105 protein-coding genes and 2 tRNA genes (2 of these 107 running past the window's edge) are annotated in these 112,835 nt (G+C 63.4%); 52 read left to right on the top strand and 55 right to left on the bottom strand.

The genetic code is table 11. The annotated features are described in order from the left end of the window. Positions 1-677, top strand: partial view of a hypothetical protein gene (locus O3300_RS18220; protein WP_305053732.1) — the 3' portion only. Its footprint begins 49 nt before the window's first position; the window shows 677 of its 726 coding nt (coding positions 50-726); its start codon lies off the left edge, out of view; it ends in the stop codon at positions 675-677. A gap of 133 nt (positions 678-810) precedes the next feature. Here O3300_RS18220 and O3300_RS18215 read toward each other — a convergent pair. Then, positions 811-886: transfer RNA gene (locus O3300_RS18215), tRNA-Arg, on the bottom strand. Positions 887-1,085: 199 nt separating this feature from the next. Between O3300_RS18215 and O3300_RS18210 the strand changes: the two genes are divergently transcribed. Next, a complete protein-coding gene (locus O3300_RS18210) occupies positions 1,086-1,649 on the top strand; it encodes a cytochrome c5 family protein (RefSeq protein ID WP_099665866.1) in 564 nt (187 codons plus the stop codon). 137 nt (positions 1,650-1,786) lie between these two features. On the opposite strand, the gene O3300_RS18205 is transcribed toward O3300_RS18210, so the two are convergent. The 3 genes from O3300_RS18205 to O3300_RS18195 all read right to left on the bottom strand — a co-directional run bounded on the left by O3300_RS18205 (position 1,787) and on the right by O3300_RS18195 (position 6,864). Further along, positions 1,787-3,862, bottom strand: coding sequence for a M13 family metallopeptidase (locus tag O3300_RS18205; protein WP_305053731.1), 2,076 nt, complete (start codon positions 3,860-3,862; stop codon positions 1,787-1,789). Positions 3,863-4,050: 188 nt separating this feature from the next. Beyond that, positions 4,051-6,123 carry a M13 family metallopeptidase gene (locus O3300_RS18200; protein ID WP_305053730.1) on the bottom strand — a complete coding sequence of 691 codons (2,073 nt, stop codon included), beginning with the start codon at positions 6,121-6,123 and terminating at the stop codon, positions 4,051-4,053. Between the two features lie 153 nt (positions 6,124-6,276). Then, a complete protein-coding gene (locus tag O3300_RS18195; protein ID WP_305053729.1) occupies positions 6,277-6,864 on the bottom strand; it encodes a hypothetical protein in 588 nt (195 codons plus the stop codon). Between the two features lie 324 nt (positions 6,865-7,188). Between O3300_RS18195 and O3300_RS18190 the strand changes: the two genes are divergently transcribed. From O3300_RS18190 to ybaL, 3 genes are all read left to right on the top strand, one after another. Next, positions 7,189-8,631: a S41 family peptidase gene (locus O3300_RS18190; RefSeq protein ID WP_099665870.1), complete on the top strand. Its 1,443-nt coding sequence runs from the start codon at positions 7,189-7,191 to the stop codon at positions 8,629-8,631. Positions 8,632-8,818: 187 nt separating this feature from the next. Further along, positions 8,819-9,940 carry a beta-ketoacyl-ACP synthase III gene (locus tag O3300_RS18185; protein ID WP_305053728.1) on the top strand — a complete coding sequence of 374 codons (1,122 nt, stop codon included), beginning with the start codon at positions 8,819-8,821 and terminating at the stop codon, positions 9,938-9,940. 210 nt (positions 9,941-10,150) lie between these two features. After that, complete coding sequence (ybaL, locus tag O3300_RS18180) at positions 10,151-11,863, top strand: YbaL family putative K(+) efflux transporter (protein WP_176381492.1); 1,713 nt, start codon at positions 10,151-10,153, stop codon at positions 11,861-11,863. 56 nt (positions 11,864-11,919) lie between these two features. Here ybaL and O3300_RS18175 read toward each other — a convergent pair whose 3' ends face one another. Further along, a complete protein-coding gene (locus O3300_RS18175; RefSeq protein ID WP_305053727.1) occupies positions 11,920-13,965 on the bottom strand; it encodes an NADPH-dependent 2,4-dienoyl-CoA reductase in 2,046 nt (681 codons plus the stop codon). A gap of 160 nt (positions 13,966-14,125) precedes the next feature. On the opposite strand from O3300_RS18175, the gene O3300_RS18170 reads away from it, so the two are divergent. Next, on the top strand, positions 14,126-14,707 hold the full coding sequence (locus O3300_RS18170) for an SRPBCC family protein (RefSeq protein WP_289899628.1): 582 nt from the start codon (positions 14,126-14,128) through the stop codon (positions 14,705-14,707). A 2-nt stretch (positions 14,708-14,709) separates the two neighbouring features. Here the strand turns inward: O3300_RS18170 and O3300_RS18165 are convergent, their stop codons facing one another. The 4 genes from O3300_RS18165 to O3300_RS18150 all read right to left on the bottom strand — a co-directional run bounded on the left by O3300_RS18165 (position 14,710) and on the right by O3300_RS18150 (position 17,278). Further along, on the bottom strand, positions 14,710-15,165 hold the full coding sequence (locus O3300_RS18165) for a hypothetical protein (RefSeq protein WP_251349513.1): 456 nt from the start codon (positions 15,163-15,165) through the stop codon (positions 14,710-14,712). Between the two features lie 42 nt (positions 15,166-15,207). Further along, the gene (locus tag O3300_RS18160) at positions 15,208-15,648 is read right to left on the bottom strand and encodes a DUF2721 domain-containing protein (protein ID WP_034783716.1); all 441 of its coding nucleotides are present in this window, start codon (positions 15,646-15,648) and stop codon (positions 15,208-15,210) included. Positions 15,649-15,760: 112 nt separating this feature from the next. Next, positions 15,761-16,717: a prolyl aminopeptidase gene (gene pip, locus O3300_RS18155; RefSeq protein ID WP_099665875.1), complete on the bottom strand. Its 957-nt coding sequence runs from the start codon at positions 16,715-16,717 to the stop codon at positions 15,761-15,763. A 78-nt stretch (positions 16,718-16,795) separates the two neighbouring features. Further along, on the bottom strand, positions 16,796-17,278 hold the full coding sequence (locus O3300_RS18150) for an Lrp/AsnC family transcriptional regulator (protein WP_034752896.1): 483 nt from the start codon (positions 17,276-17,278) through the stop codon (positions 16,796-16,798). Positions 17,279-17,431: 153 nt separating this feature from the next. Between O3300_RS18150 and O3300_RS18145 the strand changes: the two genes are divergently transcribed. Further along, positions 17,432-18,052 (top strand): LysE family translocator, encoded by a 621-nt coding sequence (locus tag O3300_RS18145; RefSeq protein WP_257218786.1) that lies wholly within the window; start codon positions 17,432-17,434, stop codon positions 18,050-18,052. Here O3300_RS18145 and O3300_RS18140 read toward each other — a convergent pair. The 5 genes from O3300_RS18140 to O3300_RS18120 form a co-directional block, all read right to left on the bottom strand. Then, complete coding sequence (locus O3300_RS18140) at positions 17,989-19,413, bottom strand: hypothetical protein (RefSeq protein ID WP_289899631.1); 1,425 nt, start codon at positions 19,411-19,413, stop codon at positions 17,989-17,991. The genes O3300_RS18145 and O3300_RS18140 overlap by 64 nt on opposite strands. 117 nt (positions 19,414-19,530) lie before the next feature. Beyond that, on the bottom strand, positions 19,531-20,271 hold the full coding sequence (phbB, locus tag O3300_RS18135) for an acetoacetyl-CoA reductase (protein ID WP_035823615.1): 741 nt from the start codon (positions 20,269-20,271) through the stop codon (positions 19,531-19,533). A gap of 137 nt (positions 20,272-20,408) precedes the next feature. Then, positions 20,409-21,587, bottom strand: a complete 1,179-nt coding sequence (locus O3300_RS18130; protein WP_034783723.1) for an acetyl-CoA C-acetyltransferase — start codon at positions 21,585-21,587, stop codon at positions 20,409-20,411. A gap of 222 nt (positions 21,588-21,809) precedes the next feature. After that, positions 21,810-22,295: a TIGR01841 family phasin gene (gene phaP, locus O3300_RS18125; RefSeq protein WP_034783725.1), complete on the bottom strand. Its 486-nt coding sequence runs from the start codon at positions 22,293-22,295 to the stop codon at positions 21,810-21,812. A 128-nt stretch (positions 22,296-22,423) separates the two neighbouring features. Continuing rightward, a complete protein-coding gene (locus O3300_RS18120; protein WP_305053726.1) occupies positions 22,424-23,332 on the bottom strand; it encodes a LysR family transcriptional regulator in 909 nt (302 codons plus the stop codon). A 118-nt stretch (positions 23,333-23,450) separates the two neighbouring features. Between O3300_RS18120 and metE the strand changes: the two genes are divergently transcribed. The 4 genes from metE (at position 23,451) to minE (ending at position 27,984) form a co-directional block, all read left to right on the top strand. Beyond that, positions 23,451-25,772, top strand: coding sequence for a 5-methyltetrahydropteroyltriglutamate--homocysteine S-methyltransferase (metE, locus tag O3300_RS18115; RefSeq protein ID WP_305053725.1), 2,322 nt, complete (start codon positions 23,451-23,453; stop codon positions 25,770-25,772). Positions 25,773-26,128: 356 nt separating this feature from the next. Continuing rightward, the gene (gene minC / locus O3300_RS18110; protein WP_035828495.1) at positions 26,129-26,878 is read left to right on the top strand and encodes a septum site-determining protein MinC; all 750 of its coding nucleotides are present in this window, start codon (positions 26,129-26,131) and stop codon (positions 26,876-26,878) included. A 37-nt stretch (positions 26,879-26,915) separates the two neighbouring features. Then, positions 26,916-27,731: a septum site-determining protein MinD gene (gene minD, locus O3300_RS18105; protein ID WP_034783730.1), complete on the top strand. Its 816-nt coding sequence runs from the start codon at positions 26,916-26,918 to the stop codon at positions 27,729-27,731. Between the two features lies 1 nt (position 27,732). Then, on the top strand, positions 27,733-27,984 hold the full coding sequence (minE, locus tag O3300_RS18100) for a cell division topological specificity factor MinE (protein WP_034752886.1): 252 nt from the start codon (positions 27,733-27,735) through the stop codon (positions 27,982-27,984). A 3-nt stretch (positions 27,985-27,987) separates the two neighbouring features. On the opposite strand, the gene O3300_RS18095 is transcribed toward minE, so the two are convergent. Further along, positions 27,988-28,491 carry a YcjF family protein gene (locus tag O3300_RS18095; RefSeq protein WP_251349519.1) on the bottom strand — a complete coding sequence of 168 codons (504 nt, stop codon included), beginning with the start codon at positions 28,489-28,491 and terminating at the stop codon, positions 27,988-27,990. 169 nt (positions 28,492-28,660) lie between these two features. Between O3300_RS18095 and O3300_RS18090 the strand changes: the two genes are divergently transcribed. The 7 genes from O3300_RS18090 (at position 28,661) to O3300_RS18060 (ending at position 36,251) form a co-directional block, all read left to right on the top strand. Next, the gene (locus O3300_RS18090) at positions 28,661-29,350 is read left to right on the top strand and encodes a response regulator transcription factor (RefSeq protein ID WP_099665880.1); all 690 of its coding nucleotides are present in this window, start codon (positions 28,661-28,663) and stop codon (positions 29,348-29,350) included. Positions 29,351-29,431: 81 nt separating this feature from the next. Continuing rightward, positions 29,432-30,706, top strand: coding sequence for a glutamyl-tRNA reductase (gene hemA, locus O3300_RS18085; RefSeq protein ID WP_077398499.1), 1,275 nt, complete (start codon positions 29,432-29,434; stop codon positions 30,704-30,706). 84 nt (positions 30,707-30,790) lie between these two features. After that, the gene (gene prfA / locus O3300_RS18080) at positions 30,791-31,867 is read left to right on the top strand and encodes a peptide chain release factor 1 (RefSeq protein ID WP_077398497.1); all 1,077 of its coding nucleotides are present in this window, start codon (positions 30,791-30,793) and stop codon (positions 31,865-31,867) included. 185 nt (positions 31,868-32,052) lie between these two features. Next, complete coding sequence (locus tag O3300_RS18075; RefSeq protein WP_077408913.1) at positions 32,053-32,523, top strand: disulfide bond formation protein B; 471 nt, start codon at positions 32,053-32,055, stop codon at positions 32,521-32,523. Between the two features lie 11 nt (positions 32,524-32,534). After that, a complete protein-coding gene (gene prmC / locus O3300_RS18070; protein ID WP_305053724.1) occupies positions 32,535-33,365 on the top strand; it encodes a peptide chain release factor N(5)-glutamine methyltransferase in 831 nt (276 codons plus the stop codon). A 215-nt stretch (positions 33,366-33,580) separates the two neighbouring features. Then, the gene (gene gshA, locus O3300_RS18065; RefSeq protein ID WP_305053723.1) at positions 33,581-35,182 is read left to right on the top strand and encodes a glutamate--cysteine ligase; all 1,602 of its coding nucleotides are present in this window, start codon (positions 33,581-33,583) and stop codon (positions 35,180-35,182) included. A 25-nt stretch (positions 35,183-35,207) separates the two neighbouring features. Further along, on the top strand, positions 35,208-36,251 hold the full coding sequence (locus O3300_RS18060) for a histone deacetylase family protein (RefSeq protein ID WP_099665884.1): 1,044 nt from the start codon (positions 35,208-35,210) through the stop codon (positions 36,249-36,251). Between the two features lie 6 nt (positions 36,252-36,257). On the opposite strand, the gene O3300_RS18055 is transcribed toward O3300_RS18060, so the two are convergent. Both O3300_RS18055 and O3300_RS18050 read right to left on the bottom strand, forming a co-directional pair. Further along, positions 36,258-37,040 (bottom strand): LytTR family DNA-binding domain-containing protein, encoded by a 783-nt coding sequence (locus O3300_RS18055; protein ID WP_305053722.1) that lies wholly within the window; start codon positions 37,038-37,040, stop codon positions 36,258-36,260. Continuing rightward, positions 37,027-38,292: a histidine kinase gene (locus O3300_RS18050; RefSeq protein WP_305053721.1), complete on the bottom strand. Its 1,266-nt coding sequence runs from the start codon at positions 38,290-38,292 to the stop codon at positions 37,027-37,029. The genes O3300_RS18055 and O3300_RS18050 overlap by 14 nt, the downstream gene beginning before the upstream one ends. 286 nt (positions 38,293-38,578) lie before the next feature. Between O3300_RS18050 and O3300_RS18045 the strand changes: the two genes are divergently transcribed. Continuing rightward, the gene (locus O3300_RS18045; protein WP_034783746.1) at positions 38,579-39,004 is read left to right on the top strand and encodes an organic hydroperoxide resistance protein; all 426 of its coding nucleotides are present in this window, start codon (positions 38,579-38,581) and stop codon (positions 39,002-39,004) included. A gap of 68 nt (positions 39,005-39,072) precedes the next feature. On the opposite strand, the gene O3300_RS18040 is transcribed toward O3300_RS18045, so the two are convergent. Then, a complete protein-coding gene (locus O3300_RS18040; protein WP_305053720.1) occupies positions 39,073-39,909 on the bottom strand; it encodes a type 1 glutamine amidotransferase domain-containing protein in 837 nt (278 codons plus the stop codon). A gap of 103 nt (positions 39,910-40,012) precedes the next feature. On the opposite strand from O3300_RS18040, the gene O3300_RS18035 reads away from it, so the two are divergent. The 3 genes from O3300_RS18035 to O3300_RS18025 are packed head-to-tail and all read left to right on the top strand — an operon-like array spanning position 40,013 to position 42,106. After that, positions 40,013-40,921, top strand: coding sequence for a LysR family transcriptional regulator (locus O3300_RS18035; protein ID WP_305053719.1), 909 nt, complete (start codon positions 40,013-40,015; stop codon positions 40,919-40,921). 40 nt (positions 40,922-40,961) lie between these two features. Further along, a complete protein-coding gene (locus O3300_RS18030; RefSeq protein ID WP_251349524.1) occupies positions 40,962-41,438 on the top strand; it encodes a GNAT family N-acetyltransferase in 477 nt (158 codons plus the stop codon). Further along, positions 41,435-42,106 carry a diphthine--ammonia ligase gene (locus O3300_RS18025; protein ID WP_305053718.1) on the top strand — a complete coding sequence of 224 codons (672 nt, stop codon included), beginning with the start codon at positions 41,435-41,437 and terminating at the stop codon, positions 42,104-42,106. The genes O3300_RS18030 and O3300_RS18025 overlap by 4 nt, the downstream gene beginning before the upstream one ends. A 66-nt stretch (positions 42,107-42,172) precedes the next feature. Here the strand turns inward: O3300_RS18025 and O3300_RS18020 are convergent, their stop codons facing one another. Both O3300_RS18020 and O3300_RS18015 read right to left on the bottom strand, forming a co-directional pair. After that, on the bottom strand, positions 42,173-42,652 hold the full coding sequence (locus O3300_RS18020; RefSeq protein ID WP_257218787.1) for an FKBP-type peptidyl-prolyl cis-trans isomerase: 480 nt from the start codon (positions 42,650-42,652) through the stop codon (positions 42,173-42,175). Positions 42,653-42,797: 145 nt separating this feature from the next. Next, complete coding sequence (locus O3300_RS18015) at positions 42,798-44,675, bottom strand: potassium transporter Kup (protein WP_077398475.1); 1,878 nt, start codon at positions 44,673-44,675, stop codon at positions 42,798-42,800. Between the two features lie 238 nt (positions 44,676-44,913). On the opposite strand from O3300_RS18015, the gene rarD reads away from it, so the two are divergent. Both rarD and ettA read left to right on the top strand, forming a co-directional pair. Then, positions 44,914-45,798, top strand: coding sequence for an EamA family transporter RarD (rarD, locus tag O3300_RS18010; RefSeq protein WP_305053717.1), 885 nt, complete (start codon positions 44,914-44,916; stop codon positions 45,796-45,798). Between the two features lie 97 nt (positions 45,799-45,895). Further along, positions 45,896-47,563 carry an energy-dependent translational throttle protein EttA gene (gene ettA / locus O3300_RS18005; protein ID WP_034752850.1) on the top strand — a complete coding sequence of 556 codons (1,668 nt, stop codon included), beginning with the start codon at positions 45,896-45,898 and terminating at the stop codon, positions 47,561-47,563. Between the two features lie 72 nt (positions 47,564-47,635). On the opposite strand, the gene O3300_RS18000 is transcribed toward ettA, so the two are convergent. Beyond that, complete coding sequence (locus O3300_RS18000) at positions 47,636-48,217, bottom strand: porin family protein (RefSeq protein ID WP_099665893.1); 582 nt, start codon at positions 48,215-48,217, stop codon at positions 47,636-47,638. Between the two features lie 224 nt (positions 48,218-48,441). On the opposite strand from O3300_RS18000, the gene O3300_RS17995 reads away from it, so the two are divergent. After that, positions 48,442-49,023: a molybdopterin-dependent oxidoreductase gene (locus O3300_RS17995; protein WP_305053716.1), complete on the top strand. Its 582-nt coding sequence runs from the start codon at positions 48,442-48,444 to the stop codon at positions 49,021-49,023. Between the two features lie 132 nt (positions 49,024-49,155). Here the strand turns inward: O3300_RS17995 and O3300_RS17990 are convergent, their stop codons facing one another. Further along, positions 49,156-49,518, bottom strand: a complete 363-nt coding sequence (locus O3300_RS17990) for a hypothetical protein (RefSeq protein WP_251349529.1) — start codon at positions 49,516-49,518, stop codon at positions 49,156-49,158. A gap of 265 nt (positions 49,519-49,783) precedes the next feature. On the opposite strand from O3300_RS17990, the gene O3300_RS17985 reads away from it, so the two are divergent. Next, positions 49,784-51,238 (top strand): sensor domain-containing diguanylate cyclase, encoded by a 1,455-nt coding sequence (locus O3300_RS17985; protein ID WP_305053715.1) that lies wholly within the window; start codon positions 49,784-49,786, stop codon positions 51,236-51,238. A gap of 1 nt (position 51,239) precedes the next feature. Here O3300_RS17985 and O3300_RS17980 read toward each other — a convergent pair whose 3' ends face one another. The 7 genes from O3300_RS17980 to O3300_RS17950 all read right to left on the bottom strand — a co-directional run bounded on the left by O3300_RS17980 (position 51,240) and on the right by O3300_RS17950 (position 58,318). Next, positions 51,240-52,082 (bottom strand): Rossmann-like and DUF2520 domain-containing protein, encoded by an 843-nt coding sequence (locus tag O3300_RS17980; protein ID WP_305053714.1) that lies wholly within the window; start codon positions 52,080-52,082, stop codon positions 51,240-51,242. Positions 52,083-52,091: 9 nt separating this feature from the next. Further along, positions 52,092-52,679: a DUF924 family protein gene (locus O3300_RS17975; protein ID WP_305053969.1), complete on the bottom strand. Its 588-nt coding sequence runs from the start codon at positions 52,677-52,679 to the stop codon at positions 52,092-52,094. Positions 52,680-52,695: 16 nt separating this feature from the next. After that, positions 52,696-53,436 (bottom strand): MgtC/SapB family protein, encoded by a 741-nt coding sequence (locus O3300_RS17970; RefSeq protein ID WP_099665898.1) that lies wholly within the window; start codon positions 53,434-53,436, stop codon positions 52,696-52,698. Continuing rightward, on the bottom strand, positions 53,437-53,691 hold the full coding sequence (locus O3300_RS17965) for a hypothetical protein (protein WP_077398459.1): 255 nt from the start codon (positions 53,689-53,691) through the stop codon (positions 53,437-53,439). After that, entirely contained in the window at positions 53,691-55,514 is a 1,824-nt protein-coding gene (locus tag O3300_RS17960) for an aminopeptidase P family protein (RefSeq protein WP_305053713.1), read from the bottom strand. The genes O3300_RS17965 and O3300_RS17960 overlap by 1 nt, the downstream gene beginning before the upstream one ends. A 64-nt stretch (positions 55,515-55,578) precedes the next feature. Next, positions 55,579-57,633, bottom strand: a complete 2,055-nt coding sequence (locus tag O3300_RS17955) for a DUF4132 domain-containing protein (protein WP_305053712.1) — start codon at positions 57,631-57,633, stop codon at positions 55,579-55,581. Next, positions 57,620-58,318 carry a Crp/Fnr family transcriptional regulator gene (locus tag O3300_RS17950; protein WP_099665901.1) on the bottom strand — a complete coding sequence of 233 codons (699 nt, stop codon included), beginning with the start codon at positions 58,316-58,318 and terminating at the stop codon, positions 57,620-57,622. The genes O3300_RS17955 and O3300_RS17950 overlap by 14 nt, the downstream gene beginning before the upstream one ends. 180 nt (positions 58,319-58,498) lie before the next feature. Between O3300_RS17950 and O3300_RS17945 the strand changes: the two genes are divergently transcribed. The 9 genes from O3300_RS17945 (at position 58,499) to O3300_RS17905 (ending at position 67,855) form a co-directional block, all read left to right on the top strand. Further along, positions 58,499-60,430 carry an AMP-binding protein gene (locus O3300_RS17945; protein WP_305053711.1) on the top strand — a complete coding sequence of 644 codons (1,932 nt, stop codon included), beginning with the start codon at positions 58,499-58,501 and terminating at the stop codon, positions 60,428-60,430. A 14-nt stretch (positions 60,431-60,444) separates the two neighbouring features. Further along, positions 60,445-61,260 carry an ABC transporter ATP-binding protein gene (locus tag O3300_RS17940; protein ID WP_305053710.1) on the top strand — a complete coding sequence of 272 codons (816 nt, stop codon included), beginning with the start codon at positions 60,445-60,447 and terminating at the stop codon, positions 61,258-61,260. Positions 61,261-61,279: 19 nt separating this feature from the next. Next, positions 61,280-62,176: a branched-chain amino acid ABC transporter permease gene (locus tag O3300_RS17935; protein ID WP_200880402.1), complete on the top strand. Its 897-nt coding sequence runs from the start codon at positions 61,280-61,282 to the stop codon at positions 62,174-62,176. 54 nt (positions 62,177-62,230) lie between these two features. After that, the gene (locus O3300_RS17930) at positions 62,231-63,289 is read left to right on the top strand and encodes a branched-chain amino acid ABC transporter permease (RefSeq protein WP_034752817.1); all 1,059 of its coding nucleotides are present in this window, start codon (positions 62,231-62,233) and stop codon (positions 63,287-63,289) included. Positions 63,290-63,347: 58 nt separating this feature from the next. Further along, on the top strand, positions 63,348-64,667 hold the full coding sequence (locus O3300_RS17925) for an ABC transporter substrate-binding protein (protein ID WP_305053709.1): 1,320 nt from the start codon (positions 63,348-63,350) through the stop codon (positions 64,665-64,667). Between the two features lie 67 nt (positions 64,668-64,734). Beyond that, a complete protein-coding gene (locus O3300_RS17920; RefSeq protein WP_305053708.1) occupies positions 64,735-65,580 on the top strand; it encodes an ABC transporter ATP-binding protein in 846 nt (281 codons plus the stop codon). A gap of 17 nt (positions 65,581-65,597) precedes the next feature. Next, positions 65,598-65,957 carry an MmcQ/YjbR family DNA-binding protein gene (locus O3300_RS17915; protein WP_305053707.1) on the top strand — a complete coding sequence of 120 codons (360 nt, stop codon included), beginning with the start codon at positions 65,598-65,600 and terminating at the stop codon, positions 65,955-65,957. Continuing rightward, positions 65,954-67,210 (top strand): phenylacetate--CoA ligase family protein, encoded by a 1,257-nt coding sequence (locus O3300_RS17910; RefSeq protein ID WP_305053706.1) that lies wholly within the window; start codon positions 65,954-65,956, stop codon positions 67,208-67,210. The genes O3300_RS17915 and O3300_RS17910 overlap by 4 nt, the downstream gene beginning before the upstream one ends. Positions 67,211-67,273: 63 nt before the next feature. Beyond that, a complete protein-coding gene (locus O3300_RS17905) occupies positions 67,274-67,855 on the top strand; it encodes a hypoxanthine-guanine phosphoribosyltransferase (RefSeq protein ID WP_099377742.1) in 582 nt (193 codons plus the stop codon). Between the two features lie 48 nt (positions 67,856-67,903). On the opposite strand, the gene O3300_RS17900 is transcribed toward O3300_RS17905, so the two are convergent. The 3 genes from O3300_RS17900 to O3300_RS17890 all read right to left on the bottom strand — a co-directional run bounded on the left by O3300_RS17900 (position 67,904) and on the right by O3300_RS17890 (position 70,121). Next, on the bottom strand, positions 67,904-68,857 hold the full coding sequence (locus O3300_RS17900) for a nitronate monooxygenase family protein (RefSeq protein ID WP_099665909.1): 954 nt from the start codon (positions 68,855-68,857) through the stop codon (positions 67,904-67,906). Between the two features lie 98 nt (positions 68,858-68,955). Beyond that, positions 68,956-69,879 carry an MBL fold metallo-hydrolase gene (locus tag O3300_RS17895; protein ID WP_305053705.1) on the bottom strand — a complete coding sequence of 308 codons (924 nt, stop codon included), beginning with the start codon at positions 69,877-69,879 and terminating at the stop codon, positions 68,956-68,958. An 8-nt stretch (positions 69,880-69,887) separates the two neighbouring features. Further along, positions 69,888-70,121 carry a DUF1289 domain-containing protein gene (locus O3300_RS17890; protein ID WP_305053704.1) on the bottom strand — a complete coding sequence of 78 codons (234 nt, stop codon included), beginning with the start codon at positions 70,119-70,121 and terminating at the stop codon, positions 69,888-69,890. Between the two features lie 277 nt (positions 70,122-70,398). On the opposite strand from O3300_RS17890, the gene O3300_RS17885 reads away from it, so the two are divergent. Next, the gene (locus O3300_RS17885; protein WP_305053703.1) at positions 70,399-70,812 is read left to right on the top strand and encodes a CopG family transcriptional regulator; all 414 of its coding nucleotides are present in this window, start codon (positions 70,399-70,401) and stop codon (positions 70,810-70,812) included. 54 nt (positions 70,813-70,866) lie between these two features. Next, entirely contained in the window at positions 70,867-72,108 is a 1,242-nt protein-coding gene (locus O3300_RS17880) for a PHB depolymerase family esterase (RefSeq protein ID WP_305053702.1), read from the top strand. Here the strand turns inward: O3300_RS17880 and O3300_RS17875 are convergent. From O3300_RS17875 to O3300_RS17865, 3 genes are all read right to left on the bottom strand, one after another. Beyond that, positions 72,101-73,252, bottom strand: coding sequence for a two-component system response regulator (locus tag O3300_RS17875; RefSeq protein ID WP_289899653.1), 1,152 nt, complete (start codon positions 73,250-73,252; stop codon positions 72,101-72,103). The two genes, O3300_RS17880 and O3300_RS17875, sit on opposite strands and share 8 nt — an antisense overlap. Positions 73,253-73,283: 31 nt before the next feature. Further along, positions 73,284-76,340 carry a response regulator gene (locus tag O3300_RS17870; protein ID WP_099665915.1) on the bottom strand — a complete coding sequence of 1,019 codons (3,057 nt, stop codon included), beginning with the start codon at positions 76,338-76,340 and terminating at the stop codon, positions 73,284-73,286. 95 nt (positions 76,341-76,435) lie between these two features. Then, a complete protein-coding gene (locus tag O3300_RS17865; protein WP_305053701.1) occupies positions 76,436-76,633 on the bottom strand; it encodes a cysteine-rich CWC family protein in 198 nt (65 codons plus the stop codon). A gap of 231 nt (positions 76,634-76,864) precedes the next feature. Here O3300_RS17865 and argB point away from each other — a divergent pair, with 231 nt between their 5' ends. Then, a complete protein-coding gene (argB, locus tag O3300_RS17860) occupies positions 76,865-77,758 on the top strand; it encodes an acetylglutamate kinase (RefSeq protein ID WP_010393729.1) in 894 nt (297 codons plus the stop codon). A gap of 65 nt (positions 77,759-77,823) precedes the next feature. Then, positions 77,824-77,898, top strand: a tRNA-Thr gene (locus O3300_RS17855). Between the two features lie 170 nt (positions 77,899-78,068). Here the strand turns inward: O3300_RS17855 and O3300_RS17850 are convergent. After that, positions 78,069-78,938, bottom strand: a complete 870-nt coding sequence (locus tag O3300_RS17850; RefSeq protein WP_305053700.1) for a TraB/GumN family protein — start codon at positions 78,936-78,938, stop codon at positions 78,069-78,071. A gap of 95 nt (positions 78,939-79,033) precedes the next feature. Here O3300_RS17850 and O3300_RS17845 point away from each other — a divergent pair, with 95 nt between their 5' ends. The 3 genes from O3300_RS17845 (at position 79,034) to pabB (ending at position 82,306) form a co-directional block, all read left to right on the top strand. Continuing rightward, complete coding sequence (locus tag O3300_RS17845) at positions 79,034-79,768, top strand: pyrimidine 5'-nucleotidase (protein ID WP_077398423.1); 735 nt, start codon at positions 79,034-79,036, stop codon at positions 79,766-79,768. A gap of 102 nt (positions 79,769-79,870) precedes the next feature. Beyond that, positions 79,871-80,446 (top strand): nucleoid occlusion factor SlmA, encoded by a 576-nt coding sequence (gene slmA, locus O3300_RS17840; protein WP_305053699.1) that lies wholly within the window; start codon positions 79,871-79,873, stop codon positions 80,444-80,446. A 21-nt stretch (positions 80,447-80,467) separates the two neighbouring features. Continuing rightward, the gene (pabB, locus tag O3300_RS17835; RefSeq protein WP_305053698.1) at positions 80,468-82,306 is read left to right on the top strand and encodes an aminodeoxychorismate synthase component I; all 1,839 of its coding nucleotides are present in this window, start codon (positions 80,468-80,470) and stop codon (positions 82,304-82,306) included. On the opposite strand, the gene O3300_RS17830 is transcribed toward pabB, so the two are convergent. Further along, the gene (locus tag O3300_RS17830) at positions 82,299-82,661 is read right to left on the bottom strand and encodes a DUF1428 domain-containing protein (protein ID WP_251349549.1); all 363 of its coding nucleotides are present in this window, start codon (positions 82,659-82,661) and stop codon (positions 82,299-82,301) included. The genes pabB and O3300_RS17830 overlap by 8 nt on opposite strands. Positions 82,662-82,776: 115 nt before the next feature. Further along, positions 82,777-83,370, bottom strand: coding sequence for a glutathione peroxidase (locus O3300_RS17825; protein WP_289912542.1), 594 nt, complete (start codon positions 83,368-83,370; stop codon positions 82,777-82,779). Between the two features lie 180 nt (positions 83,371-83,550). Here O3300_RS17825 and O3300_RS17820 point away from each other — a divergent pair, with 180 nt between their 5' ends. Then, the gene (locus O3300_RS17820; protein WP_305053697.1) at positions 83,551-84,678 is read left to right on the top strand and encodes a poly(3-hydroxybutyrate) depolymerase; all 1,128 of its coding nucleotides are present in this window, start codon (positions 83,551-83,553) and stop codon (positions 84,676-84,678) included. A gap of 158 nt (positions 84,679-84,836) precedes the next feature. Here O3300_RS17820 and gabD read toward each other — a convergent pair whose 3' ends face one another. The 15 genes from gabD to O3300_RS17745 form a co-directional block, all read right to left on the bottom strand. After that, positions 84,837-86,291, bottom strand: coding sequence for an NADP-dependent succinate-semialdehyde dehydrogenase (gene gabD, locus O3300_RS17815; RefSeq protein WP_305053696.1), 1,455 nt, complete (start codon positions 86,289-86,291; stop codon positions 84,837-84,839). A 92-nt stretch (positions 86,292-86,383) separates the two neighbouring features. Continuing rightward, complete coding sequence (locus O3300_RS17810) at positions 86,384-87,226, bottom strand: PPK2 family polyphosphate kinase (RefSeq protein WP_305053695.1); 843 nt, start codon at positions 87,224-87,226, stop codon at positions 86,384-86,386. Next, on the bottom strand, positions 87,223-87,645 hold the full coding sequence (locus tag O3300_RS17805) for a CoA-binding protein (RefSeq protein WP_305053694.1): 423 nt from the start codon (positions 87,643-87,645) through the stop codon (positions 87,223-87,225). The genes O3300_RS17810 and O3300_RS17805 overlap by 4 nt, the downstream gene beginning before the upstream one ends. A gap of 64 nt (positions 87,646-87,709) precedes the next feature. Further along, positions 87,710-88,363 (bottom strand): bifunctional 2-keto-4-hydroxyglutarate aldolase/2-keto-3-deoxy-6-phosphogluconate aldolase, encoded by a 654-nt coding sequence (locus O3300_RS17800; RefSeq protein WP_099665924.1) that lies wholly within the window; start codon positions 88,361-88,363, stop codon positions 87,710-87,712. Positions 88,364-88,376: 13 nt separating this feature from the next. After that, positions 88,377-89,270, bottom strand: coding sequence for an SMP-30/gluconolactonase/LRE family protein (locus O3300_RS17795; protein WP_305053693.1), 894 nt, complete (start codon positions 89,268-89,270; stop codon positions 88,377-88,379). Between the two features lie 143 nt (positions 89,271-89,413). Further along, on the bottom strand, positions 89,414-91,144 hold the full coding sequence (gene araD / locus O3300_RS17790) for an L-arabinonate dehydratase (protein ID WP_305053692.1): 1,731 nt from the start codon (positions 91,142-91,144) through the stop codon (positions 89,414-89,416). Continuing rightward, positions 91,141-92,154: a 2-dehydro-3-deoxygalactonokinase gene (locus tag O3300_RS17785; protein ID WP_305053691.1), complete on the bottom strand. Its 1,014-nt coding sequence runs from the start codon at positions 92,152-92,154 to the stop codon at positions 91,141-91,143. Before O3300_RS17785 ends, araD begins: the two co-directional genes overlap by 4 nt. An 84-nt stretch (positions 92,155-92,238) precedes the next feature. After that, positions 92,239-93,006, bottom strand: coding sequence for a hypothetical protein (locus tag O3300_RS17780; RefSeq protein WP_305053690.1), 768 nt, complete (start codon positions 93,004-93,006; stop codon positions 92,239-92,241). Then, complete coding sequence (locus O3300_RS17775) at positions 93,003-94,202, bottom strand: DNA-binding transcriptional regulator (protein WP_305053689.1); 1,200 nt, start codon at positions 94,200-94,202, stop codon at positions 93,003-93,005. The genes O3300_RS17780 and O3300_RS17775 overlap by 4 nt, the downstream gene beginning before the upstream one ends. A gap of 32 nt (positions 94,203-94,234) precedes the next feature. Next, on the bottom strand, positions 94,235-95,377 hold the full coding sequence (locus O3300_RS17770; protein ID WP_034783811.1) for a sugar ABC transporter permease: 1,143 nt from the start codon (positions 95,375-95,377) through the stop codon (positions 94,235-94,237). Beyond that, a complete protein-coding gene (xylG, locus tag O3300_RS17765) occupies positions 95,374-96,945 on the bottom strand; it encodes a D-xylose ABC transporter ATP-binding protein (protein WP_305053688.1) in 1,572 nt (523 codons plus the stop codon). The genes O3300_RS17770 and xylG overlap by 4 nt, the downstream gene beginning before the upstream one ends. 63 nt (positions 96,946-97,008) lie before the next feature. Then, positions 97,009-97,983: a D-xylose ABC transporter substrate-binding protein gene (xylF, locus tag O3300_RS17760; RefSeq protein WP_099377905.1), complete on the bottom strand. Its 975-nt coding sequence runs from the start codon at positions 97,981-97,983 to the stop codon at positions 97,009-97,011. Between the two features lie 91 nt (positions 97,984-98,074). Then, positions 98,075-99,862, bottom strand: a complete 1,788-nt coding sequence (locus O3300_RS17755) for an IlvD/Edd family dehydratase (protein WP_305053687.1) — start codon at positions 99,860-99,862, stop codon at positions 98,075-98,077. Further along, positions 99,859-100,626 carry an SDR family NAD(P)-dependent oxidoreductase gene (locus tag O3300_RS17750; RefSeq protein ID WP_099665933.1) on the bottom strand — a complete coding sequence of 256 codons (768 nt, stop codon included), beginning with the start codon at positions 100,624-100,626 and terminating at the stop codon, positions 99,859-99,861. The genes O3300_RS17755 and O3300_RS17750 overlap by 4 nt, the downstream gene beginning before the upstream one ends. Before the next feature lie 28 nt (positions 100,627-100,654). Then, entirely contained in the window at positions 100,655-101,815 is a 1,161-nt protein-coding gene (locus tag O3300_RS17745; RefSeq protein ID WP_099665934.1) for a fumarylacetoacetate hydrolase family protein, read from the bottom strand. A 102-nt stretch (positions 101,816-101,917) separates the two neighbouring features. On the opposite strand from O3300_RS17745, the gene O3300_RS17740 reads away from it, so the two are divergent. From O3300_RS17740 to mmsB, 4 genes are all read left to right on the top strand, one after another. Continuing rightward, positions 101,918-102,196 carry a hypothetical protein gene (locus O3300_RS17740; protein WP_305053686.1) on the top strand — a complete coding sequence of 93 codons (279 nt, stop codon included), beginning with the start codon at positions 101,918-101,920 and terminating at the stop codon, positions 102,194-102,196. Between the two features lie 50 nt (positions 102,197-102,246). Next, on the top strand, positions 102,247-103,269 hold the full coding sequence (gene chvE / locus O3300_RS17735) for a multiple monosaccharide ABC transporter substrate-binding protein (RefSeq protein ID WP_369812305.1): 1,023 nt from the start codon (positions 102,247-102,249) through the stop codon (positions 103,267-103,269). Positions 103,270-103,382: 113 nt separating this feature from the next. Then, on the top strand, positions 103,383-104,924 hold the full coding sequence (mmsA, locus tag O3300_RS17730) for a multiple monosaccharide ABC transporter ATP-binding protein (protein WP_305053684.1): 1,542 nt from the start codon (positions 103,383-103,385) through the stop codon (positions 104,922-104,924). Further along, positions 104,914-106,131, top strand: a complete 1,218-nt coding sequence (gene mmsB, locus O3300_RS17725; RefSeq protein ID WP_099665936.1) for a multiple monosaccharide ABC transporter permease — start codon at positions 104,914-104,916, stop codon at positions 106,129-106,131. The genes mmsA and mmsB overlap by 11 nt, the downstream gene beginning before the upstream one ends. Positions 106,132-106,194: 63 nt before the next feature. Here mmsB and O3300_RS17720 read toward each other — a convergent pair whose 3' ends face one another. After that, on the bottom strand, positions 106,195-107,826 hold the full coding sequence (locus O3300_RS17720) for an NAD(P)/FAD-dependent oxidoreductase (protein WP_305053683.1): 1,632 nt from the start codon (positions 107,824-107,826) through the stop codon (positions 106,195-106,197). Beyond that, positions 107,826-109,337 carry a polyamine aminopropyltransferase gene (locus tag O3300_RS17715; protein ID WP_305053682.1) on the bottom strand — a complete coding sequence of 504 codons (1,512 nt, stop codon included), beginning with the start codon at positions 109,335-109,337 and terminating at the stop codon, positions 107,826-107,828. Before O3300_RS17715 ends, O3300_RS17720 begins: the two co-directional genes overlap by 1 nt. 59 nt (positions 109,338-109,396) lie before the next feature. Between O3300_RS17715 and O3300_RS17710 the strand changes: the two genes are divergently transcribed. The 5 genes in view from O3300_RS17710 to speD are tightly spaced (at most 27 nt apart) and all read left to right on the top strand, a layout consistent with a single transcriptional unit that may run on beyond the window. Further along, the gene (locus tag O3300_RS17710) at positions 109,397-109,783 is read left to right on the top strand and encodes a DUF350 domain-containing protein (RefSeq protein WP_034783828.1); all 387 of its coding nucleotides are present in this window, start codon (positions 109,397-109,399) and stop codon (positions 109,781-109,783) included. 27 nt (positions 109,784-109,810) lie between these two features. Further along, positions 109,811-110,839, top strand: coding sequence for an SPFH domain-containing protein (locus O3300_RS17705; protein WP_305053681.1), 1,029 nt, complete (start codon positions 109,811-109,813; stop codon positions 110,837-110,839). A 20-nt stretch (positions 110,840-110,859) separates the two neighbouring features. Further along, on the top strand, positions 110,860-112,323 hold the full coding sequence (locus O3300_RS17700; RefSeq protein ID WP_305053680.1) for a DUF4178 domain-containing protein: 1,464 nt from the start codon (positions 110,860-110,862) through the stop codon (positions 112,321-112,323). Continuing rightward, positions 112,320-112,490 carry a hypothetical protein gene (locus O3300_RS17695; RefSeq protein ID WP_157814714.1) on the top strand — a complete coding sequence of 57 codons (171 nt, stop codon included), beginning with the start codon at positions 112,320-112,322 and terminating at the stop codon, positions 112,488-112,490. Before O3300_RS17700 ends, O3300_RS17695 begins: the two co-directional genes overlap by 4 nt. Before the next feature lie 2 nt (positions 112,491-112,492). Then, a protein-coding gene (gene speD, locus O3300_RS17690) for an adenosylmethionine decarboxylase (protein WP_305053679.1) crosses the window boundary here: on the top strand, positions 112,493-112,835 show its 5' portion. It continues 29 nt past the right edge of the window; 343 of the gene's 372 nt are visible here — the first part of the coding sequence; it begins with the start codon at positions 112,493-112,495; its stop codon lies off the right edge, out of view.

Genomic DNA, 112,835 nt, shown 5'->3' with positions numbered 1-112,835 from the left:
AATATCGGCGCTTTAAGCAACTGGAAGATCTGACTTCGGTTCAAGCCGATACGTGGAAAAGTTGGTATCACGGACGCCAAAGACCAACTGCTGAAATGATCGAAGAGGCTGGCAAAAATTGGCCGGAATATGCATTTTGGCTGACAACAGGAATCTCTGATCCTGACTACGGCCACATTGCACCTGGCACAGCAGGATTTCCCGTCCGCTCCGAGAGAAAGGAAAATAGCGCTACTTTATTTGCGCGTTGGTTGGCACTGAAGTCAACAGCACTTGAAGCCGCACGCGTTTATCTTGATCGTGCAGGTATGGAAGAGATTGAAGAGTATGACGAACTCGCCAGAGTGATTGCCCAGATGAGTCCGGAAGATGGAGAGGCTCCCATTGATTTGACAGCTTATTGGGCAGCGCGAAAACTTTGCCGGAATGCCGAAAGCCTTCGCAGAGCAGAAATTCTCCTTGTCACTGACATGCCAAAGCTTTCGTACGAGGCAACGGAACCGCTTCTCGAACTCGTTGAGGATATTCTCAAGAAGGTAGAAGGGCCATCGAAAGCAAAACTAGCGGCAATACTTAACAAAGAAAGAATTCTGGTCAGGCGGAATAATGCCCTTGAGCAAGCAAAAAATCTTGATGAAACGATGCAAGCGCTTAAAGATCACAATCCGTACACCTAGCAGTCGGCTGGCAAATTTACAAAGAAACTCTTGGCACAATTTTGGCACAGTGAGTGTGCCAAAATATGCGAAACAACGCATCACATTGCGAACCAATGCAGCAGCTAAGTAGTTGATTTTTGTGGGGAAAAACTGGTGCGGCTGGCGGGGATCGAACCCACGACCCTTGGCTTCGGAGGCCAATACTCTATCCACTGAGCTACAGCCGCGTAGGGGGAATTTCTGAAGTGATGCGAAGGATACCGTTTTTCTTTACCTACGTCTACGGAAACTGTCGTATCGCTGGCAATTGCATGTCACTGCTCAATTTTTGTGCCTATAATTGTGGGTTTCATAAAGGTTTACATACAAGCATGTAAAAATGCTACCTTACACGGCCATCAGTTTCAAATCTGGACTAAGGACATCATGAGCGACGCACATAACGAACAACAATCAGCGATCAAAACGCCTAAACAATTGCTTGCCGCCGTAGCTGGCTTCTTCCTCATCACCGTCATCGGCATCATCCTGCTGGTGCAGTTCGTCACGGCGCAAAAACTGACGGGCGCCGGTACGGACAGCCAGTCGCCGGAAGCCATCGCCGAGCGCCTGAGCCCAGTGGCCAACGCCGGCTTTACCTTCAAGGATGCCAGCGGTCCGAAAGTGTTGCAAAGCGGCGAAGCCGTGTACACGGCCACCTGCGTGGCTTGCCATGGCGCCGGCGTGGCCGGTGCACCGAAGTTTGGCGATGCGGGCAGCTGGTCGGCCCGCCTGGCCCAGGGCTACGATACGGTCCTGAAACACGCGATCGAAGGCTTGCGCGCGATGCCGGCCAAGGGCGGCAATCCCGACCTCGACGATGTGGAAGTGGCGCGCGCCGTCGTCTACATCGCCAACGCGTCGGGCGGCAAGTTCAAGGAACCGGAAGTGCCGGCACCTGCCGCTGCCGCTGATGGCGCCGCCGCACCAGCCGCGGAACCGGCCAAGTAAGCAGCGTCACACCCGTTTCCAGGAACCGCCCGCCAGGGCGGTTTTTTTTTACCCATCGTTTGCGCCAGATCACACGGCGTAAAAAAGCCGCCCGGCTTGCGCGGGGCGGCTGGCAACTTATGCCTGGGACTAGCGTCTTACCACATGATGACGCGGTCTTTCGGCGGCAGATACATCTTGTCGCCCGGTTTCACGTCAAACGCCTGGTAGAAGCCGGGCTGGTTGCGCATGGTGCCGTTGGCGCGGAACTGGCCTGGCGAGTGCGGGTCCGTTTTCAGCAAGACCAGTTGCTGCGCTTCGCGCATCTTCATGCGCCAAACCTGGGCAAAGCCCGCATAGAAGCGCTGCTCGCCCGTGAAACCGTCGATGACGGGGGCTTTCTTGCCATTGAGCGACAATTTGTACGCTTTATACGCGATTGCCACGCCGGAATTGTCGGCGATGTTCTCGCCCAGGGTCAGTTCGCCGTTGACGAAGTGGCCCTTGACGGGGCTGAAACTGTTGTACTGCGCCACCAGCTGCTTGGTTTTCTTGGCGAAGTTTTTATGGTCGGCCTTGGTCCACCAGTCGCGCAAGTTGCCGTCGCCGTCGTACTGGGCGCCCTGGTCGTCGAAGCCGTGGCTGATTTCATGGCCGATCACGCCGCCGATGGCGCCGTAGTTGACGGCGTCGTCCGCGTTGGCGTCGAAGAACGGCGCTTGCAGGATGGCGGCCGGGAAGACGATTTCATTCAGTTCCGGGTTGTAATAAGCGTTCACGGTCTGCGGCGTCATGCCCCACTCGTCGCGGTCGATAGGCTGGCCCAGCTTGTTCAACTCGCGGTTGTAGTTGAGCAAGTGCGAACGCTGGATGTTGCCGATCAAATCGTCCGACGCCACCGTCAGGCCCGAGTAATCGCGCCATTTGTTCGGATAGCCGATCTTGGTGGTGAACTTGGACAGCTTGATCTGCGCCTGTTTCTTGGTGACGGGGCTCATCCAGTCGAGCTTGTCGATGCTTTGCTGGTAGGCCGTCATCAGGTTTTTCACCAGCGCTTCCATGCGTACCTTGCGCTCGGCCGGGAAATATTGCTCCACGTACAGTTGGCCTACGGCTTCGCCCAGCGCGCCTTCGACGGCGCCCACGCCGCGTTTCCAGCGCGGACGCATTTCCGTCACGCCCGTCAGGGTGGTGCCATAAAACGCGAAGTTTTCATCGACATACGCTTTCGGCAGGTAGCCGGCGTTGGCGTGCAGCAAGTGCCACTGGAAGTAGGCTTTCCACGTTTCCAGCGGCGTCTTGTTGGCGATCTCGGCAAAACCCTTCAGATAGCTGGGCTGGCTGACGATCACGTAATTGACCTTGCCGGCGATGCCCGTGTCCTTCAGGTAGCGGGCCCAGTCGTAGCCTGGCGCCACGGCGGCCAGTTTCGCCAGTTCCACCTTGTTGTAGGTCTTGACGGGGTCGCGGTTCTGCACATTGCTCCATTGCGCCTTGGCCAGCTCTGTTTCCAGCGCGAGGATGGCTTTCGCATTCGCGGCAGCGTTCGCGTCGCCGGCCAGGCTGAGCATTTTCTCCACGTGGGCCAGGTATTTGGCGCGCGTATCGGCCTTGCCTGCTTCCAGGTAGTAATCGCGGTCAGGCAAGCCCAGGCCGCTTTGCACGATGTCGGCCACGTATTTGGTGGAATCCTTGGCGTCCTGGTGGATGCCGAAGTCGTAAGGCGAAGTCACGCCCAGCTTGCTGAAGTGGGCGATTACGGCCGGCAATTCCGCCTTGTCCTGCAGCGCGGCGATCTTCGCCAGCTCCGCGTTCAACGGTGTCAGACCCAGGCTTTCCAGCTTGGCTTCATCCATGAAGCTGTTATAGAAATCGCCGATTTTCTGGGCATTCGAACCGGCCGCGCGGGCCTTGTCGGCGGCCGCGCCTTCGACGATGCCGCGCAGCTGCGTTTGCGTATCGTCAGCCAGCTTGGCAAAGCTGCCCCAGCTCGACTTGTCGGCAGGAATGACCGTTTCCGCCAGCCATTTGCCATTCAGGTGCTGGAACAGGTCGTCCTGCGCGCGCACGGCAGGGTCGACGTATTCGACGGCGATGCCGGACGTCAGCGCGGCGGCGGCGACGGCCGTGGCGGGAGCGGCGGCGGCTTTCTTGGCCGTATCAGCGGCGCCAGCCATGCCGGACACGCCGGCCAGCAAGCTCAGGGTCAATGCACTTAACAAATAACGATTCACGGTTGTCCTCTATATTGTATTGTGTGGAATATAAGGGTCAGAAGGCCCAGGGCTTCTGGCCCGGTTTTTGACTGTAGCATACCGGCCGAAACGACAGAAAGAACTTTGACCGGAATGCAAAAAAGACCACGCGAGGTGGCCTTTTCTGTTGTTACAGTAGTACGTTTTTCACGACGACGCGCATGCGCTTACCAGATGATGACGCGGTTTTCCGGCGCAACATACATCTTGTCGCCCGGTTTCACGCCAAACGCTTCGTAGAAGCCAGGCTGGTTGACCATGGTGCCATTGGCGCGGTACTGGCCCGGCGAATGGGGATCGGTCTTGATCTGCACGATCTGCTGCGCTTCACGCATCTTGCTGCGCCACACCTGGCCAAAGCCCATGTAGAAGCGCTGGTCGCCCGTCAAGCCGTCGAGCACGGGCGCCGGCTTGCCGCCCAGCGAGATTTTATAGGCCTTGTAGGCGATCGCCACGCCCGAGTTGTCGGCGATGTTCTCGCCCAGGGTCAGGGCGCCGTTGACGTGGTAGCCAGGCAATGGGCTGTAACCGTCATATTGCTTGGTCAGCGCGTCGGCCTTGGCGGCGAAATTCTTGCGGTCGGCCGGGGTCCACCAGTCGCGCAGGTTGCCGTCGCCATCGGACTGGCTGCCCTTGTCGTCGAAGCCGTGGCTGATTTCATGGCCGATGACGGCGCCGATGGCGCCATAGTTGACGGCGTCGTCCGCGTTGGCGTCGAAGAACGGCGGCTGCAGGATGGAGGCCGGGAAGACGATTTCATTCATCGTCGAGCTGTAATAGGCGTTCACCGTCTGCGGCGTCATGCCCCACTCTTCGCGGTCGATCGGCTTGCCCAGCTTGGCCACCTGGCGCGCGGAGCCGAAGTTGGCGGCGCGCATCATGTTGCCCACCAGGTCGCCCTGGACGATCTGCAGCTTCGTGTAATCGCGCCATTTGTTCGGATACGCGATCTTCGGCGTGAACTTGGCCAGCTTGGCTTGCGCTTCCTTCTTGGTTTCCGGGCTCATCCAGTCCAGGGTGTCGATGCTGTCCTTGTAGGCGGCCAGCACGTTTTTCACCAGTTCCTGCATGTGCGCCTTGCGTTCTGCCGGGAAGTATTGCGCCACGTACAGTTTGCCGACGGCTTCGCCCAGCACGCCTTCGACGGCGCCCACGCCACGCTTCCAGCGCGGCTGGTTTTCCGTCACGCCGCTGAGTACCGTGCCGTAGAAGGCAAAGCTTTCATCGACGAAGTTTTTCGACAGGTAGCTGGCATAGCTGCGCAGCAACTGCCATTCGAAATACGCTTTCAGGGTGTCCAGGTCGCTTGACGCCAGCACCTTGTTGTAGCCGGCCAGGTAGCTCGGCTGGTTGACGATGACGTAATCGACCTTGTTGGCGATGCCCAGGGCGGCCAGGCCGGACTTCAGGTCGTAGCCCGGGGTCAGCTCGTTCAGTTGATTGATGTCGGTCTTGTTGTAGCGTTTGACGGGGTCGCGGTTCTCGACCTTGGTCCATTGCACTTCGGCCAGGGCCGTTTCCAGCGCAACGACAGCCTTGGCGCGGGCGGCGGCGTTCTTGTCGCCCGCCATGGCCAGCATCTTTTCCACGTGCGCCTGGTATTTTTCTTTGACGCCAGCCTGCTTGGCTTCCAGGTAGTAGTCGCGGTCCGGCATGCCCAGGCCGCTTTGGCTCACGTAGGCCGCATATTTCGTCGAAGCACGGGCATCCTGGCCCACGTAGACGGCGTACGGCGTGGCCACGCCCGTCTGGCTCAGGTGGGCGATCAGGGCCGGCACGCCCTTCTTGTCGCGCAGCGAGCGGATGCGGTTCAGTTCGCCGGCCAGCGGCTTCGTGCCCAGCGCCTCGAGCTTGACTTCATCCATGTAGCTGGCGTACAGGTCGCTGATTTTCTGCGCTTCGGAACCGGCTTTCCTGTTCTTGTCCTTTTGCGTGGCTTCGATGATGCCGCGCAACTGTGGCGTGGTGTCATCGCGCAGCTTGGCGAACGAACCCCAGCTCGACTTGTCGGCAGGAATCTCGGCCGTGGCCAGCCACTTGCCATTCAAATGGGTAAAGAAATCGTCCTGCACGCGCACGGCGGGGTCGATGTACTGCACATCGATGCCGGAAACGACGCCGGCGGCGGCAGGTGCGGAAGGTGCCACGGTCGGGGCGGCAACGGCGGATGCGGGTTCGGCGGCATGGGCAAACGCAGCCAACAGGGTCAGGGTCAGACTGCTCAAGAGATAGCGATTCACGGATTGTCCTTATGGGGCATGTCAAAAAGACCGGGCGGATAGCTTCGGGCGGATAGCCTGCCGCGCCAGGCGCTGCAGGAATGTAGCACGCAAGCATGCCTTTTGGCCATCCTTGCCCCTTGCTTGCCCCCCGCGCTTGCCCCCTGCTTACCCTCAGTTGCCGGGCAAGCTGATACCGGCGCCCCCGCTGCCCATGCTCACGCCCGCGCCGCCCATGCCCCCCTTGCCACCACCCTTGCGCCCGCCGTGCTCGCCACCGGGCGCGCCGCGCGACTCGCTGCGGGGCATGGCGGCGTCCATCACGCGCGCCATCTGGCCGGCGATGAACTGGGCCACCATCTGGCGCTGGTTCTCGTCCAGGGCATCGTTGACGCTCAGCCACCATTCGCGCAGCTGCTTTTCCTCGGCCAGGCTCTGCGTGCTTTCCATGTCCAGGCCGGCGAGCAGGTCGCGCAGCTCCAGCCGGGGCGTTTGCAAACCCTGCGCCACGCCCGCTTGCAGGCGTTCGCGGCGCGCCTTGCGTTCGCGCAACAGTTGACGCGATTTCCCTTCCACCTGCTGCCACAAGGTGGTCTGATTCGCATTGAGCTTCAATTCCGTCTTGAAATCGGGCGCCATCGGCAGCAAGTCTTCCAGGCGCATGTCGGCAATCGGCACGGCCGAGGCGGTCAAGGCGGTGGTGCCCAGCAGCAAGGCCAGGCTGAAACGGCGCACGGCGGGGAGAAAGGTCAACGAGGTCATGGGGGCTCCGGATAAAAAAAAGCCTGCGTCCGCAGACGCAGGCAAAACCACTTCGGGTCGAGAATGCGAGTCCACTATAGGGCCGCGGCACACGCTTTTTTTCGACTCTTACAAATGCTTACTCCCCTCAAGAGTAACTATACATCGCATACAAAACCGCAACATATGGCAAGCTGGCCGCCCCGTTTTCGCACGTAGACTGGGCCCAGGCATGCTTTTTCCACGGCCGGCCCACGCCGGCAGAGATTCAGGTCTATACTTTCAGGAAAGCGCCGCTCCACGGGGACTGGCGCTTGTGCAAGACACGCTAGCTGCAAAGGTGCAATGATGGGCAAACTCAAAAATACCGGCTTGATCGGCCTGGGCGTGGTGGCCGGCGTCGCCGTGTCGCTGCAATTTTCCGCCATGGCGCAAAAAAACGTCGAGCCGCCCCTGCCGCTGGAAGAGCTGCGCCAGCTGGCCGATGTGTTTGGCCTGATCAAGTCCGATTACGTGGAACCCGTCGAAGACAAGAAATTGCTGGAAGACGCCATTTCCGGCATGGTCGCCTCGCTCGACCCCCATTCCGCCTATCTGGACAAGAAAGCCTACGCCGAACTGCGCGAAGGCTCCGAAGGCAAGTTCGTCGGCCTGGGCATTGAAATTGGCCTGAGCGAAGACGGCTACATCAAGATCGTCTCACCCATCGAGGATTCGCCCGCCTACCGCGCCGGCATCAAGGCAGGCGATCTGATTACCCGCCTCGACGGCCAGCCCGTGAAAGGCGTCAGCCTCGACGACAACGTCAAGCGCATGCGCGGCGAGCCGGGCACCAAGGTGTCGCTGACCATTGCCCGCAAGGATGAACCGCAGCCGCTGGCCTTCACCATCACGCGCGAGGAAATCCACCAGAAGAGCGTGAAGGCGAAGATGGTCGAGCCGGGCTACGCCTGGCTGCGCGTGTCGCAATTCCAGGAACCGACCGTCGACGACATGGCCGCGCAGATCACGGCGCTGTACAAGCAAGACCCGAACCTGAAGGGCATGGTGCTCGACCTGCGCAACGATCCGGGCGGCGTGCTGCAGGGCGCCATCGGCGTCTCGGCCGCCTTCCTGCCGAAGGATGCCGCCATCGTCTCGACCAACGGCCAGTTGCCGGACTCGAAGCAGGTGTTCTACGGCCGCGCCGAATACTATACGTTCCGCTCGGAAGGCGATGCCCTGGCGAAATTGCCGGCCGCCATCAAGAAAGTGCCGCTGGTGGTGCTCGTCAACACGGGTTCGGCCTCGGCCTCGGAAATCGTCGCCGGCGCCCTGCAGGATTACAAGCGCGCCACCATCATCGGCACGCAAACCTTCGGCAAGGGTTCCGTGCAAACCATCCGCCAATTGACTGCCGACACGGCCGTCAAGCTGACGACGGCCCGCTATTACACGCCGAACGGGCGCTCGATCCAGGCCAAGGGCATCGTGCCCGACCTGCTGGTCGATGAAAATGCGGACGGCGACGGCTTGAACGGCTTGCGCATCCGCGAAGCGGACCTCTCCAAGCACCTGAGCAACGACCGCGACAAGGAAAGCGCCAAGGCCGCCCCCGTCAACGACGAGATGGAAGAGCAATTGCGCATCATCGCCCTGGAAAAGACCCGCAAACCGTTGGAATTCGGCAGCCAGGACGATTTCCAGCTGCACCAGGCGCTGAACCACCTGAAAGGTTTGCCGGTGCAACTGGCCAAGGCCGAACCGGTGGTGGTGCAAGCCGACGTCAAGCAAGAACAGAAGAAGTAAACAGCAGCGCCAGCAGCACGGCGGGGGGCGCCATGCCCCCCGTTACCCCGTCCACGCGACAAAAATCAATCTTCCGCCACACTTCCCCCTGCCCCGCAACACGAAACTCTCTACAGTCGAGCCCGTTTGTGTAAAATTTGCTTCACTTATCGGCATCGCGCCGATTGCCAAATTTGAAAGTTTAACCATGAAACAAGTCGTCATCAGCGGTACCGGACTGTACACGCCGCCATTTTCGATCTCCAACGAAGAGCTGGTCACCTGCTTCAATGCCTACGCGGAAAAATTCAATGCCGACAATGCCGACGCGATCGCCGCGGGCACGGTGACGGCGCTGGACCTGTCGAGCGTGGCCTTCATCGAAAAGGCGTCCGGCATCAAGTCGCGCTTCGTGATGGAAAAGGAAGGCATCCTCGATCCGGCCCGCATGGTGTCGCGCATTGCGGAGCGTGGCGATGACGAACTGTCGCTGCAGGCGGAAATGGCCGTCGCCGCTGCGCGCGACGCCTTGGCGCGCGCCGGCCGCACGCCAGCCGATATCGACATGGTACTGGTGGCTTGCAGCAATATGCAGCGCGCCTACCCGGCCATGGCCGTGGAAGTGCAGGATGCGCTGGGCATCGATGGTTATGGTTTTGACATGAACGTGGCGTGCTCGTCCGCCACCTTCGGCATCCAGCAAGCCGTCGCCGCCGTGCAAAGCGGCCAGGCGCGCGCCGTGCTGGTGTTGAACCCGGAAATCACCAGCGGCCACCTGAACTGGCGCGACCGCGACAGCCATTTCATTTTCGGCGACGCCTGCACCGCCATCATCGTCGAAGCGAAAGACACGGCCGTCTCGCAGCACCAGTTCGAGATCATCGGCACGGAACTGAAAACGCGCTTTTCTAACGCCATCCGCAACAATTTCGGCTTCCTCAACCGTTTTGACGAATCCGGCGTGGGCAAGGCGGATAAATTGTTCCGCCAGCAAGGCCGCAAGGTGTTCAAGGAAGTGTGCCCGATGGCTGCCGAGATGATCAAGACGACCCTGGCCAAGGCCGGCGTGGAAGTGGCGCAAGTCTCCCGCTACTGGCTGCACCAGGCGAATCTGAACATGAATCTGCTGATCGCGCGCCTGATCCTGGGCCGCGACGCGGAAGCCAACGAAGCGCCCGTGATCCTCGACACCTACGCCAACACCTCGTCGGCCGGCTCCATCATCGCCTTCCATAAGTATCAGGATGACATGGCGGCGGGCGCCACGGGCGTCATCTGCTCGTTCGGCGCCGGTTATTCCATCGGCTGCGTGATCGTGCGCAAGGTGTAGAGACACGGGGTGGCATAGGGTGGAGTCCTTGAATTAGGCGAAGATCCGGGTGGATAACATGCGTTCGTGGCCACCTGGACGAAGATATAGCACAGGTTTTTTGCAATAAAGCCGCAGGAAATTTTCCGGCAGGGGCTTTGATGCGTTTATACTTGGTCGCTGAGCAACATCTTTTTCCATCCGCACGTCCCCATAAGGAACCCCACACGCATGCCCCATGACATCAGCCTGATCACCACCATCGCCGCCGCCCTCGGGTTCGGCCTCATCTTCGGCTTCATCGCCGCGCGCCTGAAACTGCCGGCCCTGGTCGGCTATCTGGCCGCCGGCATCATCATCGGACCGGCCACGCCCGGTTTTGTGGCGGATGCGGAAATAGCGGGACAATTGGCGGAAATCGGGGTGATGCTGATGATGTTCGGTGTCGGCCTGCACTTTTCCATCGAAGACTTGTGGGACGTGCGCAAGATCGCGCTGCCCGGCGCCATCCTGCAGATCGGCGTCGCCACGGCGATGGGCATGGGCCTGGCCCACTGGTGGGGCTGGACCCTCGGTGGCGGACTGATCTTTGGACTGGCCCTATCGGTCGCCAGTACCGTGGTGCTGCTGCGCGCGCTGGAAGAACGGGGCATCCTCGATTCCCTGAATGGCCGCATCGCCGTCGGCTGGCTGGTGGTGGAAGACCTCGTCACCGTGCTGGTGCTGGTGCTGCTGCCGGCGTTTGCCGGCGTGCTGGGCGGCAAGGTCGCACCGGATGCCGAGGCCGTCAGCCTGTGGCAAACCCTGGCGATTACCCTGGGGCAAGTAGCCGGCTTCATCGTCTTCATGCTGGTGGTCGGCCGCAAGCTGTTCCCATGGATCCTGTGGCAAGTGGCGCGCACCGGCTCGCGCGAACTGTTCACCCTGTGCGTGATCGCCGCCGCCGTCGGCATCGCCTATGCGTCGACCAAGCTGTTCGGCGTGTCCTTCGCGCTGGGCGCCTTCTTCGCCGGCATGGTGCTGCGCGAATCGGAACTCAGCCACCGCGCCGCGGAAGAGTCCTTGCCCCTGCGCGACGCGTTCGCCGTGCTGTTCTTCGTGTCCGTCGGCATGCTGTTCGAGCCGAACATCCTCATCGAGAAGCCCCTGCAAGTGCTGGCCGTGTGCGCCATCATTATCTTCGGCAAGTCGATCGCCGCCTTCCTGCTGGTGATGGCCCTGCGCTACCCGCCGAAAACGGCCATCATCGTCTCGGCCAGCCTGGCGCAGATCGGCGAATTCTCATTCATCCTGGCCGCGCTGGGCCTGTCGCTGGGCCTGATGCCGCAGGAAGGCCAAAGCCTGATCCTGGCCGGCGCCATCCTGTCCATCGCCTTGAATCCGCTCGTGTTCAGCATGGCCAAGCCGCTGCTGCGCGTGATGAGCAACAGCGATTTCGCGCGCAAGTTCGAACGCACCACGGACCCGCTGGCCGAGCTGCCGATGACGGTGCCGCAGGAAAAACTGTCGGGCCAGATCGTCCTGGTCGGCTATGGCCGCGTGGGCCGGCGCATCGCCGCCGCCCTGATGGAACGGGGCATCCACTTCGTCGTGGCCGAGGAAAACCGCGAAATCGTTGACCAGCTGCGCAAGCAGGGCATTCCGGCCGTGGCCGGCAATGCGGGCGAACCGGCCGTGCTGATCCAGGCGCACATCACGCACGCCACCATGCTCGTCATCGCCACGCCGGACACCTTCCACGTGCGCGCCATGATCGAGACGGCGCGCGCGCTGAACCCGAACATCATGACGGTGGTGCGCACGCACAGCGAGGAAGAGGCGGAATTGCTGCGCGCGGAAAACGCGGGCAAGGTGTTCATCGGCGAGCACGAACTGGCCAATGGCATGGCCGAGCACGTGCTGCAGAGTTTTGATGCGGCGAAGAAGGGGCATGGCGGGCATTAAGCCAGCGCCCTTTCCGTCCAGCAAGCCTGCCCGCTCCCAGCCGGCAGGCTTTCTTTTTACAGGCTGGCAGCCAGTTCCGCGCCTTCCCGTATCGCCCGCTTGGCGTCGAGTTCCGCCGCCAGCGCGGCGCCGCCGATCTTATGGAAGCGGGGGCCGCCGGTGGCCAGCGGCTTGCCATCCTTGCCCATGTCCGGCATGAGCTCCGTCAAGCTGTCCTGGCCCGCGCAGATGACCACGTTGTCCACCGCCAGCAGGCGCTGCTCGCCGCCCACGGTGATGTGCAAGCCCTGCTCGTCGATCTTGTCATAGCTCACGCCGGCCAGCATGGCCACGCCGTTTCTCGCCAGCGCCGCGCGGTGCACCCAGCCCGACGTCTTGCCCAGTCCCGCGCCCACTTTCGAGGTCTTGCGCTGCAACAGGAAGATTTGCCGCACGGGCGCAGGCGCCACGGGCGCCACCAGGCCGCCGCCGGTGGCCGCATCCAGGTCCACGCCCCACTCGCCTGCCCAGGTGGCCACGGGCAGCGGCAGCGGGTGCGCCGGGTCGTGCAGCAGGTATTCGCCCACGTCGAAGCCGATACCGCCCGCGCCGATGATGGCCACGCGCGCGCCGACAGGCTTCTTGCTTTGCAGCACATCCAGATACGACAGCACTTTCGGGTGGTCGATGCCGGGAATGGCCGGCAGGCGCACCTTGATGCCGGTGGCGACGATGACGTCGTCATAGCCGCCGGACAGCAATTGCTCGCGCGTGACGCGCTGGCCGAGGCGCAGCTTGACTTCCAGCAGTGCCAGCCGGCGGGCAAAATAGCGGATGGTTTCCGTAAATTCTTCCTTGCCGGGAATTTGCATGGCCACCTTGAACTGGCCGCCCACGCTGTCGCTGCTGTCGAACAGGGTCACCTCGTGCCCGCATTCGGCCGCCACGCAGGCGGCGGACAGGCCGGCCGGGCCGGCGCCGACGACGGCCACCCGGCGCGGCACGGCCTTTTTCGCGTACACGAGTTCCGTTTCATGGCAGGCGCGCGGGTTGACGAGGCAGCTGGCGCGCTTGTTGGCGAAGGTGTGATCCAGGCACGCCTGGTTGCAGCCGATGCAGGTGTTGATCTCGTCCGTGCGCCCGGAGGCGGCCTTGGCGACAAAATGGGGGTCGGCCAGGAACGGGCGCGCCATCGACACCAGGTCGCAGTCGCCCCGCTCCAGGATGGCATTCGCTTCGTGCGGCATGTTGATGCGGTTCGACGCCACCACGGGAATGCCGACTTCGCGGCGCAGCCGGCCCGCCACGGAGGCGAAGGCGGCGCGCGGCACGGACGTGACGATGGTGGGCACCCTCGCCTCATGCCAGCCGAAGCCCGTATTGAGAATCGTCACGCCGGCGTGTTCCAGGGCCTTGGCCACCGCCACCACGTCATCCCAGGTATTGCCGCCCTCGACCAGGTCGAGCAGGGAATGGCGGTACATGATGATGAAGTTGGGGCCGACGGCGGCGCGGATGCGGCGCACGATGTCCACGGGCAGGCGCATGCGGTTCTCGATGCTGCCGCCCCAGCGGTCCTGGCGCAGGTTCGTGCGCGCGCACAGGAATTGATTCAATAAGTATCCTTCGCTGCCCATCACTTCGATGCCGTCATAGCCGGCCTTTTGCGCCAGGCGCGCGCAGCGCACGTAGTCGCAGATGGTGCGCTCGATGCCCCGTTCGCTCAGGGGACGGGGGCGGAATGGCGAGATCGGCGATTTCTTCGCCGACGCCGAGACGACGAACGGCTGGTAGCCATAGCGGCCCGCATGCAGGATCTGCATGACGATCTTGCCGCCCTCCTCGTGCACGGCGCGCGTCACCTTGCGGTGGTTCGGCACGTCGCCGAGGAAATTGAGCGTGCCGCCGAACGGCAGCAGCCAGCCCTGGCGGTTCGGCGAGATGCCGCCCGTGACGATCAGCCCCACCCCGCCCCGCGCCCGTTCGCGGTAAAACGCGGCGAGCTTGCCATAATGATAAAACCGATCTTCCAGGCCCGTATGCATGGACCCCATGATGACGCGGTTGCGCAAAGAGGTAAAACCCAGGTCGAGCGGGGCCAGCAGGTGGGGATAGGCAGTCATGGTGATCGGTCCGGTAGAGGTGGTATGCAGGCCGTACGGTAGCAAGCATTGCCGCTCGCCGCAGCGTATTTCTCTAGACCGGGAGTTCTAAATCGCCCGGCGCACGGGCCGGCGATGCGTACAGCTTGTGCCGGGCGCAAGTTTCCCGTAGGCTAGGTGCATGACGCGACTCTTCCTTTGCCTGCTGATGCTGTGCGCCGTCCCCGCTACCGCGCTGGCGCAGGCGATACGCCTGGACAAGCTCAAGGTCGACGTCAAGCGCATCGAGGTCGACGGGCAGCGCATGTATGAAGTCGATGCCAGCGGCAGCGTGCAGGCGCCGCCGGCGTCCGTCTGGAAGACCCTGACCACCTACGAGCGCATGCATGAATTCGTGCCGGACTTGAGTTCCTGCCGCGTGCTGTCGCGCAACGGCAATGAAGTCATCATCGAACAGCAGGGCATGGCACGCTTCCTGTTCATGAACCACCCCATCCACCTGGTGGTGCGGGCCACGGAAACGCCGTTCACGGCCATCGACATCGCCCTGATCTCGGGCGACATGCGGCATTACGAATCGCGCTGGAATCTGTACCCCATCCCCGAGACGGGCGGCACGCGCATCGTCTTTTCCAGCCGGCTGATGCCAGGCTTCTACGTGCCCGGCATGCTGGGCACGACCATGATACGCGGCGATATCGAGCGCATGATGGCGGCCGTGCTGGCCCGCATCGACAGCCAGTACGCCGATAAATCCGGATAAAACTACGCCAGGTAGGTATCGCGGTCGCGGATTTCCGCGAAGTTCTCCAGGCTGCCCAGCTTTACCGTGACGGGATTCAGGCTCGCCTGCGGCTGCATCGAGCGCCAGGCGAACAGCCATTCCTGTTCCAACGCTTCGGCGCGCGTCTTGGTGAAGGCGGCGCCCAGGGCGGCGCGCTGGCCATATTCGACCAGGCCATCGATGCCGGCCCAGCTGGGCAAGGTGCGCTGCACGGCGCGGTGCAGGCGTTCGCCGAATTCTTCCGTATTGTGGATGATCAAACAGGCGTCGGCCGGGGCGAACAGGTCGAACAGTTGCTTGTCCCACACTTGGGAAAAGCTCAGGGTCAAACAATTGCCCGCAGGCATCAGGCGGAACTGGCCCAGGCTCAGCGCCAGCTCGAGTTCGCTGCGCTGGCCGTAGCGGTGCAGGGTGGGGGGACGTTTGTAATCGTGCATGCTGGACTCGTTCTTCAATAGTAGGGTAAACCGGCGCGCCGCTTAACGTGGCGGGCGGATATGGCGCCGGATGCGCTGGGCCGTCGCGGCCAGATAAATTTCGCGCAGTAAATAAATAAAACAGCCGATCAGGCAAATCACAGCCAGCACAAAGAAGGCCGCGATGTATTTGTCCAGGGTCAGGTTCAGAATATCGCCCAAAAACAGCATGGCGATGATGACGCAGACGAAGAAACCGCACGCCGTGCTGAGCGAAATCGAGTAATTGATCAGATGGGTACGCCGATACAAGGTATCTAGCTCATCCATATAGAAATCGTTATAGCCGATGTCGAGCCGGTCTTCCAGCACGCGCGTGCGGTCGATGATGCGGCCCAGGCGGTTGGTCAGCACCACCAGCATGGTGCCGATACCGGTCAACAGGAAAACCGGCGCAATCGCCAGCTGGATGATATGGCCGATGTCGCCGATCTGTATGTTCATGGATAAAAAGTCGTAGGTTCACACCGGCGCCCGACCGTGGCGCCAGCACAGGCCATAGTGTAGCAGGTGGCGCACGCCGGCTGGCCGCTTTGCCAACCGGCGGGCTCTGGCGTCATGCGAAACCGCGCCCCGGCACGAAGCGCTCGGTGGCGCGCACCAGCGCCGAAGCGATGCCGTGCTCGAGTGCGCCATGGCCCGCATCCGGGATCATTTCCAGCTGCGCGCCCGGCCAGGCTTGCTGCAGGCGGTAGGCCGACAGCGGCGGGCAGATGGCGTCGTAGCGGCCTTGCACGATGACGGCCGGCAAATGCGCAATGCGCGCCATGTTGCGGATCAGCTGGTCTTCCTCGAAGAAGCCGAGGTTGGCCATGTAGTGCGATTCGAGCCGGCCCACGCCCAGGTCGAGCGCATCGTTCGGCGCATCTTCCGGCTGCGGCATCAGGTAGACGCGGCGGCCTTCGAAGCGGCTCCAGGCGCGCGCGGCGGGCCAGTACACGGCGGGATCGCTGCTGAGGATGCGTTTCACGTAGGCCGCCAGCAAGTCGCCCCGTTCCTCTGCGGGAATAGGCGCGGCGAATTCCGCATACAGTTCCGGATAGAACCAGCGCACGCCCTCGATGAACCAGTCGATTTCCGCCTGCGTGCACAGGAAAATGCCGCGCAGCACGAAACCGAGGCAAGCCTCGGGATGCGCCTGGCCATACGCGAGCGCCAGGGTCGAACCCCACGAGCCGCCAAACACCAGCCATTGGTCGATGCCGAACTGGACGCGCAAGCGTTCGATATCGGCGATCAGCAGCTGCGTCGTATTGTTGCGCCATTCGCCCAGCGGCGTGGACTTGCCCGCGCCGCGCTGGTCGAACAGGATCACGCGGTAGCGCTGCGGGTCAAAAAAGCGGCGGTGCTGCGGCGACAGGCCCGCGCCGGGGCCGCCGTGCAGGAACAGCACGGGAATGCCGTCGGGGTTGCCGCACTCTTCCCAATAAATGGTGTGGATGTCATCGACCGCCAGCATGCCGTGCCGGTTTGGCGACAGGACGGGAAACAGGGGGGACAAAGAATCGGGCATGGCGGTCCTCAGAATGGCAGTCGGGGCGCCAGGCACGAGTCCTGGCAACTGTTCCAATTATAGTGCGCCGCCGGCGCCTCAGGCCAGCAGCAAGGGCAGGCGGTTCGACGACTTGATTTCGCGCATCGACAAGCTGGACTGGATTTCCGCCACGCCGGGCAGGCGGCGCAGCACGGTCGAGACGAATTCGCCATACGCTTCCAGGTCGCGCGCCACCACTTGCAGGAAATAATCGGCTTCACCCGCCACATTGTGGCACGACAAGATCTCGGGAATCGTCGCGATCGCCTGCTCGAACTGCGACGGCTGTTCGCCGCCATGGTTGGCAAACACGACCCGCACGAACGCCACCAGGCCGATGCCCAGCTTCTTGCGGTTAAGCAAAGCCTGGTAGCCGGTAATGAAACCTTCCTCTTCCAGGCGGCGCAAGCGGCGCCAGACGGGGGTTTCGCTCAGTTTCAAGCGCTCGGCCAGGCGCGCATTCGACAGCCGTCCTTCATCCTGCAACAGCCTGAGTATCTGCAAATCGGTGGCGTCGAGGCTAACTTCTGAAATTTTCATCTATTTTTTGTTTTTATACGAGTGGAATCTACCCGAATACTAGGGCATGCAGGGCAGGAAAAGCAAGCACATTTCATCGCTGCAAGAACATAATGGGACCCGGCGAGCAGGCCGCACCGTGTGCATGCTCCCGCTTTTCTTTTCGACCGAGCCATGTCCGATTCTACCTTCCTGATGTACCTGCTGGCACTGGCCGGCGCCTTTTTATTACCGGGCCCCGACATGGCGCTGGTGCTGGCGACGGGCGCGGCGCGCGGCGTGGCCGCGGCGCTGGTGACGGCCGTGGGCATCGCCGGCGCGCGCGCCGTCCACGTGGCGCTGTCGGGCGCGGGCCTGGCGGCGCTGATGGTGACGCATCCGCAAGCCTTGCAATGGGTCAAATGGGCGGGCGCCGCCTACCTGCTGTACCTGGCGCTGCGCCTGCTGCAGTCGGCCCTGTCAAGCAAAACGGCACAGGAAGCGGCCGCTCCCGCCACGGCGCATGGCGCCCGCGCCAGCCTGGTGCGCGGCTTCCTGACGAATCTGCTCAATCCGAAGGCACTGCTGTTTTGCAGCATGTTCCTGCCGCAATTCGTCGTCGGCAGCGAGCAGGTCGGCATGCAATACCTGCGCCTGGGCGCCGTCCTGGTGCTGGTGGGCCTGCTGTTCGACGCCCTGTACGCCGTGCTGGCCGCGCGCCTGGCGCGCCGCCTGCGCGGCAAGCCTTCGCCTTACGGCAAGTTCGTGCTGCCTGCCGTGTTCGTGCTGCTGGCCGGGCGGCTGGTGCTGGGCTGAACCGGCGCTCCGCACTCGAAAAAGACGGGATAGCCCGTCAGTAACTCCTGTTCCCGGCGGTTCACGCTGGCAAACAGGCGATGCGTGGGTACCAGCGTCCGTCCCGCCTCCCAGCTGCGCCAGGCATTGGCAGTATCGAACTGCGCATACAGCGCATCACCCAGCTCCTTGTAGCCGCCGGCCAGCTGCGGCCGCGCTTGCAGCGCTTCCAGATACAGCGCGATCGCCTCCGGCCATTGCCCTGCCTTGCCCCGCATGCTGGCCTCGAACAAGGTCAGCATGGGCTGATCCTTGCCGACCTGCGCGCGCAATGCCTGTATTGCGGCGAGGCCGGCCTTGATGGCATCCTCGTCCTTGGCCGACAGCGCGCGTATCAATTGCTGTGCCTGTTCATTGGTTTCCAGGGCCAGCCTTTGCTGCGGCGATAATTTCCCCACCGGGGCGCCTGTGGAGTAATTGTCTTCCATCATGATCAGCAAGGCAGCAAAAGGCCGTTGCCCGGCAAACGCCTGCTCCGCCTGCGCGCGCATTGCCGGATGCGCCTCGGCGGCCAATGGCTGCAGCCGTGTTGCCTGGTCCAGCACGCGCTCCAGCAAGGGGGCCCCGGCGCCGGCCCTGCCCGGCCGGTAGCCTTGCAGCGTAAAGGTCGCGGGCGCATCCGCCTGCACGCCGCTGACACGAAAGCGGCGTGTGAGCTTGCCTCCCACCTCCCGGTAGTACAGCAGGAATTGCATGGGGATCTGCCTGCTGTCTGCAAACATTTTCAGCACCAGCGGGTGGCCGCCCCAGGTATAACGCAGAAACTGGGCAAATGCCTTGCTATCCTGCCCATCGCCTGCAATGTGGGCCGGCCCCAGGCGCAGCAAGGGGTGTTCATCGAGCGACCACAGGACCTCGCCATCGAGAATGTTGGGGACCAGCCTGCCTCGCACCTTGCCGGCCCGGACCGACAGCGCCTGCTCCTCGTAAGCCTGGGGCGTGACATGATCGGCCCGCTTGGCAAGCGTCAGCACGTCGGCAATGCCCAGCCGGTGGCGCATCTCGCTCTGGCGCTGCCCGACAACATCGAACAGCGAATATTGCTCGTAAGTGCCAGCCGCCTTGTCGATAACATAGCGCCGGCGCGTGGAAAAATCGAGCACCGACAGCGTCTTGCCATCGCTGACGCTGATGTACTGCTGGCCCAGCACCACATCGTTTTCCTCCACTTCTTGCGCGGGCAAGCGGCTTTTCACGCCGGGGAATTTCTCTCGCTCGGTGGTGACGCTCACGTGAAACGAGACAGCAGCCTGGACCGCGCTGGCGCCGAGGAAAAGGATGGCGGCCACGCTGGCGCGGCGCAAGGCGGGAACTAGGGTCATGGAGATGATGCAGTGGAGAAATACTGATTTTAAGGCAAATCCGGCGATTCCCTTGTTTTGCTTGCAAGCATAAAAAAAGACAGCCGCAGCTGTCTTTTTGTTTTACCTCAACAACGATTACGACATGTGCTGGCCGCCGTTGATCGAGATATTGGCGCCCGTGACGAAGGCTGCTTCATCGGAAGCCAGGTAAGCGACCAGGCCGGCCACTTCTTCCGGCTTGCCCAGGCGCGCCATCGGAATTTGCGGGATGATTTTGCTGTCGAGCACTTCCTGCGGAATCGCCATGACCATCTTGGTGCCGATGTAGCCTGGCGAGATGGTGTTGACGGTGACGTTCTTGCGCGCCACTTCCAGCGCCAGCGACTTGGTGAAACCATGCATGCCGGCTTTCGCGGCCGAATAGTTGGTCTGGCCGAAGGCGCCCTTCTGGCCATTCACGGACGAGATATTGATGATGCGGCCCCAGCCGCGTTCCACCATGCCATCGCAGACCGGCTTGGTCATGTTGAAGACGGAATCGAGGTTGGTGCCCATCACGGCGTCCCAGTTCGGCTTGTCCATCTTCTTGAACGTCATGTCGCGCGTGATGCCGGCGTTATTCACCAGCACGTCGACAGGACCGATTTCCGCTTCCACGGCCGCCACGCAGGCCGCCGCCGAATCGTAGTCGGCCACGTCGCACGGATACGCCTTGAAGTCGTAGCCCATGTCCTTGGTCGTCGCCAGCCATTCCGCGACCTTCGGATTGCCTGGGGAATATGTGGTCACCACGCGATAGCCGAGCGCCGCCAGCTTGAAACACACCGCTTCGCCCAGACCACCCATGCCACCAGTTACCAATGCAACTCTTGCCATTTTCATCCCCTCAGTGTCGTTCTGTTGCTAAAAAATTAATAATTTAATGAAAGCAATCCAACTCCGCCGCGTGACGGCGGCGTACCGCACCCAGTCGTCACGCACAGCGCGCGACGGCCTGGGTTCGGCGCTAGCGATTAATCCCGCTCGATGGCCAGAGCTACGCCCATGCCGCCGCCGATGCACAGTGCTGCCAGGCCTTTCTTGGCGTCGCGGCGTATCATTTCGTGGATCAGGGTGACCAGGATGCGCGCGCCCGAGGCGCCGATCGGGTGGCCGATGGCAATCGCGCCGCCGTTCACGTTGATCTTGCTGGTATCCCAACCCATTTCCTTGTTGACGGCAATCGCTTGCGCGGCAAACGCTTCATTGATTTCCATCAAGTCCAGTTCTTCATGCGTCCAGCCGGCTTTTTTCAGGCACAGGCGCGATGCGGAGACGGGGCCCATGCCCATGACGGCCGGGTCCAGGCCCGACGAGGCGTAAGCCTTGATGCGTGCCAACGGCTTCAAGCCCAGTTCCTTCGCTTGCGAAGCGGACATCATGATGACGGCGGCGGCGCCGTCGTTCAAGCCGGAAGCGTTGCCGGCCGTGACGGTGCCATCCTTGGCGAACGCGGGGCGCAGGCCGGCCAGCGATTCCAGGGTCGAACCGGGCTTGATGTATTCGTCGCTGTCGAAGACAACGGTACCTTTTTTGTTGGCGATTTCCAGCGGCAGGATTTCATCCTTGAACTTGCCCGCCTTTTGCGCCGCTTCCGCCTTCAGTTGCGACTGCAGCGCGAATTCATCCTGCTCGGCGCGCGTCACTTCGTATTTCTTGGCGACGTTTTCCGCCGTGATGCCCATGTGGTACTGGTTGTACACGTCCCACAGGCCGTCGACGATCATGGTGTCGATCATCTTGAAGTCGCCCATGCGGAAACCGTCGCGCGAGCCGTTCATCGCGTGCGGCGAAGCGCTCATGTTTTCCTGGCCGCCGGCGATGATGATGTTGGCGTCGCCGCACTTGATCGCTTGCGCCGCCAGGTGCGTGGCCTTCAAGCCGCTGCCGCATACCTTGTTGATGGTGAATGCCGGGATGCTGCTCGGCAGGCCGGCCTTGATGACGGCCTGGCGCGCGGCGTTCTGGCCGACGGCAGCCGTCAGCACCTGGCCCAGGATCGCTTCCCCGATCAGGTTCGGGTCGATGCCGGTTTGTGCCAGCAAGCCCTTGATTACATGCGCGCCCAGTTCGGACGCAGGAATCTTGGCCAGACTGCCACCGAATTTGCCGACTGCGGTACGGCCGGCGGCCACGATTACGACATCATCCATTTATTTCTCCGATATGCTGGCCACGAGGGCCAAGGTCAAGGTGCTAATAGAATCCCATTGGAATCCTGTGAATCCGGGAAGACACAGCAAGCTGTGTTTCATTCTAGCGCGGCATGCGCCGCAGTTCCAGCGCCGCACCGCAGGCGGCGGCGATGACAGCCTGCCTGCGGTGGCGGCGGGCGGCCTGGCGCGGCGGATAGCCGCTGCCGGGCCGCAACGCGCTTACGCCTGGCGAGCAGGACGCGTGTTTTTATTTTTATCATACCCTTCATCGGCGCCGCCGAAAGTGGTTTTTAGAAAATTATTGAAGGGAATAATCAGGGGCACAGGCGTTTGCTTTACCACCTGCACCAGCTCGCCAAATTTTTGACGCGATGCAGCAAACTCACCCTTTGTCACAGTGTCGAATTTCTCTTGGGTTTCTTGGGCAACATCCTTTGCCTGGCGGCCATATGCACCGATGCGTTCGATGGCCAGTTGCGACTGCGTGCGCGACAGTTCCAGCAGCGCTTGCGGATCCTTCACGGACAGCAGCTGATTGCCTGCCACCGTAGCGGCGGCCAGCGCCGCGCGGGCCGCATCGATCTGCAAGTCCAGCACGCTGGCGCCGCTGTCGACAGCGGCCTGGGCATACGCTTGCGCGCTGATCAATTGTGCTTCCACCAGGGCCTTGCCGGCCAGTGCCCATTGCTCGGAAAATGAAAACATAGTGTTCCTCTCCAATTTGATGGCGGTGCATGTTGCGCCGCACAGTACTCAACTGTAAGCGGTGGTTCATTGCTGAACCTTGATATTTATCAAGCTTTGCTGTTGGTTTGTTTCCAACTCAACGTTGATCAGGACAACAACTTGATACCGTCCAGCGAGGCTGCGCACTGCTCGCGTATCACGCTGACGAAATCACGCACATACGCCTTGTCCTGCAGATGATCAGGCACGGAGACATACAGGTCGCTCCACAAGCCGTGCTCGCCCACCGGGCGCGCCACCACATAATCGTAATCGACGTAATTCTTGATGGCCCAGTTCGGCAAGGCGGCAATGCCGCGCCGGCTCGCCACCAGTTGCAGCACGGCGACCGTCAATTCCGCCGTGCGGCGTTCAAACGCGATGCCGGCGGGGCGCAGCACTTCGCGGATCAGGTCGATACGCTCTTCCGGCACGGGATAGGTAATTAATGTTTCACCCGTAAAGTCGGCCGCCACCAGCCGGCGCTGCGCCTGCAGCCGGTGCTTCTGCGCCATCACCACCAGCATTTCAAAGCGGAACAGGGGAAACACGGTGAAATCGGGGCCATATGGCGAACCGATCACCAGGTCCGCCTCGCCCGAGCGCAGCAAGTCCGCCGGTTCGCTGTGAAAGCCGGAGACCAGGTCGATTTCCACTTCCGGCCAGCGCTGGCGAAACGCATCCATCACGGGCATGAGCCAATCGAAACAGGTATGGCATTCGAGCGCCACGCGCAACTGCCCCTTGTCGCCCTGCGACAGGCGCGCCACGTCGCGCTCGGCCAGTTCGATCTCGGGCAGCAGCTTGTCGGCCAGGGCCAAGAGCCGGCTGCCCGTGGCCGTAAACGCGATCGGCATCGACTTGCGCTCGAACAATGGCGCCTTGTAGCGCTCTTCGAGCAAACGGATCTGATGCGACAGGGCCGACTGGGTCAGGTTGAGCAGCTGCGCAGCGCGCACCAGGCTGCCGGACGAACGCAGGGCACTCAAGGTGCGCAGGTGACGGATTTCTAGCATCGGAGAAATGGATTCTGTGCGTGAATTATTTTCATGTTATTCGGCAAAATGTTTCGTTTTGATTATAGATCAAGTTGCCGCACACTCTAGCGCATTCACATTAAATCTCGATGACATCATGACCATTCGTACCCACGTCCTTGGCTTTCCCCGTATCGGCGCCGCGCGCGAACTGAAACTGGCGCTGGAAAGCCACTGGCGTGGCGAGCTGTCCGAGGCGGACTTGGAAGCGACGGGCCGGCAACTGCGCGCGCGCCACTGGGCCCAGCAGCGCGACGCCGGCCTCGATTACGTCACCGTGGGCGACTTCGCCTTTTACGACCAGGTCGCCAACCATATCCAGCTATTGGGCTGCGAACCGGCCCGTTTCCACTTTGCGCCAGAGCAATCGCCGCTGGCGCGCTATTTCACCATGGCGCGCGGCGCAGACACGCACACCACCCAAGCCGGCTGCGGCCACGCGCACCATGCACACGCCGCAGGCACTGCCGCGCTGGAAATGACCAAGTGGTTTGACACCAATTACCATTACCTGGTGCCCGAACTGTCGCCGCAGACCCGCTTTTCGCTCGCTTGCGAGCGCCTGCTGGCGGAAGTGGCCGAGGCGCAAGCGCTGGGCCACCCGGTCAAGGCGGCCCTGATCGGCCCCCTCACCTTCCTCTGGCTGGGCAAGGAAAAGACGCCCGGCAAGTCAAGCTTCGACCGCCTGGCCCTGCTGGAACAATTGCTGCCCGTCTACGGCGCCCTGCTCGACCGCCTGAAGCGGCAAGGCGTGACGTGGGTGCAGCTCGACGAACCGATCCTGGGCCTGGACTTGCCCAATGCGTGGCGCAGCGCCTTCGAAAGCACGTATTGGCAGCTGAACCAGGTGGGCGTGAATATCCTGCTGGCAACGTATTTCTCGCCGCTGGAAGAAAACCTCAGCCTGACGTGCCGCCTGCCCGTGGCCGGCCTGCATGTCGACGGCATCCGCGCGCCGCATGAACTGATCAGCGTGACGGACTGGCTGCCCGCGCATAAAGTCTTGTCGATTGGCATCGTCGACGGGCGCAATATCTGGCGCACCGACCTCGACGCTGCCCTGGCCGTGCTGCAGCCGCTGGCGGCCAAACGCAACGGCCACCTGTGGCTGGCGCCGTCGTGCTCCCTGCTGCACGTGCCGTTCAGCCTGGCGGCCGAGACGGAGCTCGATAGCGAAATCAAGACCTGGCTGGCGTTCGCCACGGAAAAACTGTCCGAAATCGCCGTCCTCAAGGGCGCGCTCGCAGGCCGTCCCGATGATGCCGCGCTGGCCGCGTCTCGCCTGGCTATCGCCGGCCGCCGTGCCAGTCCCCGCGTGCACCGCCCGCAAGTGGCGCAGCGCCTGCAAGCGCTCACGCCCACCATCGACCGCCGCGATTCCAGCTTCCCGCAGCGCCAGGCCATGCAGCGCGCGCGTTTGCAACTGCCCGACTTCCCCACGACGACCATCGGTTCCTTCCCGCAGACGACGGCCATCCGCGCCGCCCGCGCCAGTTTCAAGCGAGGCGAACTGGCTGTGAACGACTACGAACAGCAGATGCGCGCCGAAATCGCCCACGCCGTGAGCCGCCAGGAAGCGCTGGGCCTGGACGTGCTCGTGCATGGCGAAGCGGAACGCAACGACATGGTCGAATACTTCGGCGAGCAACTGGACGGCTTTATCTTGACGCGCCACGGCTGGGTGCAATCGTACGGCTCGCGCTGCGTGAAGCCGCCCGTGATTTACGGCGACGTGCAGCGCCCCACCGCCATGACCGTCGAATGGACGGTGCACGCGCAAAGCCTGACGCATAAACCGGTGAAGGGCATGCTGACGGGCCCGGTCACGATCTTGCAATGGTCGTTCGTGCGCGACGACCAGCCGCGCGCCACGACGGCGCTGCAACTGGCCCTGGCCATCCGCGACGAGGTGCAAGACCTGGAAACGGCCGGCATCGGCATCATCCAGATCGACGAGCCGGCCATCCGCGAAGGCTTGCCGCTGCGCCGCGGCCGGTGGGACGCCTACCTGGACTGGGCCACGCGCGCCTTCCGCATCGCCGCGTCCGTCGTCAGCGACACGACGCAGATCCACACCCACATGTGCTATGCCGAATTCAACGACATCCTGCCGCAGATCGCCGCCATGGACGCCGACGTCATCACGATAGAGACGAGCCGCTCCGACATGGAACTGCTGAAGGGTTTTGGCCAGTTCCAGTATCCGAACGAAATCGGCCCCGGCGTGTACGACATCCACTCGCCGCGCCCCTCCTCGACTCTCGACATGGTGAAATTGCTGCAAAAAGCCAGTACGGTCATTCCGCCAGCCAATTTATGGGTCAACCCGGACTGCGGCTTGAAGACGCGGGGCTGGGCGGAAACGGAGGCGGCCTTGCAAAACATGGTCGCGGCGGCACGGCAGATGCGCGCGGCGTGATGAAAATATGACAAGGTCATGCAAGGCCTGACAAAACCGTAGCGAGCGGAAGAAAGTTGTGCTTGAGAAGCGCAACTGTATGAAGGTACAGTGAGCATCGCAGACCGCAAATTACGACGCGCAGCAGGTTTTGATAGGCGGACTCAAGCCGCATTCTCGGCTGCTTTCGGGGCGGCGCACCGGTTTTCCGGGGCGCCGTCCGTTTTTTTTGACATGAAGTAGGTGTTGCCCTGCGGAATAGCACGCGCCAGGCCCCTGATGCCGATTTTTTTGCAGTAGAATGCAAGAAATTTACTGCTCCCATTGTTGCCGTACGGAACATCTGGCCTGCCGCAGTTTCACTTTGATAAATGTTTATGTCCAAAAGCCCGTCGCAGAAGCCTATCGAAATCAAGATTTCCACCGTCGTTGCCGTCTCCGCCATTCTGCATAGCGCCGATACGCAGGCACTCGATGCCGCCTTGCGCGACATGACGGGAGGCGTGGCGGACTTTTTCGAGGACGACCTGGCCGTGCTGGACGTGGCGGCCTTGCCGCCCGGCAGCGTGCCCATCGACTGGGCCGCCCTCGTGGCCCTGCTGAAAAAATACCGTTTGAATGCCGTGGCCGTGCGCAATGCGCCGGCCGACATGCATGACGCCATCCTGGCGCAAGGCTTGAGCCTCGACAGCGGCAAGACGCGCGACGATGCGCCGCCCAAGGATGGTCCCAAGGATACCCCCACTGCCGCCGCCCAGTCGGGCGCCGACGCCCAGGTGATGGTGATCGACACGCCCGTGCGCGCCGGCCAGCGCATCTATGCGCGCGGCTGCGACCTGATCATCACCGCCGTCGTCAACAATGGCGCCGAAATCATCGCCGACGGCAGCATCCACGTATATTCCTCGCTGTACGGCCGCGCGCTGGCCGGCGCCTCGGGCAATGCCCAGGCGCGCATCTTCGCGCTGGCCATGGAACCGGAACTGGTCTCGATCGCCGGCGTGTACCGCACGTTCGAGGATGGTTTCCCCGCAGAAATGGCGCGCGGACCCGCGCAAATTCGTTTGGCTGGAGACAGAATCGATATACACTCTGTCAATCCGGTCACTCCCGTGAACCGCTCTTAAGCTGCACAATTCAAGAGATATCTGAAAAGGATTATTTGTGGCAAGAATTATTGTTGTGACGTCCGGCAAGGGCGGTGTCGGCAAGACGACCTCTAGCGCCAGTTTTTCCACTGGCCTGGCCATGCGCGGCCACAAGACAGCCGTGCTCGACTTCGACGTGGGCCTGCGTAACCTCGACCTGATCATGGGTTGCGAGCGCCGCGTCGTCTACGACCTGATCAATGTGATCAACAAGGAAGCAACCCTGAACCAGGCCTTGATCAAGGACAAGCACTGCGACAACCTGTTCATCCTGCCAGCCTCGCAAACGCGCGACAAGGATGCCTTGTCGGAAGAAGGCGTGGAACGCGTGTTGAACGACCTGATCAACATGGGCTTCGAATTCATCATCTGCGATTCGCCGGCCGGCATCGAGCATGGCGCGCTGATGGCGCTGACGTTTGCCGATGAAGCCATCATCGTCACCAACCCGGAAGTGTCGTCGGTGCGCGATTCGGACCGCATCCTGGGCATCCTGCAAGCCAAGTCGCGCCGCGCGCAGACGGGCGGCGAGCCGGTCAAGGAACACTTGCTGATTACCCGTTACTCGCCGAAACGCGTGGAATCGGATGAAATGCTGTCCTACCAGGACGTGCAGGAAATCCTGCGCATCCCGCTGGTGGGCATCATTCCGGAATCGGAACAAGTGCTGGCCGCCTCGAACCAGGGCAACCCGGCCATCCATTTCACGGGCACGGACGTGGCGCAAGCCTATGAAGACGTGGTTTCGCGTTTCCTCGGCGAAGATGTCGAGTTGCGCTTTACCAACTATGAAAAGCCTGGATTACTCCAGCGCATTTTTGGGGCGAAGTGATATGGCCTTGCTTTCTTTCCTGTTCCCCCCCAAGCCGAAGACGGCCACCGCGGCCAAGGAACGCCTGCAGATCATCATCGCCCGCGAACGCAGCGGACGCGATGGTCCGGACTTCCTGCCCGCCCTGCACAAGGAATTGATCGCCGTCATTTCCAAGTACACCAAGGTCAATGCCGACGACATCAAGATTTCGCTGGACCGCCAGGGCAACCTGGAAGTACTCGACGTCAACGTGGTGCTGCCGGACGCGTAAGGCCTAATCCGGCCTGACCGTAAGCAATTCCTGCGCCACCGCGGCGCAGGCGTTCACGTGCTGGTTGCCGATCTGGCGGAACACGGCGTAGCCGATGGCTGCCGCCACCGCTTGGCCGGCAAACGGCACGAAGCGCGCCACCTGCTTGGTGGCAATCTTGACGCCACTGCGCTTGAGCAGCTGGAGGATCAGTTCGCGCGACACCAACTTTCCCACCAGCATGCCGCCCATGCCCACCGCCGCGCGGTAGGCCATCATCTTGAACTGCGGGTTCAGGCGCTCGATCTGCTCGGGCGTGAGGCCGAATTCGTGGTTGATATCGTTGATCAGCATGGAAAACAGGCCTACGTCGGACATCAGGTCGATGCCGGGAATGGGAATGGCCGAAGCGCCCGCCGACATCATGGCACGCCGCTGCACCAGGCGCCGGCAACGCTCGCGCACTTGCTCGATGTCCGCGCGGCTGGCCGGTATCAGGGTCCAATCGGTGGTGCTCTTGTCTGCCATGGCCGTTTCTCCGCGAGTGATGGGTAGATGAACAAGTGTAACGTAAAGGCCTGCGCTGCCGATTTCACTGGACACAGTTGCAATCTCTGTTATATTTCACTTGAGCATTCCTTAACATTACGATAAGCAGAGCGGACCGTCTGTTTGTTGCTACACACTCCAGCCCATTATGCGAATTGCCGTACTCGATAGCGACCATAGCCAGGCAGAACTGATCTGCCAGGTGCTCACCGCCGCCGGCCACGCTTGCCACGAGTTTCAGAGTGCCAAGGACATGCTGGGGCAACTGCGCAAGGACAGTTGCGACATGCTCATCCTCGACTGGCATGTGAGCGATCTGGACGGTGCCGAAGTGTTGCGCCGTGCCCGGGAAAAACTGGCGCCCAAGGCGCCCGTGTTGTTTATGACCAACAGTTCCGGCGAAGACGATGTGGTGGCGGGCATGACGGCCGGCGCCGACGACTACATGATCAAGCCCTTGCGGCGCAGCGAACTGACCTTGCGCACCCAGGCGCTGCTGCGCGTGGCGTACCCGGCCCAGAATGGCGCCGAAACCTTGCAATTTGGTCATTACACGTTTGAAACCCGTCCAGGCCGCCTGCTGCGCGATGGCGAAGTGCTCGACGTGACGCACAAGGAATTCGCCCTGGCGCTGCTGTTTTTCCGCAACCTGGGCCGTCCATTGTCGCGCGCCTACATCCACGAAGCCGTGTGGCAGCGCGACACGGCCCTGCCCTCGCGCACCATGGATACCCACGTCTCGCGCGTGCGCAACAAGCTGCAGCTGAAACCGGAACACGGCTACAGGCTGGTACCCGTCTACAGTTACGGTTATCGCCTGGAAAAACTGGGCGGCTGAACGGCGGCAAACGGCAGACCTGCTCAAAGCACGGGCACAAAGCGTTATAATGTCGGCATAAGCCATCCCAACAGCCCCGAAATGCAACTGCTCGCCGTAGGCCTCAACCATACCACCGCCCCAGTGTCGCTCCGCGAACAGCTGGCGTTTGCGCCTGAGCACCTGGGCCAGGCGGTGATGGCGGCGCGCACCTGGTTCCAGCGCATCGACTTGCGCGACAACGACGAAGCGGCCATCCTGTCGACCTGCAACCGCACCGAGCTGTATGCGGCCAGCCACGTGCCCAATCCGCTCGACGCGGGCGCGCATTTCCTGGCCGATTATCACAAGCTCAACTACAGCGAGCTGCGCCCCCACTTATATATGTTGCCGCAGCACGATGCCGTGCGCCACACCTTCCGCGTCGCCTCCGGGCTCGATTCGATGGTGCTGGGCGAAACGCAGATCCTGGGCCAGATCAAGGACGCCATCCGTACGGCCGACGAGGCGGGCGGCCTGGGCACGTATCTGCACCAGTTGTTCCAGCGCAGCTTTTCCGTCGCCAAGGAAGTGCGCAGCAGCACGGAAATCGGCGCCCACAGCGTGTCCATGGCGGCGGCCGCCGTGCGCCTGTCGCAGCGCATCTTCGACAAGATCGCCGAGCAGAACGTGCTGTTCATCGGCGCCGGCGAAATGATCGAATTGTGCGCCACGCACTTCGCGGCGCAAAACCCGAAAAGCATCACCATTGCCAACCGCACCATGGAGCGGGGCGAGGAACTGGCGCACCGCTTCAACGGCAAGGCCATCCGCCTGGCTGACTTGCCGGAGCAGCTGCACCAGTTCGACATCGTCATCTCGTGCACGGCGTCATCGTTGCCGCTGCTGGGCCTGGGCCTGGTCGAGCGCGCCATCAAGGCACGCCGCCACAAGCCCATGTTCATGGTCGACCTGGCCGTGCCCCGCGACATCGAAGCGGAAGTGGGCCGTTTGAACGACGTCTTCCTGTACACGGTCGACGACCTGGGCAAGGTCGTGCAGACGGGCCTGGAAAGCCGGCAAGCGGCCGTGGCGCAAGCCGAAGCCATCATCGAGACGCGCGTGCAATCGTTCATGAGCTGGGTCGACGACCGCGCCATGGTGCCCGTCATCCAGCATTTGCATGAAAACAGCGAATCCTTGCGCCTGATGGAAGTGGAACGGGCGCGCAAGATGCTGGCCAAGGGCGCCGACATCGACGCCGTCCTGGAAGCGCTGTCGAAAGGCTTGACGGCCAAGTTCCTGCACGGCCCGCAGCAAGCGCTGCACCACGCGCAAGGCGACGAGCGCAAGCAGCTGGTCACCCTGCTGCCGAAACTGTTCCGCCCCCGCCGTTAGCGCAGCCCCGCTGGCCGCCCGCGCGGCCGCCCCTGCCCGCCTGCCGGGCCCGTATCATCCCTACACCTTTTACCGCGAATCGCTATGAAACCATCCATGCTGGCCAAACTCGATCAACTGGCGAACCGCCTGGTCGAACTCGACGAACTGCTGATGCATCCGGACGCCACGTCGAACATGGACAGCTACCGCAAGATGACGCGCGAGCACGCCGAACTGGGCCCGCTGGTGGCCCTGTATCACTCCTACCAGGAAGCGGGCAACGATATTGCGACAGCGCAAGAGATGCTGGGCGATCCCGACATGAAGGAATTCGCCCAGGAAGAAATCGAGGCGGCCAAGACCACCATGGCGCGGCTGGAGCGCGAATTGCAAACCATGCTGCTGCCGAAGGATGTCAACGACGAGCGCAATATCTTCCTGGAAATTCGCGCCGGCACGGGCGGCGATGAATCGGCCCTGTTCGCCGGCGATTTATTGCGCATGTACACGCGCTTTGCCGAGCGCAACCGCTGGCAGGTGGAGCTCGTGTCCTCGTCCGACTCCGACCTGGGCGGCTACCGCGAAGTGATCGTGCGTATCGTCGGCAATGGCGCGTATTCGAAACTGAAATTCGAGTCGGGCGGCCACCGCGTGCAGCGCGTGCCGGCCACGGAAACGCAGGGCCGCATCCACACGTCGGCCTGCACGGTGGCCGTGATGCCGGAAGCGGACGAAGTGGAAGACGTCAACATCAACCCGGCCGACCTGCGCATCGACACCTACCGCGCCTCGGGCGCGGGCGGACAGCACATCAATAAAACGGATTCCGCCGTGCGCATCACCCACTTGCCGACCGGCATCGTGGTGGAATGCCAGGATGACCGCAGCCAGCACAAGAACAAGGCGCAGGCCATGAAAGTGCTGGCCGCGCGCATCAAGGACGTGCAGCTGCGCGAACAGCAGTCGAAGGAAGCGGCCACCCGCAAGAGCCTGATCGGCTCGGGCGACCGCAGTGAGCGCATCCGCACGTATAATTTCCCGCAAGGCCGCCTGACGGACCACCGCATCAATTTGACCTTGTACAAGCTGGACTTCATCATGGATGGGGATTTGACGGACTTGACGAATGCCTTGGCGGCAGAACACCAGGCGGAGCTGCTGGCAGCGCTGGGCGATTAAACAGCGTCCATGGCGGCGTTGCATCGCCTGGCCGTACATTCGTACTGCCTGCGGCGCTGCGCCTTGCCCTGAACACTTGTTAAAGTGTCCAGCCAGATCAAGGGTTTAAGTAGCGGCTAAGCAATAAAAATCCGCCCTTGTGCGAAAATGACCAGCTCGATTCCATCCACCTCACCGTGTCGCCCATGAAAAATTCACGCACCGTCCTCCTGTTGACCGCCGCCCTGTGTTTCCTGATGCTGGGCGTGGCCATGTATTTGCAGCATGCCATGAACATGGCGCCGTGCCCGCTGTGCGTGATCCAGCGCTACCTGTTCCTCGCCATCGGCATCGCCTGCCTGGCCGGCGCGGCGGCCAACCGGCCGAAGATCGGCGCGGGCGTCGGCGTGCTGGCGGCCTTGGGCGGCCTGGGCGTGGGCGCCAAGCATCTGTACGTGCTGGCCAACCCCGGCTTTTCGTGCGGCATCGACCCGGTGGAAACGGCGCTGAACAAGGTCTTCACGGCCGAACTCATGCCCTTCATGTTTGAATCGTATGGCGCCTGCGAAAACGCGGGCGAGCCATTCTTCGGCCTGTCGATCCCGCAATGGGCGTTCATCTGGTTCGCCATCTTCGCCCTCACCTTGCTGTGGACCTTGCTGCGCCGTCAGAAATAATTGAAAGCACTATGCCAGAAACACTGATCCCCGCCGGCAGCACTGTCGGCGCCCTGCAAATCCGTCCCCTGCTCGATCCGCTCGACAACCGCATCCTGCTGGGCCACGCGCTGGGCCTGTCGCGCGTGAGCCTGATCACGCAATCGGAGCGAGTCCTCACTTCCGACGAGGCGGCCCGTTTGTCAGCCTTGCTGGCGCGCCGCCTGCAGGGCGAGCCGATCGCCTACATCGTCGGCCAGCGCGAGTTTTTCGGCCTGCCGTTCGAAGTGAACGACGCCGTGCTGATCCCCCGCCCCGACACGGAAGTGCTGGTGGAACTGGCGCTCGAACGCCTGCCGCCCGGCGGACGGGTGCTCGACATGGGCACGGGCAGCGGCGCCATCGCCGTCGCGCTCGCGCATACGCGGCCCGACGCCGTCGTCACGGCCCTGGACGTGAGCAGCACGGCGCTGGCCGTGGCGCGCCGCAACGCCAGCGCCAACGGCGTCAATATCACCTTCATGGCCAGCGACTGGTTTGAGGCGCTGGGCACGGAAAAGTTCGACCTGATCGTCTCGAATCCCCCCTACATCGCCAGCGGCGACCGCCACCTGGCCGAAGGCGATCTGCGCTTCGAGCCGGCCGGCGCGCTGACCGACCACGCGGACGGCCTGTCGGCCCTGCGCACCATCGTCTCCGGCGCCGCGCGCCACCTGGCGTCAGGCGCCTGGCTGCTGATGGAACACGGCTACGACCAGGCGGCATCCGTGCGCGGCTTGCTGGCCGACGCCGGCTACAGCAAAGTGCAAAGCTGGCGCGACCTGGCCGGCATCGAACGGGTCAGCGGCGCCCGCCACGGCTGACCGCCATACGCTGCGCAAAGCTTGATCCGGCAGCGCGCCAGATCCCCCGCAGTTTGTTAAAATATCAAGCGAATTCCTGACCGAAGCGCCGTCCCTGTTCCCCGGGGCGGACGCTGGCGACGCGGCGTTTTTTGGGCCGGCGCCGACGCATTTGCCAAAATTCGGTTAATCTCAGCACAAATTATTTATATGCTGCACAAGAAAGGAAGCTCAAATTGCCCAACCTGTTGACTCGCCGCCTGGCATTGCTGACCGAAGATGCCAACCGCGCGCTGCTGGGCGGCTTGCGCGGCATCGAGCGTGAAACCCTGCGCGTCGACCATGCCGGCCATCTGGCTTCCACGCCCCACCCCGCCGCCCTGGGCTCGGCACTGACGCACCCTGAAATCACCACCGATTACGCCGAAGCGCTGCTCGAATTCATCACGCCGGCGGAACAGGACATCGCCGTCACGCTGGACAAACTCGACACCGTGCACCGCCACGCCTACAGCCGCCTCGGCGACGAGCTGCTGTGGAGCCAGTCGATGCCGTGCCAGCTGCCGCCCGAAGCGGACATCGAAATCGCCAACTACGGCAGCTCGAACATGGGCATGCTCAAGCACGTCTACCGGCGCGGTCTGGCATTGCGCTATGGCAAAGCCATGCAATGCATCGCCGGCATCCATTACAACTACTCGCTCGACGAGCAGCTGTGGCAAGCGCTGGCCAGCAATCCGGACACCAGCGCCAGCCCCACCCACGCGGCGGCCACGCCGAAAGACGTGCAGTCGGAAAGCTACCTGGCGACGATCCGCAATTTCCGCCGCTACAGCTGGCTCCTGATGTATCTGTTCGGCGCTTCGCCTGCCCTGTCGGCCGGTTTCCTGCGCGGCCGCGCGCACAAGCTCGACACCCTGTCCGACGACACCCTGTTCCTGCCGTACGCCACCAGCCTGCGCATGAGCGACCTCGGCTACCAGAACGATGCCCAGTCCGGCCTGCGCCCGCACGAAAACAGCCTGGACGACTACGTCAACGCCCTCACGCACGCCGTCAACGACCCATATCCGCCGTACGCGGCGCTGGGCACAAAGAAGGATGGCGAGTGGATTCAATTGTCCACCAACGTGTTGCAGATCGAAAATGAATACTATTCGACCATCCGTCCGAAACGCGTGATCCGCACGGGCGAGCGCCCGATCCAGGCCCTGTGCCTGCGCGGCGTGCAATACATCGAAGTGCGCTGCATGGATGTCGACCCGTTCGAGCCGGTCGGCATCAGCCTGGAAACGGGCCGCTTCCTCGACGCCTTCCTGCTGTTCTGCGCGCTCGACGACAGCGGCCCCATCTCGGCCGAGCAAAGCGCCTGCTATACGAACAATTTCGCCCGCACCGTCAAGGAAGGCCGCAAGCCTGGATTGACCCTGCGCCGCGACGGCGAAGAGATCACCCTGCAGGCCTGGGGCGAAGAGTTGCTGGCGCGCATCGCGCCCGTGGCGGCCTTGCTCGACGCGCGCCTTGGCGGCACGCAGCATGCGGACAGCCTGGCCGCGCAAGCCCGCAAACTGGCCGACCCGGATGCGACGCCATCGGCGAAGGTATTGGCCGAACTGCGCGCCAACGGCGGCTCGTTTGCCGCCTTCGGCTTGCGCCAGAGCGAACGCCACGCCGCCTATTTCCGCGCGCAGCCGGCAACGCAGGAACAAAGCGCGTATTTCGACGAGATGGCCGCCAGCTCGCTGGCCGAGCAGCGCGCCATGGAAGCGGCACCGGCCGGCAGCTTCGACGATTTCGTCGCCGCCTACCGCGCCAGCACCCTGTGCTCGCACACCTGAGTCTGACCTTGCGCAAAGCGCCCCCATGCTGACCTTCTACAATGAATTGCACAGCCAGCACCGGGGCCGCTTCGAAATGTTTCGCGGCACCCTGGTACCCTGCTTCGAGACGCCCGAGCGGGCCGACATGGTGGTGGCCGAACTGGGACGGCGTAACCTGGGCCGCATCGTCACGCCGCATGGCGTGCCGCTGACGTCGCTGGAGCGCATCCACACGCCCCGCTACCTGCATTTTTTGCGCCACGCCTGGCACGACTGGCTGGCGCTCGATCCCGACAATGCGGGCAAGGACGCCTTGCCATCCGTGTGGCCCGTGCGCACCTTGCGCAGCGATATCGAACCGGATGACTTCACGGCCAAGCTGGGGCTGTACTCGATGGACAATGGCACGCCGCTGACGGCCGGCACGTGGACGGCGGCCAAGACGGGCGCCGACTGCGCCGTCAATGCGGCCCATGCGCTGCGCCTGGGCGAGCGGGCCACGTTCGCCCTGACGCGCCCGCCGGGCCACCATGCGGGCAGCGATTTCTTCGGCGGCTACTGTTTTCTGAACAACGCGGCGCTGGCCGCGCAGCATCTGCTCGACGACGGCGCGCGCAAGGTCGCCATCCTCGATATCGATTACCACCACGGCAACGGCACGCAAAGCATCTTTTACCAGCGCGACGACGTGCTGTTCGCCTCCCTGCACGCCGACCCGCGCAGCGAATATCCGTTTTATCTGGGCCACGCCGATGAAACGGGCAGCGGCGCGGGGCTCGGCTACAACGTCAACTTGCCGCTGCCCCCCGGCACGTCCACGGCCAGCTGGTTCGCCGCGCTGGAAACGGCTTGCCTGCGCATCAATATGTATGCGCCCGACGCGCTGGTGGTCTCGCTCGGCGTGGACACCTTTGCCGGCGACCCGCTGTCGCACTTCGCCCTGCAAAGCGGCGACTACCTGCGCGTGGGCGAACGCCTCGCGCATCTGAACCTGCCCACCGCCTTCATCCTCGAAGGGGGCTATGCGGTGAAGGAAATCGGCATCAATGTCGTCAACGTGCTCGAAGGCTTTGAAACGGCCGATTAAGCCAGCCTACATATTGCGGAACAGCGCCATGAACGGCTGGCTCACGGCCAGGGTTTCCGGCCGCGTTTTCAGGCGCAAGGCGCCACGCCCCACCTCGTCGCGCGTGACGGACGCCACCATCTTCATGTTGACGATGGTGGAGCGGTGGATCTGCTTGAAGATGGCCGGGTCGAGCACGTCGAGCAATTCGCGGATCGGCTTGCGCAGCAGCGCCTCGCCTTCCGCCGTCATGACGGCCGTGTACTTGGTGTCGGACTGAAAATAGGCGATGTCTTCCACCATGATCAGCCGCGTATCCTTGCCGCTGCTGGCCGTCAGCCACACCAGCGGCGGCGACTTGGCCGCCGCCGGCAAGGCGCTGCTCAATTGCTGCAGCAAGCCGGCCAGCGCGCCGTCGCCCGCCTGGCTCTTGCCGGCCCGTGCCTGCACGCGCTGCACGGTCGCCTGCAGGCGCTCGCGGGCTATCGGTTTCAATAGATAATCGACGGCACCGTTATCGAAGGCATCGATCGCGTACTGGTCGTAGGCGGTGACGAACACCACCTGCGTGGCGGGACTCGCTTCCAGCGCGCCGGCCGCCACTTCCAGCCCCGTCAAGCCCGGCATGCGGATGTCGAGGAAGGCGATGTCGGGGCGCAGGGTGGCGATGGCCTCGAGCGCCGCGCCGCCGTCGTCGCAGGCGGCGACGATGCGCAGGCTGGGCCACTCTTCGGCCAGCAGGGCCACCAGCGCATCGCGCAGCAGGGCTTCGTCTTCGGCAATGACGCAAGTCATCTCAGGCTGATGCATAGGAAACTCCTTGCGCCGTGCTGTCTGGCACCGTGATGGTGGCCGTCACGCCATCGGGGAAATTGGCGACAATGGCGAACGCGGCGGCATTGCCGTAGGTCAGGCGCAGGCGCTCGCGCACATTGCGTAAACCAATGCCCGTGCCGGCGCCGTCGTCGCTGAGCCCCTTGCCGTCATCGGCCACCGTGACGATCACCGTGCCGTTGCCGCTGCGCGCCATGATCCAGATGGTGCCGCCGCCGCTTTTCGGCTCCAGGCCATGCTTGATGGCGTTTTCCACCAGGGTTTGCAGCATCATCGGCGGCAGTTCCGCCTGGCGCAGGTATTGCGGCACCTCAATCTGCAGGTTCAGGCGTGCGCCCATGCGGATTTTCAGGATATCGAGGTAGGCGCGCGCCCGTTCCAGCTCCGTGCCCAGGGTCGACATGGCTTGCTCCGTGCGCGGCAGCGAGTGGCGCAGGTACAGGATCAGGTTGCCGAGCATTTCGTCGGCGCGCACGGGGTCGCTGCGCGTGAGCAACTGCGCGCTGGCCAGGGTGTTGTACAGGAAGTGCGGCTCGACCTGCGCATGCAGCAGGCTCAGCTTGGCCACCGTGAGTTCCTTTTCCGTCACCGTCTGGCGCGCCTCGGCCTGCTCGCCGCGGCGGCGCTGCGCCACCCGGCGCGTCATCGCCCGCGTCACCGCCTCCGCGTTTTCCAGGTTGCTGCCATGGTCGACGAGGAACCAGTCGGTCCAGGCATTGCGCGCCGGTTCGCAGATCAGGGTGACGCTGCCCGCTTCGCCATTCGGCGTGACGGTGGCGAGAATCTGGTTCGGCCGCGGCTCCAGGAAGCTCAGCAGGCGCATGCGCGGCAAGCCCGTGTGCGTGTAGGGCGCCGCGCGGCGCACGCGGGCCTGCACCTGCAGGCTGTCGCGCGCGCTTTCGACCACTTCGCTGCCCGGCAGTTCGCGGATGGCCGCGTCGATCATGTCGAACGCCTCGCCCGCCTCGAACGGAATCTCGATCTGGCGCCGCTGGCGGCTCGACAGGGTGCCGGCATTGACGGCGCCGGCGATCAGGCGCACGCGCCGCACGTGCGAAAACGCATTCGTGACGACGGCGCTGGCCAGCAGCGCGCCGACGATGACAAAAAAGCCTTCCGTCTGCCCGAAGACATGGCGCAGGAAATTCTCGACCAGAATCGCCGTGGCGATGATGTAGGCGACCATCGTGGCCACGGTGATGCGCAGGATAAAGAAGAGGCTAGTCATGATTTTTCCTTGGGGAGTGAAGTGGGGCCAAGCATAACTATCGGCGCCAGCGGCGGTGGCCATTATGCGATGGAAGGGCAATACTGGCGACAAAGGCAAGAAAATAAAGCTTCAATCCGCGCCACGCGCAAATAAAATCGCTTGCAATTAAATAGCGTGCGATATATATTGTGTACATGGACGCCGCACACCGCTTCTTCAGACGGGCATCCTGGGGCACCAGCCCACGAAACAAGTAGCACACTATTTAGTAGTCAACTATTTAATCAACTCAAGGAAAACCATCATGTCGATCAAACAAGTCCTGTACCGCGCTCAAGCTACCGCCACCGGAGGCCGCGAAGGCCGCGCCGTGTCGTCCGACAATGTGCTGGACGTCAAGCTGACCACGCCAAAAGAACTGGGCGGCAATGGCGCCGTCGGCACCAATCCGGAACAACTGTTCGCTGCAGGCTACTCGGCCTGCTTCATCGGTGCCATGAAATTCGTCGGCGGCCGCGACAAGATCGCCCTGCCGGCGGACCTGTCGATCGAAGGCAACGTCGGCATCGGCGCCATCGAGACGGGCTTCGGCATCGAAGTGGAACTGAAAATCTCGCTGCCAGGCATGGAACGCGCCGCCGCCGAAGCGCTGGTCGCCGCCGCCCACATCGTGTGCCCGTACTCGAACGCCACGCGCGGCAACATCGACGTCACCCTGACGATCGTGTAATAGCACACGCGGCGCTGCACGCGTTGCACCTCCCCGGCCGCGCCCCCAGGCGCCGCCGGGGATTTTTTTCAGCGCAGCGCCTGCAGCAGCTTGTCCGCCAGGGCCGGCGCCGAGGCGGGATTCTGCCCCGTGATCAGTTCGCGGTCGACCACCACGTTGCTGCTCCACGGCGCCTGGTTCTGCACATACTGCGCGCCGGCCGCCTGCAAGCCCGACTGCGGATAGAACTTCATCGTGCCGCCGCCGAGCGCGCCCTGCGCCGCCAGTTCTTCCTGGTTGCTGATCACCGTCATGCGGTAGCCGCTGTAGATCCAGCCGGCCGGCGCGGGCGGCGTCTGGCCCGCTTCCAGCGCGGCCGTAAATTGGGCCGCCTGCGGCAGGGCCGACAGCAGGGAGATGGGGCCGTGGCACAGCAGCGCCGTCGGCTTGCCGTCCGCGTGGAACTGGCGCAGCAAGGCGCCCAGGCCGGCATCCTTCAACAAATCCTGCATGGGCGCGTGGCCGCCCGGCACCAGCACGGCCGCATAGTGGCCATAGCCGATCTGCGCCACCCGTTTCAGGCTGATCACGGGCGAGCGGCCCGGCACCGTCAGCGCCAGCTGGTCCAGCAGCGCCTTGTGCGCCGCGTGCGCGGCCGCGTCGCCGCCAAAGTAGGCGGCCGTATCCGAGCTGGCGTCCAGCGTGGGCGCCTGGCCCTGCGGCGTGGCAAACGTCACCGTGTGGCCCGCGTCGAGCAGCTTTTTGACGGGCTGCATCAGTTCATTCAGATAAAAGCCCGTCGCGAAGACCTTGCCATCGCGCAATTCGAGGTGGTTCGCGTCGGACAGCACGACGAGAACGTCGGCCGCCTGGGCGGTGGAAAAGGCGGCGAGCAGCACACTGCTTAAGAGTAATTTTTTCATCATGAGGATTCCAGTAGAGAAGCCGCCAGCATATTCCGAATCAAAATGGAGAAAAATGATGAATAATGCAGCTGACTAATGCTGAATACGACCGAATGGGAACGCCATGGATAAATTACAGGCGATGCAGCTGTTCCGCCGCGTGGCCGAGCTGGGCAGCTTTCGCCGCACGGCCGATGAACTGGACCTGTCGGCCTCGTATGTGAGCCGGCGCATCGGCCAGCTGGAGCAGGAACTGGGCGGGCGCCTGATGACGCGCACCACGCGCCAGCTGGCCCTGACGGAAACGGGCGCCGCCTACCTCGAGCACTGCCGCAAGCTGCTCGACGAACTGGCGCAGGCCGAGGACATGGTGGCCCACTCGACGGCCCACGTGACGGGCCGCCTGCGCATCAACGCGCCATTATCGCTGGGCGTGGGCGAGCTGGCCGAGGGCCTGGCCGATTTCATGGCCGAGTGGCCGGCCTTGCGCCTGGACGTCGACCTGAAGGATGAATACGTGGACCTGGCGGCCGCCAACTACGACCTGGGCTTTCGCGTCACCACGGCGCTCACCGATTCGAGCTATGTGGCGCGCCACATCCACGACTACCGCCTGCACATCTGCTGCGCGCCCGCCTACCTGGAACGCCACGGTCCCCTGCTGGACCCCACGGACCTGACGCGCCAGCGCTGCTTCATCTACAGCCACGCCCTGTTCGGCAGCCGCTGGCCGCTGCGCCATGCGGGGCCGCACAGCGACATCGAAGTGCCGAACTGGGTGCGCACGAATAACACCCTGTTCATGCGCAGCCTGATCCTGCGGGGACTGGGCATCGGCATCCTGCCCACCTTTGTCTGCCGCGAAGAACTGGCCAGCGGCGCGCTGGTCGAACTGTTTCCCGACGTGGAGCGTCCCAGCCTGGCGCTGTTTGCCATCTACCCGTCGCGCCAGCTGGTGGCGCCCCGCGTGACGCGCTGCATCGAGCACCTGAAGCAGTGGTATGCGCAGCGCTATCCCGCGCCGGCGGCGTGAAGCCGGTAAAATCATGGCCACTCTCAATCAAGGATGACCCATGATCAGCTGGCAATGGAACACGTTCGACGAACTCGGCCCCCACGATTTGTATCAGGTGCTGGCCTTGCGCCAGCGCGTGTTCGTCATCGAACAGCAGTGCATTTACCCGGACCTCGATGGCCATGACCAGCAAGCCATGCATTTGCTGGGTTGGCAAACGGTCGACGGCGAACGCCGGCTGGCCGCCTACCTGCGCGTGCTGGCGCCGGGCGCCAAGTATGTGGAAATGTCGCTGGGCCGCGTGCTGACGGCGCCCGAGGCGCGCACAACGGGCGCCGGCAAGCAGCTATTGCTTGAGGGCATCGCGCGCGCCGAACGCCAGCACCCGGGCCACGCCATCCGCATCGGCGCGCAGCACTACCTGGAGCGCTTCTACCAGTCCTTCGGCTTTGTCACCGTCAGCGCGCCCTACGATGAAGACGGTATCGAGCACGTCGACATGCTGCGCGCCGTGCAGCCGGGCGCGGCGGCATGACGACGGCCCTGATTTCCTGGAGCGGCGGCAAGGATTCCTGCCTGGCCCTGTGGCGCGCGCGCAACGCCGGCACGAGCGTGCCGCTGCTGATCACGGCCATGGATGAAGACGGCCGCAAGTCGCGCTCGCACGGGGTGCCGCCGGAATTGCTCGCAGCGCAGGCAGCCAGCCTGGGCGCGCGCCTGCAGCGCTATCACGCCAGCTGGGCCAGCTACGAGGAGCAATTCATCGCCATGCTGCGCGCGGCGAAAGACGCAGGCATAGAACACGCCATCTTCGGCGACATCGACTTGCAGCCGCACCGCGACTGGGAAGAAAAAGTCTGCGCCAGCGCCGGCCTGACGGCCCATTTGCCCCTGTGGGGCGAGGATCGGCGCGCGCTGGTCGATGAGTTCCTCGCCGCCGGCTTCAAGGCCATCGTCGTCTGCATCAATGGCCAGTACCTGCCGCGCGAATTTTGCGGGCGCGAGTTCGACGCCGCCTTCCTGGCCGACCTGCCGCCCGGCGTCGACGCCTGCGGCGAAAACGGCGAATTCCACACCTTCGTCTACGACGGCCCCGCCTTCAGCGCACCGGTGGCGCTGCGCCGCACGCAAGTGCTGCAATATGACGCACCGGCCAATCTGGGCGGCGCCACGTATTACTTCCAGGAACTGGCGCCCGCCTGAATCCGCCGCAAAAACAACAAGGGCGACTCCATGGAGTCGCCCTTTGTCCGTGCACCTTGCGCGTGCTTACTTTTTTTCCACTTTTTGCAGCGTGATGTCGAACACCAGGCCGGCGTAAGGCGGGATCACCACCGCATTCGTGACCCTGTCGCGGGTGCCGCTCACGCCATAGCCGAGGTCATACGGAATGAGCAGGCGGCGCGTGCCGCCTACCTGCATGCCGACCAGGCCGCGATCCCAGCCCAGGATCATTTTGCCGATGCCGAGGACAAACGTAAAAGGCTGGAGAGGGGGCGACGTTTCGAATTGCACGCCTTTGCCGTCCGGCTTGCTCGCGTCATACAGCCAGCCCGTATAGGCCACCGTCAAGGTATCGCCCGCCGCGGCCGCCGTGCCGGTGCCTTTCACCAGGTCGGGAAAGAGGAGTTCCTTCACTTGCGTATTCGGGTCAAGCACGACCGGCTTCTCGGTATTGGCAGCAGCGCCGCAAGCGGTCAGGGCCACGGCGCAAGCGAGGGTGGCGATCATTTGAAATACCGATTTCATGGTTTCCCTTTAAATATTGGTGTGTGGCTAAGCCCGTACGGTGCGGACCGGTACGGGCTGGAGTTTAACAGGACTCGCGTAGCCCATTTGTAAGCAGACGTAAGCACGGCAATAAATGTGCCTCGCTGCAACGTTGACACAATATCTATATTTCTACCTGCGTACCCAGTTCGATCACCCGGTTGCTCGGAATCTGATAGTAGTCGGCCGCCGTGCGCGCATTGCGCGACATGGTGACGAACAGGTGCTCGCGCCACGGCATCATGCCGGCGCCCGGCGTCGAGATGATGGTCTGGCGCGCGATGAAGAATGACGTTTCCATCATCTCGAAGTCCAGTCCCTGCTGGGCGCACTGCGCCAGCGCGGCCGGAATGTCCGGTTCATCCTTGAAGCCGTAATGCACGTTGACCTGGTAGCACTGGTGGCCCAGGTCCACCACGCGCACGCGCTCCGATGGCGCCACCCACGGCTCTTCATGCATGAAGACGGTGAGGAAGATTACCCGTTCATGCAACACCTTGTTGTGCAGCAAGTTATGCAGCAGCGCGTGCGGCACGCCATCCGTTTCGCCGCGCAGGAAGATGGCCGTGCCGGGTACGCGCAGCGGCGGCGCGATGAACAGCGACGAAAGGAAATCGTCGAGCGGAATCGCATGCTTTTCCAGGTTCTGGAACACCAGCTGGCGGCCCCGCTTCCAGGTCAGCATGACGATGAACAAAATCGAGCCCAGCAGCAACGGGAACCAGCCGCCGTGGAACAGTTTCAGGGCAGTCGCCGACACCAGGTTGACGTCGATGATCAGGAAAAAGCCCGTGGCGGCCCAGCACAGGGCCAGGTTCATCTTCCAGCGGTAGCGGATGACGAAGAAGGTCAGGATCGTCGTCGACAGCATGGTGGCCGTCACGGCGATGCCGTAGGCGGCGGCCAGGTTTTCCGAGGAACCGAAGCCGATGACGGCCAGCAGCACCACGGCCAGTTGCAGCCAGTTCACGGCGGGGATGTAGATCTGCCCGATTTCGCTTTCCGACGTGTGGCGCACGCGCATGCGCGGCAGGAAGCCCAGCGCGATCGCTTGCTTGGTCATCGAGAAGGTGCCGGAAATGGTCGCCTGCGAGGCGATCACGGTGGCCATGGTCGACAGGATCACCAGCGGATAAACGCTCCACGCGCCCAGTTGCTGGTAAAACGGATTCGAGACGGCTTCGGGATGCGCCAGCAGCAAGCCGCCCTGGCCCAGGTAGTTCAGCGCCAGCGCGGGAAAGGCGATCAGGAACCAGGCCAGGCGGATCGGCTTCTTGCCGAAGTGACCCATGTCGGCGTACAGCGCCTCGGCGCCCGTCAGCGCCAGCACCACGGCGCCCAGGGCAACGAAGGCGACGAAACCGTTATTCATCAGGAAAGTGGCTGCGTGCAGGGGATTGAGCGCGGCCAGGATGGCCGGCGACTTGATGATGTTGACCACGCCCATGCCGGCCAGCGCGGCAAACCACAGCACCATGACGGGAGCAAAATAGCGGCCGATGCCGGCCGTGCCGTGCGACTGCACCGAATACAGGCCCACCAGCACGGCGATCGTCAGCGGCACCACGTACGGACTGAAGGCGGGCGTGGCCACTTCCAGGCCTTCGATCGCCGACAGCACGGAAATGGCCGGCGTGATCACGCTGTCGCCATAGAACAGGGTGGCGCCGAAGACGCCGATCACCATCAGCGGGAAATGCCAGCGCGACAGGCGGCTGACGGATGACAGCACCAGCGCCATCAGGGCCATGATGCCGCCCTCGCCGCGGTTGTCGGCGCGCAACACCAGGGTCACGTACTTGAGCGAGACGATCAGGGTCAGGCCCCAGAAAATCAGCGAGACGATGCCCAGCAGATTCTCGTGCGAGAGCAGCAGGCCGTGGGCCGGGTCGAAGACGGTCTTCAGGGTGTACAGCGGACTGGTGCCGATATCGCCGTAAACGATGCCGACGGCCGCCAGCGTCAAGCCGGCAAGGCCGCTTTTTTTATGTTCCGACGTCAAGGTTGCACCCGTTTTTGTTTTGTTGCATCGCACAATATGATAGGTATTAGCAAATAGCAAGAGTATTTTTGCATGGTTCCGCAGCTGCCCCAAGGTCGTGGTTTTGTGCCGCTCCGCCTTGCTGCGCGGACATGCGGCCATTGATTTGTTGCCATTCTACGCCTCGCCAGCGGCGCCGGGCAGCCCCCGATGTTTTCAGCCATAATGACAGACTGTCTACTCTCCAGCGAAGCCCATCATGAATCCAGGCATGCTCTACGCCTCCCTCGCCTTCCTGTGCTGGGGCCTGTTCCCCCTGTACTTCCACGCCATCGGCGAGATCGCGCCGCAGGAAATCCTGGCGCACCGCATGGTCTGGTCGCTGTTGTTCCTGGGAATCGTGCTGACCGTGCGCCGGCAGTGGAGCTGGCTGGGCAGCCTGAAAGCGCAGCCCAAGGTCGTGGCCAGCTTCGTCGCCAGCGCATTTTTGCTGTCCGCCAACTGGTTCATCTATATCTGGGCCGTCAACAACGGCCACGTGGTCGACGCCAGCCTCGGCTACTTCATCACGCCCCTGATCAATGTCATGCTGGGCTTTTTGCTGCTGCACGAGCGCCTGCGCCGCCTGCAATGGCTGGCCATCGGCCTGGCCGCCTGCGGCGTGGCCTGGCTCACTTGGCAGGCGGGACAGGTGCCGTGGATCGCCCTGCTGCTGGCGGCCACCTTCGGCGGCTATGGCTTGCTGCGCAAGACGGCCGCGCTGGGCGCGCTGGAAGGCTTGTCGTTCGAAACACTGATTCTGTTCCCCCTGGCGCTGGCCTACATGCTGTGGCTGGCGTGGCATGGCCAGAGCGGCTTCGTCAACACGGATTCCACCGCCACGCGCGCGCTGCTGCTGGCGTCCGGCCCCATCACGGCCATTCCCCTGCTGCTGTTTGCCGCCGGCGCGCGCCGCCTGCCGCTGGCCGTGCTGGGGCTATTGCAATACATCGCCCCCACGGGCCAGCTCTTGATCGGCGTGTGGGTCTTCCACGAATCGTTCACGCCCGAGCGCATGCTGGGCTTCCTCGTCATCTGGACGGCGCTGGCCCTGTATGCGGCCGAAGGGCTGTGGACGGCCCGCAAGGCGCGCGCCGCCGCCTAGTCCTGCCCCTGGCGTCCGTTTCCGCAGCGCGCAGCGCTGGCCGGAAGCGGGCGTTTACCGTATCCTGTCCGTCTTTGTATATCACCCGAGATTTCTAATGGCAAATTACGTCTACACCATGAATCGCGTGGGCAAAATCGTCCCGCCCAAGCGCCAGATTCTGAAAGATATTTCCCTGTCCTTCTTCCCAGGCGCGAAGATCGGCGTGCTGGGCCTGAACGGCTCCGGCAAATCGACCCTGCTGAAAATCATGGCAGGCATCGACACCGACATCCAGGGCGAAGCCGTGCCGATGCCGGGCCTGAACATCGGCTACCTGCCGCAGGAACCGCAGCTGGACCCGGCCAAAACCGTGCGCCAGGAAGTCGAGTCGGGCCTGGGCGAAGTGTTTGAAGCGCAAGCCAAGCTGGAAGCCGTGTACGCCGCGTATGCCGAGGAAGACGCCGATTTCGACGCCCTGGCCACGGAACAGGCACGCCTGGAAGCGATCATTTCGACCTCCGACGGCGGCAATCTGAATTTGCAGCTGGAAATGGCCGCCGACGCGCTGCGCCTGCCGCCATGGGACGCCACCATCGGCGTGCTGTCCGGCGGTGAAAAGCGCCGCGTGGCGCTGTGCAAGCTGCTGCTGTCGAAACCCGACATGCTGCTGCTCGACGAGCCGACCAACCATCTGGATGCGGAATCGGTCGACTGGCTGGAACAATTCCTGCTGCGCTTCCCCGGCACTGTGGTGGCCATCACCCATGACCGCTACTTCCTCGACAACGCAGCCGAATGGATCCTGGAGCTGGACCGCGGCCACGGCATTCCATGGAAGGGTAACTACTCGACCTGGCTGGACCAGAAGCAAGCCCGCCTGAAGCAGGAAGAAGCGACGGAATCGGCGCGCCAGAAGGCGCTGCAAAAGGAATTGGAATGGTCGCGCCAAAACCCGAAAGCGCGCCAGGCCAAGTCGAAAGCCCGCCTGGCCCGCTTCAACGAGCTGTCCGAGCACGAATACCAGAAGCGCAACGAAACGCAGGAGATCTTCATTCCCGTGGCCGAACGCCTGGGCAATGAAGTCATCGAGTTCAAGAACGTGTCGAAAGCGTTCGGCGACCGCCTGCTGATCGATAACCTGAGCTTTACCGTGCCGCCAGGCGCCATCGTCGGCATCATCGGCCCCAACGGCGCCGGTAAATCGACCCTGTTCAAGATGATCACCGGCAAGGAAACACCGGACAGCGGCGAAGTGGCCATCGGCCAGACGGCGCGCGTCTCCATCGTCGACCAGAACCGCGATTCGCTGGCCGACAACAAGTCCGTCTTTGAAGACGTGTCCGGCGGCGCCGACATGCTGACGGTGGGCCGCTTCGAAATGCCGTCGCGCGCCTACCTGGGCCGCTTCAACTTCAAGGGCTCGGACCAGCAAAAGCAAGTGGGCAACCTGTCCGGCGGTGAACGCGGCCGTCTGCACCTGGCGAAAACCCTGTTGATGGGCGGCAACGTCCTGCTGCTCGATGAACCGTCGAACGATCTGGACGTGGAAACCTTGCGCGCGCTGGAAGACGCCCTGCTGGAATTTGCCGGCAGCGTCATGGTCATTTCCCATGACCGCTGGTTCCTCGACCGTATCGCCACGCACATCCTGGCTTTCGAAGGCAACTCGCAGGTCACCTTCTTTGACGGCAACTATCAAGAATACGAAGCCGACAAGAAGAAACGCCTGGGCGAAGAAGGCGCGAAACCGAAACGTATCCGCTACAAGCCCTTGACCACGTAATTTCGGTCCGGCAACGCAAAAAGGCAGTTACCTCGCGGTAACTGCCTTTTTTTTCAGCGAACTTCCGGAAAATTAGAAGTTGTAGCGTGCGCCTAAAGCGAGGCCGGTTGCCTTGCGGCCCTGGTCGGCGCTCTTGCCGAAGTGTTCCACTTCCGCCGTCAGCGAGACTTTCTCGTTGATTGCGTACTGGGCGCCGACGGAAGCGTACACGCCCGTCTTGTCGTTGCCGCTGATGCCGGTCGACAGGCCGGTGCCGCTCAAGCTGTTCTTGACCTTGGCCACGCCCAGCTTGCCGAACACGCCGACCTTGTCGGTCACGGGCATGGTGGCCTTGCCGGCCAGGTAGTAGCCATGCGAATCGCTTTTCACGGAACCGTTGCCGGCGCCGGTGACATAGCTGTAATCCTTGCTGCCGAAATCGGCGTAGCCGCCTTCGATTGCCCAGGTTTTATCGAAATCGTAACCGGCGAAGATCTTGGCGCCAGCCTTGTAGCCGCTGTGATTATCGGCGCTGGTGGCGCCAGGAATATCGAAGTTATAACGGTTGCCCGTGACGCCGGCACCCACATACGCGCCTTCGGCGTGGGCGGCGCTCATGCCGGTCAGTGCGGTAACGGATGCGATCATTGCAAACAGGATTTTCTTCTTCATCATGTTCTCTCTCTCAATTAGTGAATGGTGCCTGGATTCGCAGTTCAGCGAAGTGCGATGACTACACAATAACAGCCGAAAAAAACTACGTCTTTCTCCATTCCGTAAGAACTGTGACAAGATGTAAGCTGACATTGCAAACTGACAATAACCGTAAAATGCGCACTGTTGAGCGAACTTAAGATAGACTTAAGAACATTAGCGATTTTCAGTCAGAGGAGAAGTGCATGCACAAACGCCAGTTTCTCGCCGCCGGCATGGCCGCCGCGGCCCTGCCCGCCATCGCCCGGGCGGCGCCCGCCGGCCTGCGCGGTCCTGCTCTGCTGACCATCACGGGCAGCATCGACAAGCCGAACCGGGGTCCGTTCGACGCCGTGCGCGACCAGATGATGCACAAGCAAAAGATCAGTTTTGAGCGGGCGCGGGCCTTCGACTTTGCGGCGCTGGCGAACTTGCCGGCGCGCACCATCCACCCCACCCTGGAATACGATGGCAAGGCGCATGCCCTGCGCGGGCCGCTGCTGGTCGACGTATTGAAGGCGGCCGGCGCGCCCGAGGACGATGCCGTGCGGCTGCTGCTGCGGGCCGTGGATGGCTATGCGGCGGCGCTGACCATGGCGCAGGCGCGCGCGCAGCGTTTTATCGTCGCCACCCACCTGGACGGGCAGGCGATGGCGCTGGGCGGCCTGGGGCCGCTATGGGCGATCCACGATGCGGACCGCATCGCCGCCGTGGCGGCCCTGCCCCTGGCCGAACGGTTCGCCAGCTGCCCGTGGGCGCTGTATCACATTGGCGTGGAGGCGGGTTGACGCTACTTAAAACAACGCCAAACAAAACCGTAGCGAGCGGAAGGGAGAGGTGGCTGAGAAGCGGAGCTGTGCGAATGCACAGTGAGCATCGCAGGCCGCCTATACCGACGCGCAGTAGGTTTTGATAGGCGTTTAGGCGTAGGCTTCCGCCATCGACATGACGCGCGGCGAGATGGTGATGCCGTGTTCCTCGAACAGCGCCGTGATGGCCGCCAGGTTGTGCGTGCATTCCTCGGTTTTCCAGCCCTTGAAGATGTCCGTGCCATCCTTCTGGAAATGCAGGTCCAGCACCTTGCCCGCATCCTTGTGCAGGTAGGGCGAACTATAGGTGTTCTCGAAGCCGAGCGCCTTCAATTGTCCCAGCAAGGCATGCGGTGGATGGTCGGGATCGGTGGCGAGAAAAATGCCGAAGGTCTTGCCCGGTGGTTTCGCGGCGATGTCGACCTCGTAGATGCCGGGGGCCTTGCTGACGGACGTACTCTTTAAAAATAACATACAACACTCCCTGCGCGTAATGTCCCGCGCCTGAAACGGGCGGCAAGACAGGGGCGGTGCGCAATGATTCCCCTCGTCAAATCTTATTGCTAATTTGCATCTTTGTCGACAAATCGGCACTTTTATTTGGTAAGTCGTGGTTATCTTGTTGCGTTCGCCAATGTAAATTGTCAATAAAGCCAGTTATCATTGCGCCAATACCCAGCCTGCTGCATACTTTTGGCTTGCGTCACGATTGCCTTCCCGCCGGCCACCCCTCGTCTCCATGCGTCTTCTGTCGATCAAGTACCGCCTGCTCATACTCCTGACCCTGATCCTGGGGGCGGGCTTCATGGCCACCAGCCTGGCCAGCTACCTGGCTTCGCGCCAAGCCATCGAGCACGGCATCGCCGACCAGACCTTGCCATTGACGGGCGACAATATCTATTCCGAAATCCAGAAGGACATGCTGCGTCCCGTCTTCATTTCCTCGCTGATGGCGCACGACACCTTCGTGCGCGACTGGATACTCGCCGGCGAAAACAAGCCGGAACAGATCGTGCGCTACCTGGCCGAGGTCAAGAAAAAATACGGCGCCATCACCAGCTTTCTCGTCTCGGACAAGAGCAGCAAATATTACTATGCGGAAGGCACCCTGAAATCCGTCAGCCCGCAAGCCACGCGCGACATCTGGTACTACCGCGTGCGCGCCATGGACACCACCGACTATGAAACGAATGTCGACGTGGACATGGCCAACCGCGACAGCATGACCATCTTCATCAACCACCGCGTCTACGACTACGACGGCCAGTTCATCGGCGCCACCGGCATCGGCCTGACCCTGGCCACCATGAGCCACATCATCGACCGCTACCAGGCGCGCTTCCACCGCAACATCTATTTTGTCGACGGCGCCGGCGCCCTGGTGCTGGCGGGCAAGACCATGCGCAACGGGCACGGCAATATCCGCAGCCTGCCCGGCGTGAACGCCATTGCCGAGCAAATCATCAACCATCAGAGCGAACCGACGCACCTGTCGTACCAGCTGAGGCGCGCGCAAATCCTCGTCAACTCGCGCTTCATTCCCGAACTGGGCTGGTACCTGGTGGTCGAGCAGAATGTCAGCGACGAAGTCCAGTCGCTGCAGCGCGTCTTCATCTTCAACCTGGCCATCAGCTTTGGCGTCACCCTGCTGGTGCTGGTATTGACCCTGCTGACGGTGAACCGCTACCAGCGCCGCATCGAACGCATCGCCTCGACGGATGCGCTGACGGGGCTATTGAACCGCCAATCGCTGGAATTGCTGTTCCAGCGCGCCATGCTCTTGTCCAAACGCAACGAACAACCGATGTCCGCCATCCTCTTCGACATCGACTTCTTCAAGCGCGTCAACGATACCCACGGCCACCTGTGGGGCGACAAGGTGATCCGTGGCGTGGCCGACGTGGCGCGCGCCACCGTGCGCGAAAGCGACGTCATCACGCGCTGGGGCGGCGAGGAATACCTGGTACTGCTGAACAATTGCAGCCTGGCGCAAGCGGCGGAAGTGGCGGAAAACCTGCGCGCCGCCGTCGAACGCCACGATTTCGGCCTGCCCGCGCCGCAACTGCCCGTGACGATCAGCCTGGGCGTGACCGAGTACCAGCCAGAGGAAAGCGAATCGGCCTTCTTCTCGCGCGCCGACAGCGCCTTGTATCAGGCCAAGCATCACGGCCGCAACGGCGTGCACGCCGCCTGAGTCATCCCCCGCGCTTGCGCCTGGCCAAATCCTGCGTCGGCGCCACCAGCGCCCGGTACAACTCGCCCGTGGCGGCATCCCAGCTTTGCACGGCCAGCTGCTGGCGTTGCACGGTGGCAGAGTCGCCGCGCGCGATGGGGCCGGACAGCGCGGGCGCGGCGCCCAGGCGGAACACGTTCGCCACTGCTTCCGTCACCAGGGGCTGCGCCAGTTCGCGCGCCACGAGCTCGGGAATGCCGGCCGCCTGGTAGGCGCGCAAGGCGGCGTCGAGCACCGTCACCAGGTAATTGCTGGCGAAGACGGCGGCGGCGTGATACAGGGTCTTGGCGGCCGGGTCGATGGGCACAGGACGCGCGCCGATGGCGTTCAAGGCGGGCGTGAGGAAGGCCAGCGCCAGCGGATCGCCTTCAACGCCGCAAAACGTGCCGTCAAAGGTGGCGGCCACCTGCTGCGGGTCGGCAAAGCTGCGGATCGGGTGCGCGCTGGCGACAAACGCGCCCGCCTGCGTGGCGGCCAGCAGCACGTTCGAGGCCAGCGCGCCGCTGCAGTGGAACACGATGGCGCCCGCCTGGCGTCCCTCGGCCACCAGCGCCGCGCAGGCCGGGCCGATCTGGTCGTCGGAGACGGCCAGCATGGTGACGTCGGCGCGCCGCAAGGCCGCATAGCTGGCGACGGGAGTGCCGGCGCCGATGAAATCGACGGCCGCCTGCGCCGACGCCATCGAGCGCGTCAGCACGTCCTGCACCAGGATTGCTCCGCCCTGCGTGCCATCCACGCGGGCGAACAAACGGCCCAGCACACGGCCCACGTGGCCGGCGCCGATGATATTGAGGGTAACGTTCATGGCGGTTTTCTAGAAGCTCGATCCCGGCTGGCGCAAAAATTCCAGCTCTTGCGGCGTGGAGGCGCGGCCGAGGATGGCGTTGCGGTGCGGGAAGCGGCCAAAGCGGGCGATCACTTCCTGGTGGCGCTCGGCGTAATCGAGCATACCGTCAAAGCCGGGCTGCGCCTGCGACAGCAGCTGGAACAGCTCGACGGCGCGCGCCTGCATGGCCAGGTCTTCCGCGTGTTCGAACGGCAGGTAGGCAAAAGCGCGCAACATCGGCGGCAGCTGGCGGTCCTGCCCCGCGTCCGTCAAGGCGACGGCCAGGGCCAGCGCCCGGGCGTCGCCGGCAAAGGCGCGCGGCGTGCCTCGATGCACATTGCGCGTGAATTGATCGAGTACGATCAGGCGCGCCAGCGCGCCGTGCGGCGTGGTATCCCACGCGCGCAAGCCGCCCTCGATGGCGGCATCGATCAGCGCGCCGAAACGCGCGCGTATCTGCGCATCGAAGCCGTCATCCTTGCGGAACCATTCCACGCGCGACTGGCCGTAGTCGGGGTTATCCGGCGGCAGAAACCAGAAATCGAGTACCTCTTGAGCCTGTGCATCCATGTCCATCCTCTCGGCATCCGTATCAGTTGCGGGCATGCGACAGCTGGAAGCCGGCGATGCCTTCGAAGGCGGCCAGTTCGGCCGACATGGCCGACAGGCTGGCGCCCGTGTTCTTGCCATGCGCGATGGCAACAAAACGCCATTCCTGCATGCCGTCCGTGCTGCCGATGGTCAGCGAGCCGCCGGCGATGTCGTAGCCGCGCTTGGCCGCCATGCGCCGCAGCGCATCTTCGCGCGGAATGAAATCGCGCTTGAAGCGCATGGTGATGGCCACCGCGTGGCGCGACGGCAGCCAGTTCTCCAGTTTTGACAGGAAAATCATCGCCATCGCACACAGAAAGGCCAGGCCCATGGCCGACAGATAAAAGCCGATGCCGACCATGATGCCGATCACGGACGAAGCCCAGATCGAGGCAGCCGTCGTCAGACCGCTGATATTGAAGCCCTCGCGCATGATCACGCCGGCGCCGAGGAAACCCACGCCCGTGACGATGCCCTGGATGACGCGCGTGGGATCGCTGCCGACGATGGCGCCATGGCCGCCGTACCAGAACTCCGGATAGCCGCCCAGCACCGTCAGCGCGGCCGAGGCCATGCACACGAGGCTGTAGGTGCGCATGCCGGCCGCGCGCCCGTGATACGAGCGCTCATACCCCACCAGCAAGCCCAGCAGCAGTGCGCCGAGCAGGTTCAGCAGGATCACGCCATTCGTCGCCAGCTCGGCCGGCGACCAGTAGGCGCGCAGGAAGTCGATGGTCGGCATTTAGTCCTGGGGCTTTTTCGTCAGCTGCTTTTCAAACGCCACGTCGAGCTTGCTAACGCGGCGCGCCTTTTGCGGTCCCAGGCCATTGACGAAGGCGACAAAGGCGTCCAGTTCCAGCGGCGGGCACAGGGGCGGCAAGCCCGGGCCTTCCGTGAGGAAGAACAGTTCATCGCCCGTGCGCGCCATCGTGTACAGGCGGTGCCCGGTGCGTTCCTTGAGCCGCTCGATGGCGGACGTGGCGCGGGTCGAGCGCATCAGATGGCTCCCGTGCGCTGTTCCAGCCACGCCAGCGCAGGCGCATCGGCCGGCGCGGCCAGGTGCGGCGCCAGCCGCGCGCGCACGGTGGCGTGGTAGTCGTTCAGCCAGGCCGCTTCGTCATCGCGCAGCAGCGAACGTTCCACGCAGCGCGTGTCGATCGGGCACAGGGTCAAGGTTTCGAAGCGCAGGAATTCGCCGAAGGGCGTCGTCCCCGCGGGAACGTTCAGCACCAGGTTCTCGATGCGGATGCCCCACTGGCCGGGACGGTAGATGCCCGGCTCGACGGAAGTGATCATGCCCGGTTCCATGGCCGTCTGCGGCTCCGGCATGGCGGACTGCGAAATCGATTGCGGCCCTTCGTGGACGTTGAGGAAGAAGCCCACGCCGTGGCCCGTGCCGTGGCCAAAGTCGATGCCTTCGGCCCACAGGGGCGCGCGGGCGATGGAATCGAGCATGGGCGACTTCACGCCGCGCGGGAATTGCGCGCGCGACAGCGCGATCATGCTGCGCAAGACCAGGGTGAAATCGCGCCTGTGCTCGGCCGTGATCGCGCCGACGGGGACCACGCGGGTGATATCCGTGGTGCCGCCCCAATACTGGCCGCCCGAGTCGATCAGCAACAAGCCATCGCCTTCGATGGTGGCGGCCGAATCCGCATGGGCGTGGTAATGCATGATGGCACCATGCGCATTGAAGCCGGCGATGGTGCCGAAACTGGGGCTGACAAAACCGGCGCGGCGGGCGCGGGCAGCCGTCAGGTGCTCGTCGACGCCGATTTCCGTCAACGGCGCGCGCTGCGGGTCGGCCAGGGTGCGATCCAGCCAGCTGAAAAACTCGCACAGGGCGGCGCCATCCTGCTCCATGGCGGCGCGCACGTGCGCCGCTTCGCCATCCGTCTTGCGCGACTTGGCCAGGGTGGTCGGGTTGATGGATTCGACCACCTGCACGCCATCGGCCACGGCCTGGCGCGTGCCGAACGTGATGCGGCGCGGGTCGAGCAGCAAGGTGGCGCCGGCCGGCAAGGCGGCCAGTGCGGCAGCCGTGCGGTCATAGGCTGCCACGTCCACGCCCTCGCTCTCCAGCGTGGCGCGCAGGGCCGCCGGCACCTTGCCATCGGCGACGAACAGGGTGGCGCGCTCGGGTCCCACCAGCGCATGCGCGAGGAAGACGGGGTTGTAGTTGACGTCGGCGCCGCGCAGGTTGAACAGATACGCGATGTCGTCGAGGGTGGAAATCACGTGGTGGCTGGCGCCGTGGGCCGCCATGCCGGCGCGCAGGGCCGCCAGTTTTTGCGCGCGCGACAGCGAGGGATACGCGGCCGCATGTTCAACCACGGGGGCGGCGGGCATGGCCGGGCGATCCGGCCACACGGCTAGCAGCACGTCGGTGTCCGTGCGCAGGGTGACTTGCGCGCCCAACGCCTGCTGCAGCAGGCGCGCATTGGCCAGGCCCAGTACGGCGCCATCGACGGCCACCGTCTGCCCCGGCCGCATGGTTTCGCCCAGCCAGTCGATATACAGCACGCTGGCGCCGGACGGGATTTTCTTCAGGACGATGCCGCTGCCGGCCAGTTCGTCTTCCGCCTGTTCCCAGTAGCGGCCATCGGTCCATACGCCGGCAAACTCCTGCGTCACGACCAGGGTGCCGACCGACCCCGTAAAGCCCGACAGCCACTCACGGCCCTGCCAGCGGGCCGGCAAGTACTCGGACAAATGCGGGTCGGCCGAGGGCACGATGCAGGCGTCGATGTGTTGCGCGCGCATGGCGCTGCGCAGTTGCGACAAACGGGAGGCGGGAGTGGCTTGGTCAGGTGTCTGCATGGGTGCGAAAATGGAGCGGTGCTGGGAAGTGCCTATGATACCGCGATTAGCAGCCGGGCTGCACTCAGTGCAGCGCCAGCAGCACCCCGGCGGTAGCGGCGATTTTTTCCAGCAGCGCCTCGTCGTAAGGCAGCCACGGCACGGCACCCAGCTTGTTCCCCTTCGCGAGCACCTCGGTCGCCACCTCGGCGCCGTCCAGCGTGACCCTGCCCGTGGTCAGGTGGATGGCGTGCCTGCCCACCATCAGGTGACGGGGCTCGAGCGCCATGCGCCCTGCTTCGATCTGCTGCGCAAACACTTGACGCAGCACGGTGCGCCGCATGCCCGCCATCGGCCCCGGGGGCAAGTTGGCCAGGTAAGACAAGCGCTCTTCGCGCTGCACGCTTTGCTCGTCTTCCACCAGCGCCAACGCGCTGGCGCTGACCAGCAGATCCACCGCGCGGCACGCTTCCGAATAGGCCACAGGCGCCAGCGGCAGCATCTGCGCGGGCGCCAGCCCGTTAGACGTGCAGGCGCCGCCCGCGCCTGGATAGACACGTCCCTCGAGGCGCAGCAATACGCGCCAGGTGCCGAACCCGCGCGACAAGCCTTCATCGTCGTCCAGCCGCCAGCCTTCGCGGCGGGCCAGTCCCAGCAAGGCAGGCAGCGACAGCTGGTAACCGGAAAATGGGGCGCTGCCGTCGCCGGGCGGTGCATATATTTCACGATACACCTGGCGCAGCGGCTGGCGCACGCGCTGCTGTGTAACCAGCGCCTGCCAGGCGGCGCGCTGCTCTCCGCTGCCGTGCAGGGGATGCCACAGGCCGATCTCGCCTTCTCCCTGTAGCGGCACATCCGCCGGCTGCCCCCATGCATTGATGGCACCCTCGCCATCGAGCATGAAAGCCTGGCCGTCGCCCGTGCGCCACACCAGCGCGCGCGCCACCGTATCGATATCGGCATCGTCGCGCAAGGCGCGCCATTGATCCAGCCCCAGACGCACGTCGCTGGCATAGCCCGCTTCCAGGCGGCGCGCCAGCATGGCCTGGCGCCGTTTGCCCATGGGACCGGGCATGCCGATCCTCCAGGCGATATCGGGCCGTTCGGCCAGCGCCCGTTCGGCCGGTTTCAGATTGCGTTCCAGCTTCTTGCGGATGCCCGCATGGCGCACCTGCGCCAGCGCCGTGCGCAGGGCCAGCAAGCTTTCCGGCGTGGGGATGGTTTCCACCGCATGGCCCAGCGCCATCGCCAACGATTGCGACGGCGCGCTCTTGGCCGTGCCGGGTGCGACGCATACCAAGGGCAGCAAGACGCTGATCACGGGCCTGAACCATGCGTCATCGCGATAGGCGGCGACCCGCGCGGCGCGCGCCAGCACCTGAGAGTCTGCCGTGGCAAAGGCGGCATCGGCAGCATACGGCACGCCGCCGTCATGAATGGCGGCGATATGGCGTGCCGCCTGTTCCAGTATCGTGCGCGCAAATTCGACATACGCCGCATCGTCGGCCAGCACGGCAGCGGGATCCGCCTCGCCGATACTGTCGCGGCTCCAGTGGCCGCTGTAGCGCGAGCCGGCCAGCGCCAGCAGGGACGCTTGCTCCAGCTGCGGCAGCAATTCCAATTCATGCAAGGTCAATGGCATCGGATAAAGGGCGTGACGCTCCTCCATTGCCTGCGCAAATTGCGCAGGGGCGTCGCCGCCAGCAAGGCGCGCCAGCAGGTAGGCCTGGTAGGGGCACTCGGCCCAGCCCGAGGTTTTGCCGAGAATGCGCCGCGCCTGCCCCGCCGTGCCTGCCGGTGCCTCGCCCTGCAGGCAAGCCAGGCAGCCGATGACATACTCCCATTCCCGGTTGTAATCGCCGGCCGCGTCCAGCGCATCGAGGAACATGGCGCCTGCCAGCGCCGGCGCCAGGTTCATGCTGGTCGCTTGTGCCAATAGCGCCGTCGCCAGCTCGCGCCGCGCCGTATCGTCATGGCCGAAGCGCGCCGCGCGATGCAACGCCCCCCAGATGGCGCCCAGTTCTTCCGGTGTCCAGTCGTTGAAATCGACGGGCGGCCCCGTGAATCGCGCATGGTCGACAAAGCCGCCATCGAGGCGTACGCGCAGGGCTACGGCACGCGTGGTCTCAGATGGCATCATCGGCCTCGTAGCGGCGCAAGCCTTCCAGGTCCAGCACGCGGATGCCGCCGTAATCGAGGCGCAGCAAGCCTTTCTTTTCCAGCACCTGCAAGGCCTGGTTGGCGCGCTGGCGCGAAGAGCCCGACAGCAGGCCGATTTCCTCCTGCGACAGCTGCACCAGCGTCTCCACGCCGGGGTACAAATGCGAGTTGAACATCGACGCCAGGCAGCGCGCCACGCGCGTATTCAGGTCCAGCAAGCGTTCGTTTTCCACCATGCCGATGAACTGCCCCAGGCGCTCGTTGAGCTGCATCAGCAGGAAGCGCGTAAACGGCAAACTCGTTTCCAGCAGCCAGTGGAAGGTGGCGCCTGGCAGGCGCGCCACGCGCGTATCGCGCAGGGCCATGGTGTCGTATTTGCGGATTTCATTCTTCAGCAATGAACCTTCGCCGAACCAGCTGCCGGGCGGCACGCCGATGAAGGTCATGGCCTTGCCGGAGGCGGAAAAATTATTCATCTTGACCATGCCGCTGATGACGCCGATCCAGTTGTCCACCGGCTCGCCCTTGCGGCAGACAAAGCCGCCTTTCGGCACGAAAGTCTCGAACACATCCGCCTCGACCCGGGCCATTTGCACGGGATCGAGCAGCTGTGCCCAGTTGGCCGCGCGCACGGCATCCTTGAGACTGATATCAGGGTAGGTCATTGTGCGATGCACCATCGAAAAGTGGGTAAATGTCCCCGAAAAGACAACTTGGCAAACTAACGCAAGCTACTATCATTGCACAAACGCCTTACACATAAAAAACACAGAGCGCCATCCAACGAGGTGGGGCCTGAGACAAGCAACAGGGAGACACTGGTGCAAACGAATACCACAGCAACAATGCCGACTTTTCCGCGGCGCTTATTGCAACACGGGACAGTACGATCCGACAAGCCCGCCTTTCGCGAAAAACACCTGGGCATCTGGCAAACCTGGACCTGGCGCGAGGTCAACGACGAGGTGCGCGCGCTGGCCTGCGGCCTGGCCGCCATCGGCTTCCAGCGCGGTATGAACCTGGCCATCATCGGCGACAACCGTCCCCGCCTGTACTGGGCCATGCTGGCTGCGCAAAGCCTCGGCGGCGTGCCCGTGCCACTGTACCAGGACGCGCCGGCCGCCGACATGGCCTATGTGCTGCAGGATGCGGAGATCCGCTACGCCATCGTCGAAGACCAGGAGCAGGTCGACAAGCTGCTCGAACTCAAGGCCCTGTATCCGCACGTCGCCCACATCGCCTATGACGATGAACGGGGCATGCGCCATTACCGCCAGCCGGAACTGATGTCGTTTGCCGCACTGCAGACGCTGGGCCGCGCGTACGACCGCGAACATCCGGGCTTTTTCGACGCCGCCGTGGCAGCGGGCCAGGGCAGCGACTCCGCCGTGATCCTGTACACCTCGGGCACCACGGGCAAGCCGAAGGGCGTGTGCCAGAGCCACACGGCGCTGCTGGCCGCAGGCGTTGGCGGCGTCGCCTTCGACCAGCTCACCGACGAGGAAGACATCCTGTCCTACCTGCCCATGGCGTGGGTCGGCGACTGCCTGTTCTCGCTGGCGCAAGCCATGGTGGCCGGCTTCACCGTCAACTGCCCCGAATCGGGCGACACGGTGATGATCGACATGCGCGAAATCGGCCCCACCTGCTACTTTGCGCCGCCGCGCGTGTTCGAGAACATGCTCACCAGCGTGATGATACGCATGGAAGACGCCAGCAGCATCAAGCGCCACATGTTCAGCCATTTCATGGACGTGGCCAAGCGCTGCGGCGCGCAGATTTTGGATGGCAAGCCAGTCTCGCTGGCGGACCGCCTCAGCTACAAGCTGGGCGAGCTGCTCGTCTACGGCCCGCTGAAAAACGTACTGGGACTGTCGCGCGTGCGCGTCGCCTACACGGCCGGTGCCGCTATCGGCCCCGACCTGTTCCGCTTCTACCGCTCCATCGGCGTCAACCTCAAGCAATTGTACGGTTCCACCGAAACCTGCGCCTATGTGTGCCTGCAGCCGGACGGCAATATCAAGTTCGACAGCGTCGGCTTGCCGGCGCCGGGCGTGGAAGTCAAGCTGGCGGCCAATGGCGAAGTGCTGGTGAAGTCGCCCGCCACCATGAGCGGCTACTTCAAGCGGCCCGACGCCACCGCCGAAGTGATCGACGACGACGGCTATTTCCATACGGGCGACGCGGGCGTGTTCGACGGCGAAGGCCACCTGAAAATCATCGACCGCGCGGCCGACGTCGGCAAGATGAATTGCGGCGCCATGTTCGCGCCCAACTACATCGAAAACAAGCTCAAGTTCTTCCCCTTCATCAAGGAAGTGGTGGCCTTCGGCCATGCGCGCGACCAGGTGTGCGCCTTCATCAACATCGACATCGAAGCGGTGGGCAACTGGTCCGAACGGCGCGGCATCGCCTACTCGGGCTACACCGACCTGGCGGCGCGCGCCGAGACCTATGGCCTGATCCGCGACTGCATCGAGCAAGTCAACGCGGAACTGGCAGCCGACCCGCTGATGGACCGCACGCAGGTGCACCGCTTCCTCGTGCTGCACAAGGAACTCGACCCGGACGACGACGAGCTGACGCGCACGCGCAAGGTACGCCGCAAATTCATCGCCGAAAAGTACGCGGTGCTCATTTCCGCCCTGTATGAGGGCAAGGCAACGCAATACATCGAGACCCAGGTGAAATTCGAGGATGGCCGCCTTGGCTCAACCAGCGCCAACCTGCAGATCTGGGACAGCAAAACGTACCGGCCCCAGGGCCTGGCCGCATGATGGAGCACAGCACGATGCAAATGAATGAACCCGACGCCCATTTCGGCACGGCCCGCAAGACGGGTCCCGTGATCCTCGACCTGAAGAACATCTCGCTGTCGTTCGGCGGCGTGAAAGCCCTGACCGACATCTCGTTTAACGTCAAACAGCATGAAATCCGCGCCATCATCGGCCCGAACGGCGCGGGCAAAAGCTCGATGCTCAACGTGATCAATGGCGTGTACCGTCCGCAGCAGGGAGAAATCATCTACCGGGGCGAACACCGGCGCGGCATGGACTGCTACCAGGCTGCCAAGTCCGGCATCGCGCGCACCTTCCAGAACATCGCCCTGTTCAAGGGCATGACGGTGCTGGACAACATCATGACGGGGCGCAACCTGAAGATGAAGTCGAATTTTCTCTTGCAAGCCCTGTACTGGGGCCCGGCGCGGCGCGAGGAAATCGAGCACCGCAAGAAGGCCGAGGAAATCATCGACTTCCTGGAAATCCAGGCCATCCGCAAGACGCCCGTGGGGCGCCTGCCCTACGGCCTGCAAAAGCGGGTGGAGCTGGGCCGCGCGCTGGTGGCCGAACCGGACATCCTGCTGCTGGATGAACCGATGGCCGGCATGAACGTGGAGGAGAAGCAGGACATGTGCCGCTTCATCCTCGACGTCAACGACCAGCTGGGCACGACCATCGTGCTGATCGAGCATGACATGGGCGTGGTGATGGATATCTCCGACCGGGTGGTGGTGCTCGATTACGGCAAGAAGATCGGCGACGGCACGCCCGACGAGGTGCGCAGCAACCAGGATGTCATCAACGCCTACTTAGGTGTGGCGCACTAGACGAGGAATAGCAATGAATATCAATTTTTTCTTTGAAGTGCTGATCGGCGGCCTGCTGTCGGGCGTCATGTATGCGCTGGTAGCGATCGGTTTTGTATTGATCTACAAGGCATCGGGCGTGTTCAATTTTGCGCAGGGCGCAATGGTGTTTTTCGCCGCCCTCACCTGCGTCGGCATCATGGACAAGTTCGGCCTGTCGCTGTGGCTGGCGATCCCGCTGACGATGGTAACGATGATAGTACTGGGCATGGCGATTGAAAGAGTGGTCTTGCGCCCGCTCGTCAACCAGCCCGAAATCACGCTGTTCATGGCCACCATCGGCCTGACCTTTTTCATCGAAGGCCTGGCGCAGCTGATGTGGGGCTCGCAAGTGCACAAGCTGGACCTGCCCATCGAAGACGTGCCGATGCAATTCCTGATGGACCGCTTCGACATCAACATCTCGCAGTTCGACCTGATGGCGGCCGGCATCTGCGCGCTGCTGGTGATTTGCCTGGCCTTGCTGTTCTCGAAAACCAAGGTGGGCCGCGCCCTGCGCGCCGTCGCCGACGACCATCAGGCGGCACTGGCGGTCGGCATCCCGCTGCAGCGCATCTGGGCCGTGGTGTGGGGTGTAGCGGGCCTGGTGGCCATGGTGGCCGGCTTGCTGTGGGGCGCGCGCAACGGCGTGCAATTCGCCCTCACCTTCATCGCCTTGAAAGCGCTGCCCGTGCTGATCCTCGGCGGCTTTACGTCGGTGCCGGGCGCCATCGTCGGTGGCCTGATCATCGGCGCGTCGGAAAAGCTGGCCGAAGTCTACCTCGGCCCCATGGTGGGCGGCGGCATCGAAGGCTGGTTCCCGTATGTGCTGGCCCTGCTGTTCCTGCTGGTGCGCCCGGAAGGCCTGTTCGGCGAGAAGATCATCCGGCGTATCTGACGCCGCACCGCCGCCGCATGATGCACACGACGCACCCATCACAAAGGACACGCCATGATTTACCGTGAAGCAGGACAGTTCAAGACCAGCTACCAGGCTGACAACCAGATTTTCCCGATCAGGCAAGACCGCCTGGCACTGACGGCCACGCTCCTCGTCGCCGTCTTCCTCTTGCCGTATTTCGCCTCGCCCTACATGCTGTCGGCGATCCTGATCCCCTTCCTGATCTTCGCCCTGGCGGCACTGGGCCTGAACATCCTGACCGGTTACGCGGGCCAGCTGTCGCTGGGTACGGCCGCCTTCATGGCCGTGGGCGCGTTCGCCTCGTATAACTTCATGGCCCGCCTGCCCGGCTTGCCGCTGCTGGTATCGTTCATCCTCGGCGGCCTGTGTGCGGCCATGGTGGGCATCGCCTTCGGTCTGCCGTCACTGCGCATCCGCGGCTTTTACCTGGCCGCCTCCACCCTGGCGACGCAGTTTTTTGTCGTCTGGTGCCTGACCAAGATCCCGTATCTCACCAACTACAGCTCCTCGGGCGTCATCACGGTGCAGAAGATGACCATCCTCGGCTACCAGTTCGATACGCCGCAAAGCAAATACCTGCTGGTGCTGGCCATCGTGGCCGGCATGGCGCTACTGGCCAAGAACATGATCCGCTCGAACGTGGGCCGCTCGTGGATGGCCGTGCGCGACATGGACATGGCGGCCGAGGTGATCGGTTTCAGATTGATGCGCACCAAGCTGCTGGCGTTTGCCGTCAGCTCGTTCTACTGCGGCGTGGCCGGCGCGCTGTATGCATACGCCTACCTGGGCACGGTGGAACCGGAAGCGTACAACCTGGACCTGTCCTTCCGCATCCTGTTCATGATCATCATCGGCGGCGTCGGTTCGATCCTCGGTTCCTTCCTCGGCGCGGCCTTCATCGTGCTGTTGCCCGTCTTCCTGAACACCATCGCGCATGGCCTGGCATTGCCGACCAGCGTGGCCTCGAACCTGGAACTGATGGTGTTCGGCGCGCTGATCATCTTCTTCCTGATCGTCGAGCCGCACGGCCTGGCCAGGCTGTGGCAGATCGCGAAGGAAAAGTTAAGACTCTGGCCCTTCCCCCATTAAGTTTTTGCAGTCGATGTCGGTTCACTTGAATACCAAATAAAACAAGAGGAGACACACAATGAAACACATCAAATCGCTCATGCTGGCCGCCGCCATCGCCAGTGCCGCACTCACCATGGCCGGCAGCGCGCAGGCGCAGGACAAAGAGCAGTACATCGCTCTGCCATCCTACCGCGTGGGTCCCTACGCGGCCGGCGGCTCCGGTTTCTACGGCGGCATCATCGACTACTTCAACCTGGTTAACCAGGCCGGCGGCGTCAATAGCGTCAAGATCAGCTGGGAAGAATGCGAAACCGAATACAACCCCTCGCGCGGCGTGGAATGCTATGAACGCCTGAAAACCAAACAAGGCGGCGCCACCCTGGTGGAAACCCTGTCCACGGGCGTCGCCTACGGCATCCTGGACCGCGTGGCACAAGACAAGATCCCCATGACGATGATCGGCTACGGCCGCTCGGACGCCGCCAACGGCAAGGTCTTCCCGTACGTGTATCCGCTGATCTCCAGCTACTGGAGCCAGGCCGCCGCCATGATCAAATACCTGGGCGACAAGGATGGCGGCATGGACAAGCTGAAGGGCAAAAAAATCGTCCACCTGTACCACGATTCGGCGTTCGGCAAGGAGCCGCTGCCCGTGCTCGAAGCGCTGTCGAAACAGTACGGCTTCGAACTGGTGAAAATTCCCGTCGCGCCGCCAGGCAGCGAACAGCAATCGCAATGGCTGCAAATCCGCCAGGCCAAGCCGGACCACGTGATCCTGTGGGGCTGGGGCGTCATGAACTCGGTCGCCATCAAAACGGCGCAGCGCAATGGTTTCCCGCGCGACAAAATGCTGGGCGTCTGGTGGGCCGGCTCCGAGGAAGACACGATTCCATCGGGCGACGCAGCCAAGGGTTACACGGCGATGACCTTCAATACGCCAGGTAACTACCCCGTGCTCGACGACATCCGCAAGAAACTCTACGCGTCCGGCAAGGGCAACCTGTCCGACCAGTCGCGCATCGGCTCCGTCTACCACATGCGCGGCGTGACGGCCGGCATCCTGTGGGTGGAAGCGATCCGCACGGCGCAGGAAAAATTCGGCAAGGGCAAACCGATCACGGGCGAACAGATGCGCTGGGGCCTGGAAAACCTGAACGTCGACGATGCGCGCCAGAAGGCCGTCGGCGCGCTGGGCATGTTCCCCACCGTGAAGACCAGCTGCGACGACCATGAAGGCTCGGGCGCCGTGAAGGTGCAGCAGTGGGATGGCAAGAAGTGGACCGCCATCACGCCGAAGTGGATCGTCGGCGACAAGGCCCTGGTGCGCAAGCTGGTCGAGGAATCCTCGAACAAGTACGCGGAAGAGAAAAAGATCACGCCGGCGTGCATGAAGTAATGCCGTAGGCGAGAGGAACCGGACCGGCCAACGCCGGTCCCGTGTTGAACATTTTAAAGAAGCAGCCATGACCCACACTGCCACGCAAGCCCCGACCAAGCCGGACGCGCCGCCGCCCTACCTGTCGGTGAACAATATCGAAGTCATCTACGACCACGTGATCCTGGTCCTGAAGGGCGTGTCGCTGCAAGTGCCGCAAGGCAAGATCGTGGCGCTGCTGGGCGCCAACGGCGCCGGCAAGTCGACCACCCTGAAAACCATCTCGACCCTGCTGCGCGGCGAACGGGGCGACGTCACCAAGGGCGAAGTCCAGTTCAAGGGCGAGCGCGTGGACCAGCTGACGCCGAATGAACTGGTGAAGCGGGGCCTGTCGCAAGTGATGGAGGGACGCCACTGTTTCGGCCACCTCACCATCGAGGAAAACCTGCTGACGGGCGCCTACACGCGCAGCCTGTCACGCGGCGAGCTGAAAGACGCGCTGGACAAGGTGTATCACTACTTTCCGCGCCTGAAAACGCGGCGCAGCAGCCAGGCCGGCTACACCTCGGGCGGCGAACAGCAGATGTGCGCCATCGGCCGCGCGCTGATGGCCAAGCCATCGATGATTTTACTGGACGAGCCGTCGATGGGCATCGCGCCGCAGATCGTCGAAGAGATCTTCGGCATCGTCAAGGACCTGAACCACAAGGAAAACGTGTCTTTCCTGCTGGCCGAACAGAACACCAACGTGGCGCTGCGCTACGCCGACTTCGGCTACATCCTGGAAAACGGACGGGTCGTGATGGAAGGACAAGCCCAGGAACTGGCCAGCAACGAAGACGTCAAAGAGTTTTACCTGGGCGTGTCCAGCGCCGGGCGCAAGAGCTTCCGCGACATGAAGTTCTACCGCCGCCGCAAGCGCTGGCTGGCCTGACATAGGGAGTTGCAGTCATGGACCTGGAACGGGCGAAGCAAGTGTGCCGCGGCTTTCCCGGCGCGACGCAAGACATCAAATGGAGCAACGTGCTGGCGTTTTGCGTCGGTGGCCGGATGTTCGCGCTGTGCGGCGCGGAAGCGCACAGCACGCGCGGCATGAGCTTCAAGGTCGATGCGGAACGCTTCCTGGAATTGACGGACCGCCCCGGTTTTCGCCCGGCGCCCTACCTGGCGCGGGCCAAATGGGTGCTGGTCGCCAGTCCCGACGCCCTCGACGACGACGAAATGGCCGCCCTGCTGCAACGCTCATACAGCCTGATTGTTGCGGGGCTGACGAAAAAAATGCAACGTGACATTGGAGAATCCGCAACATGACCGATACGCTCGACAGTCTGGAAGCACGCGCCCCCGAGGCGCGCGAACGCGAATTGATGGCCGGCCTGCCGCAGCTGATCGCGCGCGCACAACAGGCGCCGGGCTGGGCCCGCATCCTCGATGGCGTCAATGCAGCCGACATCACCAGCCGCGCCGCGCTGGCGCAGCTGCCCGTGACGCGCAAGTCCGACCTCAAGCAATTGCAGCACGCGCAACTGCCGTTCGGCGGCTTGAACACGACGCCGAAAAACGCCCTGTCGCGCGTGTTCGTCTCGCCCGGCCCCATCTTCGATCCCGAAGGCCGCGGCCCCGACTGGTGGCGCTTCGCGCGCCCCATGTACGCTGCCGGCGTGCGCGCCGGCGGCCTGCTGCAGAACTGCTTTTCGTATCACTTCACGCCGGCCGCCTTCATGGTCGAAGGCGGCGCCGCGCGCATCGGCTGCACCGTCATCCCGGCCGGCATCGGCCAGACGGAAATGCAGGTGCAGGCGATGGTCGACCTGAAGCCCGACACGTATATCGGCACGCCGTCATTCCTGAAACTGATCATCGAGAAAGCGCGCGAAATGGGCGCCGACATCAGCAGCGTCACCAAGGCCGTGATGGGTGCGGAAGCCTTGCCCGAGTCCCTGCGCAGCTGGTTTGCGGAGAACGGCGTGCCGCACGTGTTCCAGACCTATGCCTCGGCCGACATCGGCAGCATCGCCTATGAAACGGCCAGCAATGGCAAGCTCAATCCCGGCATGGTCGTAGACGAAAACGTGCTGCTGGAAATCGTCCATCCGGGCAGCGGCATTCCCGTCGCGCCGGGCGAAGTAGGCGAAGTGGTCGTCACCGTCTTCAATGCCGACTATCCGCTGATCCGCTTCGCCACAGGCGATCTGTCGGCCGTGCTGGTCGACGCGCCGGAGTCGCCGTGCGGCCGCACGAATACGCGCATCAAGGGCTGGATGGGGCGCGCGGATCAAACCACCAAGGTGCGCGCCATGTTCGTGCATCCGTCGCAGGTGCACGAGATCGCGCGCCGCCATCCGCACATCAAAAAAGCGCGGCTGGTGGTATCGGGACGCATGGCCAACGACGAGATGACTTTGCATTGCGAAGTCGACGATCCGCTCGACACCAGCGGCACCGAAGCCATCATCGGCTCGATCCGCGAACTGACCAAGCTGCGCGGCGACGTAGTGCTCGTGGCCGTGGGCAGCCTGGCGCAAGATGGGAAAATCATCGACGACATGCGCGATTACAAATAAGGCCGATTTGCGGGATAATACCGGCATTGACCATCAGCCCCATTCATCGCCATGCAAGAGTCCATGCAAGAATTTCATCACAACCGTGCCCGTGACCTGATCAAGAACGCGGAACTGCTGTTCGACCAAGACGCCGTGCAGGCTTCGATCACGCGCATGGCCGATGTGCTCAACACGCGCTTCAACGCCGAGGATTCGAAAGAGTTCCCGCTGGTGCTGGGCGTGATGGGCGGCGCCGTCGTCTTTACGGGCAACCTGCTGCCGCAACTGAGCTTTCCGCTCGAATTCGACTACATCCACGTGAGCCGCTACGGCGACGACGACAAGGGCGGCGAAGTGGTGTGGAAAGTCATCCCCCGCTCGAATGTAGCGGGCCGCACCGTCATCGTGCTCGACGATATTCTCGACGAAGGCGAAACCCTGGCACACGTCAAGCAGCGCCTGCTGGACATGGGCGCCTCGGAAGTGATCCTGGCCGTGTTTGCCGACAAGGCCATCGGCAAGAAAAAACCCGTGCAAGCCGACATCGTCGGCCTGGTGATCCCGAACCGCTTCGTCGTCGGCTTCGGCATGGATGCGTATGGCTACTGGCGCAACCTGCCGGGCTTGTGGGCCATCAAGCCTGAGGATTTGAAGCAGGAATAAGGATGGCTTGGATGACGCGGCATGCCGCGTCATCCGGCAGCAGCAGAGTTACAGCTTCAACCGCGCGCGCGCCGCATCGTATTCGGCTTTCAGGCGCGCCACCATCTCTTCCACGCTCGGCACGTCATCCATCAAGCCCACGCCCTGACCCGCGCCCCAGATGTCGCGCCAGGCCTTGGCGCTGCCCGAGCCGAAATTCATCGCGCTCTTGTCCGCTTCGGGCAAGGCTTCCGGATCGAGTCCGGCCGCTTCGATCGATTTTTTCAGGTAATTGCCGTGCACGCCAGTAAACAGGTTCGTGTAGACGATGTCCGCCGCGCTGGAATCGACGATGGCGTCGCGGTAGCCATCGCTGACGTTCGATTCCTTGGTCGCCAGCCAGCGCGAGCCGATGTAGGCGAAATCGGCGCCCATCGCTTGCGCGGCCAGCACGGCGTCACCCGTGGCGATGGAACCGGACAGCGCCAGCGGACCGTCGAAGAATTTGCGCACTTCGCCCACCAGCGCGAACGGCGACAGGGTGCCCGCGTGGCCGCCGGCGCCGCTGGCGACCAGAATCAAGCCATCGACACCCGCCTCCAGCGCCTTTTTCGCGTGACGGATCGAAATCACGTCATGCAGCACGATGCCGCCATAGCTGTGGATGGCGTCGAGCATTTCCTTGGGCGGCGCACGCAGCGAGGAAATGATGATGGGGATCTGGTGTTTCACGCACACTTCCACGTCGTGCGCGAGGCGGTCGTTCGACTGGTGCACGATCTGGTTGACAGCGATCGGCCCGACTTTCTTGTCCGGGTTGGCGGCCTGGAAGGCGGCCAGTTCGGCCTGCAAGTCCGTCAGCCACGTGTCGAGCAATTCGGCGGGACGCGCATTCAGGGCCGGGAAGGAACCGACGATGCCGGCCTTGCACTGCGCCGCGACGAGGGCCGGGCCGCTGGCGATGAACATCGGCGAGGCGATAACGGGTAAGGAGAGGTTTTGCAACGCAACAGGCAATGCCATGGCGGACTCGCTGGAAAGTTGATCGGACGTAAAAAACACTGAACGTTGATTATAGTGCAGAAAAAGTACGATCGTGCTGAATTTATCGCACCGACGCTTCAACCCTCGTTGAGCAAGTACTCACCCTCGACGCGCGCCGCTACAGCCCTAACCAGCTGGGACACGGCCCACTCGGCCAGCGCGGCCGCCTCCTGGCGCAGAAAGCGCCGGTTGGCTTCCTCGAAGATGGGCATGCCGCGCAACAGGGCCGGTATGTCGGCGAGGGCGATGCGCTGGCGTTCCAGCAGCAGGAATTTCAGCAGCACCTTCACGGCGTTCTGCGCATTGCGCACGGGGTCGGACGCCAGGTAATCGAGGCGCGAATACGCGCGCTGCAGGGCACCGGCGGCATCCGTGAATGGCCGCCCGTGGCCGGGGATCACCACGCGCACGTCCAGGCTGGCGATCAGGTCCAGGGTGGCGCGCGCTTCCAGAAAGCCGGAGCCGCCATCGAGTTCCGGAAAGATCACGCCGAAGCCGTTTTCCCACAGAGCGTCGGCGGAAATCAGGATGCCCTCCTGGCCGCAGTAAAAAATCAGCGAGTGCGGGTCGTGGCCCGGTGCGCCCAGCGCCTGCCAGGCCATGTCGGCCAAGGTCAACGTGTCGCCGGGCGAGACGGTGGCGTCAAAGCCGAAGCGCGGGCATTGCTGGCCCGTGGCCTGGAAGCTGAGGGCATCGATATCCCAGGCGCGCACCTTGTCCGCTTCCGATACGGGAATGGCCGTATGGCAGCCGTATTCGGCTTGCAGCAGCGCGTTGCCGCCGCAATGGTCGGAGTGCAGATGCGTATTGAACAAGCGGTCCAGCGGCCGGCCCGCCAGGCTGTGGCGCAGCAGGGCCAGGGTTTGCGGCGCATGCGTGACATAGCCGCTGTCGATCAGGGCCGTGTCGTCCCTGCCCTGGAACAGGATGTTATTCGACGACAGCCAGCCGCGTTCGAACACCTGAATGGAATCGGGGAACAGCGCTGGCGATCGCGGCATGGGCTTCCTCAGTAATCGGGCTCGAAGTCGAGCAGGGATTCGCGGCCCGGCAATTCGGCCCACACGGCGCGCTTGAAGTCGTCGTCGGCCTTGCTCCAGGCGATGATCTCGTCGAGCGTGCGCAGGCAGCCTTCGCACAAGCCGCTGTTGCGGTTCATCTTGCACAGACTGACGCAGGGCGACGGCACCGGCGACGGCAAAGTGAGCGGAGCGGCTGGCGGAGGTGGGGTAGCGACCATCATGGAGCGGCATCGGTAAACGTGAAGGCTTTCATTATGCCGCGAAACCGCGCCGGCGAGTCGGCGGCATCGCCCTGCAATGACACTGTCAACATATTTTCCGACGAAAAAATAATCAAAAATATATTATTTGAAAATTTATTTTGCGGCCCATCTCACTCTGCGGGAGCCCGTCCTACAGCGTGATCAGGCCAGATCCTGCTTGACTTGAGATATTTCAGAACTATACTACCATCCATACAGATGGCAATTGGATGCCACGTGGAGTTTTTGGAGAGATATGGCCAAGCAAGACAGCAAGCCCAAAATTGGGGAATCCGAGAAAATCACGATCAACCTCGGCTTGATCGACCTGGGGCAGATCGATTTGCTGGTCCAGGAGGGATTTTATTCCAACCGCACGGATCTGATCCGTACGGCCATACGCAATCAACTCAATACGCACGCCGACGTGGTGAAACAAACCGTCGCCCGTAGAAGCCTGGTATTGGGCATGCAGCATTATTCGCGCGCCGATCTGGAAGCGATCCAGGCAGCCGGCCAGCGCCTGCAGATACAGGTGCTGGGACTGGCCAGCATCGCCAGCGACGTCTCCGTGGAACTAGCACTTGCCACCATCGAGTCGATCTTCGTATTAGGTGCCCTGCACGCCAGCACCGTCGTCAAGACGGCGCTCGCAGGGCGAATTCACTAGCGTATTGGTTCGCGGCGATGACCCGGCCGATGCGCGGCACCGTTAAGGATGGTCATGAAACTACCTCTCAACATGTTGGCGCAGATGCGCGCCGCAACCCGCAATCTGTTGGGCAGCGGTCCCGCCGCCGCCACCGAAGCGATCCAGCAGGCGCTGTCCGCCGCCGGCCTGGCGCCGCAGGCGGCGTCCACACAGCAGCCGCCGATGCGCGATATCAATCAGCCACCTGCGCCACCATCTGCGACAGCGCAACCGCAAGCTGACGCCGCGCCCCCCACTCCCGCGCAGGCGGCGCAGGACTTCGCGCAGGATTTCATGGCGCGCCTGGGCGTGCCGGCAGGCCTGGGCCAGCACAGCTTCGACATGCCCAGCTTCGAGCTGCCAAACTTCCACCCGTCCGGCTTCAACGCGCCGGCCGCCACGCCAGCGGAGATACCCGCCGGCGCGCAATTCATCGACGGCGTGTACCGCAACCATGCGGGCACGCGTTCGTACAAGCTGTATATCCCCAGCAGCTATCATGGCCAGGCCATGCCGCTGATCGTGATGCTGCACGGCTGCACGCAAAATCCCGACGATTTTGCCGCCGGCACGCAAATGAATGCGCTGGCAGAAGAAAAGGAGTGTTTTGTCGTCTACCCGGCGCAGACGCAGGGCGCCAACAGTTCGCGCTGCTGGAACTGGTTCAACGCCATCGACCAGCAGCGCGACCAGGGCGAACCGTCGCTGATCGCCGGCATCGCCCGGCAAGTCATCGACGACTACCCGGTCAACGAGCGCGAAGTGTTTGTCGCCGGCCTGTCGGCGGGCGGCGCCATGGCCGTGATCGTCGGCACCCTGTACCCCGACCTGTTTGCCGCTGTCGGCGTGCATTCGGGTCTGCCCTTCGCTTCGGCGCAGGACTTGCCGTCGGCGCTGGCCGCCATGAAGGGTGGCGCCATGCCCAATGCCCAGCGCAAGGCGCCGGCGGGCGGCGTGCCCATCATCGTCTTCCATGGCGACCGCGACACCACCGTCAACCCGCGCAATGGCGATGAACTGATCGCCCAGGGCGTGCGCAGCCAGTCGGGCGGCAAGGCGGCCAAAGCCGCTTCCGTCGATGGCAGCGTGCCGAATGGCCACCGCTACACGCGCACCACGCACAGCCAGGCCGATGGCTCGCCGCTGGGCGAACACTGGGTCATCCACGGCGCCGGCCATGCCTGGTCCGGCGGCAGCGATAACGGCAGTTACACGGACGGCAAAGGGCCGGACGCCAGCCGCGAGATGCTGCGCTTCTTCAAGACCGTCAGTTGATGTTCTCGGCGAAGGGCGCGATCTGCCGCTGCTTGTCGGCGATCTCGCACACGCCGTCGGCATAGCGGTTGGAGATGGCGATGAACTGGTCCTGGATCTGCAGGAAGGCGTCGACGATCTCGGCGTCGAAATGCGAACCGCGCCCCTCGACGATGATCTGCACGGCCTGCGCATGGTCCATGCCCTGCTTGTAGATGCGCCGGCTGATCAGGGCGTCATACACGTCGGCCAGCGCCATCAGGCGCGCCGAAATCGGGATGTCTTCGCCAGCCAGGCCTTGCGGGTAGCCGCTGCCATCCCATTTTTCATGGTGGCTGTAGGCGATCTCTTTCGCGTACTTGAGGAAATCGACTTCGATGCCCAGCTCGTGCTCGGCCGCCAGGATGGCGTCGCGCCCGAGCGTGGTATGCGTCTTCATGATGGCCATTTCGTGCGGTTCGAAACGTCCCGGCTTGAGCAGGATATGGTCGGGAATGCCCACCTTGCCGATATCGTGCAGCGGCGCCGTCTTGAACAGCAGTTCGATATTCTTGTCCGTCAAAAAATCGCGGAAACGCGGCAGGCCGCGCACTTTCTCGGCCAGCGCTTTCAGGTAGTGCGAGGTGCGGCGGATATGGTTGCCCGTCTCGCTGTCGCGCGTCTCGGCCAGCGAGGCCATGGCGTGGATGGTGACGTCCTGCAGCGCCGCCACCTCCTGCACGCGGCGCTCCACCTCCGTTTCCAGGTACTGGTTCTGGTCGCGCAAGAAATCCTGCATCTGCTTCATCGCCAGCTGCGTCCTGATGCGCGCCAGCACGATGGGCGCCGAAATCGGCTTGGTGATGTAGTCGACGGCGCCCAGGGCCAGGCCCAGCTGCTCGTCGGCCACTTCGCTCATGGCGGTGACAAAAATCACGGGGATGCCGGCCGTGGCGGGATCGGCCTTCAGCGCGCGGCACACATCGTAGCCGCTCATGCCCGGCATCATGATGTCGAGCAGGATCAGGTCGGGCTGGTCGCTGCCGGCGGCGATCTTCAGGGCGCGTTCGCCATTGACGGCGATCTTGGTGCGGTAATCGTCTTCCAGCACCGCGCGCAGCAGGTCGATATTGTCTGGTGTGTCGTCGACCACCAGAATGGTTGGCTTGCTTGCCGGCGCTCTCATGCCCGTCCTTCGCTCTGCATAGTTATCCTTGTCACAGTGTCAGCTCCAGCGCATCGGCCACCTCGCCCAGCTGCGCCAGCGCACCTTCGAAATCGTATTGTCCCAGCATGCGCTTCAACTGGCGCGCGTGTTCCGCCTGCCCGGCCGCGACCAGCACGGGGCCGATGCCGTCCAGGTGCTTGACGGCCTGCGCATCGTCCTGCAGCAGCAGCTGCGACAATTCGCGCAAGCCCGCTTCCAGGTGCGCCCGGTCCACCGCCGCCACTGGCGCCACCGCCGCGCCGCCCGCCTCGGCCACATGGCCGCGCGACTGCATGGCCAGCACGATCTTCGGCACCAGCTCGTCGAGCGCCAGGGTGCAGGCGGCCAGCGCCTGCGGCAAGCCGTCGTGCGAACCCAGGCTGAGCAAGTGCTCGACCCGCGCGGCGCTGTCGGCCAGGCCGCCGGCGCCGATATTGCCGGCCAGGCCCTTCAGAGTATGCGCTTCGCGGATCGCCGTCTCGAGCTGGTTGTTCTCGATGGCGGCAACGATGCGCTGCATGGCGTCGAACTGGGTTTCCACAAAACGGTCCAGCAATTTTCGCATCAAAACGGCATTGCCGCCCACGCGACGCATGGCTTCCGCCATTTTCAGACCGGCGATCACGGGCAACTCCGCTTCCGGCTGCGCCACCACCGCCGTCATTGCCTGCGGCGTGGCTGGAGCGATCCAGCGTGCCAGGGTACCGAACAACTGCGCCACGTCGATCGGCTTGGCGATGAAATCGTTCATGCCGGCATCCAGGCATTTTTCCTTGTCGCCCACCATGGCATTGGCCGTCATGGCGATCACGGGCAAATTCGAATAACGGGGATCCTGGCGCAGCTTGCGCGTCGCCTGGTAACCATCCATCACCGGCATCTGGCAATCCATCAGCACGCCGTCATAGGCGTTTTCCTCGATCTTCGCCAGCGCGATGGCGCCATTGCCCGCGATGTCGACGCGGATGCCGGCGTCGTTGAGAATATGCTGCGCCACTTCCTGGTTGACTTCATTATCCTCCACCAGCAGCAGCCACGCGCCGCGCAAGGCGCGCTCGTCGTCGCGGTAGCTGCTCTGGCGCTGCGTCTTGCGGCTCTGCCCCGTCACGCCGCCAAACACGAACGATATCTGGTCGAGCAGGGTCGAGGCGCTGACCGGCTTGTTCAATACGCCGTCGAACGGCAAGTCCCGCTGGCGCGCCGCCTCCAGCAGCGCTTCGCGGTGGAAGGCCGTGACCATGATGCAGGCCGGCGTCGCATCGATGCCGGCGGCATCGGCGCGGATGCCGGCCAGGGTATCGAGGCCGTTCATGCCCGGCATTTTCCAGTCCATCAGCACCAGTCCGTACCCTCGCCCCTCGGCGCGCGCCTGCGCCACGGCGCCGATGGCCAGTACGCCGCCAGACACGGCACGCGCTTCGAAGCCCAGCGCCGTCAGCATGCTGACAAAGATTTCACGCGCGCTGGGGTTGTCATCGACCACCAGCACGCGCAGGCCCTGGAATTGCTGCTGATGCTGCAGTTGCGACAGGCTGTCGCGCGGCACGGCGGCCAGGCCGAAGCGGGCCGTGAAGAAGAAGGTGCTGCCCACGCCCGCTTCGCTGACCAGGTCGATCTCGCCTTCCATCATTTCCACCAGGCGCTTGCTGATGGTCAGCCCCAGGCCCGTGCCGCCATGGTGGCGCGTGGTGGAGGTGTCGGCCTGGGTAAAGGCCTGGAACAATTTGCTGCGCTGGGGCGGCGTGAGGCCGATGCCCGTGTCGCGCACATCGACGCGCAAGACAGCCGCATGTTCTTCCAGCTGCTGCAGGCGGATGCTGACGACGATCTCGCCCTTGTCCGTAAACTTGATCGCGTTGTTGGTCAGGTTGATCAGCACCTGGCCCAGGCGCAGCGGGTCGCCCTGCAAGGCGTTCGGCACATCGGGGGCGATGTCGAACAGCAGTTCGAGCCCCTTGTCCTGGGCGCGCATCACGGAAAGGTCGGCGATCTGCGCCAGCACGTCCTCGAGGAAGAAATCGACTTTTTCAAAGGCCATCTTGCCCGCCTCGATCTTCGAGAAATCGAGGATGTCGTCGATGATGGCCAGCAGGTTCTTCGAAGCCGATTCCACCTTCTCCAGATAGTTGCGCTGGGTCGACGTGAGGTCCGTCTGCAGTGCCAGGTGGGTCATGCCGATGATGCCGTTCATCGGCGTGCGGATCTCGTGCGACATGTTGGCCAGGAAGTCCGACTTCATCTTGGTCGCATCCTCGGCCACTTCGACGGCGTGGCGCAGATCCTGCTCGACAGCCAGACTGGTACTCATGTCCTTGAGCGCCTGCAGCAATTCGCCCGTCTCGTCGCGCGACGTCACTTCGATGACGGAACTGAGGTCGCCATTGGCCACGCGCGTGGCGATCGCCACCGCCTCGCCCAGCGGACGCGTGATCGAGCGCGCCGACCAAGCAAAGGCGAGACCGGTCAGCAAGGCTGCCAGGCCGATGCCGCCCATCAGCAGCAGCGAGGTATCGATGTCGTTGCGTATCCGGGCCGCGCTGTCGCGGATCAGTTGCTGCTGCAAGTCATCGAGCTGGCTCACGTACAGCAGCACTTTTTCCAGCACCGGCAAGGTCTGCGTCTGCATGGCCTGCTCGGCGCGGGCATCCTCGCCGCGCTCGACCAATTCGAACATCGTCTTGAGCGACACATAGTAGTCGGCGCGCGCCAGGTGCATCTGCTCCAGCAGGCGCCGTTCCTCGGGCCGCGCGTCGAGACCGTCGAGGATGCGCACCTGCTCATCGATGCCCTGCTTGATCGCTTCCAGGCGCGCCTGGTTCGCCTGGCGCAGCGCCGGCTCGTGCTGGCTCGGCAGGTTTCCGATGCGCGTGGCCGCCTCGCGCGCCAGTCCGTGGATCTTGCTGGTGGCCTTGGCGGCGACCCAGTCGCGCTGCAGGATATCGTCGGTCTCTGCGCGGATAGCATAGATGCGGCTCCCCGCCAAGACGATGACGACCAGCATCAGCACGATCAAAATGGCATAACCGGCATTGATGCGCACGCCGATGCGGATATCCCTGAAGCGCATAACTTTCCTGTAAGAAATTCTTAAAAATCGAAGTCTGAACGTATTCCCCTACAAAATGCAAGGTCTTTTGCAAAGGAAAAAGCGCGCCGATGCGCTTATCTGGCCGGCGTTGCTGCCGGAGGGGTCAAGGCGGCGATGCGCTCTTGCAGGCAGGCGGGGCACCAGCAGCCCACGGCGGTGCTGCCGGGCACGGGAACGGCCGGCGGCAGGGCCAGGCACCAGCAGGGCTCCTTGGCGTCCGGATCAAGCTGACCACACTGGAAGGTGGCGCCGCACAGGCTGCATACGCTCATGGCTGTGTTTGAATTGGCAAGTGTGTGTCCTGCCGCGCCAGGATACGACGCAGATGTAACGGGCAGTAAAAGGGCTGGCTGGGGGGCATATCGGGCCAGACTATAGGATCATCAGGGAAAATACAACAAGATCGCCCTATAATGCCTCCAAGATTTTCTTCTTCCCTGTAAAATCTCACAAATCTATTTTCCGGACTCGCCATGAATCAACTAGCTAACTTGAACCTGGACATGAATGACGACTTGACGGCGGTGTCGCCACAAATCAAGGCGCAGATTCTGGCCGAGGCCCTGCCCTACATCCGCAATTTCCATGGCAAGACCATCGTCATCAAGTACGGTGGCAATGCCATGACGGACGAACGCCTGAAGCACGGCTTCGCGCGCGACGTCATCCTGCTCAAGCTGGTCGGCATGAACCCGGTCGTGGTGCACGGCGGCGGACCGCAGATCGACAACGCGCTGAAAAAAATCGGCAAGCAAGGCACCTTCGTGCAAGGCATGCGCATCACCGATGAAGAAACCATGGAAGTGGTGGAGTGGGTGCTGGGCGGCGAAGTGCAGCAGGATATCGTCATGCTGATCAACCATTACGGCGGTCAGGCTGTGGGCCTGACGGGCAAGGATGGCGGCTTGATCCGCGCGCGCAAGATGCAGATGCCGGACCGCGAACATCCGGGCGAATTCCTCGACATCGGCTTCGTCGGCGAGATCGACGCGATCAACCCGGCCGTCGTCAAGGCGCTGCAGGACGACGCCTTCATTCCCATCATCTCGCCGATCGGTTTCGGCCAGGATGGCCAGGCCTACAACATCAACGCCGACGTGGTAGCCGGCAAGATCGCGGAAATCCTGAAAGCGGAAAAGCTGATCATGATGACCAACATCGCCGGCGTCCAGGACAAACAGGGCAACCTGGTGACCGACCTGTCGGCACGTGAAATCGACGAGATGTTCGCCGACGGCACGATCTCGGGCGGCATGCTGCCGAAGATATCGTCCGCGCTCGACGCCGCCAAGTCCGGCGTGAACACGGTGCACATCATCGACGGCCGCATCGAACACTCATTATTGCTGGAAGTGTTGACCGAGCAAGCTTTTGGTACTATGATCCGTTCGCACTAAAAAAATCGCAACGGATCACAGCGAGTAGTTTGGCGGCGCAGATCACCTGGCGCCGCTTTTAATTTGCCCTTGTAGCTCAGTGGTAGAGCACTCCCTTGGTAAGGGAGAGGCCACGTGTTCGATCCACGTCAAGGGCACCAGTATCCTTTCCCCGCAGCTGAGAAAATGTCTATGGCGGCGTTGTACTGCCTCGCCGTACATGCGTACTGTCTTCGTCAGTACGCCTTGCCCTGAACACTTTTCCATCTGCTCTGCCGCGTGTTTTGCGCGGCGGAGCTAGCGTCATCTATTCTTCCTGCTGTCGTTAAAACTAATAAATCCGCTCGACCTTCAAGCCCTTCTGACGCAATAAATCCGGAACGCTTTTCGTTCCCACCAGGTGCAGCACGCCGATGGCGGCCAGGCTGGACTTTTCGCGCGCCAGCAACCTGGCGATGCCGTCGGCCAGGGCGGGGTTGCGGCCATCCAGCAACACCTTTTGCACGAACTGGGCGGCGAACGACGGGTCTGTCGCTGCCTTGGCGGCCAGCCTGTCGAAGGCGGCGGCATCGGCCGTGCGCCAGGCGTTGGCGATCTCGCGCGCTTCCTGGCTTTGTTCCTGGTCCTCGATCGACGCCACGCCGTCTTCCAGGAAACGGCACTGGTCGGCCGGCGACATGGCGCCGAACAGCGCCATCTGGCCTTCCATCGACTCGAGTTCCACCACGGGAATCTTGCGCGCCTTGGCCTGTTGCGACAGATAATTGTCGACGGCCAGGTCGGAGCGGTAGCCCAGGGTGGAGAACTCGCCGATGGCCAGCATGCTGGCCAGCATCCACGGCTTCATCGGCGCCACCGACTCGGCTGGAATGCCGTATTTTTGCAACAGCGGGGCCAGGCGCGGGGCCAGAGTCTGACGGCAATCAAGCGGCACTTGGCTGCCCGGCGCCTCCATGCCGTACTTCAGCACGGCGCCCAGGGCGGCGCGCGGGTCGGCGCCGGGATCGATCTCCAGCGCCAGCGCGCCAGCCTGGTGCAGCGCCTGCGTCACCGTCGGCTCGAGCGGATAAAAATCGGGCGCGCCGACGTGGATGGTGCCGAACAGATACAGGGTATGGCTGGCGTCCTGCACCTTGAACAGGGCGCCCCGGTTTTGCGCCGCAGGCGGTGCTTCGGCAAAGGCCGCCGGCAACGGCAGCAAGAATAATCCGCAAAACATCACTATAATCTGGCGTCGCATGGTTTTCCTGATTGTTGAATTTTTCATCTTGCTTATCATCTTGCCTAAAGACTCCTGTGCCTGTGTCCCATCTTAACCGCTCGTCGCCGGTCTGGCTGTTTGACCTCGACAACACGCTGCACAATGCCTCGCACGCCATCTTCCCCACCATCACGGCCAATATGAACACGTATATTGCCCGCGTGCTGGGCGACGGCGTGACGCCGGCCGACGACGCCATCGTCAATGCGGCGCGCGCGGCCTACTGGCGCCGCTATGGCGCCACCTTGCTGGGCATGGTCAAGCACCATCAGGTACAGGCAGCGCATTTTCTGCACGAGACGCATGCATTCGACGATTTGCGCGCCATGATACGCGCCGAGCGGGGGCTGGGGGCTTTACTCAAACGCCTGCCTGGCCGTAAAATTTTACTCACCAACGCGCCGCTGCGCTATTCGAGCGACGTGATGCGCCACCTGGGCTTGCGCCAGCATTTTTCGCAGCATATCGCCATCGAGGCGATGCATGTGCACCGCCAGCTGCGGCCCAAGCCATCGACCCTGATGCTGCGCAAACTGATGCGCAAGCACCAGATCCGCCCTGGCCGCTGCATCCTGGTGGAAGACACCCTGGCCAACCTGAAGGGTGCGAAAAAACTGGGCCTGCGCACGGCATGGGTCACGCAATACCTGAAAATGGCGGATCCGATCGGCGTGGCGAAGTTGCCCAAGGCGTTAAATCGCCCCGCTTACGTCGATGTCAAAGTAAAATCTGTCCGGCATTTGGCACGCCGCCTTCACCGTCTGCGTTGAAGGGAACTCCTGGGCTTCCGGTTGACGCCGGAAGCTGCACCGCTAGCGGCGGTGACGGACCTCCCCATCAAGGCAGCATTTTTTTTAACGACAAGAGAAAATATGGCAAGCACACCGCCGGGCCAACGCAGGCTACAAATTCTTCAGGCCCTCGCCGCAATGCTGGAGCAGCCGAAAGGCGAAAAGATCACCACTGCCGCACTGGCAGCCAGACTGACCGTGTCGGAAGCGGCCCTGTACCGCCATTTCGCCAGCAAGGCGCAAATGTTCGAAGGGCTGATCGAATTCATCGAGTCGAGCGTCTTCGGCCTGATCAACCAGATCGCGGAAAAGCACAGCGATGGCATGACGCAAACGCGCGACATCGTCGGCATGCTGCTCAATTTCGCCATCAGCAATCCGGGCATGACGCGCGTATTGATCGGCGATGCGCTGGTCAATGAGGACGAACGCCTGCAAGTGCGCATGAACCAGTTCTACGACCGCGTGGAACTGGCGCTCAAGCAGGCCTTGCGCGTGGCCGCCGCCGAAGGCCATGGCAAGGAAAGCGAAGTGGCGGCGCGCGCCACCCTGATCGTCGGCTTCGTCATCGGACGCTGGCACCGCTACGCCAAGAGCGGCTTCAAGATCAATCCCTCCCAGGAAGCGGCGCTGCAAATCGCCATGCTGCTGGGGTAAATCACCGCCGCGGCTGTCCCCATGCATACCGACTGTTTCGCCCTGCTCGACGACGCCAGCACCCCAGGCGCCGGTTCGCGCCTGTACACGGGCCTGGCGGCGGTCTTGCAGTGCACCGAGGGGCAGGCCTGGCCCGAGCTGCTGGAAGGCCTGCAAGACGCCTTACATCGCGGCCAGTACGCCGTCAGCGTATGCAGCTACGAGCTGGGGGCGCATTTGCTGGCCATGCCGCCGCGCGCGGCAGGCATCAACGCGCCGCCGCTGGCGCAAGTGCTTGTCTTCGACCATTGCACGCAGCTTTCACAGGACGAGGTGGCGCAATGGCTGGACGTGCGTGTCCACGCCGACGCAGCGCCGGCCGGCGTGGCCGATATCCGCGCGAATGTCGACCAAGCCGAATTCACGCGCGCGCTTGACCGCATCCACGACTACATCGTGGCCGGCGACACCTATCAGGTCAACTACACGTATCGCTTGCGCTTCGACGCCTTCGGCTCGCCCCTGGCTCTGTATGCGCGGCTGCGCGCGCGTCAGCCCGTGCCCTACGGCGCGCTGGTGATGCTGCCCGATGGCGGCGCCCTGCTGTCGCTGTCGCCGGAGCTGTTCGTGCGCCATGCACAGGGCGAGCTGATGGCGCGCCCCATGAAAGGCACGGCGCCTGCCGCCCCTGCCGACCAAACGGCAGAAAATATGCGCCGCGCCAGCGCCCTGGCCAATGACCCGAAGAACCGCGCGGAAAACCTGATGATCGTCGACCTGCTGCGCAACGACATCGGCCGCATCGCCGTCACCGGCTCCGTCAAGGTGCCGGCACTGTTCGAGGTGACGCGCTACAGCAGCGTGCTGCAAATGACCTCCACCGTGCAGGCGCGCCTGCGTGACGACGCCAGCCTGGCCGACGTCTTCCTGGCCTTGTACCCGTGCGGCTCGATCACGGGCGCGCCGAAACGCCGCACCATGGAAATCATCGCCGAGCTGGAGCCGGCGCCGCGCGGCATCTATACGGGCGCCATCGGCTGGTTCGACCCTCCCGCCGCCGGCGCTACCCACGCGGTGGGCGACTTTTGCATGTCCGTGCCGATCCGCACCCTGGCCTTGCAGCCGGCTGGCCCTGACAGCATCCGGCGCGGCGAGATGGGCGTGGGTGCCGGCATCGTGCTCGACAGCGACCCGCACGAGGAATTTGCGGAGTGCCAGCTCAAGGCCCGCTTCCTGACGGGGCTGGCCAATGACTTCGAACTGTTCGAGACCCTGCACGCCAGCCGCACCGGCGGCTGTCGCCAGCAAGAGCGCCACCTGGCGCGCCTGGCCGCCTCCTGCGCCTATTTCGGTTTTGCCTGGAGTGAGAGTGCCGCGCAGGCCGCGCTGCAGGCGGCCTGCGCGGCGCGCCCCGACGACGCGCCCTTCCGCCTGCGTCTGGCGCTGCGCCAGGATGGCCAGTTCACGACGCAAAGCAGTGCGCTCACCGCCCTGCCGGACATGGTAACCATCCTGCTGGCGCCTGACGCCACGACTGCCGGCGACCTGTTCCTGCGTCACAAGAGCAGCGTGCGCGCACGCTACGACGCGGCCTGGCGCGCGGCCGAGGCGCGAGGCAGCTTCGACATGCTGTTCTTTAACGAACGGGGCGAACTGACGGAAGGCGGGCGCAGCAATGTCTTCGTCCGCCTCGATGGCCGCTGGCATACGCCGCCCCTGTCCTGCGGCCTGCTGCCCGGCGTACAACGCGCCGCCATGCTGGCCGATCCCGCCTGGGACGCGCAGGAAACCATCATCACGCGGGCCATGCTGGCGCAGGCCGAAGCGGTTGTCGTGTGCAACGCGCTGCGCGGGGCGATACCGGCGCAGCTGGTTACCTGATATCTACCTGCATCTCGTAACCACCATAAATCATCCGCTTGCCATCGAACGGCAGCTTGGCCGGATCCATCATCTCGGCCAGGCGCGGGTCTTTCATGACCTTGTCGTTGATTTCATCGCGCTTGGCGCGCGACGCATACACGATCCAGGAAAACACCACCACTTCGCCATCCTGCAAGTCCACCGCCTGCGGGAACGACGTCAGCTTGCCTGGCTTGACGTCATCGCCCACGCATTCGCGAAATTCCAGCGCGCCGTACTCGCGCCAGATGGCGCCGCAACTGCGCGACATGGCCAGGTAGGCTTCGAGCTTGGCTTTCGGTACGGGCACCACAAATCCATCGACATACGCCATGATGTTCTCCTTGGTTGTGACAAACGCGAACAACCAGCTTAGGACAATGATGGCAAGACGACAAGCGCGGCATTAAAAAAAAGCAGGCGATCAAGCCTGCTTGCGTGTCGGCAACTTACAGCGCCAGCGCTTTTTCCACCGCGCCCACCAGTTTCTTGTCGTCCGGCGTCACCTTGCTGGGGAAGCTTTCCACCACTTTACCGTGACGGTCGATCAGGTATTTGTGGAAGTTCCAGGCCGGGGTCTTGCCCGTCTGCTTGATCAAGTCCACATACAGCGGATTCGGCGCGGGGCCGGAGACCACCGATTTGGCGAACATGGGAAACTTCACGCCATAGGTGTTGTAGCAGAAATCGGCGATTTCCTTGCTGTTGCCCGGCTCCTGCTTGCCGAAATCGTTCGACGGGAAGCCCAGCACCACCAGGCCCTTGCTGCCGTACTTGGCGTACAGCGCCTCGAGCCCTTCATATTGATTGGTAAAACCACAATAACTTGCCGTATTGACCACCAGCACCACCTTGCCCGCGTACTGGCACAGGTTTTGCGGCGCTTCATCCTGCAGGCGGTTGAAGGTCTGCTTGAGAATCGCGGGGCAGGCGGCCGGCGCGACGGCAGCTGTAGCGGTTTCGGCGGCATGGGCCGGCATGGCCAGGCTGGCGCCGGCGGCAAGGGTGGTGAGCGCAAACAGCTGGGCAAGAGTCTTGGACATGAAGGGCACCATGGTTGAACGGAAAAAACCATTCTATGTCAAACGCCGCGCGCGCGCATGAGGGCCACAAGAACAGCAATTGCTTGAGCGACATCAACGATAGTGCAGTACTTGCCCATCGCACAGTTTTTTTACCTATGCTCGGCCTTCCTATCCCATTTCTTGCCTTGTGGAGTCGCCATGCCCTTCCCGCACCTGACCGCATTACCCACCGCCCTGCTGGCCGCCAGCCTGCTCACCCTGGCGCCAGGCGACACGCTCGCCGCCACGGCCGCCAAAGCGGCCAAGCCCGCCGCGACCAGGGACGCCCCCGCCCTGCCCGGCTACCAGGCTGACCTGAGCCAGACCACCGTGTCCGGCCTGTCCTCGGGCGGCTTCATGGCGGCGCAGTTTGCCGTCGCCTACTCGGCCACGGTGGCCGGCGCCGGCATCATCGCGGGGGGCCCGTATTTCTGCTCGGGCCAGCCGGGCCGCTTCCCCTACATCCCCTACCTGACGAATGCCCTGACCACCTGCATGAATCCGGGCAGCGCGCAGGTGGCGCCGCCTGTCGCCAGCGAATTGCTGCGCGCGGCGAACGACTTCGCGCGCGCCCGCCTCATCGACGACACGGCCAACCTGAAACGCCAGCGCGTGTATCTGTTCAGCGGAACGAAAGACCAGACCGTGACGCGGCCGGTAGTGGAACAGGTGGGGAAATTCTATGCGCTGGCGGGCACGCCGGCCGAGCAGATCCGCTTCGTCGACAATGTCGGCGCAGGCCATGCCATCATCACGGACAACAATCAGGACAAGGCTTGCGATGTAACGGCGTCGCCCTTCATCAATGACTGCGACTTCGTGCAGGCGCGCGACATCCTGCAGCACCTGTATCCGGACCTGCAGCCCGCGTCGACCACGCTGACGGGCAAGTTGATCGCCTTCAACCAGCGCAGCTTCATCCAGAACGCATACTCGAGCATGAACAACACGGGCTACGCCTACATCCCGAAAGCCTGCGACAACGAAAGCTGCCGCGTGCACGTGGTCTTCCACGGCTGCTTGCAAACGACGCAAGCCATCGGCGACCGTTTCTATACCAGCACCGGCTACAACCAGGTGGCGGACGCCAACAAGATCATCGTGCTGTATCCGCAGGCCGAACCGAGCCCCGTCTACCCGTACAACCCGAAAGGCTGCTGGGATTTCTGGGGCTACACCAGCATCAATCCGATCGACCCGGATTTCTACCGCAAGAGCGGCACGCAGATGGAAGCGGTCAAGGGCATGCTGGACAGGTTAGGATCGGCTCGCAACAGCCGTCGATAACGGACGTCACGGATGCTTAAAAAAAATCGTAGCGAGCGGCAACGAGGCTCGGCGCCCCCAGCTGGCTAAGAAGCGCAGCTGTACTGAGTACGGGGCCGCCGAGGCAGCGCGCATCGTAGGCCGGAAAGCGCGCCGCGCAGTAGATTTAATCAAGCATCCTAGATACCGCCCATGCAGATGTACTTGATGACCAGATAGTCTTCGATACCGTAGGTCGACCCTTCACGGCCCAGGCCCGATTGCTTGACGCCGCCGAAGGGGGCGATCTCGTTCGAGATCAGGCCCGTGTTGACGCCGACCATGCCCGTTTCCAGGCCTTCGGCCACGCGCCAGATGCGGCCGATGTCGCGCGAATAGAAGTAGGCAGCCAGGCCGAATTCCGTGTTGTTGGCCAGGGCAATCACTTCATCGTCCGTCTTGAAGCGGAACAGGGGCGCCAGCGGGCCGAAGGTTTCCTCGGTGGCCACGCGCATGTCGTTCGTCACGTCGGCGATGATGGTCGGTTCGAAGAAGCCGTTGCCCAGCGCGTGGCGCTTGCCGCCAGCGAGCACGCGGCCGCCCTTGCCCAGCGCGTCGGCCACGTGTTCTTCCACCTTGGCGACGGCCTTGGCGTCGATCAGCGGACCTTGCGTGACGCCCGCCTCGATGCCATTGCCCACCTTCAGCTTGGCCACGGCGGCCACCAGCTTGTCGGCAAACGCGTCATACACGCTGTCCTGCACGTACAGGCGGTTGGCGCACACGCAGGTCTGGCCCGCATTGCGGTATTTCGAGGCGATGGCGCCTTCCACGGCCGCATCCAGGTCCGCGTCGTCGAAGACGATGAACGGCGCATTGCCGCCCAGTTCCAGCGACAGTTTCTTGATCGTTGGCGCGCACTGTTCCGCCAGCAGGCGGCCCACCTGGGTCGAACCCGTAAACGTCAGCTTGCGCACGATCGGGTTCGACGTCATTTCGCCGCCGATGTCTTTCGGCGCACCCGTGACGATGCTGAACACGCCCGCAGGCACGCCAGCGCGCTCGGCCAGCACTGCCAGCGCCAGCGCGGAAAACGGCGTGGCTTCTGCCGGTTTCAGGACCATCGGGCAGCCGGCGGCCAGGGCCGGGCCGACTTTGCGGGTGATCATGGCAGCGGGGAAGTTCCACGGCGTGATGGCGGCGCATACGCCGATCGGCTCCTTGGTGATGACCAGGCGGCGGTCCGGCCACGGCGACTGCAGGGTATCGCCCGCAACGCGCTTGCCCTCTTCGGCAAACCACTCGATGAACGAGGCGCCGAACTGCACTTCACCCTTCGCTTCCGGCAAGGGCTTGCCCTGCTCGGTGGTCATGATCAGCGCCAGATCGTCGGCGTTTTCCAGGATCAGGTCATGCCAGCGGCGCAGCACGGCCGCGCGCTCCTTGGCCGTCTTCTTGCGCCAGGCAGGCCAGGCGGCATTGGCCGCCTCGATGGCGCGGCGCGTCTCGGCGGCGCCCATCAGGGGCACCGTGCCGATATGCTCGCCCGTGGCGGGATTGCTCACATTAATCGTCTGGCCACCATCGGCATCGACCCAGGCTCCATTCACGTAAGCCTGGTGACGCAACAAGGTAGGATCTTTCAACTGCAGCATATGGATCTCCGGTCTGGTTTGAATTATCGACGAGGGATACTATGCCACAGCGCGGCAGATTTCGCAGGCGCGGCGCTGAACTGCCCCAAGCTCTACTCGACCTTGAAAGACGACAGTTTCGGGTCCGGCGCCGGGTATTCCAGTTTCATGCCCTGCAGGGTTTCCAGCAGCAGGGATGCGACCACCAGGTTGCGCTGCGTCTTGGAGTTCGATGGCACCACGTACCACGGCGCGTGGTCGGCATCCGTCTCGCGGATCGCCGTTTCATAGGCGCGCTGGTAGCCATCCCACTTCTTGCGCTGGGCGATATCGTTGGGATCGAACTTCCACTGACGGTCGGGATCGTCGAGCCGCTCCTGCAGCCGTCCCCGTTGCTCGTCCTTCGAGATATGCAGGAAGACCTTCAGGATGACGGTGCCCGTTTCGCTCAGCATGCGCTCGAAATCGCGGATCTGCGCATAGCGGCGCTGGCATTCGGCCTTGTCGATCATGTCCTGCACGCGCGTGATCAGCACATCCTCGTAATGGCTGCGGTTGAAGATGGCGATCTCGCCTTTCACGGGCACATGCTGGTGCACGCGCCACAGGTAATCGTGCGCCAGTTCGATATCGGTGGGTCCCTTGAACGCCACGGCGCGGATGCCCATCGGGTTGATATTGCTGAAGATGGCCTTGACCGTGCCATCCTTGCCCGACGTATCCATGCCCTGCAAGACCAGCAGCACCTTCTTTTTGTGCTGCGCGTACAGCATGCTCTGGCACTCGGCGATCTGCGCCGTCAGGGCCACGGTTTCCTCGCGGTCCAGGGCCTTGCACTGGGCCGCCGTCAGCTTCTTGTTCGCCGCCTTGCTGGCGGCGCCCAGCAGGCGCTTGCCGGCGAAATCCTCGTTCAGGTCGAAGTCCTTCCCGGCACGGAACTGCGTGCGCGCCTTCATGCCGCCACCGCCAGCTTACGGTGCTCGATTTTTGTGCAATGGTCCATCACCACATCCAGGCCCGCCGCCCGCGCCAGTTGCGCCGCCTGCTCGTTGATGACGTCAAGTTGCAGCCACAGGCAGCCGGCCTTGACGGCGATGGCTTCCTCGGCGATGGGCAGAATATCTTCTGACTTGCGGAAGCAGTCGACGATGTCGATGCGCGCCGGCGCGACAGCCGCCGCGGCCTGCGTCAGGGTGGCGTAAGCGCGCTGCCCCAGCACATCGCGTCCGGCGAGGGCCGGATTGACGGGCAACACGCGATAGCCATGCCGCAGCAGGTAATCTGCCACTTCATGGCTGGCGCGTTCGGGCTTATCGGACATGCCGACGATGGCGATGATGCGGCTGTCTTGCAGGATGCGGGCGATGTTGGACATATTCTGGTCTATGAGGCGTGCGACATTGCCCCCTTAGCGTAGCAGATTCCCGTCCCGGTGGGAGCTAGCCAGAAGACTTAGCCGTCCGCACGGCCGCCATCTTCGCCACGAAGGCCTGCGCGCGCGCCGTCACGGCCGCGTAGTCTCCCGTGGCGCCCGGACCACTCAGACTGCTGCCGATGCCTACGGCCACGGCGCCGCTGGCAAACCATGCATGCAGGTTCTCCACCGTCACGCCGCCCGTCGGCATCAACGGCGCTTGCGGCAGGGGCGCGCGCAGGGCCTTGATGTAGGCGGGACCGAACATCTCGGCAGGGAAGACCTTGACGATGTCGGCGCCCGCCTGCAGGGCCGTGACTATCTCCGTCGGCGTCATCGCCCCCGGCATAGACAGCACCTGGTAGCGCTGACACAGCGTGATGGTCTCCACGTTCACGCCAGGCGAGATGATGAACTGGGCGCCGGCCAGGATGGCGGCGCGTGCCGTCTCCGTATCGAGCACCGTGCCCGCGCCCAGCAGCACGTCATGGCCATGGCGTTCGCGCAGGGTGCGCAGCACGCCCAGGGTATCGGGCGTGGTGAACGCCACTTCCAGCGCCGTGATGCCGCCGGCAATGCACGCCTCGGCAATCTGCACGGCCGCCTGCGCCGAAGAGGCGCGCACGATGCCGACCATACCCCGTTCGATAATGCCCTCGAAAACCGTGTGCTTCTGCATTTGCTCTCTCCTGTCAGGCCGGCAGGGCGCCAAAGCGCACTTCCGGCAAACCGCGCACGCCCACCTGACGCGCATGAAACAATCCCCCGGCCAGCGGTTCGCTCGCCAGCTGGGCCGGGCTCAAGCTCTCCTGCGCCGTCGTGACGAACAATTCGTCGTAGCGCGGGCCGCCCAGGCTCACGCAGCTGGGCTGCGAGACGGGCAGGCTGATCTTGCGCTCGACGCTGCCGTCCGGCGCGAAGCGCAAGACCCTGCCGGCGCCCCATTGCGCGCTCCACAGGTAGTCATCCGCATCGACGGTGGCGCCATCGGCGGCGCCGGGGCCCGGATCGAGCACGGCAAACACGCGCACCCGGCTGGCATCGCCCCCCAGATAATCGTCCCAGCGGTAGATCGCCTTCTTCATCGAGTCGCAGAAGTACATGGCCGTGCCATCGACGCTGAAGCAGATGCTGTTCGAGATGGCGATCTGCGGCAGCGGCAGGCGCTCCAGGGTCAGGTCCAGGTTGAGGCGGTAGAAGCTGGCGACGGCATCGCGGCACGGGCGCTCATCGAGCGTGCCGAAGACAAAGCGTCCCTGGCGGTCGCAGCGGCCATCGTTCAGGCGCGTCATGGGCAAGTCCCCCTCCACCGTGTGCAAGGGCGTGACGGCCCCGCTGCGCGCGTCAAACCAGGCCAGGCGCGAAGCCAGTCCCAGCAGCAGCACATCGTCGCTGTCCGTCAGCGCGAAGCACGCCAGGCGCTCCGGCATGGCCCACGTCTGGCGCTCGCCTGTGGCCAGCACCAGCGCATGCAGCTGGCAGCCTTCGATATTCGTCCAGAAAACGCGGCCGCTGCGTTCGCACCAGCGCACGCCCTCGCCGAGAAAATTCTGCGCATCGACCAGTAATTGGGCCTGTGTCCCCATCATTTTTCCTTTAACTAATGTATAACGCATGATAAAACCGTCGCGAGCGGAAGTCAGTTGTGCCCGAGACGCGCAACTGTGCTTGAGCACAGTGAGCATCGAGGCCGCAAATGACGACGCGCAGCAGGTTTGATCGTGCGCTATCAATGTGATTCGCGCGGAACCGCCGAGCCTCGGCAACCGACGAGGAAGTCGAGGTCCGCGCCTTCATCGGCCTGCGTCACGTGCTTGATGTACATCGACTGGTAGCCGCCCTTCATGGCCGGTGGCGGCGCGCTCCATTCCGCCCGCCGGCGCGCCAGCTCGGCCTCGTCGACGTCCAAGTGCAGGCGCCGTCCCGCCACGTCGAGTTCAATCATGTCGCCATCGCGCACCAGGGCCAGCGGCCCGCCCACGGCCGCTTCCGGCGCCACGTGCAACACCACCGTACCGTAGGCCGTGCCGCTCATGCGCGCGTCCGAGATGCGCACCATGTCGCGCACGCCCTGCTCCAGCAGTTTTTTCGGCAAGCCCATATTGCCCACTTCGGCCATGCCCGGATATCCCTGCGGGCCGCAATTTTGCAGCACCATCACGCAGCTGGCATCGATATCGAGGGCGGGATCGTCGACGCGCTTTTTATAGTGCTCGATGCTGTTGAAGACGACGGCGCGGCCACGGTGCTGCATCAGTTCCGGCGAAGCGGCGGAAGGCTTGATGACGGCGCCGCGCGGGGCCAGGTTGCCATGCAGGACGGCGATGCCGCCCTCGTCCTTGAATGGCTGCGCCAGCGGTGTGATCACCTCGGGATTGAAATTTTCCGCTTCGGCCACGTTGACGGCCATGCTGGCGCCCGTGACGGTGAGCGCCTCGCCATGCAATTTGCCCAGCAAGTCGCGGATGATCACCGGCAGGCCGCCCGCATAATAAAAATCTTCCATCAGGTACTGGCCCGACGGCATCAGGTTCAGCAGGCAGGGAATGTCGCGCCCCAGGCGGTCCCAGTCGCCCAGGCGCATGTCCACGCCGATGCGCCCGGCGATGGCCAGCAGGTGGATCACGGCATTGGTCGAGCCGCCGATGGCGCCGTTGACCATGATGGCGTTTTCAAACGCTTCGCGCGTGAGGATCTGCGACAGTTTCAGGTCTTCATGCACCATGTCGACGATGCGCCGGCCCGTCAGCTGTGCCTGCAGCTTGCGGCGCGCATCGACGGCGGGAATGGCCGCGTTGCCGGGCAGGGTCACGCCCAGCGCCTCGACCATGCTGGCCATGGTGGAAGCCGTGCCCATGGTCATGCAGTGGCCGGCGGAGCGCGACATGCACGATTCGGCCTGCTTGAATTCGTTTGAGGTCATGCGCCCGGCGCGCACGTCTTCGGAAAACTTCCACACGTCGGTGCCGGAGCCGATCGGTTTGCCGCGGTAGTTACCGTTCAACATGGGACCACCCGACAGCACGATGGTCGGCAAGTCCACGCTGGCCGCGCCCATCAGCAGGGCCGGAGTGGTCTTGTCGCAGCCCGTCAGCAGCACCACGCCGTCGATCGGGTTGGCGCGGATCGATTCCTCGACATCCATGCTGGCCAGGTTACGGAACAGCATGGCCGTCGGGCGCAGGTTCGTCTCGCCCAGCGACATCACGGGGAATTCGACGGGAAAACCGCCCGCTTCGAGCACGCCGCGCTTGACCATCTCGGCCAGGTCGCGGAAATGTCCATTGCAGGGGGTCAGTTCGGACCAGGTATTGCAGATGCCGATGACGGGACGGCCATCGAAGGCGTCGCTGGGATAGCCCTGGTTCTTCATCCAGCTGCGGTGAATGAAACTGTCCTTGTCGTCGCCGCCAAACCACGCTTGCGAACGCAAGGGACGCTTGTTCTTGTTGTCACTCATACTGTCTCCTGCGGGGAAATCAAGCCGCGCGCGGCGGCGATCAGCAGCGCACCGTGACCGGCCAGATTGGCTTGCTGCTGGTCGTCGACGATGACGCGCTTGCCATAAAAAAATCCGTGTTCTTCGATCAGCAGCCCGAGCGCCTGGCGCAGCATGGGCTTGCCGGTAATGACGAGCGGGGTATCGGGCCGCATCTGGATGGCGGTGCTGTTGCGCAGCGCCAGCAAGTCGCCACTGAGGACGGCGCCCATCAGGAAATTGGCCCGCTCGTTGCATTCGATGGAGCTGAACTGGCCCAGGGTGCGCACGCTGAAGCAGGCGCGCGCCAGCCCCGTTTTTTGCGCCGCCGCCGCGCCGGCCAGCAGCATTTTCGGCACCAGGGTCTGCGCAAAACCGCCATCGACCGATTGCTTGATCAGGGTGTGCTGCGTGATCGCCTGCAACAGTTCGCCCGCGATGGTGGTGCTGCAGCCGAGGATGCGGCGCTGCTCGTCCACGCTGATCAATTTGGTATGCGAGCCGGGCATGATCAGGGTCGCCGCGCCCCGCAATTGCAGGCGCTCGAGCAGCGCGACGACTTCCGTCTCTTCGCCGCGCATCATGTCCATCGCCTCGACGTTATGCAGGCCGACGGCGCCATGCTGGTTGCGCACGCCGGGAATCAGCCACAGGGGCTGCGCCAGCACGTCGGGCAAGTCCACCGCCTGCATGCCTTGCGCCAGCTGGGCCAGGCCGGCGGGCGCCGGCAAATGCGGCACTTCGCGCACTCCCATGGGCGAGGTGATCATGCCCGAGGCCAGCGCCAGGTCCACCTCGGACGGCGCAATGCCCGCGCTGGCCAGCACGCAGGCGATGGTGTCACGCAGCGCCTGTTTCAGCGCGCCGTTATGGCCATCGATGGCGGTATTGCGCACGCCCGTTTCCAGCTGCGCCTGGGCGACGACGGCGCCCGCGCGCCACAGCAAGGTACGCGTATTGGTGGTGCCGGCATCGATGGTGAGTATGTTCATGGGCAGGTTCGCAGCGTCGGTCAGGACAAAAATAAATGAGGGAAAAACTACCCCATGGTAGAACTGCCCCGCATATCTGACCAATCACTTATTTGACATCATTGATACCGGTTCGGATATGTCAAACGCGTCGATATCCTGCACGCCCAAACGGTAGGCGAGCTTGAAACGCATCGCCTGTCCCGGCTGCATGTCCACACCCTGCGCCAGCAGGGAAAAACAGCGCGCATCGGAATACAGATGGCAGCCGTCCTGGGTGCTGGAAAAACGCAAGACCCGGCCGGACGCGGGGTCGACAACCCGCGCCGCCTCGCGCAGCTGGCCGCTGCCCGTCCAGTAAAAGTCATGCCGGAATCCCGGCAAGTGGGCCAGCGCGGGCCAGGCCAGGCGCGAAGCGAGCGGCGCCGGCTGGCGGAAGTCGAAGGCGCTGCCCGCCACATCGTGCGGAGAACCGCCCGTGCCACCGCCAGGCCAATAGCGATCGGCAGCCAGGCGCAGCACATGGTCGCCCACGCTGGCATGGTTGCCCTGTAGATTGAAACGGGGTGCGGCAAGCGCAAAACGGGAAACGGTATCGGATGTGGCGACACAGTCGAGGTGCAGGCTGCCGTCATCATCAAACCGGTAGCTCAGGCGCACCGACAGGCCGTCTTGCGCCAGCTGCAACTGCAAGTGGCCGTCGTCGGGCGATGCGCACTGCCAGCCCGTGGAGGATCGTGCCGCTGGGGGCGCCGCGCCCAGCACATCGGCCAGCCGGCCATAGCGGTCGGGCGCCCACCAGGCCCGCACGCTGGCATCGTGCGTATCGATGGCCACGCGCATGCCGCGCGCGTTGCGCAGCAGATGCATCATGGCGCCTGCCCGGGGGCTGGCGGCGGCCGGCTGCGCTGCTGGAATTCGCGCGGCGTGCAACCGAGTTCGCGCTTGAAGACGGCATGCATGTACTGCACCGTGGTAAAGCCGCAACGCACGGCCACCTCGGCCACCTGCCCCGGCCCGCGCGCCAGCAGGGTCTTGGCCGCGTCGAGCTTGAAATGCAGAATCTCATCGTGCACGCTGCGCCCCAGCTCGTGGCGGAAGTGCGCTTCGAGCGAAGAGCGCGACACGCCCACGTAATCGGCCACCTGCTCCGTCTTGATGCCCTGGCAGGCGTACTGGCGAATGAAGTGGCGCGCCTGCATCACCTGCGGATGCTGGAAGGGCTGGTGGCGCGTGGAAGCAAGCACGTTCAGGCCGGCCGGCGGCACCAGGATGCGCGTGCCGGACAGGCGCGCGCCGTTGAGCATCTGGTGCAGCAGATGCGCCGCCGTGCGGCCCATTTCCTCCGTGCCCTGGATCACGGAACTCAAGGGAATGCGCGTGAGCATGCGCGCCAGCGGGTCGTTGTCGATGCCGATCAGGGCGACCTGCTCCGGCACGGCGATGCCCGCGTGCATGCAGGCTTGCAGCAGCTGGCGCGCGCGTGCGTCGCTGACGGCGATGATGCCGACGGGTTTTTCCAGGCTGTTGAGCCAGGCGATCTGCTGCTCCACCGCTTCGTCCCATGACGGCGCGCTGGTGGCGACGCCCCGGTACACGTCGGCATGCATGTGGTCGCGCTCCATCAAGGTGCAAAACGCCGTTTCGCGCTCCTGCGCCCAGCGGTTGACATCGGCCTCGGGCAGGCTGAAACAGGCAAAGCGGCTCAATCCCGCTTCCACCAGATGTTCATAGGCCAGCTTGACGATCTTGAAATTATCGGTCGCCACGTACGGAATGACGGCCGGGTAATCCTCCGCGCGCGCATACGAGCCGCCCACGGCCACCACCGGCAGGCGGCTGTGCGCCAGCGCCGCGCAGACGGCGGGATCGTCGAAATCGGCGATGATGCCGTCGCCCTGCCAGCGTTCGATGCCCGGCAGGCGGCAACGAAAATCCTCTTCCAGGAACAGGTCCCACGACACGCGCGTGGTGTTCAGGTAGGCGGCGATGCCCGCGATGATGTCGCGGTCATAGATTTTATTCCCGTTAAACAGCAGCGCAATCCGGTGCGCGGTCGGCATTTTCATGGTGTCTCCTCCCGTGCCAGATCGTTTCACGGCTAGCGGCGTCCGGCACGCGTGCTGACATCGACCCACACGGCGAGGGTGAGGATACTGCCTTTTACGATCATCTGCCAGTAGGTGTCCACGTCCAGCATGGACATGCCGTTATCGAGGCTGGCCATCACCAGCGCGCCGATCAGGGCGCCATACACGGTGCCCGAGCCGCCGCGCATCGAGGTGCCGCCGATGAAGCAGGCGGCGATGGCATCGAGTTCGCTGAAGGTGCCGGCCGACGGCGAACCGGCCGCCAGGCGGCCCGTGTTGATCAGGCCCGCCAGCGCGCACATCAGGCCCATGATGCCGAAGATCCACAGCTTGACGGCTTTCACATTGATGCCGGACAGGCGTGTCGCCTCCATATTGCTGCCAACAGCGTAGATGCGGCGGCCGAATACGGTCTGGCTGGTGATGTAGCTGAACAGCCCCAGCAAGGCCAGCAGCAACAGCACGGGCAGCGGGATGCCTTCATAGCCATTCAGGGTTTGCACGAAGGCATACAGCACGGCGCCGATGACGGCCAGGCGCAAGCCGTCGGCCCAGGGCGCCGTCTGCGGCAAGCCATGCTGCGCGCGGCTGGCGCGCGCGCGCCACGTCAGGAAAGCGGCCAGCAGGAACAGGCCGATGCCCAGTACGATGCCGGGCACCGCGGGCAGGTAGCCCTGCCCCAGGTAGACCATCGGCTCGGAGACGGGCGCGATCGTGATGCCGCCCGTGATGCCCAGCAGGATGCCGCGATACGCCAGCATGCCGCCCAGGCCGACGATGAAGGATGGGATGCCCCGGTACGCCGTCAGGTAGCCGTTGAGGAGGCCGATCACCAGGCCGCAGCCGAGTACCGCCGCCAGGTTCAAGGCCAGGGGCCAGTGCTGCGTCACGTCCAGCACGGCGGCGATGCCGCCAAGAAGCCCCAGCAGGGAGCCGATCGACAGGTCGATCTCGCCGGCGATAATCACCAGTACCATGCCGCAGGCGAGGATGCCGGTGACGGACATCTGGCGCAGCAGGTTCGACAGGTTGCGCGGCGTGAGGAAACTGCCCTCCGTCTTCCACGAAAAGAAGGCCCAGATCAGCGCCACGGCGATCAGCAGGGCCAGCATCTTGTATTGGGTGAACAGCTGTTTGATACTGTGCGGTTTCATGCTGCGGGTTCCTTGTTTGCGGTGTTGGCGGAGGGTGCCGGGCGCTGGTCCAGCGCCGCCGCCAGCACGGTTTCCTGGCTCAGGCCATCGTTGATAAAGTCGCCGCGCAGGCGGCCCTCGCCCATCACCAGCACGCGGTCGGACACGCCCAGCACTTCGGCCAGTTCCGACGAGACCATGATGATGGCCACGCCCCGGTCGGCCAGCGCCAGCATCAATTTATAGATTTCATATTTGGCGCCCACGTCCACGCCGCGCGTGGGCTCGTCGAGAATCAGGACGCGCGGGCGCGTCAGCAGCATCTTGGCCAGCACGGCCTTTTGCTGGTTGCCGCCCGACAGGCTCGTAATGGACAGCGACGGGCTGGCCGCCTTCAGCTCCAGCCGGGCGATCTCGCCGCGCACGGCCGTCAATTCCGCCTCGCCGTCGATGCGCGTGGCGCGCGCGAATTGCTCCAGCACGGCCAGGGTGATGTTCTGCCCCACGTCGAGGTCGGGCACGATGCCGTGATGCTTGCGGTCTTCCGGCACCATGGCCAGGCCCATGGCGATGGCCTTTTGCGGCGAGCGGGTATCGATTCTCCGGCCATCGAGCCACACTTCGGCCTGGCACTGCCCCTGGTAGGCGCCGAACAGGGCCGAGACGAGCTCCGTGCGCCCCGCCCCCACCAGACCGGCGATGCCGAGGATTTCGCCCTTGCGCAGGGTGAATGACACATCGTTGACGCGCTTGCGCTGCGGGTTGTCGGCGTCGATGCAAGTCACATGGCGCGCCTCGAACAGCACCTCGCCAATGGCCGGCGGCTGCGCGCGCTGCGGATACAGCTGGCTCATTTCGCGGCCCACCATCTGCGCGATGATGCGTTCGACGTTCATCTGCGCCATCGGCGTGGTGGCGATATGCCTGCCGTCGCGGATGACGACGATGGTGTCGCAGATGGCCGCCACTTCATCGAGCTTGTGCGAAATGTAGATGCAGGTGACGCCCTTGGCCTTCAACGCGCGCAGGATATCGAGCAGCACGGCGATTTCCGACGCCGTCAGCGACGATGACGGCTCGTCGAGAATCAGCAAGCGCGCATTCTTGTTGAGCGCCTTGGCGATTTCCACCAGTTGCTGGTGGCCGCCGCCGTAATTCATCACGGGCTGCGCCACGTTCAATTCGGGAATTTTCAGTTCGCGCAGCAGCTCGTCGGCGCGCTTGTACATGGCCGCATAATGCATGCGCCCACCCGGCAGGGTCAACTCGCGGCCCATGAAGATATTTTCGGCCACGGACAGCTGCGGCACCAGCATCAGCTCCTGGTGGATGATGATGATGCCCGCGTCTTCCGTGTCGCGGATCGATTGCGCGCGCAGGGGCTGGCCATCCCACAGGATGTCGCCATCCCAGGTGCCGTGCGGGTACACGCCGGACAGCACTTTCATCAGGGTCGACTTGCCGGCGCCATTCTCGCCGCACAGACCGATGCATTCGCCGGCCCGCACCTGCAGGTCGATGCCGTCAAGCGCGCGGACACCGCCAAACTGTTTGACGATGCCTTTCATTTCAAGCAGATAGTCGGACATGCTCACTCTCGTTGCGGATTAACAGAAATCAGGGGTCAGTCCCGGCGGGTCTGACCCCAGCTTTTAGTTGCCCAACTGAGCTTTGGTATAGAAGCCGTCGTCGACGAGAATGTTCACATTCGCCTTGGTCAAGGGCGTAGGTTTCAACAGCACCGTGCTGACCTTTTTCAGGCCGTTGTCATAGCTGGAGTTATAGGCTGGCTTTTCATTGCGCGCCAGTTGCACGGCCAGCTTGGCCGCTTCGGCGGCGATGGTTTTCAGTGGCTTGTAGACAGTCATCGACTGCGTGCCGGCGATCACGCGTTTCACCGCCGCCAGATCGGCGTCCTGGCCCGAGACAGGCACCTTGCCTGCCAGTTTTTGCGCGGCCAGGGCCTGGATGGCGCCGCCGGCCGTGCCATCGTTCGAGGCGACGATGGCGTCGATCTTGTTGCCGTTGGCCGTCAGCGCGTTTTCCACGATGGACAGCGCTTCGGTGGCGCTCCAGTCCTTCACCCATTGCTGGCCGACGATCTTGATGTCACCCTTGTCGATGAACGGTTTGAGTACCTTCATCTGGCCTTCGCGCAGCATCTTGGCATTGTTGTCGGTCGGCGAGCCGCCCAGCAGGTAGTAATTGCCCTTCGGCTGCAGCTTGGTCACGCCCTCGGCCTGCATTTCGCCCACTTTCTCGTTGTCGAACGAGATATACGCGTCGATATCGGCATTCAGGATCAGGCGGTCATACGACAGCACCTTGATGCCAGCCTTTTTCGCTTCCTTGACGGTGTTGTTCAATACCGTTGCGTTGAACGGCACGATCACCAGCACGTCCACGCCGCGCGAGATCAGGTTCTCGATCTGCGAAATCTGACGCTGCTCGCTGGCATCGGCCGATTGCACGAAGACCTTGGCGCCCTGCTTTTCGGCGGCGGCGATGAAGAAATCGCGGTCGCGCGTCCAGCGCTCCACGCGCAGATCGTCGATGGAAAAGCCGATCTTCGGGTTTTTTGCATCGGCCAGGGCGGCGCTGCTGCTCAATGCCAGCATGGCGGTCATGATGGCTGCACTGATGATCTTGTTCATTGTGTGTCTCCTTGTGGATTTTATTAACAACGTTTTTTCACTACGGGTGTTGCGGCTTCAAAAATCAATGGTTATGGCGTGGCAGGGTCTGTCCCACGGCGCGATATTTCAACGCCAGCTCCATGCAGGCGCCCGTTTCCAGCTGGCCCACGCTGGCGCGGTAGAGCTCCTGCCATGGCGTGGCGCTGTCGTTGACGGGCGGCGGCAGCTCTTTGGCGCGGCGCGCCAGCTCAAACGCATCGACCAGCATGTCGCAGCTGCCCCCGTTCAAGTCCACGCGGATCATGTCGCCCGTGCGCAGCAGCGCCAGGCCGCCTCCCACGGCGCTTTCCGGCGACGCGTTCAAAATCGAGGGACTGTCCGAGGTGCCCGACTGGCGCCCGTCACCCAGGGTCGGCAGGTTCAAGATGCCCGCCTTCAGCAAGGCGTCCGGCGGCTGCATGTTGACCACTTCGGCAGAACCGGGCCAGCCGACAGGGCCGGCGCCGCGCATGACCAGCATGCAGCTGTCGTCGATATTGAGCGCCGGGTCGTTGATGCGTGCGTGGTAATCGTTTGAACCGTCAAAGACGATGGCGCGCGCCTCGAATACGCCCTCGCTACCGGGGCGCGACAGGTAGCGCTCGCGAAAAGCGGGCGAGATCACGCTGGTCTTCATGATGGCGAAGTCGAACAGGTTGCCCTGCAATGCCATGAAACCGGCCTTTTCCTTCAGCGGCGCGGCAAACGGACGGATCATCTCGCGGTCCGCGCTTTCGCGGCCTTGCAAGTTGGCCGCCATCGTCTGCCCCGTGACGGTGGGACGCTCGGCGTGCAACAAACCCGCCTGGAGCAGCTCCCACATCACGGCCGGTACGCCGCCGGCACGGTGGAAGCGCTCACCCAAATACTTCCCGGCCGGCTGCATGTTCAACAGCAGCGGCACGTCGTAGCCGTGCTCCATCCAGTCGCTCGAATGCAATGCCACGCCCGCATGGCGCGCCATGGCCATCAGGTGCGGCTGGGCGTTGGTGGAGCCGCCGATAGCCGCGTTGACGATGATCGCGTCCAAAAACGCCTCGCGCGTGAGGATGCTCGACGGGCGCACGTCGTCATGCGCCATGCCAACGATGCGGCGCCCCGTTTCATAGGCGATCTGGCCCCGCTCGCGGTACGGCGCGGGGATGGCCGAGCAGCCCGTCAGGGACATGCCCAGCGCCTCGGCCAGCGCATTCATGGTCGAAGCCGTACCCATGGTGTTGCAGTGGCCGGCCGACGGCGCCGAGGCGGCGGCGATCTGCAGGAATTTGTCGTTGTCGATCAAGCCGGCGGACAGCTGGCGGCGGCCTTTCCAGATGGCGGCGCCGGACCCTACCAGTTCGCCGTCCATCCAGCCATCGAGCATGGGACCGCCTGACAGCACGATGGCGGGAATGTCCACCGTGGCGGCGGCCATCAATTGCGCCGGCGTCGTCTTGTCGCAGCCCGTCGTCAGCACCACGGCGTCGATCGGGTAGCCATGCAGGATTTCCACCAGGCCCAGATATGCCAGATTGCGGTCCAGCGCGGCCGTGGGACGGCGGCAGTTCTCAAAGATCGGGTGCAGCGGGAATTCCATCGGGATGCCGCCCGCGTCGCGGATGCCGTCGCGCACGCGCTGGGCCAGTTCCAGGTGGATGCGGTTGCACGGGCTGATATCGCTGCCGCTTTGCGCAATGCCGATGATGGGCCGGCCCGAACGCAGCTCCTCGGCCGTGATGCCGTAGTTCATGAAGCGCTCCAGGTACAGCGCCGTCATGTCGATATGGTCGGGATTGTCGAACCAGTCCTGCGAGCGGAAGCGCCGCGCCTGGGGTTGGGCGGGAGTGCTCATGCGCCGTACCAGCCTGCGTCAACGTAGTATTCGCGTCCGGCGCACTTGGCCGCGTTGTCCGATGCGAGGAACAGCGCCAGCGCCGCCACGTCTTCCGGCTCCACGCGCAGTTGCAGGCATTGTCCCTGCAGGATCACGGCTTCCGCCTCCGGCGTATGCCACAGCCGCTCTTGGCGCGGCGTGCGCACGGCGCCGGGAATGATGCAATTGACGCGGATGCCGTCGACACCCAGGTCGCGCGCCAGGCCGCGCGTCAAGCCCTCGATGCCGGCTTTCGCCGTCATGTAGATCGACAGCCTCGCTTGCGCCAGGTGCCAGGAAATCGAACCCAGGTTCAGGATTACGCCGCCCCCCTTGGCGCGCATGGCCGGCGCCACGGCCTGGGCGCAGAAGTACTGGTGGCGCAGGTTGACGGCCATGCGCTCGTCCCAGTAGGCGGGCGTGACGTCCTGCAACTGGTGGCGGTCGTCATTGGCCGCGTTGTTGACGAGGATATCCGTGGCGCCCGCGCTGTGCTCGATCTCGGCGAAGGTGGCGGCCAGGCCGCCCAGGTCCGTCAGGTCGCAATAGCGGAACACGGGCGGCTGCGGCAGGTGCGCCAGCTTTTCCTGCAACGCCAGCGACGCCTCGCGGGCGATGTCGAGGAAAGTGACGTGGGCGCCCTGGCGCGCGAACGCTTCGACGATGGCCACGCCGATGCCGGTGCCGCCGCCCGTGATGACGACGCGCTGACCTGCCAGGCTGGGATAGATTGCATGTTGCATGGTGTCTCTCGTTATAGGAATTGGGAAATCAGATCAGGCCGCGCTGCGCCAGGCTCCGGTACAGCGCGCGCACGCCGAACGTCCAGGGGGCAATCGCATCGCAGCGCTGCACTTCGTTGACCAGCGCGCCCAGCGAAGCGCTGGCAATCGTCACCCGGTCGCCCAGGTGGTGTGTAAAGCCGCCGCCTTGCGCGCCACGGTCCTTCACGGGCGAGAACATGGTCCCCAGGAACAGCATGAAACCGTCCGGGTACTGGTGGTACTGGCCTGCCGTCTGGCGCACCAGGTCGAGCGGGTCGCGGCTGATCTCGCGCATGAAGCTGGCGCCTTCGAGCACAAAGCCGTCGTCCGCGCCCTCGATCAGCAGCGACACTTCCGCCTGGCGTACGGTGTCGAGCGTGAAGTGTTCGTCGAACAGGCGGATGAAGGGGCCGATGGCGCAGGAACCGTTGTTGTCCTTGGCCTTGCCCAGCAAGAGGGCGCTACGCCCTTCGATGTCGCGCAGGTTGACGTCGTTGCCCAAGGTCGCCCCCAGCACCTCGCCGCGGCTGTTGACGGCCAGGACGATCTCCGGCTCCGGGTTGTTCCAGGCGGACGATGGCAGCAAGCCCACCTGCGCGCCGCAGCCCACCGACGACATCGGCTGCGCCTTGGTAAACACTTCCGCATCGGGGCCGATGCCCACTTCCATGTATTGCGACCAAGCGCCGCGCTGCTGCAACTGCTGTTTCAGGCGCTGCGCCGCGTCCGAGCCGGGCTTCAATGCCGACAAGTCGCCGCCCAGAGTCATCTGCAGAGCGGCGCGCAAGCTCGCCGCGCGCGCCGCATCGCCACCGGCCTGTTCCTCGATCACCCGTTCGAGCAGGCTGACGGCGAAAGTCACGCCGCAGGCCTTGACAGCCTGCAGGTCGCACGGCGCCAGCAGCAATGGCTGGCTGGCCGGCGCGGCCAGCGCTTGCTCCAGCAGCGCCTGCACGGGGCCGAGCGCAATACCGGGCGCATGGCGGGCGATATCGAGCGCATCGCTGCGCTCGAACAGCTCGGCCACCGTCGCCACCGTCTGCGTGATGTCGACCACCTCGCCGCCACGCACGGCGACGACGCAGGGGCCGTCACGCCAGATGCGGCCGATGAGGAGGGCCTGCGCCAGGTCGGCAGGCAACAGGGAGGCGGGAGAAATCGGCTGCATGGCAAGCTTTCAAAAGGTCGGGACGGGATGGCTGGTCTTCAAGTTCGGACCGATTCTGCGCGCCGCCCTGTGTCGCCGCAATTACGAAAATCACCAAATTGAATGATGATTATTGGTATTGCAGCGCACCAAAAAAAGCCGCCGCCCGGCCCCCTTTCCAGCCCTGGCTGCACGGCGGGAATGGGCCGCATGGCGCATTGCATCAATCCGCTTATCGATACCGTTTTGGATATCACCGATGTGAAAAAAGTGATTGGTGAGGGATGGATGGACAAACTAGTATCAGCCGTGGCCTGCAATCGGCCATCCGCACGGAGCCCGCCCATCGGGACGACGGCCCTGGCACATTCAACTATCGAAGACGGTGGAGACCTGAAATGAAAACAACAATGAAAATGCTGACCGCGAGCCTGGCGCTGGCCATCTCCGGCATGGCGGTAATGCCCGTGGCAAGCGCCGCCGACAAGGGCGCGATCGGCATCTCGATGCCGACCAAGTCGTCCATGCGCTGGATCGCCGACGGCGACAACATGGTCAAGGTATTCAAGGAGCGCGGCTACAAGACGGACTTGCAGTTTGCCGACGACGATATCCCGAACCAGCTGGCGCAGGTGGAAAACATGATCACCAAGGGCGCCAAGGTGCTGGTGATCGCCGCCATCGACGGCACCACCCTGTCGAACGTGCTGCAAAAAGCGGCCGACAAGGGCATCAAGGTCATTTCGTATGACCGCCTGATCCGCGGCACGAAAAACATCGATTACTACGCCACCTTCGACAACTTTCAGGTCGGCGTGCTGCAAGCGGGCTATATCGAATCGGCGCTGAAACTCAAGGAAAGCAAGGGCCCGTTCAACATCGAGCTGTTCGGCGGCTCGGCCGATGACAACAACGCGCACTTCTTCTACAACGGCGCGCTGTCGGTGCTGAAACCCTACATCGACAGCGGCAAGCTGGTGGTGCGCTCGAAGCAGATGGGCATGGAAAAGGTCGCCACCCTGCGCTGGGACGGTGCCGTGGCGCAGGCGCGCATGGACAACCTGCTCAGCGCCTACTACGGCAATGCGCGCGTCGACGCGGTGCTGTCGCCGTATGACGGCTTGAGCATCGGCATCCTGTCCTCGCTCAAGGGCGTCGGCTACGGCACGCCGAAACAACCGTTCCCCGTCGTGACGGGCCAGGATGCGGAAATCCCGTCGGTGAAATCGATCATCCGCGGCGAACAGGCATCGACCGTGTTCAAGGACACGCGCGAATTGGCCAAGGTAACGGCCAACATGGTCGACGCGATGATGAGCGGCAAGACGCCGACCGTCAACGATACCAAGACCTATAACAACGGTATCAAGGTGGTGCCATCGTACCTGTTGAAACCGGTCACCGTCGACAAGGCGAACTGGAAGCAGGTGCTCGTCACCGGCAGCGGCTACTACACGGAAGCGCAAGTGAAATAAGCATCGACGGTACTGAAGGCCCGGCGCTGCCGGGCCTTTCGCTTCATGCACGATCAAGAACAAGACTGCCGCACGACCGGCGCCGACCAGCGCGGCCGTGCCAGAGAGGTTATATGACGAACACTATCCTGGAAATGCGCGGGATACGCAAAACATTCCCGGGCGTCGTTGCGCTCGACAATGTCAACCTGCGGGTACGCAGCGGCGAAATCCACGCCATCGTCGGCGAAAACGGCGCCGGCAAATCGACCCTGATGAAAGTGCTGAGCGGCGTCTACGGCCATGGCAGCTATACGGGCGACATCGATTACCAGGGCCAGACGCGGCACTTCCGCGGCATCAAGGACAGCGAAGAAATCGGCATCATCATCATCCACCAGGAACTGGCGCTGGTGCCCCAGCTGTCGATCGCCGAGAATATCTTCCTCGGCAACGAGCCGGCCCGCATGGGCGTCATCGACTGGGAATACGCGCAAGCGAAGACGCGCGAACTGCTGCACAAAGTCGGCCTGAAAGAGTCACCGGACACCCTGATCACCAACCTGGGCGTGGGCAAGCAGCAGCTGATCGAGATCGCCAAGGCGCTGTGCAAGGATGTCAAGCTGCTGATCCTCGACGAGCCGACGGCCAGCCTGAACGAAAGCGACAGCGCAGCCTTGCTCGACCTGCTGCTGGGCCTGAAAGCGCAGGGCATCGCCTCCATCCTGATCTCGCACAAGCTCAATGAAATCTCGCGGGTCGCCGATGCCATCACGGTGCTGCGCGACGGGAACACGGTCGACAGCTTCGACTGCCGCGTGGAGCCCGTCAGCGAAGACCGCATCATCGAAAAAATGGTCGGGCGCGAGATGGCCGACCGCTATCCGCCGCGCACGCCCACCATCGGCGAGACCATTTTCGAAGTGCGCGACTGGCGCGTCTTCCATCCCGAGCATGCCGACCGCCCCGTCATCAAGGGCATCAACATGCACGCCAAAAAGGGCGAGATCATCGGCATCGCCGGCCTGATGGGCTCCGGGCGCACGGAACTGGCTATGAGCCTCTTCGGGCGCGCCTACGGACAGCGCATCAGCGGCACGGTGCTGAAGAACGGCCAGGAGATCGACGTCAGCACCATCGGCAAGGCGATCGCGCACGGCCTTGCGTATGTCACGGAAGACCGCAAGGGCCTGGGCCTGATCCTCGAGGAAGACATCCAGAAGAACACCAGCCTGGCCAACCTGGACGCAATTTCGAAGCGCATGGTGATCGACGAGCAGCGTGAATTCAGCGTGGCCGAGGAGTTCCGCCGCAAGCTCAAGACCCGTTGCTCGAGCGTGGCGCAGAAAGTGGTCAACCTGTCCGGCGGCAACCAGCAGAAAGTGGTGCTGGCGAAGTGGCTGTTTTCGCGCCCCGACATCCTGATCCTCGATGAACCGAGCCGCGGCATCGACGTGGGCGCCAAGTACGAGATCTACAGCATCATCAGCGAGCTGGCCGCCGAAGGCAAATGCATCATCATGATTTCGTCGGAAATGCCGGAATTATTGGGCATGTGCGACCGGATCTATGTCATGAACGAAGGCCGCTTCGCGGCAGAACTGAGCGCAGCAGAAGCATCGCAGGAGCGAATCATGCGCGCGATCGTTACACACGGAGAAAACAATGGACAATAAATTGACAGCGGGCGCGCCAGCAGCGGCAGCGCCGGCGGCCGCGCCGCAAGCGAAAAGCTATGCCGGCTTCTTGAAGAACAATATGCGCGACTACGGCATGCTGCTCTCCCTGATCGTCATCATGGGCTTTTTCCAGTACATGACGGACGGCACCCTGATGCAGCCGCTGAACCTGACGAACCTGGTGCTGCAAAACAGCTACATCGTCATCATGGCGCTGGGCATGCTGATGGTCATCGTGGCCGGCCATATCGATTTGTCCGTCGGCTCGGTGGTCGGCTTCGTCGGCGCGCTGGCGGCCGTCCTGATCGTCAACTACAACATGAATTTTGTCGCCGCCAGCATCATCTGCCTGCTGGCCGGCGCCGTCATCGGCGGCGCACAAGGCTATTTTGTCGCCTTCTTCAAAATCCCGTCCTTCATCGTCACCCTGGCCGGCATGCTGGTATTCAAGGGCCTGACCCTGGCACTGCTGGCTGGCCAGTCGGTCGGCCCCTTCCCGGAAGGCTTCCAGATGCTCAGCTCGGGTTTTTTGCCCGATCCGTTCGGCGGTGAAAACCTGCGTGGCTTTTCCCTGCTACTGGGCGTGATCGCCGCCGCGGCGCTGATCATCACCTCGCTGCGCAGCCGTGCCAAGCAACTGAAGCACGGCATGGAAAACGAGCCGCGCGCCTTCTTCCTGCTGAAAAACGCCATCTTCGCCGCCGTGATGGTGTATTTCAGCTACCTGCTGGCGTCGTACCGCGGCTTTCCCAACGTGCTGGCCGTGATGTCGCTGCTCATCGTCGCCTACACCTTCATCACCAACCGCACCGTGCTGGGACGCCGCGTGTATGCCGTGGGCGGCAACGAGAAGGCGGCGCGCCTGTCCGGCATCAAGACGGAACGGGTCAGCTTCTACACCTTCGTCAACATGGGCATGCTGGCCGCGCTGGCCGGTTTGATCTTCGCGGCGCGCCTGAACACGGCCACACCAAAGGCGGGCACGGGGTTCGAACTGGACGTGATCGCCGCCTGCTTCATCGGCGGCGCCTCGGCTTCGGGCGGCGTGGGCAAGGTGATGGGCGCCGTCATCGGCGCCTTCATCATGGGCGTGATGAACAACGGCATGTCCATCATGGGCATCGGGATCGACTACCAGCAGGTGATCAAGGGCCTGGTGCTGCTGGCGGCCGTGTTCATCGACGTCATTAATAAAAATAAATGAGAAGAACAAGGAAGCACAGGTTCGAGCCTTAGGGGGCTCTGGCCGGCGTTCGCGCCGGCCTTTTTATTTAGCCGCCAGCCGCGCCGCCCGGTCCCCCCACCACGCCGCCTCCTCGAACACGGAAAAGCCCGACAAGTCGGCATGTGCAAACAGCATCGCGCCATCGTGCTCGCGCAGCGCCTTCAACCCCGCATTGCTGCGAAATCCCGGCAACGGTGCGGCCATGGCGTGGCCGCGCACGGTGATGTCGACCCGTTCGACGCAGCTGGCAAAATCGCGTCCATACGCCGTCTTCAAATCGACGCTGGCCAGCGCCAGCAATTCCTCGGGTGTGGCCACATCTAACCACTTGCGCGCTTCCTGCGGTGTGCGGTCGGACAGGGCCACGTAGGCGCTGAAGACGGTTTTCTCGGGCGGACGCACGCGGATATCCTGGTGCGTGGAGACGACATAGCCGAGGCCCGGCTCCTGGTACACCACGTTGTCCCAGCATAGCGGCGCATGCGGCAGTTCATCGGGAAAGCGTTTCAGTAAAAAATTCGCCACCAGCCACGGCGCATACGCGGGCGTATCGCGTTTGAGATCGAAGCCATAGCTGGCGATGTCGTTGACCACGCGCGCCGCCACATACAAGGGCATGGCGCAGATGGCCTTGCGCGCCTTGACCAGGTAAGTGCGCGGCTGGCCGTCGACCAGTTCCAGGCACAGTGCCTCCACGCCCTGCTCCGTCGTCTGCACGGAAACCACCGTACCCGCATGACGTTGGACACCCGACGCCTGCTCCATCGCCGTGGCCACGGGCTGCATGCCGCCCGGCCAGGTCAGCCAGGCGCCGTTGCCCGCATTGGCTGCCTGTCCCCAGCGGCTGCAGTAGTAGTGCAGGCCGGCCCAGGCCGAGACCTGGTCGTAGCGCGTGCCGTAGTCGTCGCGGCAGCAGTAATTCAGATACCAGTGCAGGGTGGGCGAGGTATAGCCTTCGCGCTCCATCCATTGCTTCAAGGTGATGGTGTCGAGCGCCTGCCAGGCCGGATCTTGCGACGACTCCACGGTAGGAAAGACGAAGACACGCTTGCCATCATTGCCATGCGCCTGGCGCAGGCGCCGCACCTCGGCAAAGAAGCGCTCGTGCTGCGCCAGTTCTTCGGCAGAAACGCCTTCGATGGGAATGAAGCCATCCTGCCAGTGGCCGTTGAACAGCAGGCGTTCCTCGGGCGCGTGCAGGATGTAGCGCTCGTCGTAATACGGCTTTTCCGCCTGCGGATCGCGCTCGATGATGCCCAGATCGAACAGGATTTCCCGCACATGGGTCGATTCGGGCGAAGGCAGCGGCAAATAATGGCCGCCCGTGGGGTAGGCCAGGTCACCGAAATGGCCGCCGGCCGCGTTGCCATACGGCTGCGGGCCATCGATCATGAGGAAGTCCTTGTGCCCCAGCTTGTTCAGGCGCCAGGCCGCCGTCAGGCCGGCGATGCCGGAGCCGAGGATCGCCACGTCGGTGGTGATGGTTGCCGAGGGTGCCGGCAACGCCATGCGCTCGCGCATCAGCTTGCGCAAATAATGCCCCTCGCTGCGGCCCGGATACAGCACCTTCGGCGTGATCTCCTGCCAGCGCAGATACGCGGCGATGCTGCCGATGCCAGCGGCTGCCGCTGCCGTGCCGCCGGCGGCCCACAGCATGAAGGAACGGCGCTGCATCAGCGGATCACCCGGTTCCAGTCCTGCTCGAATTCATGCACGAGCGACTGGGTATTCAAGCGATTCGGCGCCATCGGCAGCGGCTGCATATCGGGCGGGAAGATGAACATTTCGCGCGTGGTGTCCGCATTCAGGTAGCGCATGGGCAGGCGGTAGCTCGTCGGCGGCACGTAGTCGAGCTGGGGCGAGGCCAGGATAAACCCCCATTCGCCGAACGAGGGCACGTAAGCGTGATAGGGCCAGGTGCGCATGCCCACTTCACGCAGGGTCGAATTGATGGTCCAGTAGGCGTGCGGGGCAAAGAAGGGCGACGTCGATTGCACCACCATCAGGCCCTTGGCCGCCAGATGCTTTTTCACCAGGTCGTAGAACGGCACCGAGTACAGTTTGCCGAGCGCGAAGCTGGACGGATCAGGGAAGTCGACGATGGCCGCATCGAACATATCGCCATTGTTGCGCAGCCAGACGGCGGCATCGGCATTGACGACGGTAACCCGCTTGTCCGAGAACGAATTATTGTTCAGCTTTGCCAGTTCCGGGCGCGTGGTAAACGCGGCCGTCATGGCGGGGTCGAGGTCGACCACGGTGACGTGTTCGACGTGGGGATAACGCAGGATTTCGCGCAGGGCCAGGCCATCGCCGCCGCCCAGCACCAGCACGCGGCGCGCCCACGGCAGCGCTTCCAGCACGGGGTGCACCAGCGCCTCGTGGTAGCGGTACTCGTCGCGCGAGGAAAACTGCAGGTTGCCATTGATGTACAGCCGCGTATCGTCCTTCCAGCGCGTGATCACCAGGCGCTGGTAGGGCGTGGTGGTCGAGTACACGATCTGGTCGCCGAACAGGCCGTGCTCGCCCCAGGCCACCATGCGGTCCGACATGGCAAAGCCGGCCACCAGTACCAGCATCACGGCGCAAGCGCGCAGGAAGCGGCTCGTGAGGTTCTTCAATTCCGCGCGGAACACCCAGATCGTCCACAGGCCCACGCCCACATTCAGCATGCCGAACAGGAAGCCCGTGCGCACCAGTCCCAGGTACGGTGACAGCACCAGCGGGAACAGCAGGGAAACGGCCAGCGCGCCCAGGTAATCGAAGGTCAGTACGCGGCTGACCAGCTCGGAAAATTCCGTTTGACGCGAATTCAGGGCGCGCATCACCAGCGGCACTTCCATGCCGACCAGTGCGCCGATCAGGAACACCATCACATACAATAAGGTGCGAAATGGCGCGGCCATCCACGAAAAGGTCATGAACAGGATGGCGGCCGACAGGCCGCCGATCAAGCCCACGGCCAGTTCGATGTCGACGAAGCGCGAGAGCACGTCGTCATCGCGCACATACTTTGAAAAGTGAGCACCCACACCCATGGCAAACAAGTAGCAGCCGATTATGGTGGAAAACTGCAGGATGGAGTCGCCGAGCAGGTAGCTGGACATGGCGCCGGCGATCAGCTCATACGCGAGGCCGCAGGAGGCGACCACGAAGACGGACAAAATCAGAATCTTTTTGTTCATGGGACTTTTTTTGTTCTAATATGCGTTGACGTTATCAAATACTCATTGTGAGGAATGCCGTGCCCGCCATCCTAAACTATCTGATTCATCTTTTACTGGCCGCCGGGCTACTGATTGTATTTTTTATCATCTACACGCGCGTCACGCCGTATAACGAAGTGCTGCTGATCCGCCAGGGCAATCAGGCCGCGGCCCTGTCGCTGGGTGGCGCCATGCTGGGTTTTTCCGCCACCATCGCCTCGTCGCTGATGCACACGGCCGACTATCAGCAGTTCTTCGCCTGGGCCTTCGGCGCCATGGTGGTGCAATTGCTCGCCTATGTGGTCACCACGCGCCTGCTGCGCATGTCGAAAGACCAGATCGAATCGAACAACAGCGCCTTCGGCGGCCTGCTGGCCGCCATTTCCCTGTCGATCGGCGCCATCAACGCCGCTTGCATTTCCTGACGTTTTACCTCATTCAAGGACACCATCATGAGCCTCGGCAGCTTTATCAAGAAGCAGTTTATCGACGTACTGCAGTGGAACGAAGAAACGGAAGGAGTACTGGCCTGGCGCTTCCCCATGCAGGATTTCGAGATTCAGAACGGCGCCATCCTGAATGTGCGCGAATCGCAAGTGGCCGTCTTCGTCAATGAAGGCAAGATCGCCGACGTCTTCGGTCCCGGCACGCACAAGCTGACGACGCAGACCTTGCCGCTGCTGACCAACCTGAAAAACTGGGACAAGCTGTTCGACTCGCCCTTCAAGTCGGACGTGTATTACTTCAGCACCCGCGTGCAGACGGGCCGCAAGTGGGGCACGCCGCAGCCGATCACCATCCGCGACAAGGATTTCGACATGATCCGCGTGCGCGCCTTCGGCATGTACTCGTACCGCATCGCCGACGCCCGCACCTTCTTCACCGAGATCAGCGGCACGCGCGAAGTGTATACGCGCGACGAGGTGGAAGATCAATTGCGCGGCATTTTGATGTCGAGCATGGCCAGTTCCTTGGGCGGCGCGAATGTGCCCTTCCTCGACATGGCCGCCAACCAGGCGCTGATGGCGCAGGAAGTCAAGGATGGCCTGGCGCAGGCGTTTTCCCGCTATGGCGTGGGCCTCGATGAATTCAACGTGGCCAGCATCAGTCTGCCCGAGGAATTGCAGGCGGCGCTTGACGAACGCATCTCCGCCGGCATGAAGGGCGGCCTGGGCGCCGACAAGATGAGCGGCTATACGAAATTCCAAGTTGCCAACGCGATCCCACTGGCGGCGCAGAATGAAGGCGGCATGGCCGGCATCGGCGCGGGACTGGGCGCCGGGCTGTCGATCGGCCAGGTGATGGCGCAAAGCATGGGTGGCGCCTTGCAGCAGCCCGCGCCGGCGGCGCCACCGCCCCCCCCGGAAGAACCAATCGAGGCGCGCCTGGAAAAGCTCAAAGGCTTGCTCGATAAGGGTCTCATTTCGCCGGCCGACTACGACGGCGCCAAGGCTGAACTGCTGAAAAAACTGATCGGCTGATTAGGGCGAAATACGACTGCATGCAAACTGTTTCCTGTCCCAGCTGCGGCGCGGAAGTTCGTTTCCGCTCGCACGCTTCCGTGCTCGCCGTATGCGAGTACTGCCACAGCACCATTCTCAAGGACGCCGACTCGGTCAAGGATCTCGGCAAGATGTCGGCCGTCCTCGAGGATTACTCGCCGATCCAGGTCGGCACGGCCGGCGTGCACGATGGCGTGCACTTCACCATCGTCGGGCGCATCCAGCAGCGCTACAGCGCCGGCACGTGGAACGAGTGGTATCTGCTGTTCGACGACGCAAGCACGGCGTGGCTGGGCGATTCGTCCGGCCTGTACACGCTGACGCGCGAACGCAGCACGCAAGACGCCCTGCCCGCCTTTGCCGAACTGACGCCGGGCAGGCGCTACACGATCTGCGGCGAGCCGTACACGGCGGCCGAGATCCGCAGCGCCGAATGCATCGCCGGCCAGGGAGAATTACCGTTCAAGGTGGGCGCCGGCTGGCGCATCCAGGTGGCGGACTTCCGCAACTACGCCAGCTTTGTCACGCTCGACTACACGGATGGCCCACAACCCATCGTCTACCAGGGCGTCGCCGTCACCCTGGACAGTTTGAAGTGCCAGCTGCTGCGCGACGACGATACCATCGCCAAGAGTGCAGGCAAGTACCGCGGCAAGCTCGATGCGCTCGACTGCCCCTCCTGCGGCAGCGGCATTCAGTATGTGCCCGGCGCTGCAGCGCAGCTGGTGTGTCCCGCCTGCCATGCGCAGCTCGACGCCAGCGATCCGGAAGCGCAGGTGCTGGCCATCGGCAAGCAGGTGCACGACAACGCCGACATCACCCTGGAGCTGGGCGCCAGCGCGAAGATCAGCAATGTGGATTTCACGGTGATCGGCATGATGCGCCGCGCCGACGACGAAGGCAGCGAGTGGAACGAATACCTGCTGTATGGCGCGCGCGCCGGCTTCTTCTGGCTGGTGGAGACCGACGATGGCTGGTCGCGCTCGAACGTGCTGCCGAACTGGCCCAACTGGGCGTCATTGGACGCCGATACCTGCACGCTCGATGGTGCCACCTACCGCAAGCTGTATGACTACGGCTCGCAAGTCGTGTACGCGGCGGGCGCCTTCAACTGGAAGGTGGCAGTCGGCGACAGCACGCGCGTGTTTGAATTCGAGCAAGGGCAGACCAAACTGGCGGCAGAGCTCACCGGCGAGGAAATGACCTGGTCGCGCTCCGCGCCCGTCGCCCATGACCAGATGGCCGCCTGGTTCGGCGCGGCCTTCCATGGCGGCGCCAACGTGCAGAATATCCAGCTCAGTCATCGCGGCATCGCCAAGGTCTTCATCATCATCGTGCTGGTCTTGAATGCGATTCCCATGTTTGTCTCGTTCTCCAGCACCCTGATGTGGAGTTTGCTGGGCTGCCTGGCGCTGTTCCTGCCTGCCGCTTTTCTCGACAAGAATGCAAAGAATCCCCCATGAGTAAATACGTGATCTATGCCCTGATGGTGACCTTCAGTGTCACGGCCGCCAACTGGGTGCGCATGTTCAAGGTGGCCGGCAGTAGCAGCGGCAGCAGCTGGAGTTCGCGCACGGGCAGCGGCGGCGGCAGCTATGGCGGCGGCTCCAGCGGCGGCAGCCACAAGTAAGCATGACAGCCACACCGCATCTGCCTCTGGGCACCCATTTGCTGGCCGATCTGTCGGGCATCGCGCCGGAACGCCTGCGCGATGGCACCGCGCTCGAGCGCCTGTTGCGCGACGCGGCCGTCACGGCCGGCGCCCAGGTGCTGCACAGCCATTTCCACAGCTTTGGCGCCGGCCAGGGCATCACGGGCGTGGTGCTGCTGGCCGAATCACATATCTCCATCCACACCTGGCCGGAATGCGGCTTTGCCGCCGTCGACATCTTCATGTGCGGCGCGGCGCGGCCGCAACTGGCGCTCGACGCCATCAAGGATGCGCTGCAGGCGGCGCATTGCCAGCTGCAATCGG

Origin of the sequence: Janthinobacterium sp. SUN206 (assembly GCF_030587305.1) — a bacterium.
Taxonomy (GTDB): Bacteria; Pseudomonadota; Gammaproteobacteria; order Burkholderiales; family Burkholderiaceae_D; genus Janthinobacterium; species Janthinobacterium kumbetense.
The sequence above is the reverse complement of the archived record's forward strand: the minus strand, read 5'-3'. Positions and strand labels throughout refer to the sequence as shown.

What these genes read in the sequence shown, in the direction of transcription:
- O3300_RS17785 (WP_305053691.1), bottom strand. Translation starts at nt 92,154, where the DNA reads ATGAACATACTCACCATCGATGCCGGCACCACCAATACGCGTACCTTG.
- O3300_RS17955 (WP_305053712.1), bottom strand. Translation starts at nt 57,633, where the DNA reads ATGATGCCATCTGAGACCACGCGTGCCGTAGCCCTGCGCGTACGCCTC.
- O3300_RS17830 (WP_251349549.1), bottom strand. Translation starts at nt 82,661, where the DNA reads ATGGCGTATGTCGATGGATTTGTGGTGCCCGTACCGAAAGCCAAGCTC.
- O3300_RS17905 (WP_099377742.1), top strand. Translation starts at nt 67,274, where the DNA reads ATGCAAGAATTTCATCACAACCGTGCCCGTGACCTGATCAAGAACGCG.
- O3300_RS18050 (WP_305053721.1), bottom strand. Translation starts at nt 38,292, where the DNA reads ATGACTAGCCTCTTCTTTATCCTGCGCATCACCGTGGCCACGATGGTC.
- O3300_RS17890 (WP_305053704.1), bottom strand. Translation starts at nt 70,121, where the DNA reads ATGATGGTCGCTACCCCACCTCCGCCAGCCGCTCCGCTCACTTTGCCG.
- O3300_RS18175 (WP_305053727.1), bottom strand. Translation starts at nt 13,965, where the DNA reads ATGACTGCCTATCCCCACCTGCTGGCCCCGCTCGACCTGGGTTTTACC.
- O3300_RS18170 (WP_289899628.1), top strand. Translation starts at nt 14,126, where the DNA reads ATGACGCGACTCTTCCTTTGCCTGCTGATGCTGTGCGCCGTCCCCGCT.
- phbB (WP_035823615.1), bottom strand. Translation starts at nt 20,271, where the DNA reads ATGGCAAGAGTTGCATTGGTAACTGGTGGCATGGGTGGTCTGGGCGAA.
- O3300_RS18045 (WP_034783746.1), top strand. Translation starts at nt 38,579, where the DNA reads ATGTCGATCAAACAAGTCCTGTACCGCGCTCAAGCTACCGCCACCGGA.
- O3300_RS17930 (WP_034752817.1), top strand. Translation starts at nt 62,231, where the DNA reads ATGATTTACCGTGAAGCAGGACAGTTCAAGACCAGCTACCAGGCTGAC.
- O3300_RS17920 (WP_305053708.1), top strand. Translation starts at nt 64,735, where the DNA reads ATGACCCACACTGCCACGCAAGCCCCGACCAAGCCGGACGCGCCGCCG.
- O3300_RS17945 (WP_305053711.1), top strand. Translation starts at nt 58,499, where the DNA reads ATGCCGACTTTTCCGCGGCGCTTATTGCAACACGGGACAGTACGATCC.
- O3300_RS18145 (WP_257218786.1), top strand. Translation starts at nt 17,432, where the DNA reads ATGTCCGATTCTACCTTCCTGATGTACCTGCTGGCACTGGCCGGCGCC.
- O3300_RS17870 (WP_099665915.1), bottom strand. Translation starts at nt 76,340, where the DNA reads ATGCGCTTCAGGGATATCCGCATCGGCGTGCGCATCAATGCCGGTTAT.
- O3300_RS18190 (WP_099665870.1), top strand. Translation starts at nt 7,189, where the DNA reads ATGATGGGCAAACTCAAAAATACCGGCTTGATCGGCCTGGGCGTGGTG.
- O3300_RS17950 (WP_099665901.1), bottom strand. Translation starts at nt 58,318, where the DNA reads ATGACCTACCCTGATATCAGTCTCAAGGATGCCGTGCGCGCGGCCAAC.
- O3300_RS17915 (WP_305053707.1), top strand. Translation starts at nt 65,598, where the DNA reads ATGGACCTGGAACGGGCGAAGCAAGTGTGCCGCGGCTTTCCCGGCGCG.
- O3300_RS17875 (WP_289899653.1), bottom strand. Translation starts at nt 73,252, where the DNA reads ATGAGAGCGCCGGCAAGCAAGCCAACCATTCTGGTGGTCGACGACACA.
- O3300_RS17885 (WP_305053703.1), top strand. Translation starts at nt 70,399, where the DNA reads ATGGCCAAGCAAGACAGCAAGCCCAAAATTGGGGAATCCGAGAAAATC.
- argB (WP_010393729.1), top strand. Translation starts at nt 76,865, where the DNA reads ATGAATGACGACTTGACGGCGGTGTCGCCACAAATCAAGGCGCAGATT.
- O3300_RS17880 (WP_305053702.1), top strand. Translation starts at nt 70,867, where the DNA reads ATGAAACTACCTCTCAACATGTTGGCGCAGATGCGCGCCGCAACCCGC.
- O3300_RS17720 (WP_305053683.1), bottom strand. Translation starts at nt 107,826, where the DNA reads ATGCAGCGCCGTTCCTTCATGCTGTGGGCCGCCGGCGGCACGGCAGCG.
- O3300_RS17975 (WP_305053969.1), bottom strand. Translation starts at nt 52,679, where the DNA reads ATGGACATGGATGCACAGGCTCAAGAGGTACTCGATTTCTGGTTTCTG.
- O3300_RS18130 (WP_034783723.1), bottom strand. Translation starts at nt 21,587, where the DNA reads ATGGATGATGTCGTAATCGTGGCCGCCGGCCGTACCGCAGTCGGCAAA.
- minC (WP_035828495.1), top strand. Translation starts at nt 26,129, where the DNA reads ATGTCCAAAAGCCCGTCGCAGAAGCCTATCGAAATCAAGATTTCCACC.
- O3300_RS17820 (WP_305053697.1), top strand. Translation starts at nt 83,551, where the DNA reads ATGCCCTTCCCGCACCTGACCGCATTACCCACCGCCCTGCTGGCCGCC.
- hemA (WP_077398499.1), top strand. Translation starts at nt 29,432, where the DNA reads ATGCAACTGCTCGCCGTAGGCCTCAACCATACCACCGCCCCAGTGTCG.
- O3300_RS18040 (WP_305053720.1), bottom strand. Translation starts at nt 39,909, where the DNA reads ATGATGAAAAAATTACTCTTAAGCAGTGTGCTGCTCGCCGCCTTTTCC.
- O3300_RS18195 (WP_305053729.1), bottom strand. Translation starts at nt 6,864, where the DNA reads ATGACCTCGTTGACCTTTCTCCCCGCCGTGCGCCGTTTCAGCCTGGCC.
- gabD (WP_305053696.1), bottom strand. Translation starts at nt 86,291, where the DNA reads ATGCTGCAGTTGAAAGATCCTACCTTGTTGCGTCACCAGGCTTACGTG.
- O3300_RS17825 (WP_289912542.1), bottom strand. Translation starts at nt 83,370, where the DNA reads ATGTCCAAGACTCTTGCCCAGCTGTTTGCGCTCACCACCCTTGCCGCC.
- O3300_RS17925 (WP_305053709.1), top strand. Translation starts at nt 63,348, where the DNA reads ATGAAACACATCAAATCGCTCATGCTGGCCGCCGCCATCGCCAGTGCC.
- O3300_RS17810 (WP_305053695.1), bottom strand. Translation starts at nt 87,226, where the DNA reads ATGAAGGCGCGCACGCAGTTCCGTGCCGGGAAGGACTTCGACCTGAAC.
- O3300_RS18030 (WP_251349524.1), top strand. Translation starts at nt 40,962, where the DNA reads ATGATCAGCTGGCAATGGAACACGTTCGACGAACTCGGCCCCCACGAT.
- O3300_RS18140 (WP_289899631.1), bottom strand. Translation starts at nt 19,413, where the DNA reads ATGACCCTAGTTCCCGCCTTGCGCCGCGCCAGCGTGGCCGCCATCCTT.
- O3300_RS17965 (WP_077398459.1), bottom strand. Translation starts at nt 53,691, where the DNA reads ATGCGCTCGACCCGCGCCACGTCCGCCATCGAGCGGCTCAAGGAACGC.
- O3300_RS18165 (WP_251349513.1), bottom strand. Translation starts at nt 15,165, where the DNA reads ATGCACGATTACAAACGTCCCCCCACCCTGCACCGCTACGGCCAGCGC.
- O3300_RS17695 (WP_157814714.1), top strand. Translation starts at nt 112,320, where the DNA reads ATGAGTAAATACGTGATCTATGCCCTGATGGTGACCTTCAGTGTCACG.
- O3300_RS17910 (WP_305053706.1), top strand. Translation starts at nt 65,954, where the DNA reads ATGACCGATACGCTCGACAGTCTGGAAGCACGCGCCCCCGAGGCGCGC.
- O3300_RS18150 (WP_034752896.1), bottom strand. Translation starts at nt 17,278, where the DNA reads ATGAAAATTTCAGAAGTTAGCCTCGACGCCACCGATTTGCAGATACTC.
- mmsA (WP_305053684.1), top strand. Translation starts at nt 103,383, where the DNA reads ATGACGAACACTATCCTGGAAATGCGCGGGATACGCAAAACATTCCCG.
- araD (WP_305053692.1), bottom strand. Translation starts at nt 91,144, where the DNA reads ATGAGTGACAACAAGAACAAGCGTCCCTTGCGTTCGCAAGCGTGGTTT.
- slmA (WP_305053699.1), top strand. Translation starts at nt 79,871, where the DNA reads ATGGCAAGCACACCGCCGGGCCAACGCAGGCTACAAATTCTTCAGGCC.
- O3300_RS17700 (WP_305053680.1), top strand. Translation starts at nt 110,860, where the DNA reads ATGCAAACTGTTTCCTGTCCCAGCTGCGGCGCGGAAGTTCGTTTCCGC.
- phaP (WP_034783725.1), bottom strand. Translation starts at nt 22,295, where the DNA reads ATGTTTTCATTTTCCGAGCAATGGGCACTGGCCGGCAAGGCCCTGGTG.
- O3300_RS17775 (WP_305053689.1), bottom strand. Translation starts at nt 94,202, where the DNA reads ATGAAAATGCCGACCGCGCACCGGATTGCGCTGCTGTTTAACGGGAAT.
- O3300_RS18035 (WP_305053719.1), top strand. Translation starts at nt 40,013, where the DNA reads ATGGATAAATTACAGGCGATGCAGCTGTTCCGCCGCGTGGCCGAGCTG.
- O3300_RS17865 (WP_305053701.1), bottom strand. Translation starts at nt 76,633, where the DNA reads ATGAGCGTATGCAGCCTGTGCGGCGCCACCTTCCAGTGTGGTCAGCTT.
- rarD (WP_305053717.1), top strand. Translation starts at nt 44,914, where the DNA reads ATGAATCCAGGCATGCTCTACGCCTCCCTCGCCTTCCTGTGCTGGGGC.
- chvE (WP_369812305.1), top strand. Translation starts at nt 102,247, where the DNA reads ATGGCGGTAATGCCCGTGGCAAGCGCCGCCGACAAGGGCGCGATCGGC.
- O3300_RS17805 (WP_305053694.1), bottom strand. Translation starts at nt 87,645, where the DNA reads ATGTCCAACATCGCCCGCATCCTGCAAGACAGCCGCATCATCGCCATC.
- O3300_RS17750 (WP_099665933.1), bottom strand. Translation starts at nt 100,626, where the DNA reads ATGCAACATGCAATCTATCCCAGCCTGGCAGGTCAGCGCGTCGTCATC.
- O3300_RS17715 (WP_305053682.1), bottom strand. Translation starts at nt 109,337, where the DNA reads ATGAACAAAAAGATTCTGATTTTGTCCGTCTTCGTGGTCGCCTCCTGC.
- O3300_RS17990 (WP_251349529.1), bottom strand. Translation starts at nt 49,518, where the DNA reads ATGTTATTTTTAAAGAGTACGTCCGTCAGCAAGGCCCCCGGCATCTAC.
- O3300_RS18185 (WP_305053728.1), top strand. Translation starts at nt 8,819, where the DNA reads ATGAAACAAGTCGTCATCAGCGGTACCGGACTGTACACGCCGCCATTT.
- prmC (WP_305053724.1), top strand. Translation starts at nt 32,535, where the DNA reads ATGCCAGAAACACTGATCCCCGCCGGCAGCACTGTCGGCGCCCTGCAA.
- O3300_RS17770 (WP_034783811.1), bottom strand. Translation starts at nt 95,377, where the DNA reads ATGAAACCGCACAGTATCAAACAGCTGTTCACCCAATACAAGATGCTG.
- ettA (WP_034752850.1), top strand. Translation starts at nt 45,896, where the DNA reads ATGGCAAATTACGTCTACACCATGAATCGCGTGGGCAAAATCGTCCCG.
- O3300_RS18055 (WP_305053722.1), bottom strand. Translation starts at nt 37,040, where the DNA reads ATGCATCAGCCTGAGATGACTTGCGTCATTGCCGAAGACGAAGCCCTG.
- xylF (WP_099377905.1), bottom strand. Translation starts at nt 97,983, where the DNA reads ATGACCGCCATGCTGGCATTGAGCAGCAGCGCCGCCCTGGCCGATGCA.
- ybaL (WP_176381492.1), top strand. Translation starts at nt 10,151, where the DNA reads ATGCCCCATGACATCAGCCTGATCACCACCATCGCCGCCGCCCTCGGG.
- O3300_RS17895 (WP_305053705.1), bottom strand. Translation starts at nt 69,879, where the DNA reads ATGCCGCGATCGCCAGCGCTGTTCCCCGATTCCATTCAGGTGTTCGAA.
- O3300_RS17940 (WP_305053710.1), top strand. Translation starts at nt 60,445, where the DNA reads ATGCAAATGAATGAACCCGACGCCCATTTCGGCACGGCCCGCAAGACG.
- pabB (WP_305053698.1), top strand. Translation starts at nt 80,468, where the DNA reads ATGCATACCGACTGTTTCGCCCTGCTCGACGACGCCAGCACCCCAGGC.
- O3300_RS17755 (WP_305053687.1), bottom strand. Translation starts at nt 99,862, where the DNA reads ATGAGCACTCCCGCCCAACCCCAGGCGCGGCGCTTCCGCTCGCAGGAC.
- O3300_RS17795 (WP_305053693.1), bottom strand. Translation starts at nt 89,270, where the DNA reads ATGGGGACACAGGCCCAATTACTGGTCGATGCGCAGAATTTTCTCGGC.
- O3300_RS17980 (WP_305053714.1), bottom strand. Translation starts at nt 52,082, where the DNA reads ATGAACGTTACCCTCAATATCATCGGCGCCGGCCACGTGGGCCGTGTG.
- O3300_RS18210 (WP_099665866.1), top strand. Translation starts at nt 1,086, where the DNA reads ATGAGCGACGCACATAACGAACAACAATCAGCGATCAAAACGCCTAAA.
- O3300_RS18060 (WP_099665884.1), top strand. Translation starts at nt 35,208, where the DNA reads ATGCTGACCTTCTACAATGAATTGCACAGCCAGCACCGGGGCCGCTTC.
- prfA (WP_077398497.1), top strand. Translation starts at nt 30,791, where the DNA reads ATGAAACCATCCATGCTGGCCAAACTCGATCAACTGGCGAACCGCCTG.
- O3300_RS17745 (WP_099665934.1), bottom strand. Translation starts at nt 101,815, where the DNA reads ATGCAGCCGATTTCTCCCGCCTCCCTGTTGCCTGCCGACCTGGCGCAG.
- mmsB (WP_099665936.1), top strand. Translation starts at nt 104,914, where the DNA reads ATGGACAATAAATTGACAGCGGGCGCGCCAGCAGCGGCAGCGCCGGCG.
- O3300_RS17995 (WP_305053716.1), top strand. Translation starts at nt 48,442, where the DNA reads ATGCACAAACGCCAGTTTCTCGCCGCCGGCATGGCCGCCGCGGCCCTG.
- O3300_RS17705 (WP_305053681.1), top strand. Translation starts at nt 109,811, where the DNA reads ATGAGCCTCGGCAGCTTTATCAAGAAGCAGTTTATCGACGTACTGCAG.
- O3300_RS17740 (WP_305053686.1), top strand. Translation starts at nt 101,918, where the DNA reads ATGATGATTATTGGTATTGCAGCGCACCAAAAAAAGCCGCCGCCCGGC.
- O3300_RS18160 (WP_034783716.1), bottom strand. Translation starts at nt 15,648, where the DNA reads ATGAACATACAGATCGGCGACATCGGCCATATCATCCAGCTGGCGATT.
- O3300_RS17900 (WP_099665909.1), bottom strand. Translation starts at nt 68,857, where the DNA reads ATGGCATTGCCTGTTGCGTTGCAAAACCTCTCCTTACCCGTTATCGCC.
- O3300_RS17960 (WP_305053713.1), bottom strand. Translation starts at nt 55,514, where the DNA reads ATGCAGACACCTGACCAAGCCACTCCCGCCTCCCGTTTGTCGCAACTG.
- O3300_RS17985 (WP_305053715.1), top strand. Translation starts at nt 49,784, where the DNA reads ATGCGTCTTCTGTCGATCAAGTACCGCCTGCTCATACTCCTGACCCTG.
- O3300_RS18000 (WP_099665893.1), bottom strand. Translation starts at nt 48,217, where the DNA reads ATGATGAAGAAGAAAATCCTGTTTGCAATGATCGCATCCGTTACCGCA.
- O3300_RS18095 (WP_251349519.1), bottom strand. Translation starts at nt 28,491, where the DNA reads ATGGCAGACAAGAGCACCACCGATTGGACCCTGATACCGGCCAGCCGC.
- O3300_RS18025 (WP_305053718.1), top strand. Translation starts at nt 41,435, where the DNA reads ATGACGACGGCCCTGATTTCCTGGAGCGGCGGCAAGGATTCCTGCCTG.
- O3300_RS18020 (WP_257218787.1), bottom strand. Translation starts at nt 42,652, where the DNA reads ATGAAATCGGTATTTCAAATGATCGCCACCCTCGCTTGCGCCGTGGCC.
- metE (WP_305053725.1), top strand. Translation starts at nt 23,451, where the DNA reads ATGACCATTCGTACCCACGTCCTTGGCTTTCCCCGTATCGGCGCCGCG.
- minE (WP_034752886.1), top strand. Translation starts at nt 27,733, where the DNA reads ATGGCCTTGCTTTCTTTCCTGTTCCCCCCCAAGCCGAAGACGGCCACC.
- O3300_RS17970 (WP_099665898.1), bottom strand. Translation starts at nt 53,436, where the DNA reads ATGCCGACCATCGACTTCCTGCGCGCCTACTGGTCGCCGGCCGAGCTG.
- O3300_RS17800 (WP_099665924.1), bottom strand. Translation starts at nt 88,363, where the DNA reads ATGCAGAAGCACACGGTTTTCGAGGGCATTATCGAACGGGGTATGGTC.
- O3300_RS18090 (WP_099665880.1), top strand. Translation starts at nt 28,661, where the DNA reads ATGCGAATTGCCGTACTCGATAGCGACCATAGCCAGGCAGAACTGATC.
- xylG (WP_305053688.1), bottom strand. Translation starts at nt 96,945, where the DNA reads ATGTCCGACTATCTGCTTGAAATGAAAGGCATCGTCAAACAGTTTGGC.
- O3300_RS18120 (WP_305053726.1), bottom strand. Translation starts at nt 23,332, where the DNA reads ATGCTAGAAATCCGTCACCTGCGCACCTTGAGTGCCCTGCGTTCGTCC.
- pip (WP_099665875.1), bottom strand. Translation starts at nt 16,717, where the DNA reads ATGCCCGATTCTTTGTCCCCCCTGTTTCCCGTCCTGTCGCCAAACCGG.
- O3300_RS17780 (WP_305053690.1), bottom strand. Translation starts at nt 93,006, where the DNA reads ATGATGCATCTGCTGCGCAACGCGCGCGGCATGCGCGTGGCCATCGAT.
- O3300_RS18075 (WP_077408913.1), top strand. Translation starts at nt 32,053, where the DNA reads ATGAAAAATTCACGCACCGTCCTCCTGTTGACCGCCGCCCTGTGTTTC.